Here is an 80,943-nt window from a genome sequence, read left to right on the forward strand (position 1 = left end):
AAGGAAAAAGTACGGTGGCAAGAGCAAGAAGGAAACACCTGTAACCATGCCGAACACAGTAGTTAAGCTTCTTCACGCCGAGAGTAGTTGGTGGGAGACTGCCTGCGAGGGTAGGACGCTGCCGTGCTTTTTAGTATTCCGGCTTAGCTCAGTTGGTAGAGCGCTTGACTGTTAATCAAGATGTCGTCAGTTCGAGTCTGACAGCCGGAGCGAAGAGAGAAGAGGACCAAGAGGTCCTCTTTTTTTGTACATTTATGCTTAAGTGGCGATGGCTATTATATTAGAAATAGGTGAGCTAATTTTTAAAGAATGTGACATTAAACCTTTTTAACGATAAAATAATATTGGATATGTTTTATCTAAAGGAGGAAATCTCATGGTAGGAATTATTTTAGCCAGCCATGGTGGTTTTGCTGACGGTATTGCGGAATCTGCGCAAATGCTGTTTGGCGAACAAGATAATTTTGCTCATGTCATTTTGAAACCCGATGAAGGTCCAGATGACATTAGAGGCAAAATGGAAACAGCAATTGCTTCATTTGAAAATCAAGATGAAGTTTTGCTGATAGTTGATTTGTGGGGAGGTACGCCATTTAATCAAGCCAATGCACTGCTTGAAAAGCATTCTAATTGGTCTATTGTTACTGGTATGAACTTACCAATGGTTGTTGAAGCATTGACACAGAGAATGACTAATCCTGATGCCACTGCTCATCAGATTGCAACTGCTATTGTTAAGCCGGCAAAGGATGGTATTAAAACCAAGCCAGCGGACTTAATGCCGCAGGAATCTGCAACAACCCAAAAACAGTCCCAACCTGCTAATTCAGCTAATAAGAAAACTATTCCTGAAGGTACTGTTGTTGGTGATGGTCATATTAAGTTTGTCTTAGCGCGAATTGATTCACGACTTTTGCATGGTCAGGTGGCTACAGGCTGGATACCGACTATGCACCCAGATCGTGTAATTGTGGTTTCCGATAGTGTGGCTAAAGATGAAATGCGTAAAAGCATGATTCGTGAAGCCGCTCCTGCAGGTGTTAAAGCACATACTGTTCCGTTAAAGAAGATGGTGGAGATTGCTAAAGATCCCCGTTTTGGTAATACACATGCCTTACTGCTTTTTGAAAATCCGGAAGATGTTTTGAAAGTAATCAAAGCAGGTGTTGACATTAAGACTGTTAATGTCGGTTCAATGTCTTACAAAGTCGGAGACGTCAATGCAAACAACGTATTGTCTATGAATCAAGAAGATGTTGATACTTTCCACGAACTTGAAAAAATGGGAGTTAAGTACGATGTGCGTAAAGTTCCAACAGATAAAGAAGGCAATATGGAAGCTATTTTAAATAAAGCTCAAAGTTTGCTTGACGAACAGAACAAGTAGGAGAATAGGAGTAAAAAATGAACGCTATTCAAATGATTTTAGTTGTCATAGTTGCCTTTCTTGCAGGTATGGAAGGCATCTTAGACCAATGGGAATTTCACCAACCATTGGTTGCTTGTACATTAATTGGTCTTGTAACTGGTAATCTGGTTTTAGGTGTTATCCTAGGTGGATATTTACAAATGATTGCCCTAGGCTGGGCTAACATTGGTGCTGCTGTTGCTCCTGATGCCGCCTTGGCCTCAGTAGCTTCCGCTATCATTTTGGTTCAAAGTGGTCAAGGAACAAAAGGTATTGGTATGGCTACTGGTATTGCTATGCCTCTGGCCGTTGCCGGACTCTTTTTAACTATGATCGTAAGGACAATTTCTACTGGTATTGTTCACATTATGGATGCTGATGCTAAAAGGGGCGATTGGCGTAAAATTAATATGTGGCAATGGCTTGATGTTTGTCTACAGGGATTAAGAATCGCTATTCCGGCTGCACTGCTGTTAGCTATTCCTGCTTCACAAGTTAGATACTGGCTGGGCTTAATGCCAGCATGGCTGAGCGACGGTATGTCAATTGGTGGTGCTATGGTCGTTGCTGTTGGTTATGCAATGGTTATCAACATGATGGCCAGTCGTGAAGTTTGGCCATTCTTTGCCATCGGATTTGCTCTGGCAGCAATAAAAGATTTAACTTTGATTGCTTTAGGTGCAATTGGCTTAGCTTTAGCACTGATGTACTTATCTTTAGAGTCAAAAGGTGGCAATGGCGGTAGCTCAAATTCTGATAATGACGGTACCGGCGATCCACTCGGCGATATCATAGATGACTATTAGAGTGATATTTAAGAGGAGGATTTTATAATGGCTGATAAAAAAATAAAATTAACTAAAGCCGACCGCTTCAAAGTTATGTGGCACTCACAATTTTTGCAAGCTTCATGGAACTATGAAAGAATGCAGAACGGTGGTTATGCATATTCGCTTATTCCTGCTTTAAGAAAACTTTATCCTAAAAAGGAAGACATGGCAGCTGCTTTGCAAAGACACCTGGTATTCTTCAACGTTCACCCTTATCTAGTATCACCAATTTTAGGTGTTACTTTAGCTTTAGAGGAAGACAAGGCTAATGGTGCTAAAGTTGAAGATGAAGCTATTCAAGGTGTTAAGGTCGGAATGATGGGACCTTTGGCTGGCGTTGGTGACCCTGTATTCTGGTACACGGTAAGACCAATTGTTGGTGCCTTAGGTGCTTCAATGGCTATTCAGGGTAACGTTTTAGGACCAATTTTGTTCTTCGTTATTTGGAATGTAATTAGATTGGCCTTCATGTGGTATACACAGGAATTTGGTTACAAGGCCGGTTCTGCGATTACCAATGATATGTCTGGTGGTCTTTTACAAAAAGTAACTCGTGGCGCCTCCATGATGGGTATGTTTGTTTTAGGCTCCTTAATTGAACGCTGGGTTAACATTAAGTTCACTCCGATTGTCTCAAAGACACCTGTTCAAAAAGGTGGCTATATTGATTGGGGATCACTTCCTGCTGGTGCCAAAGGAATTCAGCAAGCTTTAATAGATCAAGCTAACGGCTTATCACTAACTAAGTTTAAAGTAACTACTTTACAAAACAACTTGGATAGCTTAATTCCGGGATTAGCCGGTCTGCTACTTACTTTCCTTTGCATGTGGCTATTAAAGAAGAAAGTTTCACCAATTTTGATCATTATTGCCATCTTTATTGTCGGTGTTGTTTTACACGTTTTGCATGTGCTTTAATCAAAAATGGTTGAATCAAAAAATACTAAAGTTGATTTAACAGCAAATGCAACTTGGTTTCGTGCGTTATCAACATACGGTAAAGTAATGGTTGGAGATAAGGCGTTTGAATTTTATAATGATCGCAATGTCTCTGATTATGTCCAAATTCCGTGGCAAGAAGTTACCTACGTGGTAGCGGATGTTTATTTTCATGGACGCTATATACCTCGTTTTGAAATTCGCACTCGTGCAAATGGTAAGTTTATTTTTACTACGCGAGATAATAAGAAAACTTTACGTGCTATTCGTCAATATGTTCCCGCTGAACATATGCGACAAGCGCTGGGATTATGGCAAAAAATCAAAAGAAGAATAAGGCATAATTAAAAAAGTTCCTAGACAAAAGCAATTGTCTAGGAATTTTTTTTGTTAATTATTGGTTTTAATACTTATGTCTCCCACAACACCTAATTCTACAACAATTTTCTGTTTCAAAGCTTGAATTGCTTTGTCAGCCCTTTCCTTTTGACTATCAGTTACTGCTTCCATGATTAATATTGCATAGGTAGTATCTTCTGTGAGCATCGTCCTCTTGCCATCACGCCAATTAAGTGAACGACATACAGCACCCTTTTGATCATAATATATTACTTCACCTGCTCTAGGCGGATCACTTTTTTCGGCACCTAAAGGATAAAAATCTTCATTTCCAGTTGCTACGCCGAGGTGCATTTGACCGGCAATTTGATCAAGATCTTCACCACCACATGGAACGGCGTACTCTAAAGAGACACTATTATAAATATCCACTAAAGGATTAATGGGATTAAAGGTTTTAGCTTGAGAGACTCTTTTTAAGAGGGCCTCAATTGAAGAACGAGCACCCTTTTTCTTTTTAAATTTCGTAAGGACCTCACGCCATTCGGCAATAACAATGTTGTCTTTAAAATCTTTAGCCGTTAAATACTGTTTTGCTTCTTCTTCAGCTTGATTGAGCATAGTTTGATAGTTGTCTGAAATGTCAGGAATATGATTATTAATGCCATTAACAATTAATGTGTAAATTTTTGCCTGGGGAAAAATTGACCAAAAAGTATTATCAACAATTAGTTCTTGCATGAGTTACCTCCCAAAATAAAAGCACCTAGCAAACTCTACTAAGAACTAAAGAGTTTGCTAAGTGCTGTCGCCCGGTGGCGATATTTCTTAATTTTCTAAAATTTTAATATAAAAGATTTTCAAATGCAAGTATAATCATGTCGTCTTTTCTTTATGCCAAATTTTAGACACGGTTGACAAAACTATGAAGGTTAACAGGGCTGAAATCATTGCTATTCTGTTTGCAGGTAAAATTAATAATAAAATTATCATTAAAATAAAAAAGATTAAAGTAATGTAATCTAAAAAAGGAAATCCTGGCATTTTGAAATCAGTTAGTTCTTGTTCAGGTGTCTTTTTTCGGTAGGCTATATGAGTTAAAAGCATCAGACACCAGATAATTAAAAACATACTGGTAGAGGTAGAGGAAATAAAATTAAAGGCTTCATTGCCAATAATAATAATAACAAATGGTGCTAAGGCCATTAAGCAGGCTGATAGAATTAAAGCATTTTGTGGTAATTGTCTTCTTAGGTGACCAAATGTCTGATTCCATTTGCCTTTGCCGTTAAAGGTGACAGAAAATAGCAACCGGCCAGCACTATAAAGAATACTATTAGTTGAAGAAACAGCTGCAGAAATGACAACAAAGTTGATAATTGAACCAGCATTGCGAATACCGGTTGCCGCTAAAGTCTGCACAAACGGACTGGAATTTGTAGCCACCTTATCCCAGGGAATAACGACTAGGATAGCGATAATAGCGAGAACATAAAATAGTATTATCCTCATTGGTACTTCGTTAATGGCCTTTCTAATAGTTACTTTAGGATTTTGGGCTTCGGCAGCAGTCAAACCTACTAATTCAACTCCAACAAAGCTAAAGATAACCATTTGGAAACCGGAGAAAAAGCCAGTACTCCCTTTAGCAAAAAAACCACCGTGAGTGGATAAGTTGGCTAAAGTAACAGGTCCAAAAGTGGTTTTTCCACCAGTTATTAACAAATAGGCTACTAAAATCACAAAGGCAATAACTGTCACAATTTTAATAATGGCAAAACTAAACTCCAAATTACCGAAAAGCCGCGCAGAAAGTAAATTGATAAATAGTAAAATTGCGATCGTGATTAATCCAGGCACCCATGTGGGTAAATGGGGGAACCAGTATTGAAAGTATATGCCTAAGGCTGTCATTTCTGCCATACCCAAGGTAACCCAACTAATCCAGTAAAGATACCCGGAGATAAAACCAGTATTTTTACCCAAATATTTTTCAATAAAGTCAATATAGGTATGCTTAGATAAATCTGAAACAATTAGCTCACCCAAAGCTCGCATTAGTAGAAATAAGAAAATACCAACGACGACATAAATCAGAATGACACTGGGACCGGCTCGTCTAATGCTATTACCTACACCTAGAAATAAACCAGTCCCAATTGTGCCACCCAGGGCAATCAATTGAATATGCGCGTTAGTCAAGGTTCGTTCGTAACCAGAACCGTTATTTTCCTCTTCTTCGCTCATTAAATCACTCCAAATACTTAAAAATTAGTTACATTATTAAATTATAGCATTATACATAAGCGTATGTTTTTAACCAAACCAAAATTTGAACAAATTGTAAATTTTGTTATGCTAAAAAAGGCTTTATTTAAAGACAAATTGTAGTATCATATACTTTATTAAAAATAAATTAAGGAGGAAGATTTAATGTTTACCATTGGCCAATTTACTGTTAACAACTTGGAGATTAGTTTAGTATTACCGGAAGTCAGTCATGCGGAAGCTTTATATGAAATTATTGTTCATGACCGTGATCAGCTGGCACACTTCTTACCCTGGGCCGGTAAGATTACAAGTGTCAAAGATGAGGTTGATTTTATTAAGGCAATGCGAGTTGACACCGCAAATTATAAGAAACTGGTTCTGGTTGTTCTTGTCAATGGCAAACCAGCTGGAATGGTTGATCTGCACAATATTAAGCTAAAAAATGAAAGCGGCGAAATAGGCTATTGGCTGGGACAAAAATATCAGGGTAACGGAATCATGACCCAGGCCGTTAAAAAGTTAGTAGATGTATCATTTAACCAATTTGGGTTGCACAGCATTAAATTACTGGCAGATCATAATAATAAACCTAGTAGAGCCATTGCAGAAAGACTGCACTTTGAACATGTGGCCAGGCTCAAAGATGAAGTCAAGTATCACGGCAAGTTCTGTGATATGGAGTTATATATCACATTTAATCCTAAAAACTAATCAAAAAAATTGCTGGTAAGTTTTACCAGCAATTTTGTTATTTATCTGCATATCCTTGAGGATGACTTTGGTGCCATTTCCATGCACTTGTCATCATATCTTCAGCGTTCTCATGTTGTGGCTCCCAGCCTAAAATAGTTCTGGCCTTAGCTGAATCGGCAACTAAACTGTCAGGATCACCTGCACGGCGTGGTCCCATAGTATATGGAATTTCAACATTGGTAACTTTACGAGCCGCTTGTAAGATTTCCAAGTTGGAGTAGCCGTGAGCAGTCCCGAGGTTGAAAACATCAGATTTATTAGTTGTAACTAAGTGCTTTAATGCTAATAGGTGCGCGTCAATTAGATCTTCGATTTGAACGTAATCTCTTACGTTAGTACCATCTTTAGTGTCGTAGTCGTTACCAAAAATGGTAAATTTGCCATCGCCACTGACAGCACTTTTTAGAATGTTGGGGATTAAGTGCGTTTCCGGAGAGTGATCTTCTCCGATTGACCCATCACTTGCGGCCCCGGCTACGTTAAAGTAGCGCAATGCAATTGACTTGATACCATCAGCTTTGTCTGCCCAGTGCATAATTTTTTCCATTATTACTTTGGTTTCGCCATAAGGGCTGATTGGATTAAGAGGTGAATCTTCAGTAATTGGTAACTTCTTAGGGATGCCATATGTGGCAGCGCTGGAAGAAAAGACCAGATAATTTACACCGGCATCTTTCATTGCTTCCAATAAAGAAATCATGCCAGAAACATTATTATCATAATATTTGAGTGGCTTTTGCACAGATTCTGGTACTAAAGAATAAGCAGCAAAGTGCATGACTGCCTCAATCTTTTCTTTACGCAAAATTTGACTGACTAAAAACTTGTTTTCAATATCTCCTTGGTAAAACTTGGCTTTAGGATTAACTGCCTTTCTGTGTCCTGTATATAAAGCATCCAAAACAACAACATCATTATTTTGTTCGATTAATTTTTTAACAGCTACTGAGCCAATATACCCGGCACCGCCGATAACTAAAACGCGCATAATTTCCTCCACTGGATTAGTAATTTTGTATTCCGTCTAAATTTTAGCACATTCTGGCCATTTAAAAGATAATTTATTGACAGTAAAATAAATTTGCAATAAAGTTACTTTTAGTAAGATAGTAAGAAAGAAGTATCAAAATGATTCATAATTCAACCATCAACCATCAAATTAATCATCGCTCCATCCGTAAATTTAAAGATAAAACTTTAAGCGCAGAACAATTAAATACTTTGTACACCGTTTTTCAACATACAGCGACCAGCATGTTTATGCAAAATGCGACAATGCTTCATATTACTGATGAAGGTAAAAGGGCTAAAATCAGGGAATTATGCGGACAAAAATATGTCGGAGCGGAAGGAGATTTGTTTATCTTTGTGGTAGATTTATACCGCAACCAACAAATTCGCCGTCAGTTAGGTAAAGATGACGGCCGCGTTCATACCACTGATATTTTCTTTCAAGGGCTGGACGACACATTACTTGCTTGGCAAAACGTGGCTAATGCTGTTGAAAGCATGGATTTAGGTTATGTGCCACTAGGAACCATTAATGATCACCCTTTAAAAATGTTGGAAGTGCTAGACTTGCCTAAATTAACGTTTCCAGCTTTAGGGATGCAAGTAGGTATTCCCGATCAAGAGCCACAATTAAAGCCGCGTTTGCCACTCGAATTTACGACTTTTGAAAATGAGTATCCGCGTGATTTTAAAGTGGGAGACTTAAAAGAATATGATCAAGTAGTTACAACTTACTATGATTTGCGGGATGCCAATAGGCGCATTGATTCTTTTACTAAACAAATAACAGGTGATAAATTAAATGACAAAAGAATCAACCGTGATAAGTTGCCAGAATTGTTGCACAAGCAAGAGCTTTGTCTAGATTGGAAATAAAATAAAAGTCGTACATTCGATTGCACGATTTTTTTTGTTTTGGTATAATTTAAACGTTGTGAAAGTTGCTGATTTAGCTCAGTTGGTAGAGCGTTTCCCTCGTAAAGAAAAGGTCGCCAGTTCGATTCTGGCAATCAGCATAGATAAAGTTAATAAGTATTTCCAAGTCTTTCGAAAAAGTTAACTGTAACTTGATTTGAAAGACTTTTTCATTACTTTAAAATAATGCGAAGTTCTTAATAATACGATTTTTTAAATAGCACAATTCAAATACATAGGAAAATATGTGTATTTATAATGTGTTTAAGTAAATTTTATGAGTATTAGATATGTTGATTTAACAGGCCTTAGAGCCTGTTTTTTTGTGTGCTTTATTGGTATATAATAAATTTAAAATAGTACTTTTTAGGTTGTTGTAAAGGAGAATAGATGGCAACTAGTGTGAGAAAATTTCAACAAGATATTTTAAATGGAATTGATTTAAGTCGTTTACTAAATGAAGCATATGCTATTTCAATTAAAATAAAAGATAAGGAAATGGAAAAATGGTGCCATTGTGAAATATCAGGATACGATAATGTTGATAATGTGCCAGAGTATAGAAAAATTTCTGTTAGATTTGTAGTAGATGGTACATTTAGAAAGAATATTCCTGCTGAAATACCTACTGATTATGATTTTTTAGGTTATCATAAAGTTACAAATTCTATATTTTCGTTAATAAAATTTACACAGCAAACTGAGCATCAAGCAGTATCTTTTGAGTTTGATAACAAAATTAACAGAGATTTATGTAAATTATATAATTGCCCTTTAGATTATACTTTTAAACAACAAGCCGCTATTAGTCAGTTATCTGGTATAGAAGATAAAGTTAAAGAAAAGATTATTAATTGGGGGATGCATCTTAAACCAGAAACACTAGAAGAAGTAAGTAAAAATGTGAAAACAAATTCGCAAACAATAAACAATTATAATATCTCAGGTAATGTAAATAATAGTCAAATTCAACAAGGAAATAATAATTCAAAACAAAAGAGGAGCTCCATTAAGGATTTGATAGGCAACTTATTTGGGAGTTTATTTGGACATCTATTTAAGTAAAAAATAAATAATAGTTATAACAGGCTTTAGAGCCTGTTTTTTTATGTGTTAGATTATCACAAAAGGGCATTTTAGTTAAAAATAAACAAATGACTTTTTAGACTGAAGTTTATAATATAATTAAAAGTTTATACATTTTATGAGAAAAAGATGGTACTTTTGATGAACTAATTAATCAGATAGATGAAAATTTGGATAAGCAAAGAGATAAAAAAACTGCATTTGAAAAAATTGTAGTTGCTGATCTAAAAAATGAACCAGCTTATAAGAAAAAATTTGAAGATGTTTGGATACTTAATGAAGTTTCTGCAAAATACCGTATATCTAAAAAAGATACAGGTGTAGATATTGTAGCTAAGGACTATGATGGAAATTCAACAGCGGTCCAAACCAAAATCTTTAAAGGCAAAGTAAGTATAAAGTTTGTATTGATTCTTTTATAGCGGAGACAGGAAAAGACGTTTATTTTATTAGGCTACTTGTATCCTCTGCTGATCAATGGAATAATAATGCTCAATCAACGTTGGTGGAAAACACAACTAAACCATTCATCACTGTAGGACTTAGTCAGCTCCGTAATGCTCATTTTGATTGGAAAAAGTTTTATTTGCTAAAGAAAATCAAAAGCCAAAGAATATTAGAGATTATCAATAAGTAACAATGGAAATTTTGGCATTAGCTTACTGGTAGCTTTTATTCCAGAAGCTGGATTAGCATTGTATGAGTTGTGTCGAAAAAATATGTATGGATGGATTGTTACTCCAATCAATAACACAATGCATACTGCTAGGCTGATTAAAGAAAGCAGGCCATTATATAGAACATTTTTGTTTACAACAAAATTGTAAGAGCTCCAATCTTTTTTCTTGGTACCTGGAAGAATGGAGATTATTTACATACTTTCAAACCAAGTGGTTGTCCAAATGCTAACGTAGATCTTCTTCCGATTCTTTAAGGGGAATTATTAGAATTTGAAGTTATTCCAACAGGTAGTATTGCTAAATAATATATCATTAGAAAACATCGAAGTAGAAGTAGAAATAGAGTAAGAGCAGTGATAAATGAAGAATTTAATTAATATAAAGGTTTTTTCAAAAATTGGAGAACCAATTCTTCATTTTTATTCAATTTCCTAAAAAATTAGCATTGCTACGAACATATGTACTATAATTTGCTTATATGATTTCGTAGAATATAGGATAGTAAGCATTTATGAAACAAAAACAAACTTTTTCAGATAAAGTTTTTCAATTTGATCAGGAATTAGGTAATGTAAAAATTGATTTACACGCTCCTTATAAATTAATTAATCCTTATAGTGGCAGAAACAAAAAGCAAGTTTTGCAAGTGGTCCAAACTTTCTATCAGAAATATTTCAATGACAACAACAAGCGTTGTTTAATATTAGGTAGTTCACCGGCAAGAAGAGGTTCAGCTATAACTGGAGTTCCTTTTGAAGATGCTTCCAATCTCCAAAAAGAAACAGGAATCTCAATAGCAAATTTTCATATCAGTAATGCCTCTTCTAGTTTTTTGACAAAAGTCATAGATAAATATGGTGGAAGGAACAAATTTTATCATGATTTTTACCTCAATTTTGTTTGTCCTTTAGGCATTTGCAAGACTAATTCTAAGGGTAACCAAGTAAACTGCAATTATTATGAAAATAAGCGAGTTGAAGAAATGTTAACTCCTTTTATGGTTTCTGCACTTAAAACGCAAATTAACTTTGGAATTGATACTTCTGTTTGTTACTGCATCGGCAGTGGTCAAAATTATCAAGAACTAAGCAAAATTAATAAGAAATTACATGTGTTTCAAAAAATAATTCCACTTGAACATCCGCGTTTTGTTACACAATATCATCCTGAAGATGAAGAAAAATATCTGACTAAGTATCTCAATGCTTTGACGTATAAATAATAATCATTAGTTTTTAAAGATAAGTGAGGTCATCAATTTATGTCCGATGTAATCCTTGAAAAAGTAAAAACAATTTATCAAATGTACCAAAATGGTGATTTAGGTGATACTACTTTACCTGAGGATAGTAATCCGCACCTAGATCCAAGCACTAACGAAAATGCGCTTTATTTCACGTTGCCAATGGCTTTAAATTATCAGAGAAATTCATATACTTTGTGGGAAAATGCCTTGAAGACGTATAAAGATCCCGAAACTAGTTTTGTTTTTATACCGGCAAAAGTTATTACTGCTGGGTATGAAGCAGTGCAAAAAGGTTTGACTAAGTATCGGCTTGCTTTGCAACAGAACAAGCAAACAGATATTTGGCTTAAACTCTGTCAGACGTTTACAGAGCTTTCTGATGGTAGTGTTATTAAATTCACTAACAACTTGGATAATGATGTGAATAAGATTAGGAATTTTATGCAAAAAGATGCCAAGAAAAAGTTTCCATACTTGTCTGGTAATAAGCTTTGCAATTATTGGCTATATGTTCTTAGCAACTACACAGTAATTCCTTTGAAAAATACCAATGATATTTATATTGCTGCAGATAGGCATATAATAAGGGCAAGTTATAAATTGGGCTTGATTACCAAAGAACAAATGGAAAGTTCTAAAGTGCAAACCTATGTAATTAATGCTTGGGCAAAAGAATTACAGGGCACTGAATTTGTCCCAACCGACCTGCAAAATCCATTATGGTTGTGGAGCAGGAATGATTTTAAAAATCTGACTGCTTCTAATGCAAGGAAAAATTAAATATAAATAACATCTTTTTTATTAAAAACGTTTAAATAAAATTACTTTAAACAAAAAACCTTTCAAAACAATTCTTAACGAATCTGTATCTGAAAGGTTTTATTTTGGAATTGTACTTTTAATGATTAAAAAAGCTTACGCGTAATAATCAATAATTGCTTTCAACGTTTTCGCAGCGTCAGGATTACCAGTGCCTTCTGCATAATATTTGTTAAAGCGTGTGTCGCAGACATACATTCGGGCAAGATTCTTGTGGGCTTCTCCCGAATACTGACCTTTAGGCCATATTGTCAATAAACATTCTTTGTGTAAGTCAAAAATGTGCTTGGCAGCAGATTGTTTGACACCAGCAGTCTTATCAAAGTCTTTTAATTCAGTTAAAATTTCAGCACTCAGTTTTTTGAAATGTGCTAATTCATTTTCAGATAAAGAACTAAATTTTTGATTACTAAAATCTATTTTAGTATCCCCATATTTTTTCCTGATTTCTGCGCCATATTGTTTTTCATTTTTGTTAATCATTTCTTTTTTTAATGCGGCAAATTTTTCCGTGTCAGTCATTTGTGTTTCTCCCTTCATTGTTGCAAGTGTCTTGTCTAAGTTCTTAATCAAATCATCTAGATATTGCTTTTGAGCTACTAATTTGCTCCGCTGGTTTCGTAAAACTTGATATTGAGTTTTCGGTGAAGTCTGCATCACCTGTTTTATCTGAGCTAGTGGCAAGTCAAATAGCTTTAAAAATAGAATTTTTTGCAATTGATCAACTTCGCTTTCCTCATAATAGCGATAATTATTTTCGGGATTCCTGCGCGCTTTTAAAAGTCCCTGTTTATCGTAATAGCGTAAAGTTCGTGTTGAAATGCCGGCTAGTTTTGCTAGTTCATTGATAGAATATGACATGTTTAAAATCTCCTCACTTGCAAATTAAGTATATTGGTTGACGTAGTGTCAAGGTCAAGCACGGAAAATGATTTTTGAGAATAAAAAAGCCAGTAACTCAATCAAGATTACTGGTTTTTTACTATGATATTTAGTTTACGACGTTTAATTTTTCACCTTTTAGAAATGCTTGCAGATTATCAACGACTACACCAAGCAAACGATTACGGGTTTCGCGCGGTGCCCAAGCAATGTGGGGGGGTGATATAGCAGTTTTTAGCAGAAAGAAGTGGACTGTCAGCAGGAATGGGCTCTTTTTGGGCAACGTCAATCCCCGCTGCAGCGATCTTGCCTTCATTTAAGGCGTCTGCGACGTCTTTTTCATTAATTAAACCACCACGAGCAGTATTAATTAAAATGACGCCATCTTTCATTTGACTAATTGCTTCTTGATTAATCATTTCAGTGGTTGCCGGCGTTTGTGGCACGTGTAAACTGACGATATCTGCTTTGTGATAAAGTTCGTCAAGTTTAACCTGTTCAACGTAATCCGGTAAATCTGATTTTGGCCGATGATTCCAAAAAATTATATTCATAGAAAAAGCATGTGCAATTTCTGCTACTTTTTTAGCTATATTGCCAAAGCCAATTAATCCTAAAGTTTTGCCCTTTAGTTCCATTAACGGCTTTGCCCAAAAAGTAAAATCAGGATTGCTGCTCCAGCGCCCTTCATGGACTAACTGATTATGTAAACCTACTTGACTAGTAATTTCAAGTAACAATGCAAAAGTAAATTGCGCAACGGCATCAGTACCATAAGTAGGAATGTTAGTCACGGGAATACCAGCTTCATGAGCCGCTTTGGTATCGACAATATTGTAACCAGTAGCAGTCACACCAATATATTTAATGTTGGGTGCCATTTTTAGCACTTTTTCATCAAGTGGAGTTTTATTAGTTAAAACTATTTCTGCGTCTCCAATACGTTTCAAAATTTCAGTATCATCGTCAACTGGTGTCCGATCATAAAAAGTGCATTCGCCTAGTTTTTCAAGGGATGTCCAGTCTAAATCACCAGGATTCAAGGCATAGCTGTCTAAATTAACAATTTTCATAATTTGAACCTCACATTATTATATCTGTACTTCTTAAGTTTACTACATATATAGCGCGGATAATTAAAAAACTTTGATAGTATTAATGTAGTAACTGAAACCATATTTGACAGTATTTATAAATAAATCTAAACTTAACGAGTATTCTGCTTTTTTAGTAATACTAAAATATTATTAATTAGGTTGAAATAAAAAGCTTATAACATGCGACTTCTAGATTTTAAAATAAGTTACATTTTTTAAATAGTGGTTTAAATAAGTTTAGTAAATAAATATAGAAGTTAGTGGAATTAAGAAGGAGTTATCAATGAAAAAATGTCCTCAATGTGGCGCCATCATGGATAAAGACGTCAATTTTTGTACGTCTTGTGGTTATGACTTGCGCAACATTAGTGTGCAAAAAGAAGAAACTGTTTCTACCTCTGAGATAAAAGATTCTCCAAAAATAAAGGCAAAGCAACCTAAGTTTCAATTAACAGTTGCCAACAATATAAATAATTCGAAAGGACAATATTTAAGTTATTGGCAATGGTGTATTGATTCTTGGCGTAATCCAGGTACAAGTAGTGTTAATGTAGCAAGCTGGTATGGTTGGTTAACAATTTTGATTAAGGACGCTTTAATAGTTTTAGGACTGTATTTTTGTGCTAATACTATTATTAATACTGTAATTGGCTGGGCTAACCATCGGGGTAGTAACATTAGTGGCTGGGAAAATTTTCATGTCCCTTTTAATATCATGCTTGAAATATTTCTCGTGATGGTAATCTTTGAAGTAGTAGTAATCGGCGGCTTTTATGCTGGCTATAGATATGTGTATGATAGACAACTTAGCTTTTTGGAATTTGTTAACCGCAGTGTACATGCTTGTAATTTAAATCTAATTCTTTCAGCCGCATTCTTTTTGTTAATGATTTTAGGACTTAATAGTATTAAGTTTGTTATTACTTTGCTTGTGATCATGCTGGGTCTATTTATGGCAAGCCAACATGTTATCTTGTTTGGCGATCAAGGAGCCGTTCGTGATAAAATTTACGGATTTTTAATTGCCTTTGCTATTATATTTTTGTGCCTAATGATTTTAGATTCTATTATTTATAGTTCTATGATTAATTCAATTATTAGCGAAATTATGTCAATGCAGAACGGATCAATGTAGATAGTGTGAGTAAAATGAGTGATTCTAAATTTTGTCCTAATTGTGGTCAACAAATAAAAAAACCAGATGCAGAATTTTGTCCTAATTGTGGTCATAAGCTTTCTCAAACCAAGCTTAGTCGAAAAGAATATCATTCCCAGGAAACTAATTTTTCGGAGCAAACAGCTGTTAAACAACAAGTCACGGCAAATTCGGTTCATCGTCCCATGAAAAAAAGAAATAAAATCTTACTAATTTGCTTAGGGGTTTTAGTGATAGCATTTGCTGCATTTTACGCGTGGGGTTCTAACCACTATCAAAAAAATAACCAAATTAATCAGATTACGGCAAGCTTAAAAAACCCGCATGCCGATTTAGCCCAATATGTTGTCTCTGAAAATCCAAATGCACGAGTAACAACAGCAGCTCTAAAGCCTACCCAAGAGTATTACGCTGAACATTATGTTGAAGCTGACAAGATGGCAGAAGCCTTTAAATATGGCGATCAATATGAAAATGTCAGTTTAGTTCAAAACGGCCGCTATTTACTTTTATTTCCTAAATATTGTTTGCAGTTAAAAACTTATTCACCGCAGATAAGAACCAATCACGCCAACTCTACTATCTATATTAATAACAAAAAATTTGGTGGAGTTGATGGTAGTGGTGAAGATTATTATAAAAAGATTACGCCATTATTTCCTGGCAAATATCATATTGCAGTCAAATCCATTGCATCAGGCCATCAGTTAACTGCTGATAAAAGTACTAGTATTTTTTCCAATAAAGAAATTGATATGAATATTAAAACAGTTAACTTTACCATTAAAAGTATTCCTGGCGCTGATGTCTACATTAATGATAAAAATGTTGGAAATCTTGATAAAAGAGGAAATAAGGTATTTAAAGATTATCCGATAACTGATGATATGAAAATTTATGTGGTTACTAAAATTGATGGCAAATCGATTAAATCGAAAACTGTTGACTATGATGAAATGGGATTTGAAGATGATGATGACAGCAGCAATAATGTAATTAAACCTGAATGGCCAGGTTTAATTAATAAAGATGATGCTGAAGAAATTTTAGAAAATGATTTTAATTCACCAGACGAAGATGACTTTGTTGGTGGTGCCGAAAACAAAGGCTATCAAGAATTGCACTCTCAAAATTCTGGCTTTAATAATGATGACGATATTATTGATTACAATATGGAGTGTTCTGTAGTTTCGATTACACCAGCTCCAAATAATTGTAGTAGCGTCACTTATAAGATTACTTATACTTTTGAACATGATGATTTTGAACATAAACAGGTTCTGCTCTATACTGGTGGCCTTTTTAAGCAAACTGGAGATAGTGACGATGGTAGTCAAAAGATTAAATCAATCGGAAATGGCAAAATAATTAGTGATAAAAAGTATGATAATTAACATAATTTTTCAAGAACTAGTTTATTTAAAATAGTTTTATTAATAAAGCGCTTTCCTTTTTGAATGAATAAAAGAACAATTTTTTAAAGAAAAACATCTGTTATAACCATCAATATTGTGCTATTATTTTTTATATAATAAGAAAGAGAGGTAGTTTTCTTCATATGCATGTATTAACTCAAATTGATGAGCCTTTTGCAATGGGGAAAGTGCGGCTTTCTTATCTATATAAATTGTTGCTGCTGTTTTTTAATATGATCAATAATAGACTTAGCTTGATACATTACTATTATGCTAAGTCTTTTTTGATTGCTATATTTCCAGATTAGGAGGAAATTATGCCGAAATTTAAAAAGTTTTTAGTTGGTGCTATTGCAGTTTTAGGTACAGCTCTACTTGCTGGATGTTCTAATTCAGCTAAAAAGCAAGCTGATGGTGGTACACCAAAGTCTCTCAATGTGCAGTTCGTACCCAGCGTTTCTGCGAATACGCTAGAAACTAAGGCAAAGCCATTAGAAAAAATGTTATCCAAGCGTCTGGGAATCCCAGTTCATGTTTCAGTTTCAACCAGTGGTAATGCATTGGTAGAAGCAATGAAGTCTAAAAAAGTAGATGTTGGCTTTTTACCAGGGGATGACTATGTGCAGGCTCATAAACAGCATGCAGCTGACGTTTTATTACAGTCAGAGCGTTTTGGCTTGAGCAGGCCAGACGGCAACTGGACTAAAAAATTAGTTCATACTTTCCATTCCGAGATTTTAGTTAGAAAGGACTCTGGCATTAAGAGCTGGAAGGATCTTAAAGGAAAGAAGATCTCAATTCAAAGCCCAACCTCAACATCTGGTTATATTTTCCCAATTGCTGAGTTAAAGCAAAAGGGATTCGATGTTCCTCGTAGTTGCAAATTAGTTACTACCACTGGGCACGATCAAGCCGTACTAAATGTTTTAAATAAAGACACTGATGCAGCTTTTGTTTTTGAAGATGCCCGCAACAATGTAATCAAGGATAATCCTAAGATTAAGTCCGAAGTTGTGCCAATTTACTATACTCGTGCTATTCCAAACGACACTATCTCAGTTATTCCTAGTTTGTCAAAATCCTTCCGGGAAAAATTAGCTAACGCGTTTATTGCGATTGGCAAGTCTAAGGAAGGTAAGAAAGTAATCGAACGTGTTTACTCACATGAAGGATATGTCAAAGCCAAAGATAGTGACTATGACACTGTGCGCAAATATGAAAAAATTTCCCAGTCGATTTCTAAATAATCTGGCTATTAGATAATATTAAATGCATCTTTTCAACTAAAAGTGAAAAAGATGCATTTTTTGTGGAGAAAATATAAACTAAATTCAGATAAATATAAGTTTTTAACTAATTGCAATCGTAATTTTGTAAAAAAGCTACAGATTGTTTTAATAAACTTAAATGTAATTTGCAAACTTTTTAGTTCAAATAATAGCTTTCGAACAATTTCAAACATTGACAAACAAAAGCTAACAACTATAATAAAAATGAACTAAGTTAGTTGCTTAATTTAGTTAAGAAGTAGGTTACTAATGTTAAAGAGTGAAAGACTGAAAACTATTTTACAAGTAGTAAAAACTCAGAAGTTTGTCACAGTTGATGAATTGGCACGGGCTTTAAAAGTTTCGGATATGACAATTAGACGGGACCTCAATGAATTACATAAAGCAAATAAAATTTTGCGTATTCATGGTGGTGCTCAATTATTGTCTGACCAGATTCGGACCGAAAAAAGCTACCAGCAAAAGCGGGAAATTCATAGTAAAGAAAAGTATGAAGTAGCTAAAAGAGCTTGTAACTTAATCCACGAAAATGATTCAATTTATGTTGGTCCGGGAACAACTTTAGAATTACTCGTTGCTAATCTAAAGATTAAGCATTTGAGAATTGTGACTAATTCATTACCTGTATTCGAAGCCGCAAAAAATAATATGAATGATTACGAATTAATTATGATTGGTGGCTCATATAGAAGAATTAGTGGCGCATTTGTGGGTGCTTTGGCTAATAACCAATTGAAAACTATGTCATTTTCTATTGGGTTTGTTGGCGTCAATGGCATTAATGATACTTCTTTGACAACTGCTAACCTAGAAGAAGGTCAAACCGAGGGTATTGGATTAGACCATTCTCAAATCAAATTTGTTGTTGCAGATTATACCAAGTTGGATCATAGTGATTTTCACCAATTTTATGATTTGCGCAAAGTGGATGGACTAATTACTAACCATGGAATTGAACCTGAGTTGGAAAAGCATTACAGTCAATTTACGACTATATATAAATAGTTTTTTGAGAGGAGATTTGACTATGAAGGTTGTCATTGGTAGTGACAAGGCAGGTTTTGCTTTAAAGGAAAAAGTAAAACAATACTTGGAAGCACACCATTATGATGTTTTGGATGTTACGCCGGAGGCTGCAGAGGACTTTGTAGAATCGAGTTTAAAGGTGACTCACGAAGTCTTAGATAATGGCATCAAAAAGGCCATTATGTTTGACGAATACGGTGTAGGCTCAGCTATGGCTTCAAATAAAGTTAAGGGCATGGTTACAGCAAACGTCAATGAAGAAAGAACTGCACATATGACCGCTATGCACAATGGTGCAAAAGCAATTGCGTTAGGTAGCGGCATCGTAGGCGAAAAACTGGCTTATTCAATCGTGCAGCATTACCTGGATACAGAATATGCTGGCGGACGGCATCAGGTTCGCTTGAATATGCTTGAAGAAATGATTTAAGGAGGCTTACTAATGTTAGATAATGATAGACCACAACCAGAATTTGTTGATCCCAAAGTTGACAAGCATACTGTTATTGCCTTAGGAAACGATCATATTGTAACCTCTGTTAAAATGGCCATTTCTGATCATTTAAAAGAAGAAGGATACCAAGTTATTGATGAAGGTACTCATGACAATACTAGAACTCACTACCCAATCTATGGTAAACGCGTAGCCGAAGATGTTGCCGATGGTCGTGCAGATTTAGGTATTGTTCTTTGTGGTACTGGTATCGGCATTTCTACTGCTGCTGATAAAAACGAGGGAGTTCGTGCAGCAATGGTAGGCGATGTTGCCCAAGCCGAATATGCTCGGCGTGAATTAAATGCCAATATCTTAGGTTTTGGTGGCATTGTTTTAGGACGTGACTTTATTTTTGACATTGTCGATTCATTCTTGAATGCTAAATATGAGTCTACTCCAGAAAGACAAAAACTAATTGCCAAAATAGACGGTATTGCTAAACCAAATCCTGATCAAAAAGATAATGTACACTTCTTTGATGAAGAAAATAAGAAGTGGGCTGAAGGCGTATACCACGATTAATACTAATATAGTTAAATAATAATTTAAAATTTTAATCGCACACAAAAGCCATGACTTAAAAAGGTCATGGCTTTTTCTTATAAAAAAGTATTTTTTATTTAATTCATAAACATGAAGGTTTTGCAAAGATATTTTTAAATTAACTATTCACAGCAAGTTAATTTTCTTAGAAATGGCTGAAAATACAATGATTTAAACGAAACTTTCAGTTTATTTTTTGAAAAAGCGTTTGCATTTTTCTTTGCCATTAAATATAATAGCAATAGACAAGCGAACAAAAATTAACATATTCAAACAAAAGCGAAAACTTGTCTATTGTTAAGGAGGGCCTAATTTGTGAAAGAAAATAACTTGTTTTCTGCGAATGCAGTGTTTGTAAGTGATGCATCGGATCCAACCACAATTTTTAAGGAAGTTTCAGATAAATTACTTACTCTTGATTTGGTCAACGATGGCTTTTTCAATGGAATTAGCCAGCGTGAACAACAATACCCGACGGGAATAGATACTTCACCTATTGCAAAGGAATTGCCTAATATTGCTGTACCGCATACTGAAGGAGAGTTTGTCAATACTTGTTTGATAGTACCGGTTGCTTTAAAAGCACCAGTACAATTTAAAAACATGATTGCACCTGATCAAAGTTTACCGGTAAAATTTCTGTTTATGATTTTGAATAACAACCCCGAAGGACAAGCAAATATTTTAGCACAGATTATGGACTTTCTTAGACTCACACCAGTTTCAAAGTTACAAGCATTATTTAATCTTACTGAAACTGATAAGATTTATCAGTTCTTAAGTAAGAATTTTAGTCAAAAGTAGGAGGGCTTTTTATGAGCAGAGAAGTAAAATTTATAGCTGCATGTGGTGCTGGGGTAAATTCATCTCACCAAATTAAGAATGCAGTTGAGGAAGAAATGAGAAAGCGGGGTTATAACGTTAAGGTTGATGCCTATATGATTAAGGATGTTAACGAAGATCTTTTATCACATTATGATGGCTACTTGACAATTGCTAAGACCGATCTTTCTTTTAAACCGAAAATTCCGTTGATTGATGCTGGAGCAATTTTATACCGTATACCAGCCATGGCCAAACCAGTTTATGACAATGTTGAAAAAGTTGTTAAAGAAATTAATGCTAAATAAGATTTCAAGAGGAAATAAAAATGAATGGGATAATTAGTTTCGCTAACTCACTTTTTAAACCTTTAATTGATATGGGTGCGGCTACAATAATGTTAATAGTTTTAACATTAATTGCAGTATTGTTTCGTGTCAAGTTTACTAAGGCCTTAGAAGGTGGCTTGAAATTAGCTATTGCTATTACGGCGATAGGTAATGTTATGAACATGCTGACTACGGCATTTCAAAAGCCAATGATGCAATTCGTTAAGCATACTGGCATCCACATGGATATGCAGGATATGGGTTGGGCACCACTTGCCACTATAACTTGGGGTTCACCGTATACCTTGTTTTATCTGCTAGTTTTAATTATATTAAACGTTGTTCTACTTGTATTAAATAAGACTAACACTCTTGATGTAGATATCTTTGATGTATGGCATTTAGCATTTGATGGTTTGTTCTGTGTATATGTCGGTGCGCCTCTTTGGCTATCAACTTTGTTAGTTCTTTTCATTGGAACAATGAAAATTATTAACTCTGACTTAATGAAACCGACATTTAACGACTTACTAGATGCTCCTGACAGCAACCCTATGACTACTACTCATATGAACTATATGATGAACCCGATTATCATGGTGTTTAACAAGTTCTTTGACAAATGTCTACCTTGGCTTGATAAGTTTGACTTTGACTCCACTAAGTTGAACGAAAAAATCGGTTTCTGGGGCAGTAGATTTGCTATTGGTGTTTACCTTGGTGTGTTTGTTTCCTTACTAGCCGGTAATAACTTTGCGACTGAGCAGGGATGGAAAGACATGTTTACACTATCATTTATTGGTGGTTCATGTATTGAATTATTCTCTGTAATTGGTTCATGGTTCATCGCTTCCGTAGAGCCTTTATCACAAGGTATCGCTGATTTTGCTACTAAGAAGTTTTCTGGTCGTACCTTTAATATTGGACTTGACTGGCCATTCTTAGCTGGTCGTTCTGAAATATGGGCAGCCGCAAATGTTTTGGCTCCAATTATGATGCTTGAAGCAATGGTTTTACCTGGCAACAGATTAATGCCTTTAGGCGGTATTATTGCTATGGGTGTTACTCCAGCTTTGCTAGTAGTTACTCGCGGTAAAATAATTCGGATGATTATCATTGGAGCAGTTGAATTACCTGTCTTCCTTTGGGCTGGTACCATGGTTGGTCCATTTGTTACCAACATGGCTCACTCAGTAGGAGCTGCTATACCTGCACATACATTAGTTTCAGACACTACTATGGAAGGACCAGTTGAAAAATTCTTGGCTTACTTAGTTGGAAATGCTTGGAAACAACAAGGAATGTTTATTGTTTATGCGTTGATTGCTTTAGCAGTATACCTTCTCTTGTTCATCTGGTATGCAAAACAAATGAAGAAGAGAAATGCAGAATATGCTGCAGCTAAGAAAAATAACTAATCATTAATAATATTTTTGCATAAAGGTGATCGAATTGAAAAAGACAAAAGTAACGGCTAAGGAAAAAGCAAGAAGGAATCGTATCCTTTTTTGGACAGTTGTTGTGATTGTGGTCAACTTGTTACAGATTTTACTTAAAAACTGGATAACAAACTTAATTGCCATGGTTGGTACAATTTATGCTTTATATCGAATCGTTGTTTTTGATAATCCTAAGAATCGCCTTAGTCAAAAATACTATGATTGGAAAGGCAATAAGTTAAGTAAATAAATTTAAAAAATGCCATTAAGGGTTTTTCTCTTAATGGTATTTTTTGATCTTATATTTCATTTTTTATTATCAGTAAATCACCAAAATCAAATTGCAATGAACCGCTTTCTCTGATAAACTTTAAGTGGTATCAACCAGTTAACTGAGGAGGGGGAATTAATGGAAAAACCACTTTATCGACAAGTAATTTTAGACTTAGAAAAACAAATAAAAAATATGAAACCTAATGCCAAATTACCAAGTGAACGACAACTACTGGTTAAATATGGGGTTAGCCGTAATACAGTTAGGCTGGCATTACAGGATCTTGAAGAACGGGGACTGATTTATCGCCTTCATGGTAAGGGCACCTTTGTTTCAAGTACTTTTCTTAATCAGCCTAATATTGGTGGGATGTACTCTTTTTCAGAAGAATTAAAGCGGACTGGCCAGAAGGCTTCAACTGAAAATCAAAGTTTAGACTTGATTACCCCAGATAAAAATATTGCAGCACAGCTAAATTTGAAACCGACAGAAAAAGCATATAAGCTGGTACGTTTGCGTCTTGCTAATAACGAACCGCGAATTTTCAGTACATCCTATTTACCGGAAAAAATATTTCCTGAACTAGTTATTGATGATTTAAAATCTAAGCCACTTTATACTGTTATGAAAGAAAAATACAACCAAATTAGTGTAATGGCTTTTGAAGATGTTGAAGCGGTTTGTCTTAATTCTGAAGAGAGTAAGAATTTGGCTGAGGAAGTCGGTTCACCGAGTCTAAAAATATTTCGAAAAACTATTAACGATAAAAATGTGCCAGTAGAATTTACAATTTCTTTGGCTAGAGGCGATAAATTTGTTTATCGTTCACGTCAATATAATGATTTATCTTAGTTATATAAGGAAGGAAAAATAATAATGTTTTCAAAAACAGATGCAGAGTTAGAAAAAATGGGCGCTAAAATTACTACTCGTGAAATTGAGCAGCAGCCTGAATTATGGGGACAAACATGGTCAATTTATCAGAATAATAAAGCGAAAATAACCGAATTTTTAGACGAAATAAAGCAAGAATGCGGCAAAGTCAGAGTTGTTTTCACAGGTGCTGGCACTAGTGCATATGTTGGTAATACGATTATGCCATATTTACAAAAGCATGGTGACAGAACAAGATATGACTTTGAAGCAATTGATACTACTAAAATTGTCTCTACTCCAGAAGATTACTTAGAAAAAGATACTCCAACAATCCTGGTATCATTTGCTCGCAGTGGTAACTCACCGGAATCTGTGGCGACTGTCGAGTTAGCCAAAAAGTTAGTTAAAAACTTATATCAAATAGCAATTACTTGTGCACCAGAAGGACACTTGGCACAAGACTTAAAAGGTGACCCATCTGGATTAGTTTTATTAATGCCGGAAAAATCTCTAGATCAGGGATTTGCCATGACCGGTTCGTTTTCTTGCATGAGCTTAATGGCACTGCTTGTTTTTGATACATTATCAGATGAGAAAAAAGAGCAGATTGTTAAGCAAATTGCTCAGATGGGTAAAAGTGTAATTGAACGTGAAGATGAAATTCAATCTTTAGTTGATACTGACTTTGATCGAATTACTTATATAGGAAGTGGCAGTTTAGGAGGTCTTGCCGAAGAAACTCGGCTTAAGATTTTGGAATTAACTGCAGGAGAAGTGGCAGCACTATTTGATACATCAATGGGCTTACGTCATGGTCCTAAATCATTTTTGGACAAAAAGACAATTGTTTTTGATTTTGTTTCAAATGATACTTATACCAGACAATATGATTTAGACATTTTAAACGAAATTAAAGATGACAAAATTGTACCGCTAGTAATGGCCGTGGGGCAGGAGAAAGAAGGACAAAACTTCTCAGGTAAATCGTTTACGTTTGCTGAAAAAGAATTGTTGCCAGATGCATATTTGGCTTTACCTGATGTAATGTTTGGTCAAACAATCGCTTTGTTAACCTCAATTAAGGTTAATAATAAGCCGGATACACCTTCTCCAACAGGCACGGTTAATCGTGTAGTTAAAGGTGTAACAATTCACGAATTTAACTAATGTACTTTTTTGTTATTAAAAAAAGTATAATTATGTTATTAAAAAAAGGCCTTTTAAATATACCAAAATATATATTGACAAAAATTGGTTGGTACCTTAATATTAGGGTTGAAAGCGTTTTTGTTAATATTTAGATTTCCTTAAAAGATATGGAGGAAGAAATATGAATATTGTAGGAGCGAGAGTTGATGAACGCTTGGTTCATGGTCAGGTGGCAAACTTGTGGACACCTCAGTTGCAAGTAGAACGAATTATTGTTCTTGATGAGAAGGCAGCTAAGGATGACATCCAAAAAAGCGGTTTGAGAATGGCTACACCTATGTCTACTAAGCTAAGTGTTTTACCAACTGAAATTGCTGCTGATCATCTTAAGAAAGATCGCTATAGAAAGCAGAGGGTGTTTTTGGTAGCTAAGAAACCGGATAAGTTTCTTGATTTGCTCAACATGGGTATCAAACTTGATACAATCAATGTTGGTAATATGTCTAAGCAAGATGATACTACTGAATTGACTAAGCAAGTTAATATCAATGAGCATGAAGCCGATGTTTTCAGAGAGATTTCTGGCAAAGGCGTTAACTTAATTGCCCAATTAAATCCTAGTGTTGAGTCACGGGATTTAATGAAATTGATTAATGAAAAGATGAAGTAGGAGGAGAAAAATGGCTTGGTGGCAAATATTACTGCTTACTTTGTATGCAGGATTAGAAATTTTAGATGAATTGCAAATTTATTCATCATTAAACACACCAGTTGGTGCTGGATTGATCGCCGGTCTGATTATGGGAGATCTGCCTACCGGTTTGTTTATCGGTGCATCAATGCAGTTGACAGTTTTAGGTATCGGTACTTTTGGTGGTGCTTCAAGAATTGACGCTACTACCGGTACAGTTTTGGCTACAGCATTTTCAACTAGTATTAAAGGTATGAGTCCTCAAACAGCTATTTCTTCAATTGCTGTTCCAGTTGCTGCTATTATGATTGAATTGGACGTTTTGGCAAGATTCGCCAATACTTACTTTTCACACAGAATTGATCACTTGATTGATCAAGACAAGATTAACTATAAGGCTGTTGAGAGAAATGTTTTATACGGTGCAATTCCGTGGTCACTTTCACGTGCAGTTCCTGTCTTTATCGCATTGGCCTTTGGTCAGGGATTAGTACAACAGATCGCAAATGCTTTAAATGGAGATCTGTTATGGCTTGGTAATGGTTTAACTGTTGCTGGTGCCACATTGCCAGCCGTCGGTTTTGCGGTTTTATTGCGGTACTTACCAGTTAAGAGACATGCAGCATATTTGATTTTGGGCTTTACAATTACGACATTGTTCTCAGTTCTCTTTAGTGGTATGCAAGCTTTGGGTACAGGCTTATCAGCTGTTAACAAAGGCTTCACTACTATTTTCAACGGCTTGCCAATGCTTGCAATTGCAATGCTGGGATTAGCTCTTGCAATTTTGCATTACAAGAATATTCCAATAAATAAAGGTACTGCGCAAGCACAAAATACTGAAAGTCAAAGTAATAGTGCAAGTTCAAGCTCTGATGACGATGAAGGAGAGATTACTGATGACGAACTCTAAACCTAAATATAAATTAACTGAACAAGACTTCAATCAAATTAACCGTAGATCTTTGTTTGGTTTCCAGTTAGGCTGGAACTATGAAAGAATGCAAAATAGTGGCTATTTATACACTATTTTGCCACAATTGAGAAAAATTTATGGTGATGATACCCCTGAGTTAAAGGAAATGATGAAGACTCATATGCAGTTCTTTAACACTTCTAACTTCTTCAATACAATCATTACCGGTCTTGACCTTGCCGTAGAGGAAAATGAAGGTATTGAAGGAAAAGACACTGTTACCGGTATTAAAGTTGGACTGATGGGCTCTTTTGCCGCAATCGGTGACTCTATCTTTGCTTCTTTGATTCCAACTATTTTTGGTGCTTTAGCTGCTTCAATGGCAACACAAGGAAACCCAGTTGGTGTTATCATTTGGGTTATTGCCTGCCTTTTGATCTGTGTCTTCCGGTGGAAGCAACTTCATTTTGCTTATGATAAAGGTGTTTCTCTTGTTACTGACATGAGAGACCGTTTAAACGCTTTAACTGATTCCGCTACTGTTTTGGGCGTATTCATGGTTGGTGCCCTTGTTGCCACTATGGTTAACATTAAGTTTGCCTGGGCACCTCAAATTGGTAAAGTTACCATGAATGTTCAAAATAATTTGGACATGATTCTTCCTAAGTTGTTACCAGCAGCTGTCGTAGGCTTTGTTTACTGGCTTCTTGGTAAGAAAGGTATGACTTCAACCAAAGCAATCTTTATTGTTTTAATACTTTGTATTGTTTTAGGTGGCCTTGGAGTTATCGCTAAGATATAATTAGATATAGTAATTGCTTTAAGTAAATCTAGATAGTTAAGTATTAAATGGAAAGATAAAGTATGGCAGAAAAGGAATTAATTTTAATTAGTCATGGTAAAATGGCAGAAGGTGTAAAAGCCAGTGCCGAATTAATTATGGGCGAGCAAGAGCACGTACATACGGTATGTTTGCTTCCATCTGAAGGTCCTGATGATTTTAAGAAAAAATTTGAAGATCAGATTTCAGGAATGAATATTGAGGATGTTACTGTTTTTGCTGATTTAATGGGCGGAACTCCAGCAAATGTAGTTAGTCGTCTGATTATGGGTGGTCAAAAAATTCACTTGATCTCGGGAATGAATTTACCACTGGTAATTGAATGGCTCAACAGTCAAATGAGCGGTGCAGAATCCGACTATGTGACAGCTGGGAAAGCTGGTATAGTTGATGTCACTGAAATGTTGGCTAAAATGAAAAAATAGCATTTAAATAAACCAAAAATAGCGTCTAGTCTAAACAAAGAGACTAGGCGCTATTTTTGGCTTTTATTAAATTTAAAACAGTATTTGAATAGTTTCAAGTGGTGCTAGAGGCTCATCAATGATAGCAATACCATTTTCAACATTAATCTGAATTTTTGTCTTCTTAACTGAATTACCAACTTTTCTCACAATTGTTGCATCATTACTTACAAGAGGTGCTGCTAAATGCCATTTTATTTGCTGGTAACCATCTAATGTAAAGTTGGCAAACCAAACTTTTTGACCATTGCTTTCAACAGAAAGCTTAACATTAGGCATTTCCACTAAGTAGTCTACAGGCTTAATACTGTCAAGCATTTGCTGGAGCAGCCCTTGCTTATATGTGGTAAATTGGGAATCCCAACCGTGACGCTGATCCTGATCCATGGGTAAAACAATGATATGTTGATCAATAATTGCCATAACGTTACCTAGTTTTTCATCAATTGAGTTATATGCAAACGACCACACCTTTACATCACTTTGGGGTTGATATTCTATTTTCAAATAATTACCAGTATGTTGCAACATTGTTATTCGTGGATTTTTGACGCCATCAACAATGTGTCCATCGGCTTGCTCAAAGGATTGATAATTTGTGCGAACTGGGTGCCACTCAGCATTCTCAACGTGTAACAAGTTACCCAGATTTCGGTCAAGCAAAACCTGCACGCTCTCGCCATCAAGCAAAACAAAATTATTTTTAATCAATTTTGTAATTTGGTCATTTGTCAAATTACGTAAAAGTTGCCCAGAAATAGCTATTATTTCGTTTTCTAATGAAGTTTTTTGATCAAAAGGGAAAATACTTGTAGCAAAGCTAAAAGCACCTAGTAGACTAGCCCAGTTTTTTTCATGGGGCAAAAGTTCTTCCACATTTTTGCCGGCAGTAGTTTGCAAGTGATAACTGGAATCTTGATCGACTAGAACCTTAATCCCTCTTAAATGATCTAGCGGGAGGCGATTTTCTAATAGCTGATTAACAAATGGTTTGATTTCAGCAAGCATTTCAGCGTAATGCCAGCTTTCATTGATACCATTACCCATCATGTCGAATAGGTTGAGTAGAATTCCCTGACTTCCGATTAAAGCAGCAGTGATAATTTGAAAGGCAGTAAATGCATTTGATTTGACTAAAGGAGAATACATATAACTTTCTAATTCAGGATAAAGTTCAGCATTTTCTCCTAAAAAAGCAGCGGTAATACGAGTATACTCTTCAAAATTTCTACCATATGCTAGTGGCGCAACTTCGTTATATGCAGGTAGGTGGGGCCGAGCAACCTTTGGATGGCCTTCTCCAGCTTGGGCTTTAAACAATTTATCCCAATCACGGCCTTCAAGAGCATGCCAATCAGGGTATGAAGTCATCTGTGCCAGGTCTGTTTTGGGACTGATTTCATGAACAGCTTGTTCAATTAGATGTTCATTTTCAATCATTTCTTGACGTGCTTGATCCAGGTAAACTTGACGCTCCTTAGTGGGTTTGCCGGGTTGCAACATCTTGTTAACAAATTCAGCACGTGTTTCTTTTTTGCCCAATTTTTCATTATATAGTTGCATATGATAATCACAGAAACACATCAATTTTAAAGGGGTGTGATTATAGTGGCGAAAATCGTCTTCTAACCATAATCGACGGGGATGTATGCTGGCATATTGGGCATAAGTAGCGGCTAAATATTTTCGCCATGTAGGATCAGCAGGACAAGCCATATCCTTAGCCTTATTACCATCAATGTCAACAAAAGTATTGAAACCAATCTCAGGATTAACTTGATACCCTCGATCGGAGTGCATAATGGTTGTCCATGGGTTTAAGCTAGTAGTTACACCTATATCAGATAATTTCTTTTGTAAAGGTTTAATGGCGTCCAGCCAGACTTGCGTTTCAGCTTTGGTTAAGTGACTGTGGTTTAATTCTTCGCCATTTATGAAAAAAGCAACATCATCAATTTGGCCTTTTTTAACAAATTCGATTAATTTTTCGTCTTTTGCTGGAGTATTTTTTCTAGGATCCAGCATATATCTTAATGTATAAATAAATGTCATATTATTGTTCCTATATAAAAATAACTATATATCTTGTCTTAATTCTAGCATAATTTAATGCTGTATACCTTGATATTTAAAGAGAAAGACAAATAAGTGGTTGGACAATAATTTTGTATATAGCTATTTATCCTCACTCTGATTTAGCATATAATCAATCCTATCAAACGTTCTAATTAAGATTAATTTTCTTTTAATATGAAGGAGGAGAGCACTATTAATAAAAATGACACCAACCAGGTAACCAATTTTAGTAAATTGAAATTGCAAGCTATCACTGATGTGACTAAGCAATCAGGTTATTTTGAAATTGACTATCAAAACGGGCTGACAGCTCGTCTTTATATCTTGGATTCAACAACTTTCAGATTATATATTGATCCAACTCAAAAGTTTCAAGAACCAGAACAATCTGAAGCTGGATTACATGCTCAAATTTTTGTGAAAAATATTTACGATTCTTGCGGCATGGATGGTGCAAGTATACGTGCGACCAATACCGGCTGGCAAATTGATACGGGCATAATTGAAATTAATTTAAACAGAAATTCAGCTACTTTAAGCGTTACTAAAAACGGCAAGACGATTTTTCAAGAAGCCAAGTCAGTTGAATTGACAGATTCATTAACAGTTCAAACCCTAGTTGATTGTAATAGTAATTACTTTGGTGGGGGTACGCAAAACGGGCGTTTCACACTGGCAGGAGAAAAAATTGAAATTGTTAATACCAATAATTGGGTTGATCAAGGTGTAGCATCTCCTAATCCTTTTTACTGGTCAACCGCTGGCTATGGCGTGATCCGCAATACTTTTAAACCAGGACATTACGATTTTGACAGTACTTCTAATAATGAAATTACTACTGCACATGAAGAAAAACGCTTCGATGCTGTCTATTTCTTTGCGGATTCAGCATATGAACTGATTAAGGCTTATCATCAGTTAACTGGGCGGCCAGCTTTGACACCAGTTTTTGGTTTCTATGAAGCTCATTTAAATGCTTATAACCGAGATTATTGGGTAGAAGTAAATTCTGAAGAAAAGGGTGCTATTAAATATCCGGATGGTAAATATTACCGCGAGTACCAACCAAAAGATTTACCTGCAGAATTAAAACCAAAGTCAATTAGGGAAACCCTAAACGGCGAACATGGCGGGCTTTCTTATCAATTCAGTGCCCGGGCAATGCTTGAACAGTACCTTGATCATGATATGCCGATAGGCTGGTTCCTGCCTAATGATGGTTATGGTGCTGGTTATGGACAAACGGATACTTTAGCAGGAAATCTTGAAAATTTGGCGGAATTTGTCAAATACGCTAATAGCAAAGGCGTGCAAGTAGGATTATGGACGCAGCAAAATCTTGCACCCGTCGATCCAGAAAACCCTAAACCGGATGATCGTGATTTTGAAAAAGAGCTGGTTGCTGGTGTCACCGCACTTAAGACTGATGAAGCGTGGGTAGGTCATGGTTATTCATTTGGGTTAAATGCCACCCAAAGTACAGCTAAAATGATTGCTAAAATTAAAGGTGATCAGTTGCGACCCTTTATTATTACAGTTGATGGTTGGGCAGGAACGCAAAATACTAGCACAGTTTGGACTGGAGATGAAGTTGGTGGCGAATGGGAGTATATTCGCTTTCAAATACCGACTTATATCGGTGAAGGATTATCTGGCCAACCTAATGTTGCCTCAGATATGGATGGTATTTTTGGTGGTCACAATCTGATTGTTAATACTAGAGATTATCAATGGAAGGCCTTTACACCAATTCAGCTGAATATGGATGGCTGGGGTAAAAATCCCAAGAATCCGTTTGTATTTGGCGGCATCACAACCAAACTGAACCGTGCCTATTTAAAGCAAAAAACAATGTTGATGCCGTATATTTATAGTATTGCAGCTGAGGCAACCTTTAATAGTAAGCCAATGGTACGTGCCATGTTTCTGGAGTACCCAAATGTTCCAGAATTTTATACTAATTTGGTCAGGTACCAATATTTATGGGGAGACAATTTCTTAGTTGCTCCAATTTATCAAAACACTGCCAGCGATGAAAAGGGGAATGATGTCAGAAACGAAATCTATTTGCCCGATAAAAAACAAATCTGGATTGATTACTTCACTGGTCAAGAATATCAAGGTGGACAAGTAATTAATAATTTTGCTGCCCCATTGTGGAAACTACCGGTATTTGTTAAAGCAGGAGCTATTATACCTGTAGCACCAGCAACTAATACTCCGGATGAATACCTGAAACTAAAAAAGCAGCGGCAATTTGTGATTTATCCTCGTGGCACTGGCAATTTTAATATCTATGAAGATGATGGGTTTTCTGCCCAATATAAGCAAGGTAAATATGTCCAAACTGAAATTACCAGTAGTTTGCGGGATTCTGATTTAACTATTAAAATTAATAAAGCTCAAGGTACTTATGCAAATTTTGAACCTTATAAATCTACTGAATTAAGCATTAAAACTAATAAAGCACCAGGGACAATTGAAGTTTTAATCGGTAATAAAGAAGTTCATTTAACTGCAGCAGAAAATTTAGCAGATTTTCAGAAGCATGATAACTGTTACTATTTCGACCCGCATTATCTGACAAATCCATATTTAGCAGAATTTGGTTCGAATTTGGAGCAAACATTTTTAAGGATAAAGCTGCAACAGACGGATGTGTGTCAAAATGAAATCACTGTTAAAGTTGCAGGTATTGCTACGACATCAGTACAGGTTAATGAACTGCCGGTAAATAATGATGCTCTAATAGTTCCGGCTAATTTAACACAAAATGTTCAAGAAACTACTTCAGATTCCATTACGGTATCTTGGCAACCAGTATCTGGTTGTGATAGTTATCAGCTAAAAATTGACGGCTTGTTATATTCTAATATTAAAAAAACTGATTTTACGTTAAATAACCTGAAACCTGAAACGACACATACTTTTCAAGTTAGAGAAATCCAAAAAATGACAGCTTCTTCTTGGGGAACAAAAATTATTTGTAAGACCAAGAAAGCTGTTAACTCTGCCAAGAAATAATTTGGTATTTACAGTAAACTTTTTCTGAATTATTTGTAATTGTGAAAAAGTTTACTAAAACTTCTGCTTTTCTTTAAAAGGCTAAACTATCAGTATATAATAATAATTGTGCGATTAAAGATAATGTTAAAGGAGATATATAATGAAAACAATTTCTGCAGCAGTTGCCAAACATATGGAAAACTTGTCAACTACTGATGGTGTAATCAGTGCTTTGGCAATTGACCAACGTGGTTCTTTGAAAAAGATGTTAGCTGATGCAGCCAATAAACCTGCTGATGAAACAACTATCGTTGATTTTAAAAAAGCAATATCTAGTGAGCTGACCCCGTATGCTTCATCTATTTTGACAGATCCAGAGTATGGCTTGCCGGCAACCAAAGTTAGAGATAAGAATTGTGGATTGTTACTTTCTTATGAAAAAACCGGCTATGATACCACCGAACCTGGAAGAATGCCTGATTTAATTGCTAATCAGTCCGGATTAAGAATTAAAAATGAAGGCGGAGACGCCATTAAGTTTTTAGTTTATTATGATCCTGATGAGGGCCAAGAAATTAATGATAAAAAGCAAGCTTTTGTTGAAAGAGTTGGTGCAGAAGCTAAGGCCAATGAATTACCATTATTCTTGGAAGTTTTGACATATGATGCTAACATTCCTGATGCTAAGAGCGAAGAATTTGCCAAAGTTAAAGCTGACAAAGTTTTGAAGACAATGAAAGAATTTTCAAAGCCTGAATATGGTGTAACTGTTCTTAAAGTTGAAATTCCGTTTAACATTAAATTTGTCGAAGGCTTTAACGGTGACAACAATGTTGTTTATACTCAAGAAGAAGCCAAGAATTTGCTTAAAAAGCAATCTGAAATAACCGACTTGCCTTATATTTTCTTATCAGCCGGTGTAACTAGTGAAGAATTTATCGCTGAAATTAAAATGGCTGAAGCAGCTGGAGCTGACTTTAATGGTGTTCTTTGTGGTCGTGCTACTTGGAAGCCAGCCATTAAACCGTTCGCTGCGGAAAGCGAAAAAGCAGGTAGAAAATGGCTAGCTACTCATGGTAAAGAGAATATCGAAAACTTAAATGAAGCTCTTAAAGGAGCAAAATCCTGGCGTGATAAGCTGGAAGTTGCTGAATAACTGAATTAGCTAAATAAAAAAGCTTTCTATACAAATTTAAAGTATAGGAAGCTTTTTATTTGCTCTTATAAAAATCACATCTAACCGAATAAGCGTCACAAAAGATGCGCGTCATTATTTGCAGTGGCAGACGGGATCTAACTTCATACTCGGGAAAGTAATTAGTTTTTGATTTGTAGCCAATGAAAGTTAAAGTTGTAAAAGGCAAAATACTGCCGGACGAATTAGTGGTAAATGTCAAGATAGGAACATCATTTTTATTTAAAGCTTTGGCTGCAGTTACTAATTCCTCAGTTTCTCCATTCAAAGTAATAAAAATTGCTAGCGAATCCTTCTTAATCTTGCTGGCAATTGTTTTAATAATATTTGGATCTGAGTGGAATTCACAGTATTTTCCGGTTAATTGTAATTTGACCATCATTTCGTGAGCAATTGACTCAGACAAACCACGAGCAAAAATAAAAACCATTTTAGCTTGTTTAGTGAGCGAAATACTGTCTTCAATTGTGCTATAACTCAAATTGTGCAGCGTATTGTTCATTTCAATTTCGTTTTTAGTAATGACGCTTCTGATCTTGTCATCAGCGTCATTTAAAACACTAAAAGTAGAATTTGAATTGCTTTTTAATTTTAGTGCTTCGCGGTAAGAGGTGTAACCACTATATCCCATCTTTTGCATAGTGCGCACAATTGTAGCAGTTGACACGTTGGCAAATTGACTTAGCTTTACTATTGACATTTTGGCAATCTTTTGGGGATTATTTTCGACTATATTCCAAAGATGCAATTCTGCCGCTGAAAGTTCTTTTGTTGACATTTAAGTGCTCCTTTTGTAAATATTTTTCTATTAATTATAGTAAACGCTATCAATTCAGAAAAACGTTACACATATTTGTCTTTATAATAATAATACAAAAGGCAAAAAAAGGGAGAGAAATCTTTGATTTATACAGTAACGTTGAATCCAGCAATTGATTTAGTAATTGTCACTAAAAAGCTGGAACCAAAGGTAGTTAATAGAACTGAAAAATTTGAATTACAACCTAATGGCAAAGGAGTCAATGTTTCATTTATCTTAAAGAAGTTGGGTATAGATAGTGTGGCCACAGGAATTGGTGGTGGCTTTACACTGGATTATGTCATTTCTGGTTTAACAGAAAAGGGTATTAAAACTAATTTCTTAAAGGTAAAAGAGCCTACTAGAGTTAATGTCTTTACGGATGTTTTAGACGAAGGTACAGAATACAAACAAGTTAATCCTGGACCGGTAGTAAGTTCAGATAAGCAAGATCAATTTTTGGATTATCTTGAAAGCACAGTAACTAAGGATGATATGGTAGTTGTTTCCGGCAGTTTTTCTCGGGGTATAAAACCAAACTTTTTAGTCCAACTAGCTCAGTTAGTCCAAAAACAGGGGGCTAAATTTGTGATTGACAGTAGTTACCTAGAAGTAATTGATACTTTAAAATATCGACCGTTTCTACTTAAACCTAATGACAGTGAACTTGCTGCCTTCTTCAATTATGAGGGTGAGATGACCGTCGCAAAAACAGTAAAATTATCTCAGAAATTAATTGAATTGGGTTGCCAAAATGTTCTAGTTTCTCTAGGTGCTGATGGTGCTGCTTTTATTAATAAACATCATGTTCTATTTGCGAATGCTCCGAAAATACAAGTGGTTAATTCAGCTTGTGCCGGGGATACAATGCTTGGTACTTTTATTGCCTTTTTGGAAAAGGAAAAACCAGTTAGTGAAGCTCTTAGAATGGCTGTTGCAGCTGGTAGTGATACTGCTAGTCGCACAGGACTGACAGATTTTTCTTTAGATAAATTATTACCGCAAATTTCAGTGGAAGAAAGGATGAAATAAAGTGGCTAATTATGATTTAGTGGGTGCTACTGGTTGTGCAACCGGTGTCGCTCATACATTTATGGCAGAAGAGGCCTTAGAAAAAGCAGCTGAAAAGCTTGGTTATACTATCAAAATTGAAACACATGGTCAAACTGGCATCGAAAATAATCTGACTAGTACGGAAATTGCAGATGCTCAAGCAGTGATAGTTGCTTCTGACATTGATGTTGGCTTAGAGCGCTTCGCAGGAAAGCGTCTGGTTGTTGTTCCCGTTGCCAGAGGTGTAAAAGAACCGGATGCTTTAATCAAAAAAGCACTAGCAGCTCCTATTTATAAAGAGGGACAAGCCGCTAAGGATTCAAATAATGATAGTGTAGGGAATCAAAAACTAGGTAATAAAATTTATACCTCTTTGATGAATGGTGTCTCTCATATGTTGCCGTTTGTCGTTGCCGGTGGTGTGCTAATGGCCATCTCCTTCTTCTGGGGAATTGATTCGGCAAATCCTAAGAGCAGTGAATACAATCAATTTGCTGCTATGCTGAATACAGTAGGCAGTACTACTATGAACTTGATGGCTCCAGTTTTAGGAGCTTATATTGCTGAAGCTTTGGCTCAACGGACTGGTTTTGTGGTTGGTTTAGCCGCTGGCTTCATCACTTTTAATGGTGGTGGTGGCTTTTTAGGAGCAATAGTTGGTGGCTACTTAGCAGCAATTATAGTTTTTGGCTTACAAAAATTGTTTCAACCATTGCCTGATGATAAATTCAGGGGCTTGAAATCGATCTTTCTTTTTCCTGTTCTCGGGGTTTTAATAACCGGCTCAATTATGTACCTGTTGAATACTCCAATTGAAGCTCTTAACGTTGGTTTAATGTCATGGCTAAAAGGATTTGAAAATACTAATCCTGTATTATTGGGTATCATAATTGGTATTATGTGTGCGGCAGACTTTGGTGGACCAATTAATAAAGCGGCATATGTTACGGGAACCGTGCTGTTGGCACAAGGAAACTATTACTTTATGGCTGGTGTTTCTGCGGCTTGTATAGCTCCATCGCTAGCTACAGGCTTTGCCGTCTTAATGAATCGCAAAGCATATTCAAAGAGTGAAAGAGCTGCTGGGTATGTAAACTTTTTACTGGGATCAACTCATATTACTGAAGGCGCGATTCCTTTTGCAGCTAAACACCCATTATGGAATATTCCGGCCTTTATGGTTGGATCTGCAGTAGCATCAGTTTTAACTTACATAACGAAAATTAGTGTGCCTGCTCCTCACGGTGGCTTTATTGTTTTACCATTAGTTAATAAACCTTTCTTATGGGTATTGTGGATTCTAATTGGAGCTGCTATTTCGGGTGCGTTATTAGCATTAATTGCCGGTAGATTTAATAAAAAAGATAAACTAGCTGTAGAAGCAGAAACTACTGTCGCACCTAGCGTTGTCAATGTAACTAATCAGAATACTGAAGCTAAGACAGAAACATTTGAGCCGAGTGATATTCTTGAATTAAGGAACATTCAGGTTGGTGTTGATGTTACTAGTCGTAATGATGCGCTCAAATATCTGGCGGATTTTGCCGTCAAAAATAAATTGGCTAATGATAGTGATGCGGTTTACGATAGCTATCTTAAACGTGAAAAAGAAGGCTCAACTGGTATGACTGATGGCTTTGCAATTCCCCATGCTCAGTCAGCAGCAATTACCAAGTCTTCAATGATAGTCTTAAAACTCAAAGAGCCAATTGATTGGCAATCTTTAGATGGTAAGAAAATTGATATAGTTATTTCTTTTTTAATACCAGAAACTGATAGTAGTGCTCATCTGCAATACTTGTCAAATACTGCTAAATTGTTGACTCATGAAGACTTCATTGCAAGCCTTAAAAAGGCTAACACTCCTGAAGAAATTCAAGCTTTGTTTGAAAATAATTATTAATATACTAAAAAACACAAGACTAAAAATCTTGTGTTTTTTATTTACAGTTATAATTGCGCTATCTTACAAATGTGTTTGCTGCTGAGATAGATTTGATAATGTGATACCGCCAAAATTTTACTAATGAAAATCTTTTAAGACTAACAAATTCAATTTTATCTTGCTTAGACAATTTAGCCATAAAATATTTCTCAGACTTTGGGGCAGTTAATATCTACTTTCTATTCGTATTAACTTTTAATCTTCAATCTTTTTAGCTTCATTCAATGCCTTCATAATTGAAGGATTTTTTGAATGACAATCCTCAAGCATCTGTAAATTTTTTTCATCTAATTTAACTTCATATTTACTCATTTTTCTTTTCCTTTCAGCTGAATATTAAATTAACTATATCACTTTTGCAACAAAAATATTCAAAGCTGGCTATTGTTTTTCATTTATGTTGCAAAAATAATCTATACTCGCTCAAATCTAAGTGCACAAACGCATGTTCTTGCTACTTACAACTTTGCATTTTACCTTGCTATTATGGCTTTTTGTCAAATTAAATAACAGTTAACTTTGTGTTACAACTATGACATTTTTTATAAAAATGGTAACTAATTCTTAAAGGTTGAGTGATATTCCTGTTATCGTTCTGCAATTTTACCGTTGTAGTATATATAACATCAAATTGATTATTAGTTTACTATTTTTGATTTGAAAAACATATTATGGATTTTTATTTAAGGAGAGAATTTTTTTGAAGGTAAAATCTATTTTAGTTAAATCAGCAGCAGTAGCAGCATTATCTGCTTCTGGAGTTGCAGTTATAGGCAGCGTTGCAACCAGCGATGTTCAAGCAGCTACCGTTGAAAATGATGCAGCAGTTGTAACTGTTAACTATGTTGATGGTAATTCAATTCATGTTTGGAACAGTTATAAACACCCTAAGGCTACTGGTCAAATTTTACCAAGTAATTCTTCTTGGAAAGTCATTAAGACTGCTTATGACAAAAAGGGTCATAAGTGGTACGACTTAGGCAAGAACCAATGGGTTAAGGCCAAATACGTCAATAAAGGCTATCATCCGGCAAATGAATCTCAAAATACAGCGATAACCAGCAGTCAGACTGAAAACAGTACTGTTGCAAATAACACTGAGTCTACATACGCTACTAATATTAATTACACCACTGCTTCAACTGACTCAGAAGCAGGGGCAAAGGCGTGGATTGCCAGTCGTGAATCTGGTGGCTCATACAGTGCACAAAATGGTCAGTACATTGGTAAATACCAACTATCTGCCGCATATCTTAATGGCGACTATTCAGCTGCTAATCAAGAGCGTGTTGCTAACAACTATGTTGCTGGACGCTATGGCTCATGGGCAGCCGCTAAACAATTCTGGCTTGCTAATGGTTGGTACTAATTAGTTAGTCAAAAGTTAAAACAAAATATATATAAAAGTAAGCAGACACTAGTAAAAAATACTAGTATCTGCTTTTTTGATTTGAAATTAATGGTTAACTGCATAAGTAAATTTATCGCTGCGGATAATTTCTTGAGTAATATGTAGCGGAAAATTATGATCATCATAAACCAAATCTTTAATTCGCATTAATGGCGTTTTTTCGTCAACATTAAGTAGGAAGGATTCTTCTCTATTAGCGAATGCAATTTTAAAGGTCTTCTTTCCTTTTCCAGGATTAATGTGAAATTTCTTTTGTAAAATCCTGTATAGTGGCATATCAAGGTTTTCATCTTTAATAGCACTATATTTAGGAGCCAGCCAAATCCATTCAAGACAGAAAGGAATATCGTCGATATACCTCAAACGTTTAATTTCAATTATTTGCTGTTTGGCATTAGTTTGCAAAAATGCATTTTGCTCATCATTACCCGTAATACTCTTGATACTAATTAAACGATTGGAGATTTTTTTACCAGTTTTTGCAGCTCTGTCTGTCAAGCTAGAAAACTTATGATTCTGAGTTTCAATTTCATTTCTTTTGTCGGACACAAAAGTTCCTTTGCCAGGAAGCTTAATTAAATAATTCTCATCACTTAATACTTTAAGAGCTTTTCGAACAGTGGTACGACTGACAGAAAATTCTTTTTGCAGCTCCATTTCAGAAGGTATTTTTTTTCCTATTTGATATTTATTTTCTGCAATTCTGTTTTTTATGATTTTTGCCAGGTCAATATATAATGGCATATGATCTTCTGATTTTTTTAACATATTTTTTTCTTTCTTGAATATTATTATTTGTATTATAACAAAAGCTGATTGATTAAGCACCAGTATCTTTTTATATCAAATAAAGATACTGGTATTTTAAATATCCCCTTTACTTTGTAAATAAAGCGCTTTATAATTTGTAAATGAAGATACATGTATCATTTTTTAATACAGGAGACAAAAATGAAGATACAAGATGAAGTTAAACAGATTGTCAAAAAAGCTGTTAACAAAATGGAACATGAAGGAGGTATTAAGCAAGTAATTTGGATAGGTGCTGGTGGTTCGTTCGGTGGCTTTTATGGTGCTAACTATTTTTTACATCAAGAGTCAAAAACGCTATTTTCCAGTATGCATACTAGTGGGGAATTCGTTTATGCTCCACCAAAGAATTTAGACCAAAATTCATTAGTAGTTTTATGTTCTATGAGAGGAACCAGCGAGACCATTGATTCTGCGAAAGTTGCTAAAGAACATGGTGCAACCACAATTGCTCTGTATGTTGATGAATCCGACTTAGTAAAAGTTTGTGATTTTAAAATAAAATATGAAAGTTTAGCTTTAGATGAAAGCAGGCTTGAACGTGTAAATGGTAGTATTGGATTATGCATAGCAATGAATTTGCTCCAAGAAGTTGAAGGCTATGATAATTTTGAAACAGCAATGAAGACTTTTGATTTACTTGATCCTATTTATCGCAAAGCAGTTGATTATACCACTCCTTTGGCAAAAGAATGGGCAGAGCAAAATAAAGATCAAAAAACTATTTATGTTATTGCTAGTGGTCCAGCATATGGTGCAGCTTACGTTTTTTCAATTTGCAATATAGAAGAAATGCTGCAATTGAATTCGCCAACCATTCATAGTTATGAATATTTTAATGGTCCATTTGAAGTTACAGATAAGAGTAAGTCAATTTTTCAACTGTTGGCCACAGGTAAAACCAGACCAGAGGATGAACGGGCGTTAAAATTCGAGCAAAGATTTGGCGGGAAAAAATTGTATGTACTTGACGGTAAGGAAATAGGTTTGGATGATATCAAGCCTGAAGTTTCTCCATATTTTAATCACCCGATTTTTTCATCTATTCTAAATAATGTTTATATGAGGGAGCTTTCTTGTACTACTCACGAAAGCTATGAAACTCGTAGGTATATGTGGAAAGAAGATTATAAGTAGTTTTTTAGACGTGAAATAATTTTAGATACTTTAATTTTTTGTTTTTTAATAAAAAACTTAACTAAATCACTTTAACTAAATGTTTTTTAAAACAAAATTTAATTATTTTTGAAGAAAGCCTTTACGTGATCTAGTTTTTATATTATTATGTCATGTATACATGTTAATACATCTTATTAATATGCTAGTGAGTGTTTGGATTAGGGGTGAAGTTTAGTGAAAATAATTTTAGTTAGCCATGGCAAGCTTGCTAAGGGAATGAAAAATACTGTTGAAATGATCGCTGGCAATCAGGATAATCTTGAAGCATATGAAGCCTATAAAAATGGTACTAGTGATGATAGCTTTATTGGTGATATAAAAAAATCGCTTGATAAGGTTGGTGATGAGAAAGCGGTAATTATTACTGATGTTTTAGGTGGCTCAGTTAATAATGAGATGACCCAACTGTTAAAAGACCATCAAAATTTGACGGTGTTAACAGGCATGAATCTGCCTTTGGTTATAACTTTAGTTACTACAGCAGATTCCGGCCTAACCCAAGAGGATATATTAGAGGCTATTAACGAAGGACAGAAAGGAGTTTTGTCGATAAATAAGTTAATGACTGAAGATGACGATGAAGGAGATTTATTATGATAAAAGTAATTAGAGTTGATCACCGATTATTGCACGGACAAGTCATTTTTTCATGGACCAAATTTGCGAATATCGAAAGAGTAATTGTAATTGATACAGCTACAGCAAATGATGATTTTAAGAAAATGTCCTTGAAACTGGCTAAGCCAGAAGATGTCCGTCTAAACGTTTTTAGCGTCGATAAAGCAATTAGTAAAATTGACCAAATTAAGGCATTAAAAGATAATATTATGTTGCTTTTTGAAAACGTAGCGGAATTGAGTAAATTTATTGCAGCATACGGATCTGTAGCTGAAATTAATTACGGCTTAATTCCTTCTAAACCGGATGCAAAACGCTTTAGTAATGCTATTTATTTAACTCCAGAAGAAGTTAAACTTACTAAAGAAATGTGTGATAAGGGTATCAAGATCACCATGCAACAAGTTCCTTCAGCTAATAAAGAACTTCTAAATAATATTATTTAGAAAAGGAGGTAAAAAATGTTTTGGAAAGCATTAGTAGTCGGCTTGGTCGGTGTATTCGCCATGTTCGACTCAAGACTGCTTGGGCGTGAAAACTTTGAGCAGCCATTAATAGTGAGTACACTTGTTGGCTTAGTACTGGGAGATGTTTCAAAGGGATTGCTGGTTGGTGCGACGCTAGAACTGGTTTCAATGGGAATAGTTCAAGTAGGCGCTGCAGTTCCCCCAGATATGGTTTTGGGGTCAGTAGTAGCTTCAGCTTTTGCTATTTTGTCACATACCAGTGCGCAAGCTGCGTTAACTGTAGCTTTACCAGTAGCCGTTTTGGGGCAACTGGTAGCCATAGTTATCAGAATGCTATTTTCATCTTTTAATCAGTTAGTTGAAAATGCAATTGATGCAGGCAAATTCAGAAAAGCGCGAAGCTACCACATAGTATATGGACCAATTATTTATGGCTTGTTATATTTTGTTCCAGTATTTTTGGCAATTTTCTTAGGTACAAATGTTGTTACCAGTTTTGTCAAGATGATTCCAGATTGGCTAACTAATGGTTTAACTTTGGCAAGTAAGATTTTACCAGCATATGGATTTGCACTTTTGATGTCAACTATGATTGATAAAAAGAATGCAGTTTATTTGTTCCTAGGATTCTTTATTGCCGCCTACGGTAAGATGACAGTTATTAGTGTAGCTATTTTTGCAGTTATTTTCGCTATTATTCTTAACAAATTTATGACTAATAACGGCAATAATAGTTCTGGATCAAATTCATCAGGTAGTGATGATCTTGATGATTTAGAAGAGTTATAGGAGGACAAATTATGACTGAACAAAAGCATACAGATAAACAGCTACGTCATAGATTTTGGCAATTCTTCTGGAGATCGTGGGCTATTCAGACATCTTGGAATTATGAAAGTCAAATGAACATGGGTTTCATGTATGGTATGGCACCAACAATAGATGAAATTTATGGTGAGAAGCCAGATACACCTGAAAAACTCCAGAAGAAAAAAGAGGCATACCATCGTCATATGGCCTTCTTCAACTGTACACCACAGTTAACCTCGTTTGTTCTGGGATTATCTTCTGCAATGGAAGAAGAATATGCAGCCAACCCAGATACATTCGATCCTGATTCAATTAATGGTGTGAAAACTTCATTAATGGGTCCTTTATCAGGTATTGGTGATTCCTTCTTCCAAGGGACAATTAAAATTATTGCCTTTGGTCTGGGAATCAACATGGCTCAACAAGGAAACATATTTGGGCCAATTTTGGCAATGATTATTTCCATCATCCCTTCAGTTATTGTTACTTATTGGGGCGGTAAATGGGGTTACCTCCAAGGTAAAAAGAATATTCAGCGTCTTATTAGTAACGGTACCATTAACAGAATCATGTCTTTGATGAACGTAATCGGGCTAATGGTTATTGGAGCAATGGTGGCAACAATGATTGGGATAACGACACCAATTAAATTTGGTAAAACTTTTGTTTTACAGAAGACATTAGATTCAATTTTCCCACAGATGTTATCTTTAGCATTCACATTAGGTATGTTTTACCTAATCAAAAAGAAGGTTAATACTGCTTGGATCATGGTTGTCTGCATTTTTGGCGGTATCCTACTTAGCGTATTAGGTATTTTTAATTAGTTGTTAGTAAATTTTTATAATAAATAAGGAGATTATATAAATTATGGATTTTGAAAAAGTTAAATCTATTGTAAGTGATATTAAGGAAAAACAACCTGATATTGATCGTGTAATGTTTGTTGGTTGTGGTGCTTCAATGGCCGACTTGTATCCAGGTTATTACTTCGTTTCACATGAAAGTACTAAACTGCTTTCCTCAATTCATACTGCAAATGAATTTAACTATGATACTCCAAAAGGAGTGGGAGAGCATACTATTGTAATAACTGCTTCTCTTGGAGGTACAACTCCTGAATCAGTAGCTGCAACTAAAAAGGCTAGAGAATTAGGTACTCACTTGATTACTTTATCAATGGCAGATGATTCACCTATTATTAAAGAAACAGAATATAAAGTTATTCATGGCTTCCACGAAAATTATGCTGCTAAAACTGAAAAAATGTCATATTGCTTAGCCTTTGCTATTGAAATTGTTAAGCAATTTGAAGGTTATCAGTTTTACGATGAAGCTGTTGCAGCTTTCAATGGCATGCCTGATTTAATTGAAAATGCAGTGAAATCAGTTGGGCCTTCTGCAAAAGAATTTGGTGAAAAGTACAAAGATGAAAAGAAAATCTTTGTACTAAGCAGTGGTGCATCACTTGGTGTTGCATATTCAACAGCATCATTTTTGTTTATGGAAATGCAATGGATTGCTGCTCCAACAGTTCATTCCGGTGAATATTTCCATGGACCATTTGAACTTACTGAAAAGGATGCGCCGTATCTATTGTTCATGAATGATGGTAGTACTCGTCATCTTGATGCCCGTGCTTTGACATTCTTACAAAGATTTGATGCACAAGTAACAAATATTGATGCTAAGGATTACGGTCTTAATGAAGTTGCTAGTGAAAATGTAATTGATTACTTTAATCCAATGATTCATACTGGTGTAATGCGTGTTTATGCTGAAGAGCTTGCTAAGGCTAGAAAGCATCCGTTAACCAAGCGTCGTTATATGTGGAAACTTACTTATTAATAGAAAAGAGTTTTAAAAGGATTCTATGAAAGTAGAATCCTTTTATATTAAATAGTCATACTAAAATTTAACATAAATTAGGAGTTCAAAAATATGGATAGCAATACAGTAAACAAAGTTGTTAAAGATGCTTTAAATCATAATCAAGGAAAAATAAATAGTATTTATTTTACAGCTTGTGGTGGTTCGTTAGTTGATTTATATGTTTCAAAATATTTTCTAGAAGCAGAGGCAAAGAAAGTATCTACAGGTTGGTATACTGCAAACGAATTTGTACATGTGACTCCTGCAAAATTAGGTAAAGATTCGATCGTATTCGTTTGCTCACACAGTGGCAACACACCCGAAACAGTCGAAGCAGCTAAGGTTGCACAAGAACGTGGAGCTTTTACTATTGGATTAACATTTAATAAACAGGCAGATTTACTTACTTATTCTGACGCTAAAATAATTTATGAATGGGGTAATGAAGCTGAAGTAGTCAATAATCCGATGGCAATAACGTTGCATGCCACTGCAAAATTATTACATGGAATTGAAGACTACCCTTATGTCGATCAATTTGAGGACGGCTTTAAGAAAATAGATACAGTTGTTGCTAATGCCATTGATCAGGTTCAACCACGGACAAAAGCTTTTGCGCAAAAGTATAAAGATGAGGAAATGTTTTACGTATTGGGTAGTGGTCCTTCTTTTGGTCATGCATATGGTTTTGCTATCTGTTCTTTGATGGAAATGCAATGGTTAAATGCTTCAGCAATTCATTCTGGAGAATACTTCCATGGTCCATTTGAAGTCACAGATAAGAACACCCCTTATATTCTAATTAAGAGTTTAGGTCGCACTCGTGCTCTCGATGAAAGAGCACAAACTTTCTTAGAGAAATACGCAGAAAAAATAGAAATTGTTGACGCTAAGGAACTTGGCTTGGACATGATAGATGACAAGGTTTCAGAGTACTTTAATCCAATTTTGTTCTATACTATTCTTTGTGAATATAGATCAAAATTAGCTGATGTGCATAATCATTCATTGGATGTTAGAAGGTACATGGGCAAAGTTAAATATTAAGGATAGTGATGACATTTGGCAGCAACAGGTTCTTTATATTCTCAAGTAATGGAAAAAATCAAGCAAAAAATTATTACAGGTGAGTACCCAACAAATAGTAAATTGCCAAACGAATTTGAATTAAGTAAGCAATTTAATGTTAGTCGTGTAACATTACGCAAAGCTATCGCAGGCCTGGCTGAAGATGGCTTAATTGAAAAAATTCATGGTGTGGGTACATTTGTCCGTAAGCCACGCAAGGTAAAAAGGATTATTAGTTCTCCTTCAGCCGAAAGTTTTTCACAAACAGCTGCTAACGCTGGGTTTAAAGCTAATGCAAAAGTAATTAAAATTAAAAAGGTTGAAACACCTGAAAATTTGAAAACTACTTTGAAAACTAAAGTTGCTCTCTATGTTGAACGGGTATATGCAGTAGAAGATGAACCCGTAATGCTTGAATGTAATTATTTTCCTTTACCACGATTTACTGGACTGGAGAAAGCCGATCTAAGTAAATCTCTATACCAAATTTTACGCAGGCAATATCATATTAAAGAATTAAAGTCACGTGATATGGTTATTAGTGTTGCTTTAGCGAGTCTCAGCGAAGCTAGAGTCTTAAAAAAATCTGTTGGCTTTCCTTTGTTGTTATTACAAGTGTGTGTTGAAGATGAAAATAACAATATAGTACACGCCGGAAAGCACTACATAATTTCCGACAGGTATGAATTTCACGTATGAGGAAAGAAAAAGTGATTAATTTTTTTAGAGTAGATCACCGCTTACTTCATGGTCAAGTAGCACAAGCATGGTACGGTGCTACTGGAGCTAATTGTATTTTAATTGCAAATGATGAAGTTGCTGGTGATCAATTAAGAAAAAACGTAATGAAGCTTGCCAAGCCGGCAGGTGCAAAATTAGTGATTCAATCAATTGCTAAAAGTGCAAACTCTATTAACAGCGGGGTTACAGATAAATATCATGTTTTTGTAGTCGTCGCCAGTATTCATGATGCATATCGGCTATTGAAGAAATTAACTATCAAGATAAACGAATTAAATTTAGGCGGTACAAGCCCGTCTGCTGAAGCAGAATCATTGTCTGCTGCTGTTGGTGTTACGCCACAAGATAGAAAAGATTTACTGGAGCTACAAGAAAAGGGAATGGAAATATTCATTCAACAGGTTCCATCAGAAGCAAAAAAAGTCGTAAATTTTAGAAAGGAATAGTGTGCTCATGTTTTTAAAAACAATTCTAATTGGATTAGTCGCACTATTTGGTTATGGTGAGTATTTTTTGACTGGACGTGGTATGGTGGCCAGGCCTATCGTCATGGGTCCTTTAACCGGACTAGTATTAGGAGACTTATCTACCGGTATTAAAATAGGTGCGGCTTTAGAATTAGCTTATATTGGAGTAGTGGAAGTTGGAGCATCCGTGCCGCAGGATATGGTCTCCGCTGGGGTATTAGGAACCGTCTTTGCTATTTCAACTGGAAAAGGTACTTCGGCGGCATTGGCTTTTGGCTTGCCTCTTTCCATGTTGGTTTTATTAGTGCAAAACTTTGCTTATGTTGCCGTTTGTCCTTGGTACGTCAAAAAATGTGATGATTATGCCAAAGCTGGGGAGCCAGATAAATTAAGTAGAATGTCATTTTGGGGTGGAACCATAATTAATTTTGTTCCCTCAGTAATATTAATTATGTTAGCCTTCTATTTTGGTAATAGTTTTTCCAAAGAAATAGTTGCTGCCATTCCACAGTTCGTTCAAGATGGATTAGTTGTTGCTAGTGGTATTTTACCTGCTTTTGGTTTTGCAATGTTATTGGAACAAATATTACGTAAAGAAATAATTCCTTTCTTTGTTATTGGATTTTTGTTAACAACTTATCTTAAAGTACCAATAATTGGTGTTGCTTTGTTTGGCGCATCAGTCATTGCAATCATGTATTTTTATGAGAAAAAATATCAACCCAATATGGCTAACAGCCAGATAGGAGATGATGACAATGTCGATGAGTTCTAATATCAAAATGAATAAAGTCCTACATAAGACGTTTTGGCGGACTTTTACCATGGGTGCCTCTTGGGAATACACCAGACAAATGGGTACGGGATATTGTTACGCAATGGTACCTGCTCTAAAGTCAATTTATCAAGGTGATAAAAGGCAAATGGAAATTGCTTTAGAAAGGCATATGCAATTTTTTAACATTACCAACATTTTTGCACCCCTTGTTTTAGGGACTTCGATAGCAATGGAAGAGAAGAATGCTTCTTCAGCTGATTTTTCACCCGACTTAATTAATAACATTAAAATAAGTTTGATGGGACCTCTGTCTGCGATTGGTGACTCACTATTCCTATCTACTTGGAGAATTATTTGTACTGGACTTGCAATTTCTCTGTGTCAGGCTGGAAATATTCTGGGACCTATTCTATTTTTACTTGCTTACAATATTCCGGCTACATTAATTCGCTATTTTGGTTTGAAAATTGGTTATAAACAGGGATCAAGTTTTTTAAATAAACTTAGTGATACCAATATTATTCAAAATATTTCAGATAAAGCTTCCATTTTAGGGATGTTTGTAATTGGTTCTATGGTTCCCAGTCTTGTTGTTGTCAATACACCTCTTAAAATAGGTATTGGTAAGAATGCCCAGTCTTTAATAAGCATATTAAATACTATTATGCCTAACATGCTGCCATTATTGGCTACTTTTATCATTTTTGCTATGTTGAAAAAGAAAGTAAAGGTGGTATGGATTTTAGTATCAATTGTAGCATTTAGTATTTTAGGAACTTGGCTTCATTTCTTGTCAATATAATAAATATTACAGACTGTTTCTTAATTGAAAAAATAATTTAATTGGCAATTTTTAATAATAAGTTTAGAATTGAGTTTGTACCATAAAGAGCCAATTTAAGAGTAACTCTCGAGGAAGAATATGAAGAAAAGCAAATTTGCTATTGCCGTAGTTAATATTATTTTTTTAATTACCATTCCAGGATTAACTCTAGGCGGGACTGAACAAGTAGCAGCAGCCACTATTAAGGGCTATGTTAAAGTTAAAAAGCAGAAGAAAGTTCGCCTATATAAAATATCTGGAAAGCATTCTAATTTTTATGCAAAAGCTAAATATAGCTATCCATATAGTGCGAAGAAAAAAATTGGTAAGAAAAAAAGATCTGCTTATAAGATCGGTAACAATTCTCACTGGATTTTAGCTAAAGACGTTAAAGTCGTTAAGAAAAGTTCACCCAGAGTATATACTCAGGCAAAAATGAAATTGCCAAAGGGTTATACCAAGAGCCAATTGCTACTTGCTTATCAGGGCAAACCTACTAAAAATTTTGTCAATGCTTCAATACAAGGGATGAAATCTAATGATTTTAGCCGTCTTAAAGTATCTGAAAGTAAAGCTGATGATATGACTCAAGTTGACTTAAATCAGCTTACACCTAAGCAAATTGGCGATCTAACTGCTTTTTCACTTCGTCTTATTAATGAAGCTAGGAATGACTTGAATTTGTCACCTTGGGTTGAAAGTAATGGAACCGGTAAATTAGCAGCTGATATTGCCTTGGAATATAGTAAAAATAATAAGACTATTAAAGATAGTCACTATGTTCCGGGAATTATTCGTGCTTGCCATGCTAATGGTCTTAACCTTGATGATAATTTTGTCGAAGATATGGCCGGCTTTTATAATATCAGTCAGACAATGTCTATGACCGAATTAAAGAAAAGCGTTTATTTTGGCTTAAAACAAATGATTTTTGGTTATGTTGGCAGTGGTGAAGAGGGACGATCTAACAGAAGCTACTATCAAGAATGGGAGCATGCTGGAGATTTGTTTAATACACAGGGGTCGCTCCATGATGGAGATTACAATTATTATGGCTTTAGTATTTCCCATAATGACAATGTTTGTTCTCTGCATTTTATTAGCGTTCCCACATATGTAGTTAACAGCAAAAAGTATAATAAAGGTTTTAAACCGTAAAAAGCAGCCTAGTAATTGGGCTGCTTTTGTTTTACAATTATTTCTATATATTTTTAAGTAGGGTAAAATAATGTTAATTTATATGCGAATGGCTGAAAAAGAAGATCTTAATCGGATTATGACCATTATTGATGAAGCAAAAGTGTTACTAAAAAAAGACGGTAATCCTCAATGGCAGAATGGTACTCCTAATCGTGAAATGCTAGCGGAGGATATAAATCTTAAGCGCGCATACTGTCTCGTAGCAAATAAGGAAATAGCTGGTGTCGCAGTATTGCTCACGTCCCCCGATCCTAACTATGCAGAAATAGCTGGAGCCTGGGCTAATAACAAGGAGCAATATGCCACAATCCACAGGATTGCCATTAGTTCAAAATTTCGCGGGCAACACCTCAGCCAATTTATGATGTCTAATTTAATTTCTCGCGGTCTCATGCTTGGCATTCATAACTTTCGTATTGATACCCACGCGGTCAATAAGCGGATGCAGGGCTTAATAAAAGGTTTAGGCTTCGAATATCGGGGGATTGTTCAGGTTGACCAAACTGAAAATGGCGCCAGAAACGCTTATGAATTAAATTTATAGCGATAAAAAAGTCATTTTACACTTGACTTGCAAGACACAATTTCCTATACTATTTAATGTTGGGCAATCAAGTAAAAGCTCAAATGGTATTGGGTTATAGCCAAGTGGTAAGGCACTAGTTTTTGGTACTAGTATGCGCTGGTTCGAATCCAGCTAACCCAATTGTTCTTACGAACACCCAACCCGAAAAATGGCAGATCTGTGAAAGATCTGTCTTTTTTTGCCAAAAAATGCATTGCAAAATTTCTTTACTTTTTTTAGTCTTTCATATTTAAAAAATAACTAAATGGGTTTATTATACTCATTATGTTTTGTTTGTAATGTTTATCTTTTTGATGAGGTTTAACTAATACAAAAATATGAATAGTGGTAAAAGTAAGACAATTGTATTTGGACATAGAGGCTACCCTGCTAAGTTTGCAGAGAACTCTATGGAAGGCTTTCGTAATGCTGTTGCAAATGGTGCTGAAGGTGTTGAATTTGATGTTCACTTGACACAAGATGGTGTTCCCGTAGTTATGCATGATGAAAAAGTTGACCGTACAACAGATGGTACCGGTTATATCAAGGACTTCACCCTTAAAAGACTGAGAAAATTACATTTATCAAATGGCGAACCCGTGCCAACTTTGCAGGAATTATTTGAGCTTCTTGAAAATCAAGATATTCAAATAAATTTGGAATTTAAAACTGGAATCATTCACTATCATGGTATCGAAAAAACTGTTTTAAGTTTGGCTTATCTATATCATTTTGTACATCCTATTATTTATTCATCCTTTGACTATGTTACTCTGAAGAACTGTCAAGAAATTGATCCTAATCAAATTTATTGCTACTTAACGGATGAAGAAGTAGTTAATTCAGCTAAGCTGGTCAAAGATAATCATTTTGCTGGTATCCATCCAGGTAAATTGCTTCCAACGCGCGAAGCGGTTACCGAGCGAATTTGGACAGTTGATGATCCGCAAATAGCTAAGAAGTATTTTCAAGAGCATGTTGCGGGAATTTTTACTAATAATTATCCTTTAATGATTAAATTACGAGATCAAATACAGGGAAAAGGATAACTAAATATTAAAATCAATATTTGTAGAAGGGCCTTAACTTATCTAGTTATAAGGCTTTTTTTGCTAAATTAGTTTAAAATTAAAAAAATATTGTAGAAAAATAATTTTGTAAAAGGTATAATTTTTATAACTAAAAAGAAAGTTAGGTGAAAACATGGCAGATTTAATTAAATATGTACGAAAAGGTCTGGCTGAATCCCCTTCTAATCCGATTTTGAAATTTGCGGATTATGCCAGTAAAATACCGGATGTTGTGAAATTTACTCTAGGTGAGCCTGATTTTAATACACCAGATCACGTTAAGGAAGCAGCAAAAAGAGGAATTGATGAGAACCACTCTCACTATGCTCCTTCAAACGGAACAATTGGTTTGCGTAAAGCAGCAAGTCAATTTTTAAGTAAAAAATATGGTCAAAATTATGATCCCGAAACTGAGGTTTTGGTTACAAATGGTGTTACTGAGTCAATTTTTGATTCAGTTATGGCAACTCTGAATCCTGGCGATATTATGGTTGTTCCTACTCCGTTGTTCCCACTTTATATGAGTGATGCAGGTTTAATTAGTGCAGGCATTGAAATAGTTAAAGTAAACACATCAAATGATGGTTTCAAATTGACTCCTGAAAAATTGCAAAAGGTAATTGACAAATATGGTGACCGAGTTCGCATGCTGGTTTTGAATTATCCTACTAATCCAACTGGGGTAATGTATAGTCAAGATGAATTGGATGCTTTAGCGGATGTTATTCGCGATAAACCAATTTTTGCACTATGTGATGAAATTTATAGTGAATTGAACTATGATCAACCTCATGCGTCAATGGAAAAATCATTGCATGACCAAGTAATTTTAATGAACGGCGTTTCCAAGTCATGGGCCATGACTGGTTACCGGATTGGTATTGTCTGTGCGCCAAAAGATATTTTGCAACAAATTGCAAAAATTCACCAAGCAATAACGACTACTGAACCAACTCCTATGCAAGATGCAGCTGAAGAAGCTTTTAAAAACGGCATGGATGATTCTTTGCCAATGAAAGAAGAATTCCAAAAAAGGCGTGACGCTTTATATACCGGATTGACCAAAATAGGTTTTGAATGTGCTAAACCCCAAGGTGCATTCTACATTTTTGCTAAAATACCAGATGGTTTTGAGCAAGATGATAATAAGTTCATTTATGAGCTGGTTGACAAAGCACACGTTGCTGTATCTGCCGGATCCAGCTTTAGTGAAGGCGGAGAGGGTTATATTAGATTCTCCTATGCTGTTTCAATGGATCAAATTGAAAAGGGGCTTCAACGACTAGAAAAGTTTGTTAAAGAAAATAAGAAATAATTTTAGGCAAATTTTGCTTGCAATCGCGCACGTTTTTCGGTATTATAATTATCGTGCGTGACGGAGGAGTAGCGAAGTGGCTAAACGCGGCGGTCTGTAAAACCGCTCTCTCTGAGTTCGGCGGTTCGAATCCACCCTCCTCCATCGTCATTGGGTTATAGCCAAGCGGTAAGGCACTAGTTTTTGGTACTAGTATGCGCTGGTTCGAATCCAGCTAACCCAATAAAAAAGACGGCTTACAAGAGCCGTCTTTTTTATTGGCTCAGATTTGTTATTTGCATATCTGTTTTCAATAAATAATTAATGGTAATTCAGCGTTTTATCTTAAATTATTGCAAATGATTTTTTAAATCTTAAAAATTTGGTTGTTAAAGTTTACCTATTTTCATTTCAATGATAGTACAATAGTAAGAGCTAACTTTTATTAAGAAGGGAAATATATGTCAAGACTTGTGCGCGTTGGTGCTGGAGGTAAGGAAATTAGCTGGCACAATGCCTTAAATGATTTACGTGCAGATGATGTTTTGCTTCTGGAGCCGGGATTTTATGAATTACCAGCAGGAATTTTCTTATCTGATATTACTATTAAGGGGACAGGTAATCTTCCAGAAGACACAACAATATTAGGCTTTGTCAATATTGATTCCGGCAGCCAGTTTGTTAATTTAGAGAATTTGTGCATCAATACAGTAACTGATGCGAATAGCTTGTTCGTTCCGGCCGAAGCTAATACTTTTTTGTCATTGCGTAACTGTATTGTCAAGGGTTTTGGTGGTGATACAGCGGTTATTGCTGCCAATGGCAAAGTCACCTTGGAATTATTCTCAACTGTGGTTATGAATGGCTCCGTGTCATTATTTGCTGATTCTAATTTTCGCTTAGAGATGAATGACTCAACTATTAAAAATACTGTGAAAGATATCGGTGCTTTAGCACTTGAGGGTCATGGCACTGCTGTTATTAATAATTCACGTATTCATGGCAGTATTGATACTTTTAGCAAGTCAAATGTGGAATTAGATATTAATAATACTGTTGTAAATGCACTGCTTATTCAGGGACAAGCTTGGCTAAACATGCTAAACAGTATGCTTTTGTCAAAAGAAGATACGGCAATGTTCATCACGGATAAAACTTGGATTAATATTATCGGCAGTGAGTTTAAAGGTGGTATTTATTTTGAAAAAGAGCCGCATGTGATTATCCAAAATAGTAGAATTGACCGCTTGATTGCTACAGGAGAAGCCCAAATCACCCTGAATAATTCTGTTATTGTTAATCATGCCGATTTTCAAAATAAAGTTAATTGCAATTCTAGACGAGCAACTTTTAATGGCGGAAATGAGTATGAGTATTTTTTAGTTCTTAGTGATCAAGCAGAATTTGAGGGCCATGATCTAATTTTTAATTCTAATGGTGCTACTTTAGCTGTTGAAAATCAAGCTCACATGCATGCTAGTGTGATCGCAACAAGTGATGATTCCATTATGGTGGAGTGTGGACAAAATGCGGAGTTTCGTTTGTGGGGCATGAAGTGGACCACTAAAAAATAAATAGCTTGCTTTATTATAATTTGTAGCATATCATGCGAAGTAGACCAATTTGTATTATAATAAGATGTGTAATGGGGGTGTATTTATGGAAGAACCAATGTACATCAAAATTCATAATCAAATCAAACGTGAAATTGAAAATCACGACTATCAAGTTGGTAGTAAAATTCCAGCGGAAAGACAGTTGGCTCAAAAATTTGGCGTCTCGCGGATGACTTTGCGTCAAGCAATTAAAACTTTAGAAGATGAAGGCATTTTAGAGCAGCGAGTTGGTAGTGGTACCTATGTTGCCAATCAAAAAGTGCAGGAAAAAATGTCAGGTGTTATGTCTTTTACTGATATAACTCATGCAAATGGTCAAACACCTTCAAGTAAGCTAATATCCTATCGTTTTGGTAAGCCCTCCTTATCAGAGATGGAGCGTCTTAATTTGGATGACAAACAGGAAGTGCTACGGATGGAACGTATTCGTTATGCGGATGATGTGCCAATTTGTTATGAAGTCGTTTCTATTCCGCAAAACTTGGTTAAAAATATGTCGAAAGCTGATATTTCTTCACATTTATACCAAACATTGGAAAAAAATGGCTATAAAGTAGGACGTGTAACAGAATATATTTCTGCAGCTGTTGCAAATGAAAACTCAGCTAGACTTCTTGATGCCAAAAAAGGTGAAGCATTAATCACTCGCTTGCAGGTAACAGAATTATCAAATGGTATGCCATTTGAATATACAAGGGCAAACTATGTTGCAGATCGCTTTGAATTTACCTTTGCCAAATAAAAACTCCGAATTAACTGTGTTTAGTTAGTTCAGAGTTTTTTATTTTAAATCATCTTTGATTTTAGTGGTGGAAATTCCTGGTGTGCGTGGCAAATAAACTACTTGACAGTATGGCTTTAAAAAGTCGAACTTGCCTTTCCAATCATTACCCATAACAAAAGTATCAATATCGTATTTTTGAATGTCGCTAACTTTTTGCTCCCATCCTTTTTCTGGGATAACTTGGTCTACATAGCGGATTGCTTCAAGAATATATTTGCGTTCGGCATAATTATTATAGGATTCCTTGTGCTTTTGCAACTGGTTAAATTCATCAGTAGACAGACCCACAATGAGATAATCGCCTAGTTCACGAGCCCTTTTTAGTAAACGAACATGACCGTAATGCAGTAAATCAAATGTGCCATAAGTGATTATTTTTTTCATAATTCCCGTACTCCTATCATTTTGACGAGTTAATAGTATCATATTTATAGAAAAGGTAAAGCGTATTCTGAACTGGTTATTATTTTGGTAAAATTAAGGTAAATTGCGGATTAGGAGATATAGCTATGGCTAAGGTAAATGTTTTAGGTGTAAATTTCGATAATAAAAGTTTTAATCAATTTCAAAATGAATTTATTGGCAGAATTAATACCCACCAATCAACTTTTATTGTTACTGCCAATCCTGAAATTGTCATGTCAGCAAATGAAAACCCTGAATTTATGAAGATCCTAACTTATGATGCTGACTATATTACTGCTGACGGTATAGGTATTGTCAAAGCGAGTCATATTTTAGGTCAGCCACTTAAAGAACGGGTAACAGGTTATGATTTATTTACTTGGCTAATGAAGCTGGCAAATGATCGGGGTCTCAGAGTTTATCTAATTGGCGCTCGCTCAGAAGTGATGCATACAATACAGGCTAAAATTGCGCGTGAATATTCTGATATACAGCTAGTAGGAGCTGAAAATGGTTATTTTAAAGAAGATCTAGAACTGATTGCTTACCAAATCGAACGGACAGAACCTGATTTAGTTTTTGCTGCTTTGGGTTCGCCTCGTCAAGAACAGCTTCTATCTATTCTTCGAAGAAATCTCCTGCCAGCTTTAATGATGGGAGTAGGGGGAAGCTTTGATGTCTTTTCAGGTAAAGTGAAACGTGCTCCTCAAACATGGCAAAATATCCATTTAGAATGGCTTTACCGTCTGCTTAAAAATCCATCACGCTTGAAGCGAATGACGATTTTACCTCATTTTGTGCATGAAGTCTATCAATCAAAAAAGGAAAAAATCTAATTATGAAGGTATTGCATGTTAATGCCGGGCTTGAAAATGGTGGTGGCTTAACTCATATTATTAACTTGCTAAAACAGGCAAAAAATGAACAGCAGGATTTTACGTTATTATGTTTAGCCGATGGCCCAGTTGCCCAAGCTGCACGAACTGCACAATTAAAAGTGCAAGTTTTAGGCATCAATAGTCGCTATGACTTGGGCGGCTTAAATAAGCTGGCTAATTTTATTAATAATGCTGACTTTAGTATTGTGCACACACATGGTGCGCGGGCTAACTTATTTGTCTCCTTAATTAGGCACAAAATTACCGCTAAATGGTGTGTAACCGTTCATTCCAATCCTTATCTTGATTTTACTGATCGCGGCGTTACAGGAAAAATTTTTACAAAATTAAACATTCAGGCCATTCGTAAAGCTGATTGCGTTTTTGCTGTTACTAAAAGATTTGCCGATTTGCTAGTTAAAAAAGCCAGAATCAAGCAGCAAAAAGTTCACGTGATTTATAACGGTACTTTTTTTCATGCAGACAGTCAAATCCCTGCTAAATACGAGCATCCCAACTTTAATATTGTAAACGTAGCTAGAGCTGAAAAAGTTAAGGGTCAAGACTTGTTACTGCAGGCTCTAAAACAGTTAAATAATGCTAATGTTCATTTGTTTATTGCTGGAGACGGTTCTCAATTAAGATCACTAAAGGACCTGACGCAAAAATTAAACTTAGGCCCACAAGTAACTTTTCAAGGTTTCATGACACATAAACAGTTAAAAAATCTTTATCGTAGAATGGATTTGGCTGTTCTGACATCTTATTCTGAGAGTTTTCCTCTAGTGTTGCTGGAAGCAAGCGATAATCTGTTACCACTTTTGTCAACTGCCGTTGGTGATATTAGCATGATGATACCGGATAACAAACATGGCTTTGTTGCAAAAATCGGTGATATAGATTCAATTTGTTCAGTTTTAAAGCAAGCTGTGAATACGTCTAAAACTCAGCTTAGAGAAATGGCACAAATTGAGAAAAATTATGTTGAGCGGCATTTTTCGTTACACCAGCAGCTAAGTAGTATTTTACGGGTATACCATAATATCGTTTAAATTGGTAAGTTTGTTAAAAAGGCCACAAATGTTTATAATAAAACAAAAATATTAGTGGATTTAGTTAAGAGGACAGAATGTTTTACCAAGAATTGGATGAAGACGATTCATTAACCCTTCATACAGATTTGTATGAAATTAATATGATGTATACCTACTTTAAAAAAGGTATTTCTGAACGCAATGCTGTTTTTGAAGTTTACTATCGTAAAGAGCCTTTTGGCAATGGCTATTCCGTATATGCAGGCTTAGAACACGTCATTTTATATTTACAAAACCTGAAATTTAAAGAAAGTGACTTTAAATATTTAAAAGAAGAAATTGGCTATGATGACGATTTTATTGATTATTTACGTCATTTGAAAATGCAGCTTACTGTACGATCGATGCCTGAAGGAGAGATTGCTTTTGCAAATGAACCCTTATTGCAAGTTGAGGGTCCACTTGCGCAATGTCAATTGGTTGAGACCACCATCTTAAATATTATTAATTACCAGACTTTACTGGCAACTAAAGCTGCCAGAGTCAAGCTGGCCGTTCAAGGCGACGGAGTTATGGAATTTGGTACCAGGCGTGCGCAGGAAGCGGATGCAGCTATTTGGGGCACCCGTGCCGCTTATATTGGTGGCTTTGATTCTACCAGTAATGTTCGTGCAGGTAAATTGTTTGGTATCCCAGTTTCTGGTACACATGCCCATTCCTTGGTGGAAGCTTTTGGCAGCGAATATGAAGCATTTAAGGCATATGCGGAAACACATAAAGATTGTGTCTTTCTAGTAGATACATATGATACGGTTAGAAGCGGTGTACCAAATGCAATCCGAGTTGCCGACGAAATGGGTGACAAGATTAACTTCCAAGGCGTGCGGATTGATTCAGGCGATATGGCCTATATTTCAAAGCAGGTACGCCGGGAACTGGATAATGCTGGTTACACTGACGCTAAAATTTTTGCATCAAATGATTTGGATGAAACTACGATTACCAGTTTAAAGATGCAGGGAGCAAAAATTGATGTTTGGGGAATAGGGACTAAATATATTACGGCTTATGACCAGCCTGCATTAGGAGCTGTTTACAAATTAGTTTCAATTGAAGATAGTCAGCACCGTATGCGTGACACTTTAAAAATTTCTTCGAATGTAGAAAAGGTATCAACTCCAGGTAAAAAACAAGTCTGGCGTATCTCAGCTAATACTGCTAAGAAAAATGAAGGTGACTGGATTGCACGAGCTGGCATAGATCCGCGCAAATTTGATTCGCTGTATATGTTTCATCCACAATATTCTTATATTAATAAAGTGGTGACTGATTATACTGCTGAACCACTTTTAAAAGACATTTTTGTTAAAGGCAAATTGACATACCAAAAGCCTAAACTAATAGATATTAAGAACTTTTGTGCAGCCAATCTAGACGGACTATGGGATGAATATAAGCGTAGTTTGAATCCGCAGGAATACCCTGTTGACCTGTCTCAAGATTTATATGACAGTAAAATGACCATTATTCAGGATATTCGCACTAAAATCAATAAAGGAGATACTGCACAATGAGACCTTTACAAAAAGAGATTATAAAATATGAGCATGTTTTGCCTCAAATTGATCCGCAAAAAGAAATTAGACGGTCAGTTGATTTCTTAAAAGATTATCTCAAAGCAAATACCTTCTTAAAGTCTTATGTGTTAGGTATTTCTGGTGGGCAAGACTCTACGTTAGCAGGAAAACTGTGTCAAATGGCAATTTCTGAAATGAGGAGTGAAACAGGCGATAAATCATACCAATTTATTGCAGTGCGCTTGCCTTATGGAGTTCAAGCTGATGCACAGGATGCGGCAGATGCTGTTGCCTTTCAGAAGCCTGATCGAGACTTGGTAGTTAATATTAAACCGGCTGTTGATGCCTTAGTTTCTACTTTAAATGAAGCTGGGCAGAAAATTACTGATTTTAATAAGGGCAATATTAAGGCGCGCGAGCGCATGGTGGTGCAGTATGCTATTGCTGGTGCCCATAATGGTGCAGTGGTGGGTACAGATCATGCAGCTGAAAACTTCAGCGGCTTTTATACCAAATATGGTGATGGTGCAGCAGATTTGACACCGCTGTTTCGTTTAGACAAGCGCCAAGGAAAACAGATGCTCAAAGTGTTAAATTGTCCGGAGCATCTATACCAAAAAGTGCCAACAGCAGACTTGGAAGAAAATAAACCAGGCTTACCCGATGAAGTTGCACTTGGCGTCAGCTATCAGGATGTTGATGATTATTTAGAAGGGCACGAAGTTTCTGAAGAAGTCGCTGAAAAAATTGAATCTTTATGGCGTAAGAGTGAACACAAACGGCATTTGCCTGTAACTGTTTTTGATGATTTTTATCGTAAATAAGGACTAGGGCATTTAGACTTTAAATTTTGCCTTAATAGGCCTGTTATTGACAAAAACTGTGCAAGTAGTACAATTACTGTTAACTTAAGATATGTTTTTTAAGAATAACAGTTTAAAGAGAGAGCCACCTGGTGAAAATGGCTTACTGTTACTTAAAAGATGCTCCTTACAGTTCAAATAAATAAAAATAATTAAGAGGTAACAAGCACTGTTGCAATTGAGGTGGTACCGCGTTTAAAGGCGTCCTTAAGATAAGCAACGGTGTTTTTATTTTGGCAAAAAGGGAGATATATTTGATGAAGAAACTGACAAGTTCAGAATTTAGACAGATGTTTTTGGATTTCTTCAAGCAGCATGGCCACATGGTATTGCCCAGTCAATCTTTGATTCCGCAAGATGACCCAACATTGCTGTGGATTAATTCTGGTGTGGCAACGATGAAAAAGTATTTTGACGGTTCAGTAGTGCCCAAGAACCATCGTATTACGAGCTCACAAAAGTCAATCAGAACCAATGATATTGAAAATGTTGGTAAAACTGCCAGGCACCAGACCTTTTTTGAGATGCTGGGCAACTTTTCTGTGGGTGATTATTTCAAAAAAGAAGCGATTACCTGGGCTTGGGAATTTTTAACCAGTCCTGACTGGCTCGATTTAGATAAAGAAAAACTTTACTGTACGGTTTATCCTAAAGATACAGAAGCACATAAAATTTGGCTTGAGGTTGGTATGCCTGAAGATCATATTGTTAAACTGGAAGAAAATTTCTGGGATATTGGTGAAGGCCCCTGTGGACCTGACTCTGAAATTTTCTATGATCGTGGTCAAGAAAATAACGATGTGGCAGAAGATGATCCTGAAAACTTCCCTGGCGGTGAAAATGCCCGTTACTTGGAAATTTGGAATATTGTCTTTTCACAATATAATCATTTGGCAAATGGCAAATATGTAGATCAACCGCATAAGAATATTGATACCGGTATGGGCTTGGAGCGTGTTTTGTCTATTTTACAAGATGCACCAACTAACTTTGAAACTGACCTCTTCTTGCCAATTATTCATGAAACTGAAAAAATGACTGCTGCTAAAAAGTACGGTACAAATAAAGCGGATACAACAGCCTTTAAGATTATTGCTGATCATGTGCGGACTGTCAGTTTTGCCATTGCTGATGGTGCACTGCCATCAAATACAGGTAGAGGCTATGTTTTACGGCGCTTGATCCGGCGGGCAGATTTAAATGGTCAAAGGTTGGGCATTAAAGGTGCATTTCTTTATAAACTTGTTCCAGTGGTCGGTAAAATTATGGAGAGCCATTACCCAGAGGTTACAGATCAAAAGGACTTCATTGCCAAAGTAATCAAAAATGAAGAAGAAAGATTCCAGCTAACTCTTGAATCTGGACTAACTTTACTTGATGACTTAATTGCCAAGGCCCAAAAATCGGAAGATAAAACAATTACCGGTAAAGATGCGTTCAAGTTATTTGATACTTATGGTTTTCCTTATGAGTTGACTTTTGAAACTGCACAGGATGCTGGCTTGAAAGTTGATCAAAAAGGCTTTGATGCTGAGATGAAGGCCCAAAAAGAACGTGCGCGTAAAGCTCGCGGTAATCTGCAATCAATGGGTGCACAGGATGAAACTTTGATGAACTTAAAGGATAAATCAGAGTTTGAGTATGGTGTTTATGAAGAAAAACATGCCAAATTAATTGATATTATAGTTAATGATCAATTAGTTGATAGAGCGGATGGCGACAATGCAGTTTTGATTTTTGACCGGACTCCTTTTTACGGTGAACGTGGTGGTCAGGTAGCCGATCACGGTAATATCTATAATCAGGAAGGCGAACTGGTTGCTCAGGTAACTGACGTACAGCACGCTCCAAATGATCAAAATATGCACTTTGTCGATGTGATTTTGCCATTGAAAAAGGGTGAAGAATACACATTAAAAATCGACCGGGTTCGCCGCGAAGGCCTACGCCACTCACATACAGCTACACACTTGTTGCATGCGGCTTTGAGAAGCGTTCTGGGTGAACATACGCATCAAGCCGGCAGTTTGGTGGAACCTGATTATTTGCGCTTTGACTTTACTGCACTTGAACCAATGACTGCTAAGGAAATTAAATCAGTTGAAAACTTGGTAAATCAAAAGATTTGGGCAGCTATTGATGTCAAAACTACTATTACTGATCCTGATACTGGTAGAAAAATGGGAGCTTTGGCTTTGTTTGACGGGAAATACGGTGATAAAGTTAGAGTTGTGCAAATGCAAGATTTCTCTATTGAGTTCTGTGGTGGTACTCATTGTGCCAACACTAACCAAATAGGTATTTTTAAAATCATTTCTGAATCTGCCATTGGTGCAGGTATGAGAAGAATTGAAGCAGTTGTTTCTAAAAAGGCTTATGAATATCTGGCTAATAGGTCTGAACTATTGGATGAAATTCAAGCGGAAGTAAAATCAACCAAGCCCGAAGATATTATTGATAAGGTTGATTCCCTTGAACAAGAATTACATGATAGTCAAAAGCAGGTTGAAGATCTGAATCTGCAAATTAATCAGAGTAAAGCAAATACAATTTTTAATGATGTAAAACAAGCAGGAGATTTGTCCATTATTGCCCAAAAAGTTGATGCCGGTGGGATGAATGATTTGCGTGAGTTCGCGGATACTTGGAAGAGTGGTCAGAAGTCTGATGTGCTTGTTTTAGGAACTGCCAGTGATGGCAAAGCCAATATGATTATTAGCTTGGGTGATAAAGCTTTGGCAAAGGGGCTTAAGGCAGGCGCTCTAATTAAACAAGTCGCACCAATCTTTGGTGGTGGCGGCGGCGGCCGACCAAACATGGCTCAAGCTGGTGGCAAAAAACCCGAAGGTCTTGAAAAGGCTATTCAGACAGTGGTTACAATGATTTCCAAAAAATAATTAATTGAGTTTGTGCTGTTTTTCAAGTAAAATTATGCTAGGAGGAATAATTATGAGTTCGCTAGATAAGACAATGCATTTTGACTTTAACGAAAATAAAGGCAAAAATGTACATGATACTTTGCAGGACGTTTATAATGCTTTAGAAGAAAAAGGTTATAATCCAGTTAACCAAATTGTCGGTTACTTATTGTCTGGCGATCCGGCTTATATTCCACGGCATAATGATGCTCGTAATTTAATTTTGAAGCATGAACGCGATGAAATTATTGAAGAGCTTGTCAAAAATTATCTTGGAAAAGATAAATAATGCGACTAGTTGGTTTAGATGTTGGATCAAAGACAGTAGGCGTTGCTGTTAGTGATGAATTAGGAATAACTGCGCAGATGGTTGAAACCATTCCAATCGATGAAACGCGTTATAATTTTGGTATGCGTGCAATTAAAAAAATTGTACGCCAATATGAACCAGAAGGATTTGTGCTGGGTCTGCCTAAAAACATGAACGGCTCTTCAGGTGCTTCAGTTACTCGCAGTAAAGCATATGGTGAAAGACTTGAAAAAAAGTTTGGTTTGCCAGTGCATTATTTAGATGAGAGACTAACGACAGTAGAATCTGAAAGAGTTTTAGTTGAAGAGGCAGAAATGCACGATCGTCATAAGCGCAAAGAAGTTATTGACCAAATGGCTGCTGTTTTGATTTTACAGAATTATTTGGATCTAAACCGAAAGGATTAATATGGCACAAGAAGTTAACGGTGATGACCGTCAGATTACCTTGATTGATGATCAGGGTAATGAGGAATTATACGAAATTTTATTTACATTTCATTCAGATGACTATGATAAATCATATGTTTTGCTCTATCCGGCAGCTGCTAGTGATGATGACGAAATTGAGGTCTTGGCATTTAGTTATGACTCTGATTCCGCAGGTGATGTTACCAGTAGTGATTTACACGAGATTGAAGCGGATGATGAATGGAACATGGTCCAAGGAGTTTTAAATACATTTTTGGACGATGACCGTTTAAGTGGTGAATAAAAAAGACTGGCTAGGCCAGCCTTTTTTATTAAAGATTAATAATTTAGAAAAATAATGAATGATAAAATATTAAAAACTTTAGAATTTGCCAAAATTACTGAACAATTGCAACAAATGGCAGTTACTACACCAGCCAAAATGGCAGCTTTTAACTTACTGCCGAGTAATGATTTTGCTCAAGTCGAACTTGCCTTGAAGCAAACCCTTGCTGGTGCTGATATTTTGCGGGTTAAAGGGCAGCTGCCACTGACAGATTTTGCTGATGTTAAGCCAAGTACCAAGCGTTTGCGGATCAGGGCAAACTTAAACGCTAAGGAATTAGGTAATTTATTGTTAGTTTTGGCACTTGCAAATGAAACAAATGAATTTTTTGGCGAAGTTGATGAGGAGAAACTAGATTTAACAGCAATAGATTCTATTTTGGCACAATTAGATGTACCTCAAAGTCTGTATCAAAAACTTAAACTTTCACTGGATTTTGATGGAGAAGTGCTTGATACTGCTTCTAGTGAACTAGCTCGTTTACGTCATGAAATCAAAAGCAATGATGCAGAAATTAAAGAGAAAATGGATGGCTATATAAAGGGCGGCACCAGCAAGTATTTGTCAGAGCAGATTGTGACAATTCGTGATGAACGTTATGTTATTCCGGTCAAACAAGAATATCGCAATAAATTTGGTGGTGTCGTTCATGATCAAAGTGCAAGTGGACAAACGCTTTTTGTTGAACCCAGTGCAGTTTTAAATCTTAATAATCGTCAACAAAACCTTTTGGCACAAGAAAGAAGAGAGATCAGTCATATTCTCCGTAACTTGTCTGATTTGGTGCGGCCGGAAGCTGGTAGCATTGATACGATTGCTGGCGCTTTAGTTAAACTCGATTTTATTCAGGCAAAAGCGAAACTAGCTCATGCTATGAAAGCGACTGAACCTAAGCTAACTGACAATCAGTCACTGGTATTTTTACAAGCAAGACATCCTTTAATTAATCCGGAGACAGTTATTGCCAATGATATTCGTCTGGGTGAAGACTACGATACCATGTTGATTACTGGTCCTAATACTGGTGGAAAAACGATTACATTAAAAACAGTGGGTATTTTACAGTTAATGGTGCAATCAGGCCTGTTTATTCCAGCAGCAGAGGGAAGCAAAGCCGGTGTTTTTGAAGACATTTGTGCTGATATTGGGGATGAACAATCTATTGAGCAATCTCTCAGTACCTTTTCTTCACATATTAATGGCATTGTCAAAATAATGAAAAAGGTCGATGCCAAGACACTGGTTTTGATTGACGAAATTGGTGCGGGAACGGACCCAGAGGAAGGTGCAAGTCTTGCAATCAGCATTTTGGATTTTTTACGGCAAAAGAAAGCTAAAATTATCGTCACTACCCATTACCCAGAACTGAAACTATATGGCTATAATCGTGAAAGAACAACTAATGCATCAATGGAGTTCGATCTTAAGACATTGTCGCCAACATACCGTTTACAAATTGGTATTCCCGGTCATAGTAATGCATTTGCAATTGCCCGCAGGCTGGGAATGCGCGAAGATGTAGTTAAAAAAGCTCAAGGGCTAATGAGTGATGAAAACGTCGATATTAACCAAATGATTACTGAGTTAACGAAGCAAACTAAGGCTGCCTCAGATGCCCGCAGTCATTTGACTACCAGTCTTGATCGTGCTAAAAAGCTGGAAAAGAAATTGCAACAAGCGCTCGACTGGTATAATCAACGTGTGCAAAAACAGTTGGAATTTGCTCAGGAAAGAGCTAATGAAGTAGTTGCTAAAAGCCGTAAAAAAGCTGATAAGATCATTGCACAACTTGAGCAGCAAAAAGGGAATGTTAAACAAAACGAACTCATTGCAGCCAAGGGTGAATTTAATCAGCTTGAACGACAAAATGAGAATCTGGCTCATAATCGAGTTTTACAGCGCGAAAAAAGAAGGCATCATGTTAATGTAGGTGATCAGGTAAAGGTACTGTCGTACGGACAAACTGGTACGATTACCAAAAAACTGTCCGAACATGAATATGAGGTCCAAATGGGTATTATTAAAGTTAAAGTCAGTGATCGTGATATTGAGAAAAGCATTCAGCATGAAAAGGCGCAAACACACCCTAAAGTACGTGCAGTTAGTGCAAACAGGCGCAGTAATGCTAAAAGTGAGCTAGATTTGCGCGGTCAGCGTTATGATGAAGCAATGACTAATTTAGATCGCTATATTGACTCAGTTCTATTGTCTGGTTTGGATGTTGTTACCATTATTCATGGCATAGGTACTGGTGCAATTAGAAAAGGCGTTTGGCAATATTTACGGTCAAATAAACATGTTAAAAGCTATAATTACGCTCCAGCAAACGAGGGCGGAAATGGTGCAACCATTGTTCATTTACAATAATTTACTTTACTTGTAAAAAGTAAGTCTGGTTGCTATAATGAAAATATCAATAGAATAATGTTTTTCCCTAAAGGAGGTTTTTTCAATGGTTGATGAGCTTACAGATCAAAACTTTGAAGAAGAAACAAAAGATGGTGTCGTGTTAACAGACTTTTGGGCAACTTGGTGTGGTCCATGTAAAATGCAATCTCCAGTTGTTGATGAATTGGCCGAAGAGAGACAAGACGTTAAATTTACCAAAATGGATGTTGATCAAAATAAAGAAGTACCAAGTTCTTTAGGAGTTATGGCTATTCCGACTTTGCTAATCAAGAAAAACGGTGAAATCGTAGATCGCATTACTGGTTACACACCTAAAGCAAAATTGAGTCAAATTTTGGATCAATACACAAATTAAAAAATTCCTGCAACTGCAGGAATTTTTTTAATTGCTTTTTTCTTTTAATAGATCGCGAATTTCTTTAAGGTAATCTTCAGCGGATGGACCAGCTGGTTGTTGCTGGTCGTTATGTCTTATTACTTTATTGACAGCTTTAACTAGCAAAAAGACGATGAATGCAATAATCAAAAAGTTAATCACAGTATTGATAAATTCACCGTATTTAAATGTCGCACCCCCGGCCTTGAATACCAGATTGGAAAGATCAATTCGTCCGATAAATAAACCCAAAAGGGGATTAATTAAATTGTTTACCAATGAATTAACAATGTTGGTAAAAGCTCCGCCTATAATTACACCAACAGCCAGATCAATGACGTTGCCCCGTTGAATAAATTCTTTAAACTCTCTAAGCATTTTGCTTCCTCCATTCTTACTTTAATAATATTGCAAAAATGGTAAAAAACTAAATTATTTGTTTCAAAATACTTAATCAAATTTAGCGATTAGTTTTACTATTTTTTTGTGTTCATCAATCTTAATTTCGCATTCAGTTGTGCGACCGGTTTCTCTTTCAACTGCTTCTGCAATTATTCCGGCTTCAAGGGAAAATTCCCGGTTACCGCTGCTAATCCGATCGGCTACATTTTGTCCCGTTAATTTGAAGATTTCTTCACTATGATGGGTTTTCGCTTTTTCAATATTGCCAAATTCAGTAGTTACAAAAAAGCTGGCTACATCTTCAAAGGACGCTAAGTCATATTTACGGGCTATTCTCTTGCCACCCCAATATAGAATTACATCATTGTCTTCGCCTAAGATTGTTGGCAGTAAAAAGTCACGATAAAGCTGATTTACAAAATAAACATGTTCATGTTGCTGGTTATTGTTTTGCATAAAGAAATTCATCCCTTTTATTTTCTTTTATTTTACCGTAAAATTGACTGAAGTATAAAATATTTAGGGAGTCTTTAAAAATGGATAATCGACCAATTGGCTTATTAGATTCAGGTGTTGGCGGTTTAACGGTAGTCAAAAAAATAATCGCTAAAATGCCTCATGAATCGACTGTTTTCATTGGTGACAATGCTCATGTTCCCTATGGTGATAAGTCTAAGGCGGAAATTATTGCGCTAACAAAGCAAAGTGTTAACTTTTTATTAAGTAAAAACGTTAAACTAATTATCTTTGCCTGTAATACTGCCACGGCAGTAGCTATGAATGCTATTCAAAAAGAGATTGAGCCGCAAATTATCGGCGTAATTCAATCAGGTGCTCTAGCGGCAGCACAAGCTACTAAAAACAAAAAGGTGGCCGTTGTGGCGACTAAAATGACTGTTAGTTTAAATGCATACCAAAAAGAAATTCAAAAGCGTGATCCCAAAATAGTTGTGAATGAAATAGCTGCTCCACAAATTGTACCCCTAATTGAAGCTGATGCGGGTCACCAGGCTTATGTATCTGCACTGCAAGGGCTTTTGGTACCAATCAACAAGCTTGACATAGATACTCTTGTTTTAGGATGTACACACTATCCTATTATCCGTAGTGAATTTGCACAATGTTTAAAACCCAATGTTCAAATTATTGATCCAGCCGATCAGGTAGCGCAATATACGTATAATGTAATGAAACGTGATGGCCTTTTTTGCACTAATTCTCATGAAGGTGCGCATGAGTATTACACAACGGGGGACGTCAGAATGTTTAACGAATTGGGTAAAATAGTATTAGATAAGCAACATGTTAATGCAAAACACCTTTAAGAAGAAAGGATAAAAATGGAAGTTTTATTTGCAACAACTAATCAGGGCAAGGTAAAAGAATTGAGAGCAGCTTTTAAAAAAGCTGCGCTTAACCTCAGAGTTAAAACTAATGCCGATTTAGATAGGCCGCCAATTGTTGATGAGTATGGTACAACGTTTGAGCAAAATGCTAAATTAAAGGCCCACGAATTAGCTGACTACAGCCAGATGCTGACAATAGCCGATGATTCCGGCTTAATGGTTGATGCACTTGATGGCGCTCCTGGAGTCCATTCTGCGCGTTTTGCCGGTCCTGAGCATAATGATCAAAAGAATAATGCTAAATTACTAGCCGAGCTTGGAGGCGTGCCGTTAGCAAAAAGAACAGCTAGATTTAATACTACAATTGTGGTATCAATGCCAGGTCATTTTGAGAAAGATTTGGTTGTCTCAGGTCAATGTGAAGGCTTAATTTTACCAGCACCTGAAGGTGAAGACGGCTTTGGCTATGACCCGCTTTTTTATGTACCGGAAAAGCAGAAAACCTTTGCAGAAATGACAACTGCAGAAAAAAATAGTCTTTCTCACCGGGGAAAAGCAATTGCTGAATTACTGAAGTGTTTACCAAATTGGCTCGCTCAATTTGAATAAATATCTAAAAAACTGATAAATATTATTTTTAATACTTTTACTGGAAAAGTATTAAAAACATTTATCAGTTTTTATTTTACTCTGCTAAAAGAACTTGATTGTTTTGCATTACCTTTAAATACTGCGTTAAATATTTATCTTGTACTTCTTTTTCATGACCGGGTTTAACTTGAAAATGAACCACATAATTAACAGTTTGCGCTGTTTGCTCAGCGATGCCAATAATTTTAGGTTCTTGCACTAAAAAGTTAAGGTCAGTACTCAATTTATTATTTACCTGTTCAACAAGACTATGAACTTTTGCAAAATCGTTGTTAGCTTTTAGTTGAATTTCAATGTCTAGGCCAATGCCACCGTGGGCTAAATTTTGTACGATTGAAATATTACGATTAGGGATGTAGATTAGAGAACCATCAGACCCTTTAAGCCTTGTAGTCCTTAAACCCAACTGAACCACAACCCCAGTCTGATTGTTGATTGAGACAATATCTCCTACATCAAACTGATCTTCACTTAAGATAAAAAAGCCATTAACTAAATCGCTGACAAAGCCTTGAGCTCCCATCCCTAAAGCCAGAGAAAAGATACCAGCACTCGCAAGTAGCGTACCAATTGGAATACCTAGGATAGATAAAACAGCAAACAAGTAGAAGAAAATCACAGTGTATTCAAAGATACTATTAATTAATGCAGTAACTGTTTGAGTTCTCTTATTTTGTTTTCTTTTACTATGCTCTAAATAATGTTTAATTATTTTTTTGCCAACATGGTCGATCAGATAAAAAACCAAAGCTGAAACTAGGAGCTGCCAAATAATTGTCAGAACTTGTTCTCCCAGCCTGTCCCAGTTAAACTTGAGCACGTTTTTATTGATTTGAAATATTTTATCCATAATGATTACCTTTCGTATATGCATATTAACTATAACAAAATATTACATATAGATTGAGATTGAAGCATTTTAATGCTAGACTTTTTTTAGGTATAGAATTGGAGGTAAAAGATGAAATTTTCTTATGGTGCATTAGCAGGTTTAATAGCCGCCATTGCATTATTAATTTTAGTACTTTTCACAATTCCAGTGCTTATACGTGCCGCAAAAGCGACTAAAGAAGCAGAAAAAACGATCCAGAGTGCTAACGAGTCAATTCAACAGGTTACTGGAGATGTAAATGATTTACTTCATCAGACCAGTGATTTGCTTGATAAAACTAATGTCTTGCTAGCAGATGTTAATGTTAAAATGAAAACTATTGATCCTGTTGTGCAAGCAGCAGCTGATTTAGGCGAAAGCGTTTCAGATGTCAATACATCTACCAGAAATATGGCAAAGCGTTTCAATAATTTTCATTGGAAACGTAACGGGTTGATGTCATCTGCTTTAGCATCAGTGTTTGCACGGCATAAGCGGCGTAAAGGTGAAGATTAGTAAAAGGAGTTACTTTTATGAAAAATTTTGCAAATTTTGTTTTAGGTACTATTGTCGGAAGTGCTGTAGGGTTCCTAGCTGGTTCCTTATTAGTCAGTGATGAACAAATTGACGAACTGAAGAAAAAAGTTAAGAACAATGAAACTGTTCAAGACTTAAAGAAAAAGTATGATAACGGCACAGAAATTGTAAAGAATCAACTGGCCTCATTCCCAAAGAATGTAGAAGATGATTCTGAACTGAAAGATTTTGACGATATCGTTATTGATAGTTCAAAAGATACTGATGCACAGCAAAAAGATCATGCTGAAGATGTAGCTGATGATTTGCACCATGCAGAGGCTCCAGATGATTTTAATCACCCGGAACCTTCAGACCCAAGGCCTGAAGGTCCTGCAGATGCACCTGCTGATCCATATTCTAGACCATAAACGCAATTTTAGTAAAATGGCACTGACAGATTTTTATTTTCTGTCAGTGCCATTTTTTTGCAATAAATAAAGTAAAGTTTATTTAAAGAGGTAAAACTTTTAGTTCTTTGCTAGTGTGAGTAAATGGCTCATAGCCATCTTTAGTAACAACACCACAGTCTTCAATTCTGACCCCTGCTACATTAGGAATATAGATACCAGGTTCAATTGAAAAACACATACCTTCTTCAATGATCAAATCGTTGCCTTGAACAATTGAGGGGTATTCATGTACTTCTTTACCAATGCCGTGACCCAAGCGGTGGATAAAGTATTCACCATAGCCCGCTTTAGTAATAATATCACGTGCAACACTATCTAGCTCAGAGGCTGTCATTCCCGGTCTCACCGCGTCAATTGCAGCTTGTTGAGCTTCACGATCAATTTCGTAAATTTCTTTTTCTTTGGCTGTTGGTTCGCCATAAGCAACTGTTCTGCTGGAATCTGAAGCATAACCGTTGTGCATAGTACCAAGGTCAAATAAAACCAATTCATTTGGTTTGACTTTATTCATGGTAGGACCTAAATGAGGATTAGCAGCGTTGGCACCGGCTTGTACAATGGTTTCAAAACTTTCATGCATTACGCCTTTTTGTACCTTTAGCTGATATTCAATTTGGCCGGCAATATACCTTTCAGTAACGCCTTCCTTAATAGCGTCAAAACCAATTTGAAAAGCAAAATCTGCCTCACGGCCAGCGGCTTGCAATTGCTTAATTTCCTCCGGTGTTTTATATAAGCGAATTTTCGCGACAAAATTAGAAACATCACCGTCAAAATTAGCATCTGGAAATTGTTCATGGATGAGTTGATAGTGGGAAACAGAGAGGTTATTTTTTTCTAAAGCCCATTTTTGGTAATCTTTGGTTCTGCTTTTTACTTTGTCAGCAATGATTGCCCACGGATCTTCGGAGTCAAGATAACCGTATACATCACCGTCCCAAGCTGAATTTTTAGCTTCTTCAACATTTAAAGCTGGAACAAAGACGAACGGATCTTGATCTTTAAATGCTAAAAGGGCAAAGATTCGTTCATGTGGCTCCATATCATATCCTGTAAAATAAGCAATTGTCGTTGGATTAGAAATGTAGGCAACATCGTTATTGGTACTTTGCAGCCATTCTTGTAATTTAGTTAAGTTCATAGCTTCTTCCTTCCATCTTGATTTTATGATTAAAATCAGTATATCATGTTCTAGACTTGAAAAAATGAAAGAATAGTTGTAAACGTTTGCAATTTATGAAAAAGAATGATAAATTTTATACTAGTAATTTTAAGATGGGGGAACCAAAATGCGAAAACAGGATATTACAATTTATGATGTTGCTCGTGAGGCTAAAGTTTCAATGGCTACAGTCTCACGAGTTGTTAACGGCAATACAAATGTGCGTAAAGACACTCGCGAACGGGTAATGAAAGTAATCAACCGGTTGCATTACCAGCCAAACGCGGTAGCACAAGGCCTGGCATCTAAAAGAACCACCACGGTTGGTTTAATCGTGCCGGATTTAACTAATCTTTATTTTGCGGAATTGTCAAAAGGAATTGATGATATTGCGCTTTTATATAAGTACAACATTATTATCACCAGTATTGAAAACCGCTTAATGAGAGAAGATCAGGCAATTCAGGGATTGCTTAATAAGCAGGTCGATGGTGTGATTTACATGTCAGATAATTTGCCAGAAGAAGCTATTGAAGCCTTTAAACGGACAGATACGCCAGTGGTTTTAGCTGGTACTAAAGATAGTCACAGTGAATTTCCGTCAGTTGCTATTGATTATCAAAAAGCCGATACAGAAGCTTTAAACCTTCTGTATAATGATGGCAGGAGAAATTTGGCCTTAGTCTTAGGCAATCCAGACACTGTGGTTAGTGCTGAAAACAGAATTCCGGCTTACAAAAAATTTATGGCTGATCATGGTTTAGGTGAAGGTCATATCTATACTAATATCAAAGACCATTCTGATGGTTATAATTTATTATCTCAACTGGAGCAGGACGGCATTGATGGTGTGATTGTCAGTCGTGATGTCACTGCAGTAGGTATTTTAAATTCCGCTATTGATGCTGGTAAAAAAGTACCGGAAGATTTAGAAATAATTACAGCAAATGCAACTCAAATTGCTTCCGTTGTGCGTCCAGCGCTAACAGCCATTCGTCAGCCACTTTATGATATTGGTGCAGTTGCAATGAGAATGCTGACTAAATTGATGAATAACGAAGAAGTGCCAGAAAAGCAAATTGAGCTCTCTTATGAGATACTGAAAAAGCAAAGTACTACAAATGAATAATATTATTCACACAAAAAGTGTTGCATTTAATTATGCAGCACTTTTTTAGTAGTTATTTTTTTAATTTGCTTTATCTTCTGCCATGTGTTTAACGTCTTTGCTGGTTGCAACTGCAAATAAGGAGTTAAAGCAATATTTGAATAGCGGCTCATTCGAGGCAGGTGACGATAATTTTGCCAATTTGCGTCGTCAAAGAAACCATAGAAAAGAATATCACGTGCTTTGATCCAACCCTGTGATGTAAATAACCATAAACTTTTAGGACTACCATTAAAATTCTGAATTTTAAAGAGAGTGTTTGCTGGGAGTAGCTTAGTGGTTTTAGCTTGATTATCCGGGTAACGATAAATGCGAACGTCTTTTTGCGGTTTAGCAATAATTTGCTTATTTTGGTAAGGTGCAATATCTTCTGGCCTCAGATCCATGTTAACAAACTCAGATGAAATAAATGTTTGGTTAGCAATCTGATAATAAAGCTGATTATGTGCTCTGACTCCGTACATGACTTCAAATTTTTGTCCCGGATAAACATATTTATTTTGCATTTTCCGTACATAAGGGTTCATCATTGTCTTGGCTTTCTTTTTGCCAAAATAGCTGCCTTTGCGGTGGATACTATACTTCTTGGTGCCTTCCTTAGCCAGCTTGTACTTAAATCCGGTGCTGGGAAAATTGGTTACCACGCCATCGACATTTTTATTAATCAACCATTGCCATAGATCGGGCGATTCGTCCATTTCTGTCCACACATAAACCTGTTTATTTAACTGGTGTAACCAATGTATAAGCCAAGAGTGATTTAAAATTAGGTCAGAGGAAACATTAACAGCATTTACTTGCGGTAAATTACTAAAATTTATTCGTTTAAGACTGCCGACAATTAGAATTAAGTAGGCATCGGGCATAATTTTGCGAAAATGAAACAAACTGGCAGCAGAAAATGAATGGATCATTACTCTTTTTTCCATATGATATTTCTTCACAGTGGCGGCAATCTGATCTTCTAATTCATAAGAGGGATCAAGTCCATGATCAATTTTAGTTTCAAGAATAAATTTGGTATTAGGTTTTTTTTGATAATAATCAAATAGCTCTGGTAAGCTCAGCACATGTTCACCATTGTCATAGGTCAATTGGCTAAGTGCCTGCCAATAATTTTGTGATACAATTGCATGTGTATGGGTCACTCGAAATAGGTCATCATCATGCGATACAACTAGTTCACCATCTGCAGAAAGGCGCAGGTCAAGTTCAACGTAGTCCGCACCTGAGTTAAAGGCAGAGTTGTCACTTTGAATAGTTTCTTCAGGATATTTGCTGGGGTCACCGCGGTGGCCGACCACAGTGAAACCACTAGTTGTAATAAATATGATGCTAAAAATGAGAGCCTTAAACAGTTGGCTTTGATATTTCATGTGTATACCTCTGTTGTTAATTACAATAGCATGGTTGCACATTTTTTGCTATATGTCACAGATTTAATTTATACGGGGAATATTGATGAATGAGCAACAATATGAAGAATTAGATTTAATTGAAGAAATTGTACGCAATGACGGCAGCAAGTATTTTGAAATTTCTAATATTGATCAGAATGGGATAGCGGAACTTGCAGCTGACAGAGGAAAAATTAAAAGTGTTCGTATTTTACAATTAAATATTCCACGTACTAAAGCCCTTGTTACTTATGAAGAATATATCAATAAGAACTATAAGCTTGAGACTTTGACAAACGAAGATGATTGGAAAAATCCGGATTGGGTAGAATGGAAAAAGCCTAAGGGAAAAGTTCTAGATGCTTATAACATGGTTTTGAAGTCGAATCAAATTGGATAGAGAGCAGGATAATGGAAAAAATTCGCATTTTACATACTAATGACTTACACTCACATTTCGAACATTTTCCCAAAATTGGCCGGTACTTGCGGGAAGCTCAAAAAGATCAGACTGTTGATCAAGTGTTTACTTTTGATGCCGGAGACTTCATGGACCGCTCGCATCCTTTGACTGATGCAACTTATGGGCAGGCTAATATTCAGTTAATGAATTCTTTTCATTACGATGCAATTACTATTGGTAACAATGAAGGTATTTCTAATTCCCACGCTGTAGTAGAAAAACTATTTGATCATGCTGATTTTCCCGTTATTTTAGCCAATTTGCGTGAAGAAGATGAATCTATGCCTCACTGGGCAGTTCAGTATAAAATCTTAACTACAAAAAAGGGAACACGTATCGGTCTTATCGGTCTAACTGCCGCATATCCGCTTTCTTACGAACCCAATCATTGGCATGTCAAAATGCTGAAAGAAACAATGGATAAGGTTTTACCACAGATGAAAGGTCAATATGACGTGTTAATTTTAATAACTCATATTGGCTTAAATATGGATACCTTTTTAGCCAAGAATTACCCGGAAATTGATTTAATTGTTGGAGGACATAGCCATGACTTGCTTCCCCATGGTAAAGAAGTTAAGGGTGTTTGGATTACTCAAACCGGTAAATGGGGCAACTATGTAGGCAGTACGTATATGGAAATTGATGACAATCACCACGTGCGCAAGATTACACCACATGTTGAGCCAACTAGTTTGATGAAGTCTCACATAGCTGATGAAGATACTATTTTAGGATACAGGCAAAAAGGTAAAGAAATTTTGAGTCGAGAACTTATTGCTGATTTGCCTGAAAAATATGATGGTGATCGTGAAGCTGCTATCCAAGTTTCAATGAATGCAATTGCTCATTTTGCAGGAACAGATTTGGCTATGCTCAGCTCGGGGCTTTTCTTAACCCCTTTTAAAAAAGGCGTTATTACTAAATATGATTTGCAAAAGTCTTTACCGCATTCAATGCATGTAGTGCGTTCCACTTTAAGAGGGAGTGATTTATGGCGACTGGTTATGGAAATTGAAAAAAACCGGCATTTTTTAGATCAATTCCCTTTGCAAGGAATGAGTTTTCGGGGGAAAATTTTTGGTCAAATGTATTATAAGGGCATAAAATTTGACCCTATGAGTAGAATAGTCTTTGTCAACGGTAAAGAAATTGATCCATATCAGGAATATCAAATTGCTGTTTTGGATCATTATGTTTTGGTGCCGTTTTTTCCAACTTTGGCGATCGTTGGCGACAATGATTTTTTGTTTCCACAGTTCTTGCGTGAAGTAATTGGAGACTATTTGGCAAAAAAATACCCTTTAACTGGAAGTGAAATTAAGAGTGGAAAAAACAAACAGTAAGCAACCACAAGAAAATAAATTTAACCAAGAGCAGCCTTTGCGCCATCCCCTGGCAGCAGTGGCTTTGGATAATGATCAGTTAAAAATTAACAAGCAATTGTACCAGGTAATAGTTAATAAGGATAATGCTCTGGATCTTGAACTTTTGCGGCAAAAATATGACCCCTATCTTGATCAATATGATTTTATTGTGGGAGATTTGTCTAGTGATCATCTGCGTTTGAAAGGTTTCTACCAAGATAATGCTCAGGCTGCAATAGATCGTAAGAAACAAACTATTGCGGATTATTTACTAGAATACTGCAATCCTGGCAGTCCGTATTTTATCTTACAATTGCTAAGTCCAGTACATCATTATCGTAATAATAAAAGAAAAAGACGATTAAATTCGTTTAAATATCGGGGACAAAATATACACAGAAAGAAGCTTTACAAGTCGTTTAAGAGCTACCATGTTCGCCAACCCAAAATAAAGAAACCCGAAACCATAGCAATAAAAAAAGAGCGTGCAAATAACCATTCTTTTGTAATCAAAAAAAGGAAGGGCAGCAAATAAGTGAAGGATTACCGTTTATTTTTAATTGATCTTGATGGCACTATTTATCGGGGCAAGGAAACTATTGCTGCAGGTGTTCGCTTTGTTAAGCGCCTAGAACAAGCACATAAAAGCTATATTTTTTTGACTAATAATACTACTCGTACACCACAAATGGTGGTGGATAAGCTTAAAACGCATGGCATTAAAACCGATATTGCGCACGTTTATACTCCCTGTATGGCAACTGTAAGTTATATTTTAAAGCGTGAGAAAAAGCGGAAAAGTAAAATCGGTGTTTATATAATAGGTCAAATTGGTTTATGGCGTGAATTTTTGCAAAATTCTGCTTTTGAAGTCACTAATTTTAATCCTGAATACGTGATTGTGGGGATGGATACGGACTTGACTTATCATAAGATTCAAGTGGCCGCTACTGCAATTAGGAACGGTGCTACTTTTATTGGGACTAATGCTGATTTAAATTTGCCTAGTGAAAATGGTTTATTGCCCGGTAATGGTTCTCAGTGTGCAATGATTGCGGCTTCTAGTGGCCATAAACCTTTTTTTATCGGCAAGCCTTCTCCCGTGATTATTGATATGTTGTTAGATAAACTAAAGTTTTCTAAAAAAGATGCGCTTTTAGTAGGTGATAACTACGATACTGATATCAAGGCGGGTTTTAACAGTCGTGTTGACCAATTATTGGTGACGACAGGTATTACAAAATTGACAGACATTGAAGGAAAAAGGCAGCCAACAATTTTAGTTGACAGCTTGGATCAGGTTAAATTATGAGCAAAAGAAATAATATATTAACTATTATTTATCATTTTATTTTTGCTATTTCTACAAGTGTGGTGACAGCCCTCGTTGCAAGCTGGCCACTGTTATTTGTATTTGTATTAGTGCAAAAAACAAATAAAACAGTCAATTTATCAATTGAACAAGTGATGAATAGTTATAATCAGTTGTTGTGGTACCTCATTTGGCCATTTAAGCGCAAGCTGCACATGAGTGATTTTCATACATCTGCAATGGCTGCCAGGCACTTTGCTGATGTCAAAAAATTATTTGTTTTGGCGATCGTTGCCTTCTTGTGCTGTTTGGTCATATATTTTTGGTGTAAAAGACAAAACAAAAAATTTTTGCGCTTAGATAAGGTTTGGGCGTTATTATTTTTGCTATTACCGATTGCTGTTTTACCATTTGCCTTGGCAAATTTTGATAATTTTTTTATTACTTTTCATCATTTGTTTTTTGCCGGCAGCAATACCTGGCTATTTGATCCCGCTACAGACCCGATTATTAATGTGCTCACTGAAGGCTTTTTTGCTTCCTGTTTTGCAATTGCCGGTATTGTCTATGAATTGTATTTTGCTGATAAATTATTACAAAAATAAAAAGGAGTCCTTAATGGGACTCCTTCTTGTTTTTAATCCGTTTTTTTAACGATACTATAAATATCGGCAAAACCGAGATTATAATTATTGCAAGTATTAACATTGAGAAATGATCTTTGACAAAAGGAATGTTGCCAAAGAAGGCACCGAGTATTGTGAACAAACCACTCCAAAATATTCCGCCAACTACGTTATATAAGGCAAACTTACCATAATGCATTTTACTTCCACCCGAAATGAAAGGGACAAAAGTTCTGATAAAAGGGATAAATCTGCCAATAACAATAGTAATCGGTCCGTGCCGCTCAAAAAAGTTTTCAGCTGCCGTGCGATTTTTTTGATTGATTAATCTATTAAACCAAGTATGCTTAGAGCCTTGTCTAACCGACCAAGCACCTATTTCATAATTACAAGCATCGCCTAGTATTGCTGCCAGCAGCACTGCAAAATAGATCCACCAGATATTTAAATTGTATGCAGGATTAACTGCTAAAGAACTAGCAGCAAAAATTAATGAATCACCTGGTAAAAAGGGAAATATAACTAATCCAGTTTCGATAAAAATAATGGCAAAGATAATCAAATATGTCCAATTGCCAAACTGATTGACTATTTCAATCAGATGGTGATCGATATGCAAGATAAAATTGATTATTGTCATAAACATCTCCTAAATGCTGGTTGAATGTATTGTTAAAGTCTTTTCAGGAAAAAGCTTACGCATAACTGTAGTAATTGCAATTTGTGCTTCTCCAAAGCCCAGTCCAATAAGTGGGACTCGGCCAGAATAAGTAGTGACATCGCCTATTGCGTAGATACCTGGGACATTGGTTTCCATAGAGCGAGAAACTTCTATTTGGTTATTAACTAAATTAACACCCCATTCTTTTACAAACTGGTTATTAGCTCGAAAACCGTAGCCAACGACTATTTGGTCAAATTGTTCATGAATGACATCGTTGTTTCCGATTTTTTTCAAGCTAATATCAAGTTGATTATCTCTAATTTCAATTGATTTAGGAAGATAAGGGGTCTTTATTTCAACATTTTTTAAACTTTTTAGTTTGGTGACACTTGATTCGAGACCACGAAATTCATTTCTTCTATGAACTAGTTTGATCTTTGCAGCCGGTTGATTTGCTAATTCAATTGCCCAGTCAAGAGCCGAATCACCACCACCGAAGACGCCTATTTTCTGATGAGCAAAATCCTGGGGGTCTTTAACATAATAGTGAATCCTTTTTTCAATTTCCTCATTCGTTTTTAGTGGAAATTTTTTAGGACTGAAAAACCCAGTCCCAGTAGCAATGACGACGCTTCGAACAGAATAATCGTCATCGATAACAAACTCGGTGTTACTTTGTTTAATGGCTCTAACTGGATGATTTAAAACGAATGTTGTATGTTGTCCGGCATCATTTTGTAATTTTGTAATTAGTTCATGGGCCAATATAGAACTGTAAGCTGGTATATCCAAAATTTCTTTAAAGGGATAAAGTAATTTTGGTTGCCCTCCAACCTCAGCTAGTGAATCAAAAATTATTGTATTTAGACCATGAAGATGAGCAAAATTGGCACAGAATAATCCTACAGGACCTGCTCCTATAATTGCTAAATCAAATTTTTTTATTTTGAAAACTCCCCTCTAAACGTTGATATGACAACTTTATCATGAATAAAGAAGATAGTCACTCGAATAATTTGCAAAAAAGACTTGCAAAAAGAGAAAATAATTGCTAGTATTAATAACTGTCGTCGGGCAATGAGCCGCAAGGCGGGAGCACGAAGACAGGGTTAAAAAAATCAAGCAAAAGCAGTTGACAAAAGTCAGATGTTTTAGTAAGATAATAAACGCTGTCCGGTAAGACGGCAAAAATAAGTCAGAAAAAAGTGCTTGACAAAAGCAGATGAATCTGGCAAAATAAAAAAGCTGCTTTAGAGCAGCAGGTAGTACCTTGAAAACTGAACAATGTTTTCGCAAAAATGTGCGGGTTATCAAGAACCCAAAACAAAAGAGCGAAGTCAATTTCGCAAG

General features: G+C 35.9%; 84 protein-coding genes, 5 tRNA genes, 1 rRNA gene and 1 pseudogene. 75 read left to right on the forward strand and 16 right to left on the reverse strand.

What is annotated here, in order from left to right; translation table 11 throughout:
* Window positions 1–10: 10 nt before the first annotated feature.
* The 6 genes from rrf to AAA915_RS08500 all read left to right on the forward strand — a co-directional run bounded on the left by rrf (window position 11) and on the right by AAA915_RS08500 (window position 3,525).
* Window positions 11–127, forward strand: a 5S ribosomal RNA gene (gene rrf / locus AAA915_RS08475).
* 10 nt (window positions 128–137) lie between these two features.
* Window positions 138–210 (forward strand) — tRNA-Asn (locus tag AAA915_RS08480).
* A gap of 166 nt (window positions 211–376) precedes the next feature.
* Entirely contained in the window at window positions 377–1,387 is a 1,011-nt protein-coding gene (locus AAA915_RS08485) for a PTS sugar transporter subunit IIB (RefSeq protein WP_338201479.1), read from the forward strand.
* A 17-nt stretch (window positions 1,388–1,404) separates the two neighbouring features.
* Window positions 1,405–2,214, forward strand: a complete 810-nt coding sequence (locus AAA915_RS08490; protein WP_110445630.1) for a PTS mannose/fructose/sorbose transporter subunit IIC — start codon at window positions 1,405–1,407, stop codon at window positions 2,212–2,214.
* Between the two features lie 27 nt (window positions 2,215–2,241).
* Window positions 2,242–3,156 (forward strand): PTS system mannose/fructose/sorbose family transporter subunit IID, encoded by a 915-nt coding sequence (locus tag AAA915_RS08495; RefSeq protein ID WP_294605449.1) that lies wholly within the window; start codon window positions 2,242–2,244, stop codon window positions 3,154–3,156.
* A 6-nt stretch (window positions 3,157–3,162) separates the two neighbouring features.
* On the forward strand, window positions 3,163–3,525 hold the full coding sequence (locus AAA915_RS08500; RefSeq protein WP_294605447.1) for a DUF956 family protein: 363 nt from the start codon (window positions 3,163–3,165) through the stop codon (window positions 3,523–3,525).
* A gap of 42 nt (window positions 3,526–3,567) precedes the next feature.
* Here the strand turns inward: AAA915_RS08500 and AAA915_RS08505 are convergent, their stop codons facing one another.
* Together AAA915_RS08505 and AAA915_RS08510 are read right to left on the reverse strand one after the other, a co-directional pair.
* Window positions 3,568–4,257, reverse strand: coding sequence for a B3/B4 domain-containing protein (locus AAA915_RS08505; RefSeq protein WP_338201485.1), 690 nt, complete (start codon window positions 4,255–4,257; stop codon window positions 3,568–3,570).
* A gap of 135 nt (window positions 4,258–4,392) precedes the next feature.
* A complete protein-coding gene (locus AAA915_RS08510; protein ID WP_338201487.1) occupies window positions 4,393–5,763 on the reverse strand; it encodes an amino acid permease in 1,371 nt (456 codons plus the stop codon).
* A 186-nt stretch (window positions 5,764–5,949) separates the two neighbouring features.
* Between AAA915_RS08510 and AAA915_RS08515 the strand changes: the two genes are divergently transcribed.
* Window positions 5,950–6,498, forward strand: coding sequence for a GNAT family N-acetyltransferase (locus tag AAA915_RS08515; RefSeq protein ID WP_294832175.1), 549 nt, complete (start codon window positions 5,950–5,952; stop codon window positions 6,496–6,498).
* A gap of 37 nt (window positions 6,499–6,535) precedes the next feature.
* Here AAA915_RS08515 and galE read toward each other — a convergent pair whose 3' ends face one another.
* Window positions 6,536–7,528 (reverse strand): UDP-glucose 4-epimerase GalE, encoded by a 993-nt coding sequence (galE, locus tag AAA915_RS08520; RefSeq protein ID WP_338201491.1) that lies wholly within the window; start codon window positions 7,526–7,528, stop codon window positions 6,536–6,538.
* A gap of 140 nt (window positions 7,529–7,668) precedes the next feature.
* Here galE and AAA915_RS08525 point away from each other — a divergent pair, with 140 nt between their 5' ends.
* The 7 genes from AAA915_RS08525 (at window position 7,669) to AAA915_RS08555 (ending at window position 12,258) form a co-directional block, all read left to right on the forward strand.
* On the forward strand, window positions 7,669–8,427 hold the full coding sequence (locus AAA915_RS08525; protein ID WP_338201492.1) for an NADPH-dependent oxidoreductase: 759 nt from the start codon (window positions 7,669–7,671) through the stop codon (window positions 8,425–8,427).
* A 67-nt stretch (window positions 8,428–8,494) separates the two neighbouring features.
* Window positions 8,495–8,567, forward strand: a tRNA-Thr gene (locus AAA915_RS08530).
* 289 nt (window positions 8,568–8,856) lie between these two features.
* Window positions 8,857–9,531, forward strand: coding sequence for an AbiTii domain-containing protein (locus AAA915_RS08535; RefSeq protein WP_338201494.1), 675 nt, complete (start codon window positions 8,857–8,859; stop codon window positions 9,529–9,531).
* Between the two features lie 191 nt (window positions 9,532–9,722).
* Entirely contained in the window at window positions 9,723–9,974 is a 252-nt protein-coding gene (locus tag AAA915_RS08540; RefSeq protein WP_338201496.1) for a restriction endonuclease, read from the forward strand.
* Between the two features lie 26 nt (window positions 9,975–10,000).
* Window positions 10,001–10,189, forward strand: a complete 189-nt coding sequence (locus AAA915_RS08545; RefSeq protein ID WP_338201620.1) for a restriction endonuclease — start codon at window positions 10,001–10,003, stop codon at window positions 10,187–10,189.
* 554 nt (window positions 10,190–10,743) lie between these two features.
* Window positions 10,744–11,454 carry a uracil-DNA glycosylase family protein gene (locus AAA915_RS08550; RefSeq protein WP_338201498.1) on the forward strand — a complete coding sequence of 237 codons (711 nt, stop codon included), beginning with the start codon at window positions 10,744–10,746 and terminating at the stop codon, window positions 11,452–11,454.
* A gap of 39 nt (window positions 11,455–11,493) precedes the next feature.
* Window positions 11,494–12,258 (forward strand): hypothetical protein, encoded by a 765-nt coding sequence (locus AAA915_RS08555; protein ID WP_338201500.1) that lies wholly within the window; start codon window positions 11,494–11,496, stop codon window positions 12,256–12,258.
* A gap of 135 nt (window positions 12,259–12,393) precedes the next feature.
* Here the strand turns inward: AAA915_RS08555 and AAA915_RS08560 are convergent, their stop codons facing one another.
* Together AAA915_RS08560 and AAA915_RS08565 are read right to left on the reverse strand one after the other, a co-directional pair.
* Window positions 12,394–13,158, reverse strand: coding sequence for a MerR family transcriptional regulator (locus tag AAA915_RS08560; RefSeq protein ID WP_338201501.1), 765 nt, complete (start codon window positions 13,156–13,158; stop codon window positions 12,394–12,396).
* Window positions 13,159–13,288: 130 nt separating this feature from the next.
* A pseudogene (locus tag AAA915_RS08565) lies at window positions 13,289–14,252 on the reverse strand (D-2-hydroxyacid dehydrogenase).
* A gap of 307 nt (window positions 14,253–14,559) precedes the next feature.
* On the opposite strand from AAA915_RS08565, the gene AAA915_RS08570 reads away from it, so the two are divergent.
* The 16 genes from AAA915_RS08570 (at window position 14,560) to AAA915_RS08645 (ending at window position 27,963) form a co-directional block, all read left to right on the forward strand.
* Complete coding sequence (locus AAA915_RS08570; RefSeq protein ID WP_338201503.1) at window positions 14,560–15,411, forward strand: zinc ribbon domain-containing protein; 852 nt, start codon at window positions 14,560–14,562, stop codon at window positions 15,409–15,411.
* Window positions 15,412–15,425: 14 nt separating this feature from the next.
* Complete coding sequence (locus AAA915_RS08575; RefSeq protein WP_338201505.1) at window positions 15,426–16,826, forward strand: zinc ribbon domain-containing protein; 1,401 nt, start codon at window positions 15,426–15,428, stop codon at window positions 16,824–16,826.
* A gap of 338 nt (window positions 16,827–17,164) precedes the next feature.
* The gene (locus AAA915_RS08580; protein WP_338201507.1) at window positions 17,165–18,094 is read left to right on the forward strand and encodes a phosphate/phosphite/phosphonate ABC transporter substrate-binding protein; all 930 of its coding nucleotides are present in this window, start codon (window positions 17,165–17,167) and stop codon (window positions 18,092–18,094) included.
* A 291-nt stretch (window positions 18,095–18,385) separates the two neighbouring features.
* Entirely contained in the window at window positions 18,386–19,141 is a 756-nt protein-coding gene (locus AAA915_RS08585; protein ID WP_338201509.1) for a DeoR/GlpR family DNA-binding transcription regulator, read from the forward strand.
* A gap of 22 nt (window positions 19,142–19,163) precedes the next feature.
* On the forward strand, window positions 19,164–19,592 hold the full coding sequence (gene lacA / locus AAA915_RS08590; protein WP_338201511.1) for a galactose-6-phosphate isomerase subunit LacA: 429 nt from the start codon (window positions 19,164–19,166) through the stop codon (window positions 19,590–19,592).
* A 12-nt stretch (window positions 19,593–19,604) separates the two neighbouring features.
* Window positions 19,605–20,180: a galactose-6-phosphate isomerase subunit LacB gene (gene lacB, locus AAA915_RS08595; RefSeq protein ID WP_338201513.1), complete on the forward strand. Its 576-nt coding sequence runs from the start codon at window positions 19,605–19,607 to the stop codon at window positions 20,178–20,180.
* Between the two features lie 336 nt (window positions 20,181–20,516).
* On the forward strand, window positions 20,517–21,005 hold the full coding sequence (locus tag AAA915_RS08600; protein ID WP_420915124.1) for a PTS sugar transporter subunit IIA: 489 nt from the start codon (window positions 20,517–20,519) through the stop codon (window positions 21,003–21,005).
* 11 nt (window positions 21,006–21,016) lie between these two features.
* Entirely contained in the window at window positions 21,017–21,331 is a 315-nt protein-coding gene (locus tag AAA915_RS08605; protein ID WP_338201515.1) for a PTS sugar transporter subunit IIB, read from the forward strand.
* A 20-nt stretch (window positions 21,332–21,351) separates the two neighbouring features.
* Window positions 21,352–22,770 carry a PTS transporter subunit IIC gene (locus AAA915_RS08610; protein WP_338201517.1) on the forward strand — a complete coding sequence of 473 codons (1,419 nt, stop codon included), beginning with the start codon at window positions 21,352–21,354 and terminating at the stop codon, window positions 22,768–22,770.
* A gap of 25 nt (window positions 22,771–22,795) precedes the next feature.
* Complete coding sequence (locus AAA915_RS08615) at window positions 22,796–23,041, forward strand: hypothetical protein (protein ID WP_233558034.1); 246 nt, start codon at window positions 22,796–22,798, stop codon at window positions 23,039–23,041.
* A gap of 159 nt (window positions 23,042–23,200) precedes the next feature.
* The gene (locus AAA915_RS08620) at window positions 23,201–23,917 is read left to right on the forward strand and encodes a GntR family transcriptional regulator (protein WP_338201520.1); all 717 of its coding nucleotides are present in this window, start codon (window positions 23,201–23,203) and stop codon (window positions 23,915–23,917) included.
* A 24-nt stretch (window positions 23,918–23,941) separates the two neighbouring features.
* Complete coding sequence (locus AAA915_RS08625; RefSeq protein ID WP_338201522.1) at window positions 23,942–25,108, forward strand: SIS domain-containing protein; 1,167 nt, start codon at window positions 23,942–23,944, stop codon at window positions 25,106–25,108.
* A gap of 163 nt (window positions 25,109–25,271) precedes the next feature.
* Window positions 25,272–25,760 (forward strand): PTS sugar transporter subunit IIB, encoded by a 489-nt coding sequence (locus AAA915_RS08630; RefSeq protein ID WP_187157373.1) that lies wholly within the window; start codon window positions 25,272–25,274, stop codon window positions 25,758–25,760.
* A gap of 10 nt (window positions 25,761–25,770) precedes the next feature.
* The gene (locus AAA915_RS08635) at window positions 25,771–26,694 is read left to right on the forward strand and encodes a PTS mannose/fructose/sorbose/N-acetylgalactosamine transporter subunit IIC (RefSeq protein WP_338201525.1); all 924 of its coding nucleotides are present in this window, start codon (window positions 25,771–25,773) and stop codon (window positions 26,692–26,694) included.
* Entirely contained in the window at window positions 26,681–27,499 is an 819-nt protein-coding gene (locus AAA915_RS08640; RefSeq protein WP_110445658.1) for a PTS system mannose/fructose/sorbose family transporter subunit IID, read from the forward strand. Before AAA915_RS08635 ends, AAA915_RS08640 begins: the two co-directional genes overlap by 14 nt.
* 62 nt (window positions 27,500–27,561) lie before the next feature.
* Window positions 27,562–27,963: a PTS sugar transporter subunit IIA gene (locus AAA915_RS08645; protein WP_338201528.1), complete on the forward strand. Its 402-nt coding sequence runs from the start codon at window positions 27,562–27,564 to the stop codon at window positions 27,961–27,963.
* Between the two features lie 72 nt (window positions 27,964–28,035).
* Here the strand turns inward: AAA915_RS08645 and AAA915_RS08650 are convergent, their stop codons facing one another.
* Entirely contained in the window at window positions 28,036–30,054 is a 2,019-nt protein-coding gene (locus AAA915_RS08650) for a hypothetical protein (protein WP_338201530.1), read from the reverse strand.
* A gap of 198 nt (window positions 30,055–30,252) precedes the next feature.
* On the opposite strand from AAA915_RS08650, the gene AAA915_RS08655 reads away from it, so the two are divergent.
* Both AAA915_RS08655 and AAA915_RS08660 read left to right on the forward strand, forming a co-directional pair.
* The gene (locus AAA915_RS08655; RefSeq protein ID WP_338201532.1) at window positions 30,253–33,102 is read left to right on the forward strand and encodes a TIM-barrel domain-containing protein; all 2,850 of its coding nucleotides are present in this window, start codon (window positions 30,253–30,255) and stop codon (window positions 33,100–33,102) included.
* Between the two features lie 142 nt (window positions 33,103–33,244).
* A complete protein-coding gene (locus tag AAA915_RS08660; protein ID WP_338201534.1) occupies window positions 33,245–34,240 on the forward strand; it encodes a tagatose 1,6-diphosphate aldolase in 996 nt (331 codons plus the stop codon).
* Window positions 34,241–34,295: 55 nt separating this feature from the next.
* On the opposite strand, the gene AAA915_RS08665 is transcribed toward AAA915_RS08660, so the two are convergent.
* Complete coding sequence (locus AAA915_RS08665) at window positions 34,296–35,057, reverse strand: MurR/RpiR family transcriptional regulator (RefSeq protein ID WP_338201536.1); 762 nt, start codon at window positions 35,055–35,057, stop codon at window positions 34,296–34,298.
* A gap of 123 nt (window positions 35,058–35,180) precedes the next feature.
* On the opposite strand from AAA915_RS08665, the gene pfkB reads away from it, so the two are divergent.
* The 3 genes from pfkB (at window position 35,181) to apf (ending at window position 39,445) form a co-directional block, all read left to right on the forward strand.
* Entirely contained in the window at window positions 35,181–36,110 is a 930-nt protein-coding gene (pfkB, locus tag AAA915_RS08670; RefSeq protein ID WP_338201538.1) for a 1-phosphofructokinase, read from the forward strand.
* Window position 36,111: 1 nt separating this feature from the next.
* Entirely contained in the window at window positions 36,112–38,034 is a 1,923-nt protein-coding gene (locus AAA915_RS08675) for a fructose-specific PTS transporter subunit EIIC (RefSeq protein ID WP_338201540.1), read from the forward strand.
* Between the two features lie 742 nt (window positions 38,035–38,776).
* Window positions 38,777–39,445 (forward strand): aggregation-promoting factor, encoded by a 669-nt coding sequence (apf, locus tag AAA915_RS08680; protein WP_338201542.1) that lies wholly within the window; start codon window positions 38,777–38,779, stop codon window positions 39,443–39,445.
* Between the two features lie 87 nt (window positions 39,446–39,532).
* Here the strand turns inward: apf and AAA915_RS08685 are convergent, their stop codons facing one another.
* Window positions 39,533–40,255: a GntR family transcriptional regulator gene (locus AAA915_RS08685; RefSeq protein WP_338201544.1), complete on the reverse strand. Its 723-nt coding sequence runs from the start codon at window positions 40,253–40,255 to the stop codon at window positions 39,533–39,535.
* Window positions 40,256–40,438: 183 nt separating this feature from the next.
* Here AAA915_RS08685 and AAA915_RS08690 point away from each other — a divergent pair, with 183 nt between their 5' ends.
* The 20 genes from AAA915_RS08690 (at window position 40,439) to AAA915_RS08785 (ending at window position 55,607) form a co-directional block, all read left to right on the forward strand.
* Window positions 40,439–41,434 (forward strand): SIS domain-containing protein, encoded by a 996-nt coding sequence (locus AAA915_RS08690; RefSeq protein ID WP_338201546.1) that lies wholly within the window; start codon window positions 40,439–40,441, stop codon window positions 41,432–41,434.
* A gap of 216 nt (window positions 41,435–41,650) precedes the next feature.
* A complete protein-coding gene (locus AAA915_RS08695) occupies window positions 41,651–42,073 on the forward strand; it encodes a PTS sugar transporter subunit IIA (RefSeq protein WP_338201548.1) in 423 nt (140 codons plus the stop codon).
* Window positions 42,070–42,540, forward strand: a complete 471-nt coding sequence (locus AAA915_RS08700; RefSeq protein ID WP_338201550.1) for a PTS sugar transporter subunit IIB — start codon at window positions 42,070–42,072, stop codon at window positions 42,538–42,540. Before AAA915_RS08695 ends, AAA915_RS08700 begins: the two co-directional genes overlap by 4 nt.
* Window positions 42,541–42,555: 15 nt before the next feature.
* Window positions 42,556–43,350: a PTS mannose/fructose/sorbose/N-acetylgalactosamine transporter subunit IIC gene (locus AAA915_RS08705; RefSeq protein ID WP_046324426.1), complete on the forward strand. Its 795-nt coding sequence runs from the start codon at window positions 42,556–42,558 to the stop codon at window positions 43,348–43,350.
* 11 nt (window positions 43,351–43,361) lie between these two features.
* Window positions 43,362–44,198: a PTS system mannose/fructose/sorbose family transporter subunit IID gene (locus AAA915_RS08710; protein ID WP_338201552.1), complete on the forward strand. Its 837-nt coding sequence runs from the start codon at window positions 43,362–43,364 to the stop codon at window positions 44,196–44,198.
* 43 nt (window positions 44,199–44,241) lie between these two features.
* Window positions 44,242–45,219: an SIS domain-containing protein gene (locus AAA915_RS08715; RefSeq protein ID WP_122025729.1), complete on the forward strand. Its 978-nt coding sequence runs from the start codon at window positions 44,242–44,244 to the stop codon at window positions 45,217–45,219.
* A 93-nt stretch (window positions 45,220–45,312) separates the two neighbouring features.
* On the forward strand, window positions 45,313–46,290 hold the full coding sequence (locus AAA915_RS08720; protein WP_338201555.1) for an SIS domain-containing protein: 978 nt from the start codon (window positions 45,313–45,315) through the stop codon (window positions 46,288–46,290).
* Between the two features lie 15 nt (window positions 46,291–46,305).
* Window positions 46,306–47,010: a GntR family transcriptional regulator gene (locus AAA915_RS08725; protein WP_338201557.1), complete on the forward strand. Its 705-nt coding sequence runs from the start codon at window positions 46,306–46,308 to the stop codon at window positions 47,008–47,010.
* Between the two features lie 11 nt (window positions 47,011–47,021).
* Window positions 47,022–47,498: a PTS sugar transporter subunit IIB gene (locus AAA915_RS08730; protein WP_338201560.1), complete on the forward strand. Its 477-nt coding sequence runs from the start codon at window positions 47,022–47,024 to the stop codon at window positions 47,496–47,498.
* 7 nt (window positions 47,499–47,505) lie between these two features.
* Window positions 47,506–48,294, forward strand: coding sequence for a PTS mannose/fructose/sorbose/N-acetylgalactosamine transporter subunit IIC (locus AAA915_RS08735; protein WP_122025733.1), 789 nt, complete (start codon window positions 47,506–47,508; stop codon window positions 48,292–48,294).
* Window positions 48,278–49,099 (forward strand): PTS system mannose/fructose/sorbose family transporter subunit IID, encoded by an 822-nt coding sequence (locus AAA915_RS08740; protein WP_338201563.1) that lies wholly within the window; start codon window positions 48,278–48,280, stop codon window positions 49,097–49,099. The genes AAA915_RS08735 and AAA915_RS08740 overlap by 17 nt, the downstream gene beginning before the upstream one ends.
* A gap of 120 nt (window positions 49,100–49,219) precedes the next feature.
* Window positions 49,220–50,278 carry an SEC10/PgrA surface exclusion domain-containing protein gene (locus AAA915_RS08745; RefSeq protein ID WP_338201565.1) on the forward strand — a complete coding sequence of 353 codons (1,059 nt, stop codon included), beginning with the start codon at window positions 49,220–49,222 and terminating at the stop codon, window positions 50,276–50,278.
* A gap of 70 nt (window positions 50,279–50,348) precedes the next feature.
* Window positions 50,349–50,864, forward strand: a complete 516-nt coding sequence (locus tag AAA915_RS08750; RefSeq protein WP_338201567.1) for a GNAT family N-acetyltransferase — start codon at window positions 50,349–50,351, stop codon at window positions 50,862–50,864.
* A 90-nt stretch (window positions 50,865–50,954) separates the two neighbouring features.
* Window positions 50,955–51,026: transfer RNA gene (locus AAA915_RS08755), tRNA-Gln, on the forward strand.
* Window positions 51,027–51,223: 197 nt separating this feature from the next.
* On the forward strand, window positions 51,224–51,934 hold the full coding sequence (locus AAA915_RS08760) for a glycerophosphodiester phosphodiesterase family protein (protein ID WP_338201570.1): 711 nt from the start codon (window positions 51,224–51,226) through the stop codon (window positions 51,932–51,934).
* A gap of 154 nt (window positions 51,935–52,088) precedes the next feature.
* Entirely contained in the window at window positions 52,089–53,270 is a 1,182-nt protein-coding gene (locus tag AAA915_RS08765) for an aminotransferase class I/II-fold pyridoxal phosphate-dependent enzyme (RefSeq protein WP_338201572.1), read from the forward strand.
* A 62-nt stretch (window positions 53,271–53,332) separates the two neighbouring features.
* Window positions 53,333–53,414 (forward strand) — tRNA-Tyr (locus AAA915_RS08770).
* A gap of 7 nt (window positions 53,415–53,421) precedes the next feature.
* Window positions 53,422–53,493 (forward strand) — tRNA-Gln (locus tag AAA915_RS08775).
* A gap of 217 nt (window positions 53,494–53,710) precedes the next feature.
* Window positions 53,711–54,823: a hypothetical protein gene (locus tag AAA915_RS08780; RefSeq protein ID WP_338201574.1), complete on the forward strand. Its 1,113-nt coding sequence runs from the start codon at window positions 53,711–53,713 to the stop codon at window positions 54,821–54,823.
* Between the two features lie 85 nt (window positions 54,824–54,908).
* Window positions 54,909–55,607, forward strand: coding sequence for a GntR family transcriptional regulator (locus AAA915_RS08785; RefSeq protein ID WP_338201576.1), 699 nt, complete (start codon window positions 54,909–54,911; stop codon window positions 55,605–55,607).
* Window positions 55,608–55,646: 39 nt separating this feature from the next.
* Here AAA915_RS08785 and tagD read toward each other — a convergent pair whose 3' ends face one another.
* The gene (gene tagD / locus AAA915_RS08790) at window positions 55,647–56,033 is read right to left on the reverse strand and encodes a glycerol-3-phosphate cytidylyltransferase (protein WP_294604334.1); all 387 of its coding nucleotides are present in this window, start codon (window positions 56,031–56,033) and stop codon (window positions 55,647–55,649) included.
* Window positions 56,034–56,158: 125 nt separating this feature from the next.
* Here tagD and AAA915_RS08795 point away from each other — a divergent pair, with 125 nt between their 5' ends.
* From AAA915_RS08795 to trxA, 10 genes are all read left to right on the forward strand, one after another.
* Window positions 56,159–56,890 carry a WecB/TagA/CpsF family glycosyltransferase gene (locus AAA915_RS08795; RefSeq protein WP_294604336.1) on the forward strand — a complete coding sequence of 244 codons (732 nt, stop codon included), beginning with the start codon at window positions 56,159–56,161 and terminating at the stop codon, window positions 56,888–56,890.
* A gap of 2 nt (window positions 56,891–56,892) precedes the next feature.
* Window positions 56,893–57,984 (forward strand): glycosyltransferase, encoded by a 1,092-nt coding sequence (locus AAA915_RS08800; RefSeq protein WP_294604337.1) that lies wholly within the window; start codon window positions 56,893–56,895, stop codon window positions 57,982–57,984.
* Between the two features lie 77 nt (window positions 57,985–58,061).
* A complete protein-coding gene (locus tag AAA915_RS08805; protein ID WP_338201581.1) occupies window positions 58,062–59,540 on the forward strand; it encodes a nicotinate phosphoribosyltransferase in 1,479 nt (492 codons plus the stop codon).
* Entirely contained in the window at window positions 59,537–60,367 is an 831-nt protein-coding gene (nadE, locus tag AAA915_RS08810) for an ammonia-dependent NAD(+) synthetase (protein WP_338201583.1), read from the forward strand. The genes AAA915_RS08805 and nadE overlap by 4 nt, the downstream gene beginning before the upstream one ends.
* Window positions 60,368–60,663: 296 nt before the next feature.
* Window positions 60,664–63,303: an alanine--tRNA ligase gene (alaS, locus tag AAA915_RS08815; RefSeq protein ID WP_338201585.1), complete on the forward strand. Its 2,640-nt coding sequence runs from the start codon at window positions 60,664–60,666 to the stop codon at window positions 63,301–63,303.
* Between the two features lie 52 nt (window positions 63,304–63,355).
* Window positions 63,356–63,613: an IreB family regulatory phosphoprotein gene (locus AAA915_RS08820; protein WP_038521496.1), complete on the forward strand. Its 258-nt coding sequence runs from the start codon at window positions 63,356–63,358 to the stop codon at window positions 63,611–63,613.
* Window positions 63,613–64,041: a Holliday junction resolvase RuvX gene (ruvX, locus tag AAA915_RS08825; RefSeq protein ID WP_294604343.1), complete on the forward strand. Its 429-nt coding sequence runs from the start codon at window positions 63,613–63,615 to the stop codon at window positions 64,039–64,041. The genes AAA915_RS08820 and ruvX overlap by 1 nt, the downstream gene beginning before the upstream one ends.
* A gap of 1 nt (window position 64,042) precedes the next feature.
* Complete coding sequence (locus tag AAA915_RS08830) at window positions 64,043–64,348, forward strand: DUF1292 domain-containing protein (protein ID WP_110445683.1); 306 nt, start codon at window positions 64,043–64,045, stop codon at window positions 64,346–64,348.
* Between the two features lie 54 nt (window positions 64,349–64,402).
* Window positions 64,403–66,757: an endonuclease MutS2 gene (locus tag AAA915_RS08835; protein WP_338201590.1), complete on the forward strand. Its 2,355-nt coding sequence runs from the start codon at window positions 64,403–64,405 to the stop codon at window positions 66,755–66,757.
* 85 nt (window positions 66,758–66,842) lie between these two features.
* Window positions 66,843–67,154, forward strand: a complete 312-nt coding sequence (trxA, locus tag AAA915_RS08840) for a thioredoxin (RefSeq protein ID WP_046324452.1) — start codon at window positions 66,843–66,845, stop codon at window positions 67,152–67,154.
* 27 nt (window positions 67,155–67,181) lie between these two features.
* On the opposite strand, the gene mscL is transcribed toward trxA, so the two are convergent.
* Both mscL and AAA915_RS08850 read right to left on the reverse strand, forming a co-directional pair.
* Complete coding sequence (gene mscL, locus AAA915_RS08845; RefSeq protein WP_294604350.1) at window positions 67,182–67,553, reverse strand: large-conductance mechanosensitive channel protein MscL; 372 nt, start codon at window positions 67,551–67,553, stop codon at window positions 67,182–67,184.
* A gap of 72 nt (window positions 67,554–67,625) precedes the next feature.
* The gene (locus AAA915_RS08850) at window positions 67,626–68,045 is read right to left on the reverse strand and encodes a DUF2507 domain-containing protein (protein WP_420915125.1); all 420 of its coding nucleotides are present in this window, start codon (window positions 68,043–68,045) and stop codon (window positions 67,626–67,628) included.
* 68 nt (window positions 68,046–68,113) lie between these two features.
* Here AAA915_RS08850 and murI point away from each other — a divergent pair, with 68 nt between their 5' ends.
* Together murI and AAA915_RS08860 are read left to right on the forward strand one after the other, a co-directional pair.
* On the forward strand, window positions 68,114–68,902 hold the full coding sequence (gene murI, locus AAA915_RS08855) for a glutamate racemase (RefSeq protein ID WP_338201597.1): 789 nt from the start codon (window positions 68,114–68,116) through the stop codon (window positions 68,900–68,902).
* A 9-nt stretch (window positions 68,903–68,911) separates the two neighbouring features.
* The gene (locus AAA915_RS08860) at window positions 68,912–69,532 is read left to right on the forward strand and encodes an XTP/dITP diphosphatase (RefSeq protein WP_338201624.1); all 621 of its coding nucleotides are present in this window, start codon (window positions 68,912–68,914) and stop codon (window positions 69,530–69,532) included.
* Window positions 69,533–69,608: 76 nt separating this feature from the next.
* Here AAA915_RS08860 and AAA915_RS08865 read toward each other — a convergent pair whose 3' ends face one another.
* Window positions 69,609–70,424 (reverse strand): mechanosensitive ion channel family protein, encoded by an 816-nt coding sequence (locus AAA915_RS08865; RefSeq protein ID WP_338201599.1) that lies wholly within the window; start codon window positions 70,422–70,424, stop codon window positions 69,609–69,611.
* Window positions 70,425–70,535: 111 nt separating this feature from the next.
* On the opposite strand from AAA915_RS08865, the gene AAA915_RS08870 reads away from it, so the two are divergent.
* Both AAA915_RS08870 and AAA915_RS08875 read left to right on the forward strand, forming a co-directional pair.
* Window positions 70,536–70,961: a DUF948 domain-containing protein gene (locus AAA915_RS08870; protein WP_338201601.1), complete on the forward strand. Its 426-nt coding sequence runs from the start codon at window positions 70,536–70,538 to the stop codon at window positions 70,959–70,961.
* Between the two features lie 17 nt (window positions 70,962–70,978).
* On the forward strand, window positions 70,979–71,392 hold the full coding sequence (locus AAA915_RS08875) for a YtxH domain-containing protein (RefSeq protein ID WP_338201603.1): 414 nt from the start codon (window positions 70,979–70,981) through the stop codon (window positions 71,390–71,392).
* A gap of 82 nt (window positions 71,393–71,474) precedes the next feature.
* On the opposite strand, the gene AAA915_RS08880 is transcribed toward AAA915_RS08875, so the two are convergent.
* A complete protein-coding gene (locus tag AAA915_RS08880; RefSeq protein WP_338201605.1) occupies window positions 71,475–72,575 on the reverse strand; it encodes an aminopeptidase P family protein in 1,101 nt (366 codons plus the stop codon).
* A gap of 148 nt (window positions 72,576–72,723) precedes the next feature.
* Here AAA915_RS08880 and AAA915_RS08885 point away from each other — a divergent pair, with 148 nt between their 5' ends.
* Window positions 72,724–73,725, forward strand: coding sequence for a substrate-binding domain-containing protein (locus AAA915_RS08885; RefSeq protein ID WP_294604361.1), 1,002 nt, complete (start codon window positions 72,724–72,726; stop codon window positions 73,723–73,725).
* A 26-nt stretch (window positions 73,726–73,751) separates the two neighbouring features.
* Here the strand turns inward: AAA915_RS08885 and AAA915_RS08890 are convergent, their stop codons facing one another.
* Window positions 73,752–75,140: a glycerophosphodiester phosphodiesterase gene (locus AAA915_RS08890; RefSeq protein ID WP_338201608.1), complete on the reverse strand. Its 1,389-nt coding sequence runs from the start codon at window positions 75,138–75,140 to the stop codon at window positions 73,752–73,754.
* 85 nt (window positions 75,141–75,225) lie between these two features.
* Here AAA915_RS08890 and AAA915_RS08895 point away from each other — a divergent pair, with 85 nt between their 5' ends.
* Genes AAA915_RS08895 through AAA915_RS08915 form a run of 5 tightly spaced genes read left to right on the forward strand, consistent with a single transcriptional unit; the run spans window position 75,226 to window position 78,908 of the window.
* Window positions 75,226–75,561, forward strand: coding sequence for a hypothetical protein (locus AAA915_RS08895; RefSeq protein ID WP_294604365.1), 336 nt, complete (start codon window positions 75,226–75,228; stop codon window positions 75,559–75,561).
* A gap of 11 nt (window positions 75,562–75,572) precedes the next feature.
* A complete protein-coding gene (locus AAA915_RS08900; protein ID WP_338201610.1) occupies window positions 75,573–76,970 on the forward strand; it encodes a bifunctional metallophosphatase/5'-nucleotidase in 1,398 nt (465 codons plus the stop codon).
* Window positions 76,951–77,526: a YutD family protein gene (locus AAA915_RS08905; RefSeq protein WP_338201612.1), complete on the forward strand. Its 576-nt coding sequence runs from the start codon at window positions 76,951–76,953 to the stop codon at window positions 77,524–77,526. Before AAA915_RS08900 ends, AAA915_RS08905 begins: the two co-directional genes overlap by 20 nt.
* Window positions 77,527–78,303 carry a TIGR01457 family HAD-type hydrolase gene (locus AAA915_RS08910; RefSeq protein WP_338201614.1) on the forward strand — a complete coding sequence of 259 codons (777 nt, stop codon included), beginning with the start codon at window positions 77,527–77,529 and terminating at the stop codon, window positions 78,301–78,303.
* Window positions 78,300–78,908, forward strand: coding sequence for a TIGR01906 family membrane protein (locus AAA915_RS08915; protein WP_338201616.1), 609 nt, complete (start codon window positions 78,300–78,302; stop codon window positions 78,906–78,908). The genes AAA915_RS08910 and AAA915_RS08915 overlap by 4 nt, the downstream gene beginning before the upstream one ends.
* 10 nt (window positions 78,909–78,918) lie before the next feature.
* On the opposite strand, the gene AAA915_RS08920 is transcribed toward AAA915_RS08915, so the two are convergent.
* Together AAA915_RS08920 and AAA915_RS08925 are read right to left on the reverse strand one after the other, a co-directional pair.
* Window positions 78,919–79,569, reverse strand: coding sequence for a VTT domain-containing protein (locus AAA915_RS08920; RefSeq protein ID WP_338201618.1), 651 nt, complete (start codon window positions 79,567–79,569; stop codon window positions 78,919–78,921).
* Window positions 79,570–79,578: 9 nt separating this feature from the next.
* A complete protein-coding gene (locus AAA915_RS08925; RefSeq protein WP_338201626.1) occupies window positions 79,579–80,538 on the reverse strand; it encodes an NAD(P)/FAD-dependent oxidoreductase in 960 nt (319 codons plus the stop codon).
* Window positions 80,539–80,943 lie beyond the last annotated feature (405 nt).

Source organism: Lactobacillus rizhaonensis (genome assembly GCF_036246345.1).
GTDB lineage: Bacteria > Bacillota > Bacilli > Lactobacillales > Lactobacillaceae > Lactobacillus > Lactobacillus rizhaonensis.

Coding starts and splice junctions, on each gene's coding strand:
- AAA915_RS08485 (WP_338201479.1), top strand. CDS start 377: ATGGTAGGAATTATTTTAGCCAGCCATGGTGGTTTTGCTGACGGTATT.
- AAA915_RS08490 (WP_110445630.1), top strand. CDS start 1,405: ATGAACGCTATTCAAATGATTTTAGTTGTCATAGTTGCCTTTCTTGCA.
- AAA915_RS08495 (WP_294605449.1), top strand. CDS start 2,242: ATGGCTGATAAAAAAATAAAATTAACTAAAGCCGACCGCTTCAAAGTT.
- AAA915_RS08500 (WP_294605447.1), top strand. CDS start 3,163: ATGGTTGAATCAAAAAATACTAAAGTTGATTTAACAGCAAATGCAACT.
- AAA915_RS08505 (WP_338201485.1), bottom strand. CDS start 4,257: ATGCAAGAACTAATTGTTGATAATACTTTTTGGTCAATTTTTCCCCAG.
- AAA915_RS08510 (WP_338201487.1), bottom strand. CDS start 5,763: ATGAGCGAAGAAGAGGAAAATAACGGTTCTGGTTACGAACGAACCTTG.
- AAA915_RS08515 (WP_294832175.1), top strand. CDS start 5,950: ATGTTTACCATTGGCCAATTTACTGTTAACAACTTGGAGATTAGTTTA.
- galE (WP_338201491.1), bottom strand. CDS start 7,528: ATGCGCGTTTTAGTTATCGGCGGTGCCGGGTATATTGGCTCAGTAGCT.
- AAA915_RS08525 (WP_338201492.1), top strand. CDS start 7,669: ATGATTCATAATTCAACCATCAACCATCAAATTAATCATCGCTCCATC.
- AAA915_RS08535 (WP_338201494.1), top strand. CDS start 8,857: ATGGCAACTAGTGTGAGAAAATTTCAACAAGATATTTTAAATGGAATT.
- AAA915_RS08550 (WP_338201498.1), top strand. CDS start 10,744: ATGAAACAAAAACAAACTTTTTCAGATAAAGTTTTTCAATTTGATCAG.
- AAA915_RS08555 (WP_338201500.1), top strand. CDS start 11,494: ATGTCCGATGTAATCCTTGAAAAAGTAAAAACAATTTATCAAATGTAC.
- AAA915_RS08560 (WP_338201501.1), bottom strand. CDS start 13,158: ATGTCATATTCTATCAATGAACTAGCAAAACTAGCCGGCATTTCAACA.
- AAA915_RS08570 (WP_338201503.1), top strand. CDS start 14,560: ATGAAAAAATGTCCTCAATGTGGCGCCATCATGGATAAAGACGTCAAT.
- AAA915_RS08575 (WP_338201505.1), top strand. CDS start 15,426: ATGAGTGATTCTAAATTTTGTCCTAATTGTGGTCAACAAATAAAAAAA.
- AAA915_RS08580 (WP_338201507.1), top strand. CDS start 17,165: ATGCCGAAATTTAAAAAGTTTTTAGTTGGTGCTATTGCAGTTTTAGGT.
- AAA915_RS08585 (WP_338201509.1), top strand. CDS start 18,386: ATGTTAAAGAGTGAAAGACTGAAAACTATTTTACAAGTAGTAAAAACT.
- lacA (WP_338201511.1), top strand. CDS start 19,164: ATGAAGGTTGTCATTGGTAGTGACAAGGCAGGTTTTGCTTTAAAGGAA.
- lacB (WP_338201513.1), top strand. CDS start 19,605: ATGTTAGATAATGATAGACCACAACCAGAATTTGTTGATCCCAAAGTT.
- AAA915_RS08605 (WP_338201515.1), top strand. CDS start 21,017: ATGAGCAGAGAAGTAAAATTTATAGCTGCATGTGGTGCTGGGGTAAAT.
- AAA915_RS08610 (WP_338201517.1), top strand. CDS start 21,352: ATGAATGGGATAATTAGTTTCGCTAACTCACTTTTTAAACCTTTAATT.
- AAA915_RS08620 (WP_338201520.1), top strand. CDS start 23,201: ATGGAAAAACCACTTTATCGACAAGTAATTTTAGACTTAGAAAAACAA.
- AAA915_RS08625 (WP_338201522.1), top strand. CDS start 23,942: ATGTTTTCAAAAACAGATGCAGAGTTAGAAAAAATGGGCGCTAAAATT.
- AAA915_RS08630 (WP_187157373.1), top strand. CDS start 25,272: ATGAATATTGTAGGAGCGAGAGTTGATGAACGCTTGGTTCATGGTCAG.
- AAA915_RS08635 (WP_338201525.1), top strand. CDS start 25,771: ATGGCTTGGTGGCAAATATTACTGCTTACTTTGTATGCAGGATTAGAA.
- AAA915_RS08640 (WP_110445658.1), top strand. CDS start 26,681: ATGACGAACTCTAAACCTAAATATAAATTAACTGAACAAGACTTCAAT.
- AAA915_RS08645 (WP_338201528.1), top strand. CDS start 27,562: ATGGCAGAAAAGGAATTAATTTTAATTAGTCATGGTAAAATGGCAGAA.
- AAA915_RS08650 (WP_338201530.1), bottom strand. CDS start 30,054: ATGACATTTATTTATACATTAAGATATATGCTGGATCCTAGAAAAAAT.
- AAA915_RS08655 (WP_338201532.1), top strand. CDS start 30,253: ATGAAGGAGGAGAGCACTATTAATAAAAATGACACCAACCAGGTAACC.
- AAA915_RS08660 (WP_338201534.1), top strand. CDS start 33,245: ATGAAAACAATTTCTGCAGCAGTTGCCAAACATATGGAAAACTTGTCA.
- AAA915_RS08665 (WP_338201536.1), bottom strand. CDS start 35,057: ATGTCAACAAAAGAACTTTCAGCGGCAGAATTGCATCTTTGGAATATA.
- AAA915_RS08685 (WP_338201544.1), bottom strand. CDS start 40,255: ATGTTAAAAAAATCAGAAGATCATATGCCATTATATATTGACCTGGCA.
- AAA915_RS08690 (WP_338201546.1), top strand. CDS start 40,439: ATGAAGATACAAGATGAAGTTAAACAGATTGTCAAAAAAGCTGTTAAC.
- AAA915_RS08700 (WP_338201550.1), top strand. CDS start 42,070: ATGATAAAAGTAATTAGAGTTGATCACCGATTATTGCACGGACAAGTC.
- AAA915_RS08705 (WP_046324426.1), top strand. CDS start 42,556: ATGTTTTGGAAAGCATTAGTAGTCGGCTTGGTCGGTGTATTCGCCATG.
- AAA915_RS08710 (WP_338201552.1), top strand. CDS start 43,362: ATGACTGAACAAAAGCATACAGATAAACAGCTACGTCATAGATTTTGG.
- AAA915_RS08715 (WP_122025729.1), top strand. CDS start 44,242: ATGGATTTTGAAAAAGTTAAATCTATTGTAAGTGATATTAAGGAAAAA.
- AAA915_RS08720 (WP_338201555.1), top strand. CDS start 45,313: ATGGATAGCAATACAGTAAACAAAGTTGTTAAAGATGCTTTAAATCAT.
- AAA915_RS08735 (WP_122025733.1), top strand. CDS start 47,506: ATGTTTTTAAAAACAATTCTAATTGGATTAGTCGCACTATTTGGTTAT.
- AAA915_RS08740 (WP_338201563.1), top strand. CDS start 48,278: ATGTCGATGAGTTCTAATATCAAAATGAATAAAGTCCTACATAAGACG.
- AAA915_RS08745 (WP_338201565.1), top strand. CDS start 49,220: ATGAAGAAAAGCAAATTTGCTATTGCCGTAGTTAATATTATTTTTTTA.
- AAA915_RS08750 (WP_338201567.1), top strand. CDS start 50,349: ATGTTAATTTATATGCGAATGGCTGAAAAAGAAGATCTTAATCGGATT.
- AAA915_RS08760 (WP_338201570.1), top strand. CDS start 51,224: ATGAATAGTGGTAAAAGTAAGACAATTGTATTTGGACATAGAGGCTAC.
- AAA915_RS08765 (WP_338201572.1), top strand. CDS start 52,089: ATGGCAGATTTAATTAAATATGTACGAAAAGGTCTGGCTGAATCCCCT.
- AAA915_RS08780 (WP_338201574.1), top strand. CDS start 53,711: ATGTCAAGACTTGTGCGCGTTGGTGCTGGAGGTAAGGAAATTAGCTGG.
- AAA915_RS08785 (WP_338201576.1), top strand. CDS start 54,909: ATGGAAGAACCAATGTACATCAAAATTCATAATCAAATCAAACGTGAA.
- tagD (WP_294604334.1), bottom strand. CDS start 56,033: ATGAAAAAAATAATCACTTATGGCACATTTGATTTACTGCATTACGGT.
- AAA915_RS08795 (WP_294604336.1), top strand. CDS start 56,159: ATGGCTAAGGTAAATGTTTTAGGTGTAAATTTCGATAATAAAAGTTTT.
- AAA915_RS08800 (WP_294604337.1), top strand. CDS start 56,893: ATGAAGGTATTGCATGTTAATGCCGGGCTTGAAAATGGTGGTGGCTTA.
- AAA915_RS08805 (WP_338201581.1), top strand. CDS start 58,062: ATGTTTTACCAAGAATTGGATGAAGACGATTCATTAACCCTTCATACA.
- nadE (WP_338201583.1), top strand. CDS start 59,537: ATGAGACCTTTACAAAAAGAGATTATAAAATATGAGCATGTTTTGCCT.
- alaS (WP_338201585.1), top strand. CDS start 60,664: ATGAAGAAACTGACAAGTTCAGAATTTAGACAGATGTTTTTGGATTTC.
- AAA915_RS08820 (WP_038521496.1), top strand. CDS start 63,356: ATGAGTTCGCTAGATAAGACAATGCATTTTGACTTTAACGAAAATAAA.
- ruvX (WP_294604343.1), top strand. CDS start 63,613: ATGCGACTAGTTGGTTTAGATGTTGGATCAAAGACAGTAGGCGTTGCT.
- AAA915_RS08830 (WP_110445683.1), top strand. CDS start 64,043: ATGGCACAAGAAGTTAACGGTGATGACCGTCAGATTACCTTGATTGAT.
- AAA915_RS08835 (WP_338201590.1), top strand. CDS start 64,403: ATGAATGATAAAATATTAAAAACTTTAGAATTTGCCAAAATTACTGAA.
- trxA (WP_046324452.1), top strand. CDS start 66,843: ATGGTTGATGAGCTTACAGATCAAAACTTTGAAGAAGAAACAAAAGAT.
- mscL (WP_294604350.1), bottom strand. CDS start 67,553: ATGCTTAGAGAGTTTAAAGAATTTATTCAACGGGGCAACGTCATTGAT.
- AAA915_RS08850 (WP_420915125.1), bottom strand. CDS start 68,045: ATGAATTTCTTTATGCAAAACAATAACCAGCAACATGAACATGTTTAT.
- murI (WP_338201597.1), top strand. CDS start 68,114: ATGGATAATCGACCAATTGGCTTATTAGATTCAGGTGTTGGCGGTTTA.
- AAA915_RS08865 (WP_338201599.1), bottom strand. CDS start 70,424: ATGGATAAAATATTTCAAATCAATAAAAACGTGCTCAAGTTTAACTGG.
- AAA915_RS08870 (WP_338201601.1), top strand. CDS start 70,536: ATGAAATTTTCTTATGGTGCATTAGCAGGTTTAATAGCCGCCATTGCA.
- AAA915_RS08875 (WP_338201603.1), top strand. CDS start 70,979: ATGAAAAATTTTGCAAATTTTGTTTTAGGTACTATTGTCGGAAGTGCT.
- AAA915_RS08880 (WP_338201605.1), bottom strand. CDS start 72,575: ATGAACTTAACTAAATTACAAGAATGGCTGCAAAGTACCAATAACGAT.
- AAA915_RS08885 (WP_294604361.1), top strand. CDS start 72,724: ATGCGAAAACAGGATATTACAATTTATGATGTTGCTCGTGAGGCTAAA.
- AAA915_RS08890 (WP_338201608.1), bottom strand. CDS start 75,140: ATGAAATATCAAAGCCAACTGTTTAAGGCTCTCATTTTTAGCATCATA.
- AAA915_RS08895 (WP_294604365.1), top strand. CDS start 75,226: ATGAATGAGCAACAATATGAAGAATTAGATTTAATTGAAGAAATTGTA.
- AAA915_RS08900 (WP_338201610.1), top strand. CDS start 75,573: ATGGAAAAAATTCGCATTTTACATACTAATGACTTACACTCACATTTC.
- AAA915_RS08915 (WP_338201616.1), top strand. CDS start 78,300: ATGAGCAAAAGAAATAATATATTAACTATTATTTATCATTTTATTTTT.
- AAA915_RS08920 (WP_338201618.1), bottom strand. CDS start 79,569: ATGACAATAATCAATTTTATCTTGCATATCGATCACCATCTGATTGAA.